The organism is Paenibacillus sp. Y280, from assembly GCF_056786335.1.
In genome coordinates this window covers 1-115,343 of record NZ_JBXCIW010000014.1, presented here as the reverse complement: position 1 = coordinate 115,343, position 115,343 = coordinate 1, and the positions used below count along the sequence as shown (strand labels likewise).

Genomic DNA, 115,343 nt, shown 5'->3' with positions numbered 1-115,343 from the left:
TTAGGAGCATGCCCGAGATTCGTAACGGCAATGCCGCTCATAAAATCAAGGTATTTATTTCCTTTGTCATCCCATAGCCAGCTGCCTTCGCCCTTTACCAAAGCCATCGGATATCTTGCATAGGTTGGAAACAACGACTGGTCAACAGCTGCTGCTGTATTTGTCTCGCTCATCTTTCCTCACACCCGCCCTTCATTCGTCTGAACAATACGCGTGCCTACGCCGCCTTCTCGGACAGCCCTCGTCAGCACGCCTGGCTCCTCGCCGCTTACGATAACAACCTCGCGCACGCGGCCTTGAATACACTGAATAGCTGCACGCACTTTTGGAATCATGCCGCCGTAAATTTCACCGCTTGCTATCATCTCTTCGATCTCGGCTACAGTTACGACCGGAAGCACCTGCTTCTGTCCATCCACCGTTTTCAAAATGCCCGGCACGTCCGTGACGACGATCATTTGCTCTACGCCAAGGTGTGACGCAACCGCGCCTGCTGCCGTATCCGCATTTATGTTGTAGCGCTGGCCTGCACCATCAATCCCGATTGGAGCAATGACTGGAATGTAGCCCATTCCCATCACGCCTTCGATAACCTTTGCATTCACATCGATGACATCGCCTACAAAGCCGATCTCCGCAGCGTTCGCAACAGGCTGAGCCTGAATGAGCATACCGTCTACACCGGATAGACCAAGCGCCTTCGCGCCGTTGATCTGAATTTTACGAACGATTTCTTTATTGATCCGGCCCGCAAGCACCATCTCAACAACATCAAGCACCGCTTCACTCGTTACGCGCAGGCCATTTACGAAACCTGTCTCGATGCCAAGCTTGCCGAGCGTATCCGATATGGCAGGACCGCCGCCATGCACGATAACCGGGAGGACGCCCGCTTGCTGCAGCTCGCGCAGCTCTTCAAAAAAACGGCTCGGAAGCGCCGCCAGCGTGCTGCCTCCGCATTTCATTACAAATCGTTGCTCCGTCACTGTACCATACCCTCCAAGCGTGTACTTTCCTTACGTCCGATACGCCGCATTGATGCGGACATAATCATAGGTTAGATCACAGCCCCATGCCGTTGCTGTTCCTTCGCCATTATGTAGATCAACACGAATCACTACCGTATCGCCCTTCAAATATTCTAAGGCAACCTCTTCGTCGAACACGACAGGACGAGATTGCTCCAATGTCAAAATATCGCCTAGACGGATATCAACCGTTTCAGGGTTAACCGGCTGGCCTGCACGGCCCACCGCCGCAATAATGCGGCCCCAGTTCGCATCCGCTCCGAACACGGCCGATTTCACGAGCGACGATCCGATAACCGTCTTCGCAATCGCTTGTGCTGAATCATCGCTTACCGCTCCGTTCACCTGTACCTCAACAAGCTTCGTCGCGCCTTCGCCATCACGGGCAATTGCCTTCGCCAGCACCTCGCATACATGACGTATCGCTGCCGCGAATGCTGCCCAGCCCTCATGCGCTTCTGTCAGCTCGGTATTGCCAGCAAGGCCGCTCGCCATCGCTACAAGCATGTCATTCGTACTCGTATCGCCGTCAACCGTAATCATATTAAACGTCAAATCCGTCGATTGGCGCAGCAATTGCTGAAGCGCCTCGCTGCCGATTGCCGCATCCGTCGTAACGAATCCGAGCATCGTGGCCATATTCGGATGAATCATGCCGGAACCCTTTGCCGCACCTGCCACATACACGGTTTTGCCATCTAGCGCAAGCTCAACGCATACCATCTTTTGCACCAAATCCGTCGTCAGGATCGCTTGGCAGAAGTCGTCCGCGCCTGCGCGATTGCCGGCAAGCTTAGCCGGAAGGCCGTCGATGCCCGTACGTACTTTGTCCATTTTGAGCAGCTCGCCGATAACGCCAGTTGATGCAACCGCTACTTGATTCGCAGCTACGCCGATCGACTCCGCAAATCTAGCGCTCATTTCATATGCGTCTGCTTCGCCTTGCTTGCCTGTACAGGCATTCGCGTTGCCGCTGTTTACCAGCACTGCGCGCAGCAAGCCGTCCGATCCGATGCTCTCGCGCGTTACTTGCAGAGGCGCAGCCTGAAATACATTAGTCGTATATACACCTGCTGCAACTGCTGGAACTTCACATACGATTGCGCCTAGATCGTGGCGTGTCGTTTTTTTGAGACCGCAGTGCAATCCACCTGCTTTAAAGCCTTGGGGCGTTGTTATCGAGCCGTCCGCGACGACCGAGAACAAGGCTGCTGTATGATCCTGTCCCATCGTAAAATCGTATCTCCTTCACCTGTATGAGTATGAATAATCATTTCAAAAGATATATTTCGTTATTTACGGGTAAACGGGAACGAATTGCAGACCAAACGTCTCATCCCAGCCCATCATGAGGTTCAAGTTTTGAATCGCTTGCCCCGCCGCGCCTTTAACCAGATTGTCGATAACCGATACAATCGTTACACGGCCCGTGCGCTCATCAACCGCGAAGCCGATATCGCAGTAGTTGGAGCCCCATACTTCCTTCGTAGACGGCCATTGTCCTTCCGAGCGAATACGTACAAACTTGCGGCCTTCATAATAGGAGCGATATAGATCGATGAAATCGTTTGTGCTCCGCTCGCCTTGAACGGTCGCGTACATGGTCGACATAATGCCCCGCGTCATCGGTACAAGATGAGTCGTAAACGTCGTCACGACAGGCTTGCCTACCGCAGCAGACAGCACCATTTCGATTTCTGGAATATGCTGATGCTGATTCAGCTTATAAGCTCTCATGTTTTCATTAAGCTCAGAATAATGAGTGCCCAGCGATGCGCCGCGTCCTGCACCGGAGACGCCCGATTTCGCATCGATAATAATGGTCGCCGGATCGATCCAGCCCTCTTTTACCGCCGGAACAAGTCCAAGCAGCGTCGCAGTCGGGTAGCAGCCTGGATTCGAAACAAGTGGAGCATCCAGCACCTGATCCCCATATATTTCCGCCAGTCCAAACACCGCTTGCTTCAAATAGGTCTCATCCGCAGCCGGCTTCTTATACCACTGCTCGTAAAGCGCTGGCGATTTCAAACGGAAATCTCCGGACAAATCGATGATTTTCAAGCCCGCCTCAAGCAAGGACGGAACCAGCTTTGCAGCCACTCCAGCAGGGGTAGCAAGAAATACAACATCTGCCTTCGCTTTAATCGCAGCTGGATCGACATCATCGAGCAGCTCCTCGCGAATGCCCGTCAAATGCGGATAACCTTCTGTAATCGGCGTACCTGCGCTGGATGACGAGATGACCGATGTCACCTCTGCCAGCGGATGGGATGCAAGCAGTCGAATGAGCTCTACACCGCCGTAGCCGGTTGAACCGATAATCGCTATTTTCACCTTTGTGCTCATATTAATCTCTCCCCGAAACTAGATGCTGCGCACGGTTTTCGCCTTGCTCGGACATGCATGCTGCAGCTTTATCTATTGTTCTTTCCGCATGCGGAAAGGTTGTCTTCTTCCTCAACTAATAATTGTACAACATTCGGCAGTTGATGGAAATACGCACATTGTTTCGTATTATTATACATTCGAATTCATAATAATACAACGAACAATTAAAGCGATTATATGAACAAAAATGCCCAACTCCAAGAGGCGGAATGCTGTACAATTAACGCGCTTTATGTAAAAAAAATAAGAGTTTATGAACTTGCTGCATCAGCTGTTCATAGACTCTTATGTGGTGATGGAGCATTATCCATCAGCTCTCCAGCTTAAACCCCTGCCCCAGCACCTCTGCTGTATTGCTAATGATAACAAAAGCGCCGGGATCAATCGCCCGTACGAGCTGCTTCAGCTTCGACACCTCATTTTGCCCAACGACGACCATAAGCACCGTACGCCCTGCTCCCGTATAGCCGCCGTGGCCATCGAGCCGCGTCAAGCCCCGATCCAAATCATTTAATATCGATTCAGCGACTGCCTCAGATTGATCGCTTATAATAAAAGCCACTTTAGATAGCTGAAGACCGCTTTGCACAAAATCAATTGTCTTGCTCGTTGCAAACAACCCAATCAGCGCGTACAGCGCTACCTCGGGGGAAATAATGATACCCGCTGCCGCGATGACACATCCGTCAAAGCAGACAATAGCAATGCTTAGCGGAAGTCCGGTATAGCGATGCAAAATTTGAGCTGCCAAATCAAGCCCCCCGGTAGACGCTCCTCCCCGGAACACAAGACCGAGGCCAAGCCCGACTCCAATACCGCCGTAAATAGCCGCCAGAAGCGGATTATCAGTTGGCGAGGGCCAACCGTCCGTTAAAAGTACAAACAGCGGCAGTATGACCGAGCCCAGCGCTGTTTTTACCGCAAACTTTTTACCGAGCAGCCATAAGCCAGCGATAAACAACGGAATATTGATTGCCCATTGCGTTAGCGCCGGCGTAATGCCCGTCATTCTTTGTACGAGAATAGACACACCGGATATTCCGCCTGAAGCAATTCCATTTGGCACCATGAACATATTGAAGCTTATCGCCACAATAACAGAGCCGATCAGAAGCTGGACAATGCTCCAGACCGACTGTGCCCGTGGATTTAAGGCTCGTCCTCCTCTTCTCCGTTTCACCGTGCCCTCACTGACCGCGCCTTCACTCATGCCTTCAATCTCCTTGCAAGCTGATTTTTCGCAAAAAGAAGAGCTCCACACTTTAGCCGTGTTGGAACTCTTCCCTATTTCTATTGATTAATCATGACGAATCTGGTGACGCAAATACCCGTCGATAAAAGCGTCGATATCGCCATCCATAACCGCGCCGACATTTCCGGTCTCCACCGATGTACGGTGATCCTTCACCATGCTGTAAGGATGGAATACGTAGGAGCGAATCTGGCTGCCCCAAGCAATCTCGGATTGCTCGCCGCGAATTTCCGCCAAATGCTTGATCTGCTCCTCGATCTTCCGCTCATATAGCTTTGAACGAAGCATCTTCATTGCCTTCTCCCGGTTCTGGATTTGCGAACGCTCCTGCTGGCAGGCGACTACAATCCCTGATGGAATATGCGTAATACGGATAGCTGATTCCGTCTTGTTGACGTGCTGACCACCCGCTCCGCTAGCCCGGTACGTATCCACTTTCAAATCCTCAGAGCGAATCTCAATCTCGATGCTATCGTCGATTTCCGGAACAACGTCACAGGAAGCAAACGATGTATGGCGACGGCCCGCCGAATCGAACGGTGAAATACGGACGAGCCGGTGCACGCCCTTCTCCGCTTTCAAATAGCCGTAAGCATTAAAGCCTTTGACCAAAATCGTCACGCTCTTAATGCCCGCCTCATCGCCAGGCAAGTAATCCAGCAGCTCCACCTTGAAGCCGCTCTTCTCTGCCCAGCGCGTATACATCCTGTACAGCATGAGGCCCCAGTCCTGCGACTCGGTGCCGCCGGCGCCGGGATGCAGCTCGAGAATGGCGTTCAGCTTATCGTAAGGCTGATTTAGGAGCAGTTGCAGCTCAAAATCGCTCACTTTCCGCATCAGCTTTTCTACGCCGCTCACGACATCCGCTGCAAGCGACTCGTCGCTCTCGTCTTCCGCCAGCTCCAGCATCATCTGCAGCTCTTCCTGCTCGTTGTTCAGTCCATCGTAATGATCGACGACCGACTTCACCGCATTGAGCTCGGAAATGACGCTTTGCGCTTTTTCATTGTCATCCCAAAAATCAGGCAGCGTCATCTTCTCTTCGAAATTCGCAATGATCTCCTGCTTAAGATCTAAGTCAAAGAGACCCCCTGAGCTCTTGGAGCCGCTTGGCCATTTCACGCAGGTCTTGTTTAACCGTAATGTCTATCATAGCTTCAGCTTCACCTCAAAATATTACTTCAATGCCTTACCGTATGCTGCGTCGATTAACGCCGTTCCTTACTTGCCGTGGCATTGCTTATACTTTTTGCCGCTGCCGCAAGGACATGCATCGTTGCGGCCAACGCGCTCCTCGCGCTTAGCTGGACGCTTCTCAACCGCTTCTCCGCCGCCGCTTGTTGTGGTCGTTTGGCCTTGAGCTACCTCTTGACGCTCCAGGTTGCTCTCCACACGCGCCTTCATAATATATTTTGCAACTTCCTCTTGAATGCTCTCGATCATTTCCTTGAACATCTCGAAGCCTTCAAATTGATATTCGCGAAGCGGATCTGTACCGCCGTATGCGCGCAAATGGATACCTTGACGAAGCTGATCCATCGCATCGATGTGGTCCATCCACTTGCTGTCTACCGCACGAAGCACTACAACCTTCTCGAACTCGCGCATCGTATCCGCACCAAGCTCTTCCTCGCGCTCATCGTAAGAAGCAACGACCTCATTATAAATATAGTCGATGATCTCTTCCTTCTCTTTGCCCCATATTTCTTCTTTGGACAAGGAGCCTTCATGCAGGAAGTTTGCTTGCGCGTAATCAACGACTGCTTGAAGATCCCACTCTTCCGGAATATCCTCCGAGCAATGCGCTTCAACGATACGCTCAATAACCGGCTTGATCATATCCATAACTTCCTGGCGAATATTCTCAGAGCCCAAAATATCGCGGCGCTGCTTATAAATGACTTCACGCTGCTGGTTCATTACGTCATCATATTGCAAAACGACTTTCCGAATGTCGAAGTTGTTGCCCTCAACACGCTTCTGAGCCGATTCAATCGCTCTTGAAATCATCCGACTCTCGATCGGCTGATCCTCGTCTAGTCCTAGCTTATCCATCATGCCCATAATATTTTCAGAACCGAAGCGACGCATCAGCTCATCCTCTAGCGACAAATAAAACTGTGAGGAGCCCGGATCGCCTTGACGTCCAGCACGTCCGCGCAGCTGATTATCGATACGACGGCTTTCATGACGCTCCGTGCCAATAATATGCAGGCCGCCAAGTCCAGCAACAGAATCGCCCAGCAAAATATCGGTACCACGACCAGCCATATTCGTTGCAATCGTCACAGAGCCCGCTTGTCCAGCGCGTGAAATAATTTCCGCTTCCTCCGCATGGAACTTCGCGTTGAGTACCTTATGCGTCACGCCTCTGCGTTTAAGCATTTCCGATAGCTTCTCGGAATTCTCGATGGAAATCGTACCGACGAGCACAGGTTGGTTTTTGCTATGGCGTTCAACGATTTCTTCAACGACTGCCTTGAATTTGCCGAGCTCGGATTTGTAGACAACATCGGCAATATCCTTACGAATCATCGAGCGGTTTGTCGGCACTTGAATAACATCAAGCCCGTAAATACGCTTGAACTCTTCTTCCTCCGTCTTCGCCGTACCCGTCATACCTGCAAGCTTGCGATACATACGGAAATAGTTTTGGAACGTAATCGTCGCAAGAGTCATGCTCTCGTTCTGAACCTCAAGCTGCTCCTTCGCTTCAATTGCTTGGTGCAAGCCGTCGCTATAACGGCGTCCCGACATAAGACGACCCGTGAATTCATCGACAATTACAACCTCATCTTCCTCAACGACATAATCCACATCGCGCTTCATAATGAAATTAGCTTTCAGCGCTTGTTGAATATGGTGGTTAAGCGTCACATTCGCATGGTCGAATAGATTCTCGATATGGAAAGCCTTCTCCGTCTTCTCTACGCCTGACTCCGTCAGCATAACGCTGCGCAGCTTAATATCAATCGTGAAATCCTCTTCAGGCTTCAAGCGGCTGATAAAGCGATCTGCTGCAAAATAAAGCTCTGTCGATTTCGCGGCTTGTCCGGAAATAATAAGCGGCGTCCGCGCTTCATCGACCAGAATCGAATCCACCTCATCAATGATTGCAAAATAAAGCGGGCGCTGCACCATTTGTTCCTTGTAAAGCACCATATTGTCACGCAAATAATCGAACCCGAATTCATTATTTGTACCGTACGTAATATCGCAAGCGTAAGCCGCTTGCTTCTCGTCATGCGACAAGCCATGCAGGTTACAGCCAACAGTCATGCCTAGGAAGCCATAAAGCTGACCCATCAGCTCGCTATCACGCTGTGCCAGGTAGTTATTGACCGTAATGACATGTACGCCTTTGCCTAGCAAAGCATTCAAATAAACCGGAAGCGTCGCAACGAGCGTCTTGCCTTCACCCGTTCTCATCTCCGCAATCTTGCCTTCATGCAGCACCATGCCGCCGAGAAGCTGTACGTCAAAATGACGCATGCCGAGCGTACGCTTGGATGCTTCCCTTACGGTTGCAAAAGCTTCAGGAAGAATTTCATCGAGCGTTGCTCCCTTTTCAATTCTCGCTCTGAATTCCTCCGTTTTCGCGCGCAGAGCTTCATCGGATAAAGCTGTAAATTTCGACTCTATTGCGTTTACTTCATCTACCGTCCGTTGGAGCCGTTTTACCTCGCGCTCGTTATGGTCACCAAATATCTTTTTCACTAGTCCGAGCATGGAATTCCCCTTTCGTAATGACGCCTCTTTGCATTAAATTGTATCAGTTTGTCGACACCGCCGCAACGAAGATGATTGGAAAAGAAAAAGCCTCTCTCCAAAAAGGAGAAAAGGCTCTTCGATCTAAGTATAATTGCTGCTAGCCCTGCTCGATCAAGCCATACTTTCCGTCGCTTCGTCTGTACACAACACTTACCTCTTTGTTGTCTACATTCGAGAATACGAAGAAGCTATGCCCCACCATATTCATTTGCAAGATCGCTTCTTCAACGTCCATCGGCTTCAGATCGAAGCGCTTGGTGCGTACAAGCTCCAGATCGTCTTCTTCCTCCAGAACGCCCACTGCTGAGCCTTCTTCCCTGAATAAGGCGCGTAAGCCGCTGCCTTGGCGGAACTTGCGATTAACTTTCGTTTTATGTTTACGTATTTGTCGTTCGAGTTTGTCTGCTACAACATCAATTGATGCGTACATGTCCTCGCTTTTCTCCTCGGCTCTCAGCAAAACGCCGGTGAGTGGAATAGTTACCTCAACTGCATGTTTTCCTTTGGTGACGGATAGAGTTACATTAATATCGGAGGTGATTGGTGCTTCGAAATATTTTTCCAATCGGCTGAGTTTCTTTTCGACGTAGTCTCTCAATGCGTCTGTCACTTGAAAGTGTTGACCTCGAATGTTGTATTTCATGGGGAACTCCTCCTTTACGTGGTCTTATTATAACATATGTAAGCGATCGAATCAAAATAGTTTTTGTTTTATTTAGAATTTTCAGATAATTAGTGCGATAGAACTAATAGTTTTGTCACAACAAAAAAAAGCCCCGGCTAGCCGGAGCTTTGTGTAATTTGCTTGTTTAGTGATCCAAATTATAGTTGGGCTGGATCAGCCGAATAATTACAGTTTGACTACGTTTGCAGCCTGTGGACCGCGAGCGCCTTCTACAATATCGAATTCGACGGATTGGCCTTCTTCAAGTGTTTTGAAACCTTCAGTTTGGATAGCGGAGAAATGAACAAATACGTCGCCGCCTTGCTCAGTCTCGATAAATCCATAACCTTTTTCCGCGTTAAACCATTTAACTTTACCTTGCATGTGCAAACATTCCCTTCATCTTCAAATACTGTGAGGCATCGCTTTGTATAACCCACAATTTGACTATAACACCCACTTAACGGAATTGTCAAACAATTTATTGTAAGCGAATTCATTTGAGGTTGGATGGGGGATTCCGCTTATTTACTGATGATAATTGTTAACGTTTTCATCCCTATCGCATTTAACGCTTGGTGTCGAAAAAGAGACTATCGTCCCCATATGAGTTTGATTCATACATCGACTTGGAGCGCTTGCCTTTATTAATTTTCTCGATCTCCTGAGACGCTTGATTGCGTAGCTCCGTCATTCTGCCGGTGATGACGGTATCCATCTCTGCAATATGCAACACTTGAGGACGCATGAGAGCAGCTTCTTCAGGTGAAGGTGTTAGCTGCTGTAGCTCAGCAAAAATTGCATCCCTCTCCTGCATATAGGCTTCTACATCCTCAAGCTCACAAGTTTGAATCTGTGCAATAAGGTCAGACGACAGTAGAATGAGTTGCTTTAAGTGTGCTTCCACTAGATTGTCCCGCTAACTGATTGGTTTGTTTGGCAGCTTGAATCCATGTTTCCTTTAGATCAATAAGATGAGCTAATATTTCCTCGGCTGGTTCTATTTTTTTCTTCACATTTGCCTCAATAATGCGGGTATTGAAATATTCGTACAAGCTAAGCAAGTTGTTGGAAATAGTGGAGCTGCGATCTATTGTAATAATAAATTCATTGATGATTTCTTGAACTTTTATAAAGCTCGAGTTTGCATCTTGATAGTTTTTTTCCTTTATTGCTTCAATACCCTGACGGCAGTAGCGAATTGCACCATCATAAAGCATAACAAGCAGTTGCGCGGGTGAAGCCGTTTGGATTGTTGTTTCTAAATATTTATTGCGTTGCTGTAATTGCATGTTAAAGCCTCCTAGGAACTAGATTGCTTGGAAAGCCATGCACTCTGTGAGTTCATTTTGCTGAGATAGGTTTCCATCGCTGTGAACTGCTTATAGTAACGTTTTTCCAGATCATCTAAACGTTCAGCCAGGCTGGACAACTGCTTTTTTAAACGAATATTTTCTTTACCCATTAAATAAGTGGTTTCGACTGACTTTGTCGAGCCTGCTTTTTCTGTTATTTGATTGACGAGTGCAGAAGCTTTATCGTACAATCTGGTCGCAATACCGTCAGTTTCACTGGTTGCTCCGTTTTTGGTAAACAAAGCCATTACCTCATCCGGTTTATCTGTCAGTGCCTGTTTCAATTTTGTCTCGTCGATATACAACTTCCCTCGATCGGAGTAAGAACCCGTAATCGTAGAACTTTTAATATTAATATTCGATATACCAATTTCGCTAAGACTTTTCAATTGTCCCAATGCAAGTCCGCTAACAGAATCGGATAATGCACGGCGAAATGAAACGAGTCCACTAGTTAATATACCATCGTTCGCAAGCATGCCGTTTCTAGCATTCTCTTCCCACTTCTTAATCTCTTCCTCGTCCAGTTCTTTGCGTTCCGTCTCAGTAAGCGGTTGAAAGTCCCGATCTCGTTTTTCTATTACTTCTTTATTTACTTCATCAATAAGGGTATTATATTTTTCCACAAATGATTTAATCTTCTCAACGACAGTGTCGACATCCTGAGACACACCAATATTAACAGTAGTTCCACTTGCTTGCTTCGCGTTAAAAGTCATACCTAAAATTGAAAATGTGTTGGATTCGTATTCCGTTTCAATGCCATTAAAGAGAACCTTAGCATTTTCACCCTTCACACTCGTAATGGAATTATTAACTGTCATTGCATCGAGGCCAAGGGCATTTACTACAGCATTGCCTTGATCATCCGAGTAAAGGACTGTCTTGCTTGTATCTCTGTTATATACAGACAATTTCCCGCTGCTGTTTAAGTAGACATTAATTCCTTTGCCATTCAAATCATTATTCATTTGATCGACCAAATCTCCAACGGTCGTGGTATTGGTAACATTAAAGTCATAATCAATATTATCGTATTGAACCTTGAAGATTGCCGTACCAACCAGGGCGCCATTTACTAAATCATTTTTAGATGCAAAACTTTGAGCTCCATCCTTGGATTCTATACCGAGAATATTGTTTATACTTTCACCATTCACTAATTCCAAATTAATTTTAGAAGTCTCTCCCGTTTTTGAGGAGTTGAAAAACAGTCTATCCATTGTTGCATCATAGGAGGCTTTTATTCCTGTAGACGCGGATTCATTATTAATAGCCAAAACAAGCTGTTCAATCGTATCGGTAGTTTTTATAGCTATTGATTTCGTACCCTTTTCCCCTGTGATTTTCAACTGGGTATTGGCGACTAATCCTAAACTTCCAATCGTCTTAGCACTGCTAGAAGCGCCTGTCAAATCCCCTGAGGTTAAAGAAGCGGATTTCGCCAACTTCTCTATGTTGAGCGAATATTGTCCTTCATTTGCCGCTGCAGAACCTGTTACCGAAACGATGCTCTCTTGCGATGATGATACCTTCTTCGCTAAATAACTGGCCTCAAGCTTCATGTCAAAAGCTGTGTTGCGAAACTCCAATATTTTGTTATTCATGGTGCGGTAATCATCGCGTTTCCATTCAAGTATTTGTTTCTTTTGCGCCAGCTTATCCATAGGAATTCGCTGCGCCTTCATAAGCGATTTAATAATCTCATCCGTATCCATACCTGAAGCAAGACCACTTACACGCATGATTCACACTCCCTTCCTGAACTGGAAATTACCCTTTTTCATCAATTAATATCCCGGCCATCTCCCATAGTTTAGCAACAAAATCTAATGATTTCTCAGGCGGGATTTCACGGATGATCTCTCCTGATTCACTATCGAGAACTTTGACGGCGATCAGTTTCGTTTTCTCGTGTATCGAAAATTCTAGACTTGTCGATTTACCCTGCATTGCTTTAATAGCCCGCTCTATCGCTTTTACGATTTGTTCATCACTGACCGTATAGTTATCTCCACGCAGCTCTGCCTTCTTAAGTGCATCTACCTTCGTGAAAGTAGATATGGATTGTAGAGAATGAGGCACCGATACAGGAACAGGATCCGCGACTGGTTCAAAAGCTTTGCTTCCTGAAGCAACACGATCGACAGCTCCACTCATTCCTGGGCCTGCAGACGTTGTATTGATGTTCATCAAAAATCAACCTCCAACATGTCTTTTACTTTATATATCGGTTATTTACAACCAATTGATTAGAAAAAAAGAAAAGAGACCCTAGAAATTCCAGGGTCTCTCCTTGGTTGTTTAAGATTAACGAAGCAATTGCAGAACGCCTTGCGGCTGTTGGTTCGCTTGAGCCAGCATCGCTTGGGAAGCTTGAGCAAGGATGGAGTTTTTTGTTTGCTCCATCATTTCTTTCGCCATGTCTACATCGCGAACACGGGATTCAGCAGCAGTCAGGTTCTCAGCAGCTGTGCTGATGTTGTTGATTGTGTGGTCTAGACGGTTTTGGTATGCACCCAATTTTGAACGTTGAGCGGATACAGTATCAATAGCATTTTGGATCGTAGTCATAGCTGCAGCAGCTAGAACTGAAGTGGATACGTTAACTCCAGTAGTGTTCAAAGATGTAGCAGAGCTATCAACTTTGGAAATGGAAATACCAAGTTGTTGAGCACCTTGATCTTCAGAACCAATTTGGATTTTAACAGCAGCAGCAGCACCAGTAATTACTGTACCAGCTGCACCACCACCCGCTACGGAAGCTGCAACGCCAGCAGCCGTTTGCGAACCGTTAACAGCAACTTTGATGCCAAACTTATCAAAGTTTAGTACTCCAGCTGCACCATCTGCAACGTTAGTTACTGTTTGAGTACCTGTAGATCCAGTTGTGTCAGTCAACGTGTAGCTGCCTGCACCCGAAGTTGTAATTGTGTACGTGTTACTTCCTTTTGCACCGCTGATATCAATGGAAGTTACGCCAGCACTACCTACAGCAAGACCCGATGTTCCAAGCTGAACCCCAAAGTTACCAGACAAAAGTGTTTGTCCATTGAATTTGGTTGAAGTTGAAATACGGTCGATCTCACTGTTCAATTGTGTGATTTCATCGCCAATCGCTGTTCTATCTGTAGCGGATAAAGTTCCGTTAGCGCCTTGAGTTGCAAGTTCATTCATACGTTGCAAGATTGAATGTGTTTCATTCAATGCACCTTCAGCTGTTTGGATCAACGAGATGCCGTCTTGTGCGTTACGAGTTGCTTGCTCCAAACCGCGGATTTGTCCACGCATTTTTTCGGAGATTGCTAGTCCGGCAGCGTCATCGCCAGCACGGTTAATGCGAAGGCCTGAAGAAAGCTTCTCAATAGACTTGCTTTGGTTAGCTGTGTTAGTAGACAACTGACGGTGAGTGTTAAGTGCTGCAATATTATGATTAATACGCATTGATAATTCCTCCCTGAATTTTCGAATTTCCGCATCCTTGCGGAAGCTTACGGATGTAGGTCGGCCGCCCTATCTTCCGTGCTACTATTTATATCGGCATTTCATTCCATTTGTTTATAGTTCTTTTTAAAATTATTTTTAAATAATTAGGCTTCCTAGAAACCTTCTATGGTGATTGTATGCTTCGTACACATAAAGAAAACATTCCTTCTACGAATTTATCTCTCAGCTATTTGCTATTTTACGAAATAAGTTCAGAACAGTATCTCTAGTAAGCAGGAAACCGAAAGAGAAGAAGGTTTTTGTCGTTATTAAGCTTTCAATCGGCAGAAGGACTATGCAGAACGAAACTTTCGCTTATGCTAAAGAGTCTCATTTCCTTCTATCGTTCGTTAACGAAATTAATAATAAAAAAGAAAGCCTTAAAAGGCTTTCTCAACAATGTGATTATTTCTTAAATAATTTTGATACTTCATCAATTGCGATTGTTTTGGTCGCCGCTGCTCTGTTTTCCTCTTGAATTGCCATGTAAATTTCTTTCCGGTGTATATCCACTTCCCTCGGCGCCTTAATACCTAATTTGATAGTATCGCCTTCAACGCCGATTACGACAATCTCAACTTTTCCACCGATCATGATCGATTCGTTAACTTTTCGGGATAGAACTAACACTGCATACACTCCTTAGGCTCGAATAAGCGGGGCTCGCGAGCTGAAATGGTTCTCGTGAAGGATAAGCTGCTTCCCAATTTTTTTATTTTTGTTGAGAACAAGCGGAGCCATCAAATTAATTGTTGCTTGCAAAGGTTCTGAATGAATCGTAATAATTGACCATATCTCTATATCCGATTCTGCCTGAATGAATAGCTCTTGCTTTGAAGCTTCAGATAATTCCCACTCATATTCCGGATATATGAAGAATGGACTGACTATTACAAGTGAGACCTCTTCATCCTCAACGGATTTCATATGCTTCATCGGCAGCTCTCCTTCGATCGCAGAGAACTCGAACTGATGTAAATGCTCGAAGCCAGGTATGCCATTCTCGAAATGATACACGGTCGATTTGGTGCTCAAAATAAAACCTCCTTATAATATAACCCTTTTCTCAAAAATAAAACTATAGACCACGTATACCAGATTGGTTATACAAATGGTCTATAGCTGACTAGAATCCCTCTATTACATTAGCTCATCAATTTGAGGCGGCAGAATTTCCACCTTTGGATATTGGCTCATATAGATATCAAGCTTTCCACGTTCATAATGATGGGTAGGCCGATTTACTTCCACATTCATGTTGATTCGGCCTGGTGTTGTTTCGATTGACAACTCACCTGGTACGTAGGTGATATCAACATTATCATAAGAGGCTTCCCCGCGGAAATCAAATTCAGAGTACGTACGCTGCCAATCACCAGCCATTTCTGCAATGGGATTGCCGCCTAAATGAATGTCCGCCATACGATTTCCATTCTCGACGATTCGTGCGAGTCCGCGAAGCGCCATTTCAGAAGACATGGAATAAATTTTACTCATTGTCTTCAAATTACTCCCTAACGCGAGCGCATCCCATGCGAGATCCTGATTAATATCAAGCTGTCCTCTCGAATTGGTAATATGCTGCTCAGGCTTAATCTGTTCCATTTCCATAGCAGCTTTGGGCTGACGCTGCTCCTGTTTTCCGATATCTGCGTCTATATGTATTTTTGCGTGCTGCAGCCGAATTTGAATTTGTGGAATTTTCATTCTGCCCGCTCCTATCTCAAGAAATCAACGAGACTCGGACGAATAATTTGCGCACCTACTGACAAAGACGCTTGGTAAACATTTTCTTCCGTTTTCATGTTCGTGATGACTTTAGACATATCAGCGTCTTCTGTCTTCGATTTAACGGTTTGAAGATTAATATCGATATCCTTTAATCGGTTTTGAATGAGTTCTACACGATTCATCTTCGCACCTACTTCCGCGCGCTTCGTTAACATTGTGTTCATTCGGGTATCCACTTGCCCTATTAAATCAGATACCCCTTCTTTATCACCTGATGTTAATGTATCGTAAGCACGCCGCAAAAGCTGAAATATGTTGTCGCTTCCCGTATCGCTTTCACCGCTTATAGGACCGCCGAACACTTCATTCCCCGTAATGTTGACCGCCATACTCATCCCGGAAGACAATTCATATCTAACAGAACCAGTATCTGAGGCGACATGATATGCCTTAAGCTGTGGTGGAGTAGCTAGAGGATTAGCCGCTTCTTCTAGTGTCATCGTAGGATAAGGCTGCTTGACCGTTTTTTCGCCATTAAATATGTATTTACCGTTAAATTGGCTATTTCCAATTCCAACCAATTGGTTGTACAACTGAGAAATTTCAGTTTTAATCGCATCCAAGTTCGTTTGCTCCAAAGTCCCATTAGAACCCTGCACAAGTAACTCTTTGACACGCTGCATAACATCGCCAGCTTGGCCGATTGTTGTATCCGTATACTCCAGCATCGATATTGCTGAGCTTACGTTGTCTAAATACTGGTCATTGGAATCCAACTCACTTCGGTAACGAAGCGCAAAAGTAATGCCGACTGGATCATCTGAGGGCTTATTAATCCTCATACCTGTAGAGAGCTGGTTTTGCATATTATTCATGCGTCCCAGATTATTCGTTATATTACGCAGCATCTGCGTATTTACCATCGATTGTGTCACACGGAATGACATAACCTGTCACCTCCACATTATTATTGGTTAAAGACCTACGCGGCCCATACCATTTATTACTTTATCCAAAATTTCATCAATCATAGTCATATTTCTTGCGGCTGCGTTATAGGCGTGCTGAAATTTAATCATGTTGGACATTTCCTCATCAAGCGATACACCGCTAACGGACTGTCTTCGTGATTCCACTTGCTCGACTATAATTTGCTGATTTGATTGCATCCGCTTCGCCTCGGCTGTCTGGACACCAAGCTGTCCAACAACAGAACGGAAATATGAGTCAATTGTATTCAAGTTCTCGTCCGCTCCGGAATCAAAATCAAATCGAATGTCTCTCATTTGTGAAAACAGCACAGATAACGAATTGTTACCACTAATTACTGATTCTGAACCGTCCGCATTTATATTAACGCGCATTGAAGTAGCGATTAAGTTAGAATTAGCCACAATAGCTGGGTTTAGAGTAATGTTACTTGCCGTCAATCCACTTGTTTCACCTGCATTATCAGTGAAGAAAGGCAAACCACGATCTTGACCAGCCAATGAATAACTTAGTTGATGCAAGCCATTTAAGCCATTGACCGTTACGGTTAAATCTTCAGCAAGTGTACGATTTCCTGCAACTGTAGAATAGGTCACTCCGTTTAAAATCGTGCCATTTGGCAAAACCGATCCTTTTGGCAGCGTAACCTCAAACTCGCCATTTGCCATCGTTTGAACCATTTTATTAAGCTCGCTTATGTAGCCTTCAACAAATTTATCTCTGGATTGAATTGTACCGTAAATGGTTCCGCTATTCAGTTCACCTGTATCAAATGCGGTTTGCATAGCTTCCATATCTAATACATTCGAGGTTGTTCCTTGAACAAGCTCCGTATTGCCCATCGTAATCCTATACCCATTCGCTTGTTCCTCTACACGAATATTTACTAGTCCGGAAAGTTGATCCGTAAGCAGGTCCCGTTGGTCACGCATATCATTGGCATTGTCGCCAAGACCCTCGATCCTGCGAATCTCGCTATTTAATTGAGCAATGCTTTTAGTAATCGAATTGACGGTACTCAGATTGATCTCGGTATTTTCAGTCAAATCGCCTTTCAGATCACTAAGCTGCTTGGACGTATAATTAAAAGCGTCAACCATTGCCATCGTCTGCTCCATAACGACTTTCCGACCGTCAGCGTTTTCTGGGTTTTTGCTCAAATCGGACCAAGAATTCCAGAAATTCGAGATAACCGTCCTTAAGCCTGTGTCGCTCGGCTCATTCACGATGCCTTCCAGCTTTTCCAGCGTATCCAGCTGCACGGTGAAATTGCCGTGCGATTTATATTCGTTGCGGTACTGATTGTCGAGAAACTTCTCTCTTATGCGTGTAATCGAGCTTGCTTCTACACCTGTACCGAGCTGGCCTGCTGCTTCTGATTTAGAGAATCCAACCGCATCTATCGGTCTTGAAGCGGTCATATTAACGATCTGACGCGAGTAACCCTTCGTATTAGCATTCGCAATATTATGTCCAGTCGTATTTAGAGCGGACTGTGTCGTGAACAAGCTGCGCCTTGCTGTTTCTAAGCCATGAAATGTCGATCCCATTCGTAGATTGTCCTCTCTTGTTACGTCTTTATATTAAAGCGTCCATTACGATTATAGGCCATTCCTTGTACAGCGCGATGATAGGTCGCTTCGTCCTCGGTCGGTCCGAGCAGCAAATCCTGAGTGAAGTGCAAATGCTCCAAAGTCATCCTGACAAGCTGCTGATTAAATTCATTGATGTCTTGGAGCTGCTTTAGCGCTGCCGATAATTGCTGCCACATGGCCTGCAGCTGCTGCTTCTCATTGGCATGATAGACAGCCTGGATGAGCTTCTCCATTTTGAAGGAACGATGGCTTGTCAGCTTTTGATCCAGCATATATTTTCCGATCAGAAAGATTCGCCGTTGCTCAAGTTCCAGTATACGCTGGAGACTCTTCTTTTCTTTGCTCGAAATGTACGAAAGGGTCTCCACATTGTTTACGGTAATTGCCGTTGTCTTCGCATTTCCGTATTCAATAAGCTGCTGGTGCTCATCTAATAGCTCTTGCAAAATCACTAATATCTGCTGGATGTACTCGTTCATTTAGAGGACTACTCCTTCAAGTAAGGAAGCAACTTCTCGGCAATTTTGCCGGCTTCCACATGATACGTGCCCGATGCTACCGAACGTTTAAGCTGCTCGATATGCTCTGTTCTGTCCGCTCCGCTCGTTTTGCTTGTTGTCAGCATCTCCTTGGCAGCCGCAGAAATCTGGACCTCGTCCTTCTTCTTTGTCTTGCCTTCTGCACTCACTCTTGCTTCATTTTGCTTATGGTACGAATTAAGCGCGCCAATACGATTCGTCTCGTTTATTTTCATTTTTATCCACCTCATTATTTACGGAAACTAAAAAAGCCGATTACCTTTACAAGTATTATCGGCTTCAGTCAAGTGAAATTTTATAGTCATGGGAAGATTAGCATGAATTCATTTATTTATCCTTGTATCTGTCTAGTCCTCTGTATGCAGCATTTGAATTATGAGCGTTTTTCATTTCATCCTTCTTCGTCAAGCCTTCCAACATTTGCTTCTTATCCTTTTCTAAGCGCTGGCGGCAGCTATCGCAAAGGTTTTGATCGCGAATCAGCGTTCCGCATGACTCACACGGATAGGACATATTCGGAGCATTCACGATAGAAATGCGGCCTTCACGGATAAATTTCGTAATTTGTTTAACTGAAACTCCAGTTGCATCTGAAACCTCAGTTATGATTGAACCCCTATACTCACGCAAATAGTTTGCACAAAGCTCGTACTCTTTATCAATTTCACGCATGCACGATGGACATACATCTCTAAAATTTTTGGCAAAAAGCTTACCGCAGCGAGGACAATTATCTAAGTTCATCGCTTTAAGCCCCCCTTTTTTTGTAAAAATAATCAGATGATTAACTTTATTCTAAACGAAAGCGTTAACTTTTTCACTATGAATCTATTTTTCCGCCTTATGAATATTGGATTACTTAGGAACGAGCCCAGGTCAAAATATAAATTTCCAGAGGCCGCTGCGATTTTCGATGCAATTCTTGTGAGCAGGCCTCTGCCGTACTTCCCGTCGTATATATGTCATCAATAAGCAGAATGCGAATTGTTTCTCGAGCGGGCTGAACTTTACTCGCTTTACTGGCGGAGTTGCGTGTTTTTGATTGAAGAATGCGAAGCTCGCTTTCGTTTACGTCAAAAAGCGACCTAGTATCGCGCATTCGCTCCGAACGCGTCTTAAAGCTTTGCTTCTCCGAATGGCGGGAACGGATGAGCAGGCTCATAAGCGGCAGACGATAGCGCTGCGCTAAATGGCTTGCCAGCTGCTCCGCTTGATTGAAGCCCCTATCGCTTGCCCTCTCCGGGCTGATAGGGACATATGTGACCGCATCCCAGTAATCGGCTATCTTCCCTTTCGACTTAGAGAGGTTGCCGCTTGTAGCGTTGTACCGCTGGCGCCGGGCAATTACGCAAGTCATGGTATCAAGGACAGGCAGAAGCATGTCGCCAAGCAAAGGCGCAAGCCGCTCGTTTCCACGGTATTTGTACAAAGCGAGCATCGACCGCATTGCTGGATTGTAGGAGACCGCGCTGCGGTTGCATACGAATGCCCGTTGCGGACTGCGTATGCAGTCCTCGCATGCGATGCAGCGTCCGCATCTGGGACAGGCGATGCGGGTGAGCCATGGTATGGCGGAGAGGCATCCTCCGCAAAGCGATTTTCGAAGCCGGGGCGTCAGCTTCGATTGGTTGATGCTGCCCGCGCTGCGAGCCTCGGTTTGCGGTTTGCCGCATAGAAGGCATGCGGTGGAACGGGGAGCGAGCAGCTGCGCGCTAGTGGCGAAGGCGGATTGAAGACGCTGGAGCCATGCTTGAGGCGAGTAAGTCACTTTGACGAGCCTCCTTTGCTGGCGGGGAGCAAGTAGCCTTCCTTGCGGGCCATGCGGTTCATCTTTTGAATGTGGCGCACTGCCGCTAGCTGCGAGCGGTTGCGCTCACGGCTGCAGAAATAGACGCGGCCAAACGGGTCATCTGCAGACCGTCCTGCCCTGCCCGCCATTTGAACCAAGGAAGCCTCGTCAAAAAGCCGTCCGTCCGCATCTAAAATATAGACGTCGCTTCTCGGAATCGTGACTCCTCGCTCTAATATCGTGGTCGTGACCAGCACGTGAATTTCCCTTGCACGGAAACGCTGCACCTTCTCCGTCCGCCCACCGTCCTGAGAGGAAGTTGCCGCTATTGCTGAAAGCTGAAGAACAGCCCTAAGCAAAGCAGCCATAGGCTCGGTCTGTGCAATTTGCTGCACGAATACAAACAGCTGGGCATCCCGCTGGATTGAGGCCTGCATAGCGGCCAACAGCTTGGATGGCAGCTTCCGCTGGTGAAGCATTTGTTTCACAGCTGGCGTTTGATACAGTTGCGGTACAGGCAGCGGATGACGATGGTAGCGCACGGGCACTCTCGCATGCGGAAGCTTGCCGCGCTTCGCCGCTCGCTGCAGCTCGCTCGGCGGCGTAGCAGAGAGCAGCAGCCGGGCAGCGCCAGGCGCGCAGCTTTTTTCTGCGGCATAATGAAGAATAGGATCGCCGGCGTAGGGAAACGCATCAAGCTCGTCTACGACGACTAAGTCAAAGCCTTGATAGAAACGCAGCAGTTGATGTGTCGTGGCAAGCGTGATGTCGCCGCTCTCCCAGCGCTGCTCGCTGCCGCCGTATAAGGTGACAACCGAAGCTGCCGGGAACGCTTTGCGGATACGCGGATCTAGTTCAATGACGACATCGCGGCGCGGCGTTGCGATAAGTGCCCTTCCGCCTCGCAACAGCACCGATTCCACCAGCGGGAAAATCATTTCGGTCTTGCCCGCTCCCGTAACCGCCCAAAGTAAAAAATCTCTCGTTTGCTTGGGTACACCCTTTGATAATTGGGGAGATTCTATCGTCTCATACTCTTCAACGAAACGGAGCGCCTTCGCAGCAGCAGCAGCCTGTGCCGGGCTAAGGCTCCATTTCTTAAGCCGCTGTTCTAACGGCAGCTGCATGAGCGGCCGCCGATCCGTCTTCATTCCAAGCAAAGCAGGATGCTGCATAGTAACGAGCAGCTCGCATTCCCGGCTCCGCCCCATCCCAATGCACGCCGTACAATAGGCGCACAACCGCCCGCACGCCGCACATGCCGTGCGGTGCATATGCGCCTCGCCGCTCCCGCAGCGCAAACAGCTGCGCTCGCGCCTGCGGCGCCCCAAAGCGTCCAATCGCCCGCCATCCCCGGCGGCGATCGCTCCGCTCAGGCGCACCCGCCCGAGCAGCGCGGCAAGCTGGAGCACTCCGCTCCAGCTCACCGCGGCGCCGGGCCCGCCCGCGCCAGCTAACAGGGCGTGCGCCTCGCTTCGCAATAGCGCACGTCCCTGCATCATGCCTGCGGCAAGCTTCGCCCCTGCCGCAATCTCTCCCAGCTCCGCATCGCCAAGCGCTCGCTCCGCTTCTCCGCCTTGCTTGCGCACCGCTGCACGCGACATACTCGCGCTCAGCTCTCCGCTTTTCACCTGCTCAATCCCCCCTCCATCGCCGCCTACACTAGCTCCCTCTCCCTCACTCCACTTTCCATGTCGCCGTGCTCCAACACGCACCCAACGCTCCGCCAAACCCAGCAAGTTCTCTACCTTCAATGCCGATTTCCGCTTGCTTCTACTACCCAAATGCCACCACCGCCGGCTGCCTGCAGCCTTTCCGTCATTCAGCCCGCAACGCTTAGCCTCCGCTACACAAGAAAGCAGCAGCTCTAACGCTTCGAACGATCTCGCTTGATATCCCATTTCATTGCAGCTGATAGTCAAGTCATCCTTTTTCTCTATTCTACGCCTCAGCCCATCCTCCCAAAGCCGAGCAGCGAGGCAAGCATCGCCAAGCGGCAGCAGCTCTTTTAAAAGCCAGCCCGAATCCGCAATTTTTCCGTTAAGCCGCCCTGCCTTGCCAAACTCCCCATTCATCCAGAATTGCTTGTCCACCTCTGGATGAATCGTTGCCGACGCCTGCCAATGCCCGTTAACCTCCACAACATACACTTGAGCCTTCATCCGCTTTCGCTCCCTTCCCCGCATTTCAATATCCATCGCGCTATCGCGCGTTGCCATAACGCCCGGACAACAAAAAAAAGCACACCCAACAACGCAGCCGCGTCATTGAGTGTGCTTCACTCCGGATATTCAATTACGGAAAATTATATACTAAAATGGCATTTTCGACAAATCCGACGGGTTTTGCAAATCAACCAGCACCGCATGATCGGAATGCGACACGATTCCTTCTGCCTGAAGCAGCCACAGCAGCTGGGTTCCATCTACTCCACTCGTTTGTGAGCACTTACTATCCTCGATTTCTGTTTGAGGCGCATTTTCTTTAGGGTGTACCCTAACCTCGTTGCCACCTCTAGCCAAACGTTCTACAATCGCAATCATCTCGTCTGTGACACCACGATCGATAATTGTCAGGCGAACATCTTTGCCCATTCTCCGCGAGAAAGAAAACAATGAACGCACATACCATTCCATATTTTTTTGCCGAACGTCCGCAACGAGCACATAATGCTTGCTCGATTGCTGCCTTCCGCGCCAAATTCGAAACGCCAGATGCACCGACAATGCAGCAAAAGCATAACAGCCAATCACTAAAAGTAGAAGCTCAAACATAGCGGCCACCTCCTCTTTGTGACACTATATGCCAAGAAGAGCCCACTGGTTCCGACAGCCGGGGACAAGATGACAAAATGTGCGACATGTCCAAAGACAGCCGTTTTCAACCTGTAATTAATAGTCAATTTACGACAAAGAAACACCCTTGAGCAATTCACTGTATGTGTTATCATCGTATTACATCCTGCATATATACGATATTCAAGCATAGATTACAGGGAGAAGATGGGCACTGCAAAGCGTCAAAGCTAGGGAAGCGATGAAGTATAATCTGCATATGGACACTTGGATTATATGGAGCCAATAGTGTAACCGGCCCTCTTAGAACCACTACATACTCTAAGAGGAGAGTGAAAGATGCATTATGTGAAAAAGCAGTTTACTTTGAGCCTGGTCGTCTTATTATTTTTTTCGCTTACGCTTGGCTCCTTCGTCATGGCTGAGGGCCAAAGCAACGGTGACGCAGCTGCAGCCGTAACTGGTATTGAAAACAGCTGCCAGAGTTATTCAAACAGCAAAGCAGATGTCATAGCCAATCATTCCAGCATCACAGTCAATAGCAATGACACGGCAACAGCAACCTTTACGACCATAGTGGATTGTGTGAGAGTCAGTTTTTCCTCTTATGAAGGTGCAGCTGACTGGGTACCCGGTCCCAATGACACGACGATACCTTACCATAAGCAGAAGCATTTTAGCGGCCAATCCATTTCCGTTGATAAAGCGGGAACCTATTCCGCCACAATTGATATCCCGAAATGTCTGCCTTATCAATTGGATATATACAGCGGCAACGAGCTCTTCGATCTAGGCACAGGCGCTCATGGCGACAAAATTTTAGGCTGGAAGCTAAAGCTTAACAACACATGCACTGTGCCGTCTGCGACACCATCACCATCTCCTACACCTGAGATTACACCTACTCCAACACCGTCAGCATCCCCAACACCTGAGATTACACCTACTCCAACACCGTCAGCATCCCCAACACCTGAGATTACGCCTACTCCAACACCGTCAGCATCCCCAACACCTGAGATTACGCCTACTCCAACACCGTCAGCATCCCCAACACCTGAGATTACGCCTACTACACCGCCGTCAGCATCCCCAACACCTGAGACTACGCCTACTACACCACCGTCAACATCACCTACACCTGAGACTACGCCTACTACACCGCCGTCGGCATCCCCAACACCTGAGACTACGCCTACTACTCCGCCATCAGCATCACCGACACCTGAGACTACGCCTACTACACCGCCGTCAGCATCCCCAACACCTGAGACTACGCCTACTACACCGCCGTCAACATATCCGACGCCTGAGACTACGCCTTATACAACACCAGCATCGTCTCCAACACCTGTAAGTACGCCAACTTCAACTCCTGCAGCCTCGACGTCACCTGCTCCCACTCCATCACCAGAGATTACTACAATTGTTGAAATAGTCGATGAGGAGCCGCCAATAGGCGGTATTGAAGATAATCAAAATGGCGAGCCGCCTGCTGATACCGCTATCGATGTGGCCGAGGATCAAGTTCCGCTTGCCACGCTTCCAAAAACAGGCGATTCCAGTCCTGTTCAATATTACCTCATAGGCGCCTTTGCCCTTTCAGCCGGCTTCCTCTCGCTTCGTAAGAAACGGCAAGGAAGATAAACGGCAGAATTAAAGCAACCGATCATTTTATCTTTATCTCCGGAGCAGCCTTAAAAAGGCTACTTCGGAGTTTTTTATTTCACCTTTAGACGCGCATCAAAAAAATCCCGTATCATCCGATACGGGATTTTTGATGTTACCATATTAAAGCGTGACCCAACCATATTTGATCGATTGAATAACAGCCTGCGTACGATCATCAACTTCCATTTTTTGCAAAATACTGCTGACATGGTTTTTAACGGTTTTTTCGCTGATAAACAGAAATTCACCAATGAGCTTATTGCTCTTGCCCTCAGCCATAAGTCTCAGCACCTCTGCCTCACGCCGCGTAAGAGGGCTCTCATCGCCTGCAACGAACTTAACGCCCGGCTCTTGAGCAGCTGCTGCTCCTGAAACGATTCCCATCTCGTCCAAATAAGTCATGCGGCGTAGCTGGTTAATCAGCTTGCCTGTCACTTTAGGATGGATATAAGCATGGCCTTGAACGACAGAGCGAATAGCGTTAATTAGCGATTCCGCCTCCATGTCCTTCAACAGGTAGCCGGTAGCCCCTTTGCGAAGCGTTTCAAATACATAGCTCTCATCGTCGTGGATAGATAGAATGATAACCTTTACGTCAGGGAACAAGCTTTTTAAACGCTCTGTCGCAACGACACCATTCTCGATTGGCATATTAATATCCATCAGAACAATTTCTGGAATCGTATGATTGCAAAACTCCATTACTTGAATGCCGTCTCCGCATTCGCCAATGACTTCAAGATCGTCTTCCATATTCAGAATCCGCTTAAGTCCTTCACGAAACAGCTGGTGGTCATCCGCAAGTAAAATTTTGATTGTATTTGCACTGCTTGCAGGTTTCTGGATCATCATCTTACTCCTTTCTAGATTCGGCTGTCGTTGGTATATCTATCATAATTTTCGTCCCTCTACCGGGATTTGAGTCTATATCCATCCTTCCCTCGATCAGCTCAATTCGTTCTCTCATCCCCACCAATCCAAAGTGTGCGTTATGGCCAGCATCCTGCTCAATTAATTCGCTATGAAAACCAACGCCATTGTCCTGAATAACGATAGAAATTTGTTGTGGCTGATAGTTAATTTCGAGCAAAACATGAGAAGCACTCGCATGCTTCAAAGCGTTGGTGAATGCTTCCTGAACCAAGCGGTATATAGCCGCTTCCATTGCAGAGGGCATCCGAACTTCTTTACCGATTAACTCGAATACAGTATGTATTTTCGTTTTCTCTTCAAAATCCTGCGTGAATTTACGAAGAGTCGGAACAAGTCCCAAATCATCCAGTGCCATCGGACGCAAATTGAAAATAATTTTGCGTATCTCTTCCAGACCGGAACGGACCTGACCTTTCAAATCTACTAATTCTTCCTGTACCATCACAAATTCCTGCTTGATAAGCATACGTTCTGCAATTTCAGTCCGAAGAACGATATTGGCAAGCGATTGAGCCGGGCCGTCATGAATTTCTCTAGCGATCCGTTTTCGCTCCTCCTCTTGCGCCAAAATGATCTTCAACCCAAGCAGCTGCCTTGTTTTGGCAGATTCAATGATCCGTGTAACCTGGTTAAGGTCACCCGCTAAATATTCAAGCACGACGTTTATTTGTGAAGCAATCGTTTCAGCACGCTCGATTGAATTTTCTACATTGCGGACGCGTTTTTGCAAATCATCCCGACGCGCCTTCAAGTAGGATTCTTTCTCACGGTAAACCATCAAATCCAATTGAATTTGTGTAGCCTTCTCATACGCTGACTTAATATCATCTTCCTTGTAGCGTACGAAATCCCGGCTTACTTCCGTCAATCGTATACGCGCACGGCGGTAGTCTAGCTCCAGCTGATCAACCTTATCGATCGTCTGCACCGTTTCCTGAAGAACGATCTCAAGCTCCTGCTCCAGCGACTCCAGCTCCGCGCGCGCCAATTCACATATTTCATAAATCTGATATTTGCTGTCTTCCATAACTTCGATTGCATTTTTTATAACTCGATTTATATCGACGGTTAAATGGTCCACGATAGATCGGCAACCTTTCTCTACTTAAAGGTTAATCTATTCTATCATAACACAGATTTTCGTCCATCGTTAATCGATGGTAATCTTTTTGGCCTTGCCGTCATAGCCAACTTTTAAGCCAAGCTTCTCCGAGAATAATCGCACCGGAATTAATGTGCGGTTATTGCGTACGATCGGAGTTACCTCGGAGGATTGATGCTCGCCATTTAAAATGAGATCCTTTTTCCCAAGCGTCATTTCCATCAGCTTATTGCCGCGAAGCACGGTCACCTGTCCCGTTTTACCGTTAAACAGCAGCTTGGATCCCATTGCATCCGACACGAATCGAACCGGCACATAAGTAATTCCATTCAACACGATTGGCGCCGAATCCAGCTTGATCGCTTTACCGTTTACAGAAGCTGCTGTCTTGCCAACGGTCATCACTACTTTAGTATTCGAATCAACTGCTGCTGCAGGCGGATATTGCAGCTTCATGTTGTCTAGTCCAATTGAACCAGATGCAACACGCTCATCCTGACCCTCGGCAATCGTAACCACATAGATCCGCTTTAGCTTAACCGGGAACTTCATCCCTGCTGACGATAGATTCACCTTCACGTTTTTCCAGCCTGTCCAATCGAGCTGCTTCGCAAGATCTAGAAGCTGTGCTTTTCCATCCGCATCAATAAACTCTGCCCGTACCCAGTTCAGGCTGTTATCCCCGTATAGGTCTACCGTCATTGAGGTTGGCGAGCCCTCTATGGCACGGCCGTTCGTATTAAATACCGCATAAGAAGCTTTCGTTCCCGTTCCATTCGTAAAATCATAATCCAGCTTCATCGCCTTGGCAGATGTTTGACCTGGGAAATCGGACACCAGATTTACGCTTCCTGTCGTCTCGGCAGGAGTAACCTGTGAAGTAATCGGATAGGTCGATTTCTCAAAATCCTCGAACGTACTGACCGCTTCCCCTTGTGTGAATGGAATCATAGCCGGATAACCGTCATAGCGAGCAATCGCATAACCTGTGCTTGTTCCGGCATTAACGGATTGAACCGTTAGGCTGTCGCCATTTTGAACGGCTGTGAAGCCAACAAATTCCCATTTTACGGAGTCGCCGCTTAGTTTATAGGTATTGCCGTTTTTAAGCTTCATTGTCAGTGGAACCGAGATCGTTGCTCCCTTTGCGAGTACGCCTGCTGCCGTATCGATGGAGAGCGAGGCAATCTGATCCTGGCCAATGACTTCAATATCCTGCTGCGTGGTTATATCGCCTGACTTCACGCTAAGCGTCGTTTTGCCGGCCTTTGTCGCTGTAAACTCGCTGCCCTGGAAGGTGCCAATCGCTTTCTCAGAGCTCCATATCGCGGATCCATTTTCGAATTCAAACGGATTGTAATATGTATCATATCCATTAATTGAATAGGATGACTTTTGTCCTATTAGCATGACTTTAGATCCACTTACAGATATGCCCTTAAGCGTACCTTTCGGAGCCGTTGTGAATACACCTATTCCGTTCGATACGCTTCGCTGCGTTGATCCATATTGCGTTGAATGAGCAAGCTGCAGCGCACTGCTTCCAAGCGGACGCTCGATCATCGTCGTCGAACCGCCGCCATCGAGATTGACGCCTTTATACACGCCGAGCTGCACCATTATTTGTTGAAGCTCCTTCAGGCTGACACCCGTATTGCTTCCAAAGCGTTCGCTTGTGATAAGATAGACCTTTGTTCCGTCCTGTGAATAGCCGATACCTGAGCGTGAGGTATACGAGTTGCCGCTAACCCCAGTAATATCGCGGGAATACGTCGCAGCAGCACCGCCATTAACAAGCAGCGTATGTCCGCCAGCCATCATCTCGAAGGACGCAGGATCTACCTTTGATCCTGTGGTCTGAGAAACAAGAGAGTAGTCCGCAGCGATCGATTGTCCAATCTGCAAACGCTCCTTTACATAATTGGCTGCAATGCCATGCGCGCGAAGAATGTATCCATCAGCGGGCGCTTGTCCGGCGATTGCTTTGTCAATCGAGATCTCTTCAATAATGCCGTTGCGTACCAATACCTCGGTAGGCGTGGAGCCCGAATTTTTCGGACGTTCTGCTCCGCCCCAAGCACTAGTATAGATATACATCTTATTGACATGACTAAATTTGGTGCCTGTCGTTTCAGGTACATAGGCCGATTGATTCAATCCCTCAAGCGGGAAGGTAGACCCATCCGCTGCTGTCACTAAGCCATCGAACGTATAATTATCGATCATCGGCTTGCGATCCTTCGAAAGCGAGAAAGCATACATCCCCTTCAGCTTGGCTGGGCTTGACATGAACATGCCGCTTGCGACCTGCCCGCCAAGCGGCGCACCCTCATTGCCCATTACGAAAACGTCAGCATTGATCGCAGCTACTGCTCCGTTTTCTTTTGTCATATTAAGAATGGTATTTACTTGACCAATGCTATTATTTCTCCCGCTCATCGCATTTAAGGATACGTAGGGATTCGTTAAATCGATTTCAATGACATGCACATCGGTTTGCGCCTTAGAGCTTCCGCGCGTCGTATGAAAGACGTAGTCAAGCCGCTTAGCTCCTGCAGTTATAAACGATTGCTGTGACAGCTTAAGCACTGGATCACTAGCAGCCGCCTGTGTGGACTCTATGAATGCGGTTTTCCCGACTCCAGGCAAGATTGATGCGATTGGCTGCACCAGCAACGCTCCGCCTAATACTACGATAATGACACGCTTCCCCAAGCTTCCCGTCTGCCGTTCGATGATTCTATGAACCTTACCCATTAGTTTAGCAACTCTCCCATCAATTCATCTAATAGTTATAGACTACAAGAGTAGTAGAAAAGTTACGTCTGATAAAAGAGTGCTATCGTATTATATAAACCGATAGATATCGGCTATGCAATCAAAAAGGCTCAGTCCGCATAAAAGATGCGCGGTCTGAGCCTTCGTATTTTATATTATGGGGTCAAAAACTTCACCTTTTGCAGCAAACGCAATAGCATAACCGATCCTTCTGCCCGGGTCGCATTGGTTTGCGGACTCAATGTCGTCGCTGTTTTACCGCTTATGACACCGATATATATCGATTTCGCTACATCGGTCCGTGCCCATGCGCCAACTTGACCCCGATCCGCATACTTCTGGAGATAGGAAGCTGCTGATTGAGGGAGCTGTACATTTAAGCCAGCTGCACTAGCGGCTCTAATCATCATAGCGGCCATTTCCTGGCGCGTAATCGGATTGTTCGGCTTAAAGGTGCCATCCGTGTTGCCTGCTACGATCCCCGCGGCTGAAGCCGCTCCAATATAAGCCCCCATTGCGGTACCCGTATTAATATCCTTGAATTTTGCAGCTGCTGCACTGTCGCTGTTCAGGCCAAGCCCTTTCGCTATATAGGTTGCAAACTCACCGCGCGTAATTGCTTTATTAGGCTCAAACTTTGTTGCTGTTCGGCCTTCTACGATGAATTTCCGAGACAACGTATGAATATTGGCTGCTGCCCAGTGCATAGTTAAATCCGAGAAGCTGGATGAATTCGCAACAAGCGCATAAGAGCTGTTGCCTTTCCGCTTGAACGCCGCTGTCGTCTTTCCTCCGGTTGTCGTTAGCTCAGTCGGAACATAGGATAGCTCCCCTAAGGCTGGGTCGAACCATACCACCGCTGCCCTGCTCGTGTCGACAGCTTGATTGGTTTGAATTGTGCGCGACACATAGCCGTTGAAATCATTCAAAGGCTTCTGCACAGAACCGCTCACAGCAGTAACATCAAAGTGATACGGGCCAGCTAGCATCGAGATATTGGAACTGTTTATTTTCGAGCTGAGATTGCTGGTCACCGTCGATAAACCTTGATCGATACGAATGAGCAATTGCCCTGATGAGGAACTGCCATTAAGCAAAGTATTCATTTTCGCAAAATCCCTATCCGTCAACTGCAGCTCATAAGCAACATCGCCGTACTGAACAGCAAATACGGAATTAGCATATATGCGATTCGCCATATCCAGCGTGCTTATCGGTACAGAAACAATCGCCGCATTTTCTGATGCAGGCACTTTAAATGCTACTCGAGGAGTGGCTATGCCGGCTGTTCGAACGGTTTGAAAAGCTGTAAGCAACTTATCATACGGCAGCGTATAGCGGTTGGCTTGTACGCCAGCAGGCGAGGTATCCCTAGTCGCAGTCGCAGCGGACGTCTTTAGTCCAATTCCGCCGCCAGCGGATTCTTCATAATCGCCTGATAACCCATCCAGAATTGTGGTTTGATTAGCAGCGCTTATATTCGAAAAGCTATTGATCATCGTACCGCTATTCGTTCGAAGGCCGGTCGAATTTGAATGATAAGTTACGGTTACGGCCTCGCCTGTTGCAACTGGTGCGGCTAACCTTAATATTACGGATGACCCGCTTAACTCTACACGCGATACCAATCGTATGGCACTGTTAGCATTCACTAGAAATTGAGAAATAGAAGGAACATATCCGCTATTCAACGATTCTGCAAAAGTCAAAGTAACGGTGTAGCCTTTTGCAATGACGCCATAAATCGTTCCGTTTTGTCCACCGCTGCTCCCGCCGCCAGAAGTAACATTCGTAAATGACGATGCAGCATTGCCTGCCAAATCCAAAATTAACGACATCGCGGCCAAATAGGATACGGACACCACTTGTCCATTAGTTATGACAGATGAAAGTGTTAATAGCACAGTATCGCCTGTAACATTGACTTGCTGAACAGGACGTACGCTGCTATCGACCATTACATTAAACTGACCAACGGCAGGCACGCTTTGTGTATTTAAGCTCTTGTTGTATTTTAATGTGACGATGTTACTGCTAACACTGATGTATTGCAGAGTCGGCGTACTCGTATCAGGTACACTATAAAGACTATAATTATTAAATGCAGCCAAGTAATTGCCTGACTTATCCCGTACTGGGTGAGAACCAGGTGCATAGGTTACATAAACATTTTGATAATTTTGAATCGAGCCATTAATCGTAAGCAAAATATTGCTGCCCGTGCTTGAAATTGATGTCGTGCTGTATTTAACACCGCCGATGCTAACAGAAAATTGCAGATAGGCATAGCTGTTTACCAGTGATAATTCTTTATTAAAAGATAATGTAATTGAGCTGCCAGAAGCGTTGCCGCTTATGACTGAAGGTGCTGTGACATCTTTCGCGCCCGATACATCCTGATTAACAATGCTGACTGCTTCATTATCTGAGGTATCTTGAATCAGCCCTACTGTCGCCTTCGAGTAGGACAGCTTCACCTGCTGTCCAGCCACGATGGGACTTGATACCGTAAGCGTGACTGCTTCTCCTCGAACCTGGACGCCTGTCACCGATCGTGGTGCCCCATTAACCGTCACATAGAAGCTTCCCGTAGAAGGGATCTTATGTACATTCAGCTCTTCATTGTAGGTCAATGTAATCGTTGATCCACTCCACTCAAGCTTACTTAAGACAGGAGCCGTATTATCGGAGCCATATGTCTGAAACGTCCACTGATACTCATTAAGTATACCAGCAAAATTGTTTCCGGCCAGATCGGTCACCGCGCTTGCATCAATCGTCACATAATAGGTAGTTTTTGGATCAAAATTCTTTGTCGGCGTGATGACTAGAACATTATTATTATTGCCATCTACATAAAAGTTACCCGGAATCGGCTTCAACGTGCTATCGCCGATAGGATTAAACATAATCGAGCCTGTTGCGCCTTTCTTAATGGCTTCGCTGAACGTTGCCGTAAAGGCTTGACTAAGACCAACAGAAACTGCGTTGTTCAACGGATGCAATAACGATAGTGTTGGTCTTACCGTATCCTGTGAAACCGTGAAGGACCAAGTTGTAGATGCAGAAATTCCGGAATAGTAATTTTCTGCCGCATCGCGAATGGCACGATTGCCAATGGTGACATCATATTTGGTGTTATTTACGAACGCCTTCTCAGCCTCGCCGGTAATGGCTTTATTCGGATCAATCGTAATTTGATAGGTTCCGCCTCCCGTGATCCGCTCCGAAGTCACTGGAATCGACCGGAACAATGCCCCGGTTGCCGAATCCCTAATTTCGATCGCTCCGCTGTTCAGAAATACGGGTTCATTAAAAGTGATCTGCAAAAGTGAGTTCAAGCTGCTGATCGATCCACCGGCAGCCGGTGATACGGCTGTTGCAGCAGGCGGAATGTTCTCATAGCCGGGATTTGTACTGAAATTCCAAACGGATGCACCTGCAATCCCGTGATACCATTGATCTCCGCTCGGATCTGGTTGTGTAAAAGCACCCGCCTCGATTAATACATAATAAGCCGTATTTGCCTCCAGATTAGTGGCAGGTTTAATACTCACCTGATTATTCGTGATGGTTACTTTAGATGAAATAGCACTAAATCGCTCAAAGGTGGTATTATTGCTAACCCTGCGTATTTCGATAAATTTATCGGCACGCGGCTGAACGTTTTTGTCGAAAGTAATCGTGAGCGTCGCATCAGGCGCCACGGATGTCGCATTGTCTGAAGGAATCAACGCAGACACATTCACCGGTGCCGTATCTGTTGCAAAGCTCCACGTGATGCCGTTAAAAAGATTCCCTAACGCATCTTGAAATGCTGTATTCGGGATCGTCACGGAATACGCTGTGCTTGGCTGCAGCGCTGCCGGAGGCTGTATGACGATCTGGTTCGTGCCGCTGCCTCTTACCGCGTTTGAGGTAACCGCAATCGATCTATTATCCTCTGATGAATTCATTTGAATGTTTCCGCTTGCAACATACACCGGCTCGTTAAAGGTAATGATAATCGGAGTAGTTACTGCAATGGGTGACGCTGTAGGTACTACGCCAGTATGTACAGGCTTCGTTATATCCACTTCGGCAACCGTTCGAAAATTCCAGCTTGTAGCGCTATTGATTCCTGCATAGCCAGCAGCATTCGAAGCATTAACAAATGCACTGGCATCAATCAAAACATAATAATTCGTATTTAAAGCGAAAATATTAGTCGGATCAACGGTTACTGTACGCTGCGTTGAATCAATTGAGATACGATCAGATGACAAAGGAATCCTTTCGACCAAATTACTCGTTGCATAATCATAAATGGATATGGACGTCGTATTAATCCCTTTGGTGACATTTTCATCAAAGGTCATTTTCAGATCAGCCGTTATCGATACGTTAATTAGATCATCAGCTGGGCTGAGACTTAATACGACTGGTCCTGCAGGTGCGGCAGCTGCTTGCTGCGGGGATGACGGCCAGCCTGCCAAGCTTAATTGGAGAAACAGCATTACGGCGATAAAGGAAGACAGCTTGCTGGTTCGATTCATTTCAATTCACTCCTCAAAAAATTACACTCGTACATTATTTGTCGGTATGTACACATGAAAAATTTAGGTTATTCCCCTTTTTTGTTCCTAATAACAAACAAAAAAGCTATCCACGAGTAGTCTAACTACTTTGTGGATAGCTTTTGGTACATTTATAATATAAGCTTATATTCCGCTTTGAACGCCGGCGTCTGCTTTAAGCTTCTCTGCTTTGTCAACGCGTTCCCAAGGAAGATCAACATCCGTACGGCCGAAGTGACCATATGCAGCTGTTTGTCTGTAGATTGGACGACGAAGATCAAGCATTTTGATAATGCCAGCTGGACGAAGGTCAAAGTTGCTATTGATAAGGTCAACGAGCTTATCTTCGCCGATTTTGCCTGTTCCATAAGTATCTACGTTGATCGATACAGGTTGTGCAACACCAATCGCATAAGCCAATTGGATTTCGCATTTGTCAGCAAGTCCTGCAGCAACGATGTTCTTAGCTACATAACGAGCCGCATAAGCTGCTGAGCGGTCAACTTTTGTAGGATCCTTGCCGGAGAATGCGCCGCCGCCATGACGAGCGTAGCCGCCATACGTATCAACGATAATTTTGCGGCCAGTCAAGCCTGCATCGCCTTGAGGTCCGCCGATTACGAAACGGCCTGTTGGGTTAATAAAGTATTTTGTATCCGCATCAAGCCATTCAACAGGGACAACTGGTTTAATGACATGCTCAAGAATATCCTGTTGGATTTGCTCTAGCGTAATTTCTTCCGCATGCTGAGTAGAAACGACAATCGTGTCTACGCGTACTGGTTTGCCGTCTGCGTATTCGATTGTAACCTGCGTTTTTCCATCTGGACGAAGGTATGCAAGCGTTTCGTTCTTACGAACTTCAGACAAGCGGCGTGCAATGCGGTGTGACAAAGCGATTGGAAGCGGCATAAGCTCAGGTGTTTCATTCGTAGCAAAACCGAACATAAGACCTTGATCGCCTGCGCCGATATCTTCGTTCTCTTGCTTCATATCCTTGCCATCACGAGTCTCAAGCGCTGCGTTAACGCCTTGTGCAATATCAGCCGACTGCTCATTAAGCGATGTCAAAACCGCACATGTGCTGGAGTCAAAGCCGTATTTGGCACGTGTATAGCCAATTTCCTTAATTGTGCGGCGTGCGATTGCTGAAATATCAACATAATCCGCACGACTGCTGATTTCACCAATTACCAAAACAAGACCTGTAGCGACAGAAACCTCACAAGCGACACGCGCGAATGGGTCTGCCTCAAGGAATGCATCTAAGACAGCATCGGATATTTGATCACAGATCTTATCCGGATGGCCTTCAGTTACTGATTCCGATGTGAACAAATGGCGTCCTTTAACCGACATCCATATCAACCTCCTATAACCTTAATATGAAATAAGTGCGAACATTCTACACAAAAAATGAACCTTTTCCCGGAGGAAAAGGTTGTTTAACAACTCTTCTAAGACAGTATGATACCGAAAATGTCGCTTTGTGTCAATGGAAGTCGAGATTTCCAGTATTTGCTAGTATCCACCAAGCACAGATTCTGCTTTTGCAATCAACCTTCTTGTAATCTCTCCACCTACTGAACCAGCTTGTCGTGTGGAAAGTGATGACCAATGCACGCTTTGTCCAGAGCCAGAGGAAGCTCCAAGCTCACCCGCAAATTCAGTATCTGCGCCAGTGCCTGCATAGGCTCCGGACGTTAACCCAAATTCTGCTGCGATTTCATATTTCAATTGATTAAGCGCTGCTTTACTTTGTTGCACTACCACTTTATTCGAACGACTCATGAAATGACACCTCCAAATGAATGTAGAACACATATGTATTGTGTATCAAGCCATCATTTTCGAAGCGTATAATCTATTGTCAGTACGGGTAAAATGTAGAGCATCTATCCATATTATTGCAAAGTGTAGCTGCCTTTAACCAAAACCGTAAGACCGTTCTTCTGATTGGGATCAGGTAGAATGCCGCGGCCTGCACGTGGGAATAACAACAAGTGGTTTGTAGGGACAGCTTGTCCCTTAGTCAAATCAGTCCCGCCCGTAAGATCAGCAATACCGCTGGCATCAGAGCTGTATGCAATTGCTTTCCCTACGCGCACAATGACCTCAGCGCCTTGTCCTGCCATTAAAGTCTTGCCTGCGGGTATCGATACGACTTCCAATGCTGAGTCTGTTGATGGTGTCGTACCGCCGCCTACAGAGCCTCCGCCCAATTTCGCCAACTGCTCGTCCACATAGCTTTTGGTGACTACTGGATCCTCTACAGAGCCTGGCGAAGTGCTAATTCCATCAGCTTCGATGGCATTAGAATTCATCATTCCAATTGCCAGTCCTGTTGATACTAATACAGCTCCAATAGCAAGCCTTACTATCATTTTTTTCAACTTATGAAACCTCCTAGCAAAAAAATCGGATATCTCTTTACGATACCCGATTTTCGCCTCTTAAACTAGTAAAATTATTACATTACTTCACTGCTGGATCAGCCCAGTTTAAATTAGGAGACCATCTAATTTGTTTGGTAACAAGCCGTGTTTTAAATCCGTTCAACTCTTCATAAATACTTACATTAAATGTAGGTGAAATCAGCTTACTAGACATATTTTGAACAATATTTGTATAGTTGGTGCCGGTTTTCCATACATACTGACCCGATAATGCATCAATTTCAAAAGGTGCTTGCAGCATGACCAAGTTAGTCGATAAATCCTCCAATACAAAACTGAACTTTTTGTTTGTGAAACCATCATAGCTACTATCGCGTGTAACGGTACTGTTAAGATCCACATCAATTGTCGTATCATTTAAGAATGTAAGCAAATTATCAATATTAATGGTATAGGGACCAATTTTTAGATTACTGAAACTATTTGTTTCTTGCAGCGGCAATGGGAGAGCGTAACGAGCTGCATTAACATATCCTTTTACAGTAACGTCCGTTGCCTTTACTATACCCTCGTCATTATAGGCTAATCCCAATACGAGACTTGCGTTAGCAAAATCTACTTCCTTAGGAAGCTCTGCCGTAACAAGCACTTGCTCTTTTTTCGATGCGTTGATTAAATTGTTTGTTTTAATAATAGATACCGTATACTTATTTCCTGCTGTCGTTTCTAGATAACCAGCCAATCTCGAGGTAGCAACTGCAGTCTCTTGATTGTTAGTTACATCCAAATATGCTGCGTACAAATTATTCGTGGATCCTTCCAACACTTTAACTTCCGTAACCTTTGCAGTGAACTTCTGTCCAAACGTATCGATGATATTCTCTCCACCAATGGCAACGGTCTTATTCGTAAGAGGAGCAGGTGTATTCAATGAAGATAGCTCACGCTGCGTTTCGCCTTCCTTCTCGAATAGCTTAAGCTTCAAATCAGTCAGAGAAGTGCTGGTCGGCACTGTACCCGTGTAATAAATGGAAATGGAACCGCCTGCAGCCAAGGATACCTGTGAATCCGATAAAATAGCTTTTGTAGGTATTTCTGCATTATTTCCTAAATATAGAGCACCTGAAATCTTAGGGACGGGCGCTGTTTTAGTTCCAGCATTTTTAATTTCCATTTTGCTAATAATATTAACTTCATTCAACCAAGAATACCGTTCAATTGAACTTACTTTTACATTATAGGAGTAATCGCCGCTCACATAAGCGTAATTATTTGCTGTTGTTGCTGATGCTGCATTCAAACTCAAATGAAATTTCACCACAGGCAGCGTGATCGCAGTTGCTGCCTCACCAACGGACTGCGTAACGACCAGCTTTAAACCTGTACTTGAAATGGCCTTAGGCAGTGAAACGGATAGTTTTACATTTTCCAATATTTTCGAACGTAATATAATACCTTGTGCAGTATCAGTGGTCGTCTTAATCTGATACATTGCACCGTTCCCCGCTTGGAGATAGAAAGAAAGGTTCGACAAAGTCACTTCAAAATTTTCTGTATTTCTCATCGCCAATTCCACATTTACGACATTATTATCTGTACCTTTGGAAATTGTCGATTTATTGATTCTCATGTTGATGACCGCATTATTTATTTTGGAGCCTTTATAACCATTAACTTTTACGTCATTGGAGTACGCTGCTGGAAATGTAAACTTGCCTAATTGTTTTTCATAGCCGGCAACCGAGAAGTCAAATTTAATCACATTTAAAACAAGATTGCTCAATGAAACAGATGCTGGGACCTCACTGTAGAAAGTAAGTGTAACAGTCGACTTAGCAGGGACACTTTTTTTTGTCTTATCGCTTTCAATCAAATTTGCTACATACTTAGTACCGCTTGTTGATTTCAAACGAACCCAATAATCACGCAAATTAATCGGAGCGCTGCCGCCATTGTAGAACGTAATCGCAAAGCTTGCCATTCTTCCTTTGCTGCTCGGAATAATATCCGCATTTTCAAGCTTCACATAAGAGTTGTTCGTTATGTACACCGGTTTAAAGGTTGCAACAGCCGCCGCCGCATTACTGTTGGATGGCAAAGACGGCAGTAAAAGAGCCATTATCAACAATATGGCTAAAGCAAGCTGGCTCTTTAAAAATCTTCTTCTTGGTAAACTGTTCATAATTTTTGATCACTCCGTATCTTTTTTTATATAGACGTATAAAGCATGCAATAGGTTTCGTTTTCTCAAAAACTATTTATTGTTCCCTCCCATCACTTCACTTTATCTCTCATTTATTATAACAAGAATATATGAATGATGTATGAACACAAAAAAAAGAATCCGGTGAGTTTCCTCACCGGATTCCTTCATTTTGTGTAGATTAGTTTTTGTAAAGCACGATTGCTTTAGCAAGTGTGAACGTGCCATAGCTTGAATCGCCAACTACAGCAATGTCATACCTGGATGTAGCTTCGCCATTAAATGCTGTTACATCAGCGAAGATTCCATCAGTAGTCAATGTGTCGGATGCTTTGTCGTACACATAAATTGCAGTAGAGCTGTTTACATAGTATTGAGCGCTGCCTGTCAATGTAAGTGTACCATCATTCAGGTTAGCTGCAGTGATATCTTTGCCAGTTGCATAAACAACCAATGTGTCATATGCAGTGCTAGCTTCTTTCAACTCTTGAGAAGCACCTGCTGGATCAACAGTATCTTTCAATGCTACAAGCGTTTTAGTGCCTGATTTGTAAGTCGAGTTATTAGTTGTTTGGTTAAGATCAGCAACAATTTTGTCATAGATCTTTTTACCTTCAGTACCAGTTAGAGCAAATGTCTCATTAGTACCTTTGATGTTAAGCGTTACGGAGTAGTCGTCGCCGTTCGAGCTAGCTTTTACGAACAAACCGTATTTAGCTTCTTTAGCGTCTTTAGCCGATTTTTCAGTGATAACTACATATTTAGCAAATGTAGTACCTTCAGTAATAAGCGTTACTTTATTACCTGCGGAAAGGTTAGCAAGGCTGCTTACAGAGATCGAACGATCGCCACCATCTGTTGCGAAAGCTTTAGTACCATCAAGAACGATAGTATTCTCGTTAATATCGTAAACAGTTGAGCTGCCGCCAGTTGTTACTTTAAGTGTTTTGTCGGTTTTCTCAGAAACAGTAGTTAGTTTCGTCAAATCGCGAAGCTCGTTGACACCGTTGATGCTGTTATCGGATTTTTTCAAGTTCCAGATAACGACTTTAGCTACAGTGTTGTCGAATGCAGCATCGCCAGCATCACGATTTTCACCCAACTTAACTGTGTTTGCTTCCCAAGTTGCGTTATTAAGCTCTGCATTTTTAGTAGCATTTTCTTTAATGGAGTAGTACTTAAATACGTCTTTTGTATCCGCAAATGCATCGGATCCTTTAGCATTGTTTGCTACTTGAAGAAGAACGCCGTATTTAGCATCCGCACTTCCACCGCTCACTAGCTCAGCGCCAGCAATTTTGCCGTCTTTGTTCAAGAACAGTTTGTAAGATGCGTCTTTAGCCAATTCATTTGCACCAGTAAGAATGCCAGAGATTGGAGTGTAAGTTTTGCCATCTACAGTGTAAATTACTGTTTTATCAGCATCTACAGATTTGCTAGCAATTTTACCTTCAACAACTGTGCGAGTTGCAGTGATTTTAACTGCTACTTTATCTTTGTTGTTAACAATGTCAAGAACATCGTTTTTAACAAGATCAGTTACAGCTTTCGCTTCGCCATTGATTGTAACCGAAGTAGTAGCACCAACAGTTACAGTGCTGCTATTAGTAACAATGCGTGCTTTAGTAGTACCAGTTGCTGCAATGTAAGAATCAAACAGTGCATTAGCAGAATTTACTTTTGTAAATGTAACTGCACGAACTTTACCAGCATTTGCATGGTTTTTGTCAAACAGGAACACATTTACTTCAGTGTCTTTAGCAACTGGGAAATCACCAGCTACAGTTGAATCGCTGTTTACATAGTAAGCAGAGTTTGTTACTGTGTCGTACTTGCTTACAGAAGAACCGATTTTAACTTCAACTTGTGGTGCATTGTTGAATGCAACGTTAAGTTTACCGGAAATTACATCTTCAGCAGCTTGGTTATCCGTAATAGCGCGGATTTTACCGTCTGTATCTGTAAGTACAGTCAAGTTGTGAGCAAGAAGGTCAGACAAAGTTTTGCCGCCAGTAACGATGAATTTTGAAGACAATGCTTTTGGAACATTGTTCAATACGATACGGCCGCTTGAATCAAGAACGGAAGAGTTCAATACTTGCTCCGAAGTTGTTCCAAGACGTGAGATCAGCAATTTGCCAGTGTTTTGGTACAATTGAGCGTCAGCTTTCCACTCAACTAGATCTGCGCTAAGTGCATTGCTTACTAGTTGTGCAACTACACCACGTGTAGTAACAGTTCCTTGTGCAAGCGTTGTTTTGCTAAACAGGTTAAGCGATTCAGCTTTCAACAAAACATTGTATGGCCATACGCCAGTCAAGTTTTTGTCTTGGTAGCCAAGAGCACGAACAACGATAGCTGTTACTTCTTCAAACTTGATGTTGTCGCTAGGACGGAATTTACCAGTTCCTTTGTCGCCAAGCAAGAAGCCTTTACCAGCAGCTACGTTTATGTAGCCAGTGTACCATTCGTTTGTTTTAACATCTTTAAATTGCGATTTAACGTTTTGAAGTGCTTTAGCAGCAGATTCGCTACCAGTAGCAGCAACGATTACTTTCGCCAATTCTGCGCGAGTAATGTTGTTTTCTGGTTTGAAAGTACCATCTGCGTAACCTTGAAGGATATCAAGAGCAGTAAGCTCTTCGATTGCGGATTGGTTTGGTTTACCTACCACATCGGATGGTGATGTTGCTGCAAAAGCTGTAAGAGATGTTGGAAGTACTAACGCTGCCGATAGTACAAATGCTGCTATTTTTTTCTTCATAACCTTTATTTCTCCTCCTCTAAATACATGCGGTTGTTGAGAGTTTTGTTTAAATAGTGAATTGCTCTTTTCCCTCATAGCTGATTCACCCCCTTTCCAGAGTTGAGCATAGATTTGATATAAATGATGTCCACGATCATGATAAACCCATTTGTAAAATCATGTCGTAGAAACTTGTAAAAAAGGCTAGAAAATTGCTAGAGTAGCGGCACCACTATAACATTATACAATGGGCAACTCATACCGTAAAGAGGAAGTTGAGAATTCATTCCAAATGGCTGCCAGCAAGAGTAGGTCTAGCGCATCAAATCATGCGTTCGTTTCGACTTCATGTATTTAAACGCATGTGAGTGTGAAAAGTTGCGATGTTCTGAAAAAAACTTTTAATTTTTTTTCATTCGCGTTTTTCTCACCTTATGTATTCGCCTGCGCGTACTCTGTTTAGTACTTTGCTAGTATAGCTTGTTTTCATAGAGCTCGTCGATGCAAAACATTTTCCATGGATAATGTTTCACTTTATTTATTGACACAAAAACAGACCGACTCAACTGCCGGTCTGTTTTTGCTGCTTATTTGCTATAAATCTTAGGTAATTTCTTCAGATCAGTCATCACTCTAGCCATTATTATGGCTGCATCGCTGCGCAACAGCTTTGCTCTTGGTTCAAACACAGATCCAGACTTTGGATTATTAGAATCAGTTAATGAACCTTGGATAAAGCCTTTTTTCTGAATGGCCAAAACGGAAGGTATCGAATAATAGTCAAAGCTTCCGGAGTCCTTGAATTCCTTATCAAGTGCCGACTTTGCTTTTTTCGCGTCCGTCTCCATCTTCAGGTTCAATGCTCTTGCCAGAACAACGGATGCGTCTTGGCGAGAAAGCTCTACATCTTCATCGAAGAAGCCTGGTCTTGTGCCTCGAACAAAGCCTGCACGTGCTGCCGTCTCAATAAAACGATAGTCATAAATGGCATTTGCGTTATTAGCGTTAGTAATCGTCTCTGGGAAATAAGAGAAATGCATCGCTCCACCGTAGTTCATTGGAATGTCTAGCATACGAATGATCATGCGCGTGAATTCACCGCGAGTTACGTAACGATCAGCTCCAAAGAAGCCAATAGGATCAATTGCGTTCATAACGCCCTTCGAATAGATAGCTTCCATAGCTTCTCGTGCATAAGGGTGGTCGTTAATGTCGTTATAACCGCGTGTAAGCTTAACGGCAACATAATAACCGAATTTTGTAAACGGCACAGTCACCGTATGTTTCTTATCATCTACGACACCGCCAATATTTTCCCATGTGCTATTGTAAGGATCAAAGCGGAATACCGTGATTGTCGTTCCCGCGCTTAGCGATACATTATTGTCATAGGCTAACGTAAGCTTGCCTGGCGCGGTTGGAGCAAGCTCAAGTCCAAATTTATTCCACCGTTTGGCAAAGCTATCGGTTGGCTTGCCAACTACGTTCGGAAACGGGAACGGATCTGTTCCTGTCGTCACGGGATCAAACGCCAGAGACGTTGGATCTGGATTATCTGCTTGCCCGCCATCTATCCAGTATAACGGACTTGCCTTTATGAATTGCCTAGCTTGATCTAGGAATCGAAACCCAATATGCAGGTTGCCTTCTGCCAAGCTATTTGCCGAATAGTTTGGCGGCTGGCTTTCAAATTCATGACGATCGACAATGCCGTCATTAGGGTTTGCGATAGCAAACAAAATATTGTTGCCGCTATATACTTGTCCTGAAAAATCCGTAGAAGAATTATAAGAAGGACGAACCAGCTTGCTGTTCTTCGCGAATGCTAGGACAAGCTTGCCGTCAAATACCTTATGCGAATTTTGCATCGTTTGCAAATATTGAGCGCCAGGAATATTTGCCGGCTGGTACACCATTTTAAAGGAGTCGTTAATTTTATCCTTGCCCCGCGTAATGGTAAATTTAATGTCATTTTCCTTATTCGGCTTGAGATCCTTAACCAACACGCTGAATGCATCTAAAATTAACGGCGTGCTCTGATTGTAATCTATGAATTTCACTTTCTTGGCAGCCTCTTTACCAACTGTTAGTGTGTCAGCGCCAGGTGACGAAATGATTACTTCGACAAAATTTTGGTTAGTCGTGCGTTTCTCAACTAGCGGCGCCAAGATCGAGAAAGGAATCGATGTCGCATCAATCTCCATTCGGTAGGCTGCCCGCGGGCCTGCCTCTCCGCTATTGAAGACGGTCATCACATAGACCTGGGAGCTGCCGTCTTCCGGCATCTTTTGCCTAGCGATATTAAAGTAGAAATATTGTTTCTCTACATCATAATAGAAATCAATTTGAGCATCTGGCGTCGAGACAACTTTTCCGGAATTGATTGGAGCTGCTCCGGTTAGTGGCACGCCCTTCTTTGTAGCTGTAAACTCCTTCGTAAGATCCCATTTGATATCGTTGCTCCAGTTGGGTGATGAGATGCGGACAATATATTGGTCTTTGCTATTTCCCAAATTATCATGACCTGCCGCATACGCGGCTTCGCCGCCAAGATCAACAAAATCAAATGTACCATGGATCTTTAACTGAGCTTCTTTTGTCGTATAGATGCTGCCCTGTTTCGGGAAATTAGCATCGTTGGGAACCGGCTGCGACAGATTTGCGCTGTACGGGTAGACGCCGTCTGTATTAGGAGCCGGGATAACCGGCAAATTCGTAGGTACAACGCTAAACTTAAACGTGTTTTCATAGTTGTTCTTTGCGGTACGGAAAACGAATTTTACCGTGTTCTCTCCCGCTTTGTTGAGTATGCTGAATATGGAAGCGGCAGCGGTAGCGGCAGCTCCTTTTGGCTTAAACGTTGTATTTGTTGTGTTTTTTTCCAAAGGAATTTCGACGTTATTAATGTAAAGGAATACCGTTTGTCCGGGATTATCATAATCGACTTCTGACTCATTGGCTACATTAAATAATTGGCCGTTAAAAAGACCAAGTCTATTTAATAAAATTAATGGATCTGTCTCTCTTACCGAATCGTAATCGACCTTCATCCCTGCAACAAGCGTGTTGAATTTCACATAAGGTCCGTACAATAATTTTGCTATGATTGTTTTCACTTCAGTTGAGCCATTTGTGGACGGATTCAATGTAAAAGTAATTGGATTTGTACCCGATGTTGGCAGCTTATTGATCTCAACGAATAAGCGCAAAAACGGTTTCAATTGATTATTAACGGTGCGATAAACAATCTCGGTATGATTGATCTGCGTGAAGCCTGAATCTGCATCCGCTTGAAGCATGCCGTTAATTTTCAGCAGATTCGTGAGGCTATTATCAAGACTCGTATAGTTGCCGATCAAAACCTCTACACCCATTGGCATGGAATACACATTTACGCCATCGCTTGGAATGTCTGTCCCTTGCAAGCCTTGAAGGCGGCCAGCGTTAGGAGAAGGCGTATTCATGGATTGATCATAGCCTGATAAATAATTGATATCATGAATATAAGAAATGTTGCTGTTGCGTATGACAAAAGGAATCGCATCCGAGCTTTGGAATACTAATCCGTTAGGCGCAACCAATCGAAGCTGATTAGATTCGTCAAATGTAAGTGCAGGCAAATTAAATTTATAGGAAACCGTTATAAATTTAGTTGTGCTGTCTATTACTGCAGGTGTGAATGTTACGGAACTCGTAATCACAGAGATTGGGACTGGGGCTAATGAACCCTTCTTCAGCTGTAAGCTTAATAATGCTGCTAGATTATTTTGAGTAACAGCAATCGGTGCTGAAGGGTTAGTACTATTCGTTAGATCATGCAATGGAAGAGGCAAGATTACATTACCCGATACTTGAAGAGCGTTTGCAGCGACTGATGATGTCGAAAAGTTCATATTCGGTTCCAAAACAGCCGTTTGAGTAACATCTGGCGCTGCCACAGGCGCTGACATCTTCAAATCGTAAAAAGTGACTTCCCCGTTGTAGAAAGCTACCTCGCGCGTTGTCTCCACGATTTGCCCGTTATTGTGCACCTTCAGCACAATCGTATTGATCCCCTTCTCAATGCTAAGCAAGGAGGTGCTGAACCTGCTGTCGCTAGTTGAGTTCGAAACATTAAAATCATAGCTTCTGCCGTTTATAACGACTGAAATCTTCTGAGCATTTGGCGCTTTACCCGAAATAACAATTTCTCCGTTTTGCTGTACGACAGGAGCTGTTGAGTACAGCATCGTCGGCTGATTTTCCGGCATAACATAGTCCTTATTCTCAAAAGTAGCCTTTAGATCAAATAGCATTGGACTATTGCGATATTCAATATAAATGGATTCGCTGACTGTTGAGGTGCCGGCTATCCCTTTAAACGTGATTTTGTTCAGACCAGGGAAAAGTGTAAGGTTAGCTATTACAATGCTGTTATCGCCGGCTGATGTGGAAATACCCGTAGTGATCTCCTCAGTCGTATTCACTTCCCTTTCTATGGAGCCGTTCAATGTAATTTGTTTTACATTATAACTAATTGAATTTCCGACTACTCCGTTAATTTTCCCCTCAAGTCTTACCGATTGGCTGGATACAATACGAGCGCTTCCTGCAGATGCATTTTCATTTGAAAATAAGAAATATGAGCCTGCGGCCGAAGCTGGGTGTGAATTGCTGAACGGCGGCAACAATGTAATCAACAATGCCAGCGTGAGCGCCAATGAAAGTAATCTTTTCAAAACAATGTTCCTCCTTTATGTATATGACAAGCATGAGTATTAGAATATGAGATGGACTGGCGACTGTACAGCAAGCTTCCGAATAAACCTTCCTCCCTTTTCCTCTTATAGTCAGCTTTCAATCATTGCAGTTAGACACGCTGACTGCAGAAAAGTTCTGTATTGTTGTTATCGGTTTTTGGCTGCCATATTTTTAGTGAAAGGAGCAATTTAACACAAAAAAAAGAGCTCTGAATCCCTCGCGGGAATCAAAGCTCTTGTTTATTTCGAACGGGATTCGGCGTCAACCTTGAGCCTAAGCCTCATTCGGTTTAAGAAGTTAATTAGCGGCCTGCGCGTTTTATCTACGATCCCCGTTACCTCTGCGCCGATTTGCAGGAAGAACATCAGCAAGCAAATGACGGCGAATGTGATCCAGTTCGCAGCGCTCGATTGCACGACTGCTGATTGCACGATAGCTAGTGCACCGAATATTGCAGCCACACCCCAAATGATCAATACCGTACGGCGATGGCTAAAGCCGAGGTCGCGCAGCCTGTGATGCAAATGGCCTTTGTCCGGCGCAAAAATCGGCCGCTTGTTCACCCACCGGCGAACGATGGCGAAGAAGGTATCCGAAAGCGGTACGCCGATAATTAGCAGCGGCGTTACGAATGATACGATCGTTACTTGCTTGAATCCAAGCATTGAAAGCGTTGCTAGGCTAAAGCCGAGAAACAGCGACCCCGAGTCGCCCATAAATATTTTTGCGGGATGAAAGTTGAATACGAGAAACCCTACGATTCCTCCAAGCAGCAGCGTGCTTAGCAGGATAACCGGTTGAAAGCCCATCAGAGATGCCATCACAACGATCGTTGCGATCGCAATGCCGGATACGCCTGCAGCGAGCCCGTCCAAACCGTCGATCAAGTTAATCGCATTCGTTACGCCAACGATCCATAGAATCGTAAGCGGAATGCTGATCCAGCCGGCAACCGGCTGCATCGATTCGCCGAACGGAATGTTCAGCAGGTCGATCTTTACATCAAAGCCGAATACGACAACGCATGCCGCTGCGATTTGGCCTAGAAGCTTAACTTTCGCCGAAAGCTCGAAGCGGTCATCGAAGGCTCCTAAAATAATGATCATCGTACCGCCGACCAGCAGCGCATTGATCATGTTTGAATCTTGAGGACGGAGCAAGCCGTCTGGAATAAATGGCGACAGAATAAAAAATGCGCCCACAAATGCAATATAAATAGCTAGACCGCCAAGACGCGGCATAATGCGCGTATGTACCTTGCGGTGGTTTGGTTTGTCTATTGCGCCTACTTTGAATGCGAATTTCTTAACAAGCGGCGTCATCGCAATGGCAAGTACTAAAGCGATTATGAACCCAATTGAATACAGCAAGCCAACAGGCATGTGTGCAACTCCCCTTTTTTCTCTACCGAAGTGAATTATACTCCGATTGAAAAAGAAACTCCAACTCCGTTTTTAACCAATTTTCATGGTTTTAACGAGATTTTCACGGTGTAGGCCTAGGTTTTGTTACGTTTTCTTTGTCGCGAAGCACTTTCACTACGAATTTCGGCAAAACAAGCATTCTTTTGTATCTTTTTGGCTCTTGAAGCAAGCGATAAAACCATTCCAAACGAAACTTTTGGAAAAGAATAGGAGCTCGTTTCAACTTGCCCGATACAACGTCAAAGCTTCCGCCGACGCCCATAATAAGAGGCACGTCTAATCTTTTCTTAAATTTAACAATCCATGGCTCTTGCGTATCCGCCCCGCGAGCAACGAACAACAAGTCCGGCGCTGCCTCGCGAATCGCTTCAACCACTTCCTCGTCCTGATCAGGTCCAAAAAATCCGTTCCGATAGCCAACGATTCGCACCTGCGGATACTGCAACTGCAGCTTCTCGGCCGCCGCTTCGATAACCTCCTGCGAGGTTCCGAGCAGATAGGCCTTCCATTTGCGCGATTCTCCCTGCTGGAAGAGGCGGTGCATCAGATCAAATCCCGTTACACGCTCAGCTACCGGATTGCCTACATGCTTAGCAGCCCATACGACACCTGCGCCGTCAGGAACAATGAGATCCGCGCGGCGGATCATCGCACTGTAATTCGAATCCTCGACCGCAGACATGATCATGATCGGATTAGCAGTAATGACGTGTGTTACGCGTCTCTTTTCAATAGCTTCTGTTAAATAATTAACCGTCTCATCCATGCTGGCCTTAGAGAACGGAATGCCGTATATCGGCACTGTCGGTATTTGTTTCGACAAGAGGAGCTCACCTCGATATGATATGACGCAATAAATGTACGATTTGTTGCGCCGGTTTTTGCGATTGTTGTTTTAACAGGTCGATTGCAGGCTTGTGCTTCGCTTGCCAGCCAGCTTTGTCCTCCAGCAGCGAGCACGCCGCGTCTGCAAATGCTTCGGCATCGAGCGCCTCCGTCGTGCCGATCGCACTTAGCCCTAATCGATTCAGGAACTGATCGATTTTGGGGTCGTAGGAGAGGCCAAGCATGGGAACCATTTGGCCTGCTGCATAGATGAGCGCATGGAGGCGCATGCCGAACAAAGCGTCGCACCGGCTGACCGCCAGCAGCATTTGCTGGGGGTCGTCGCCGGGCGCGGCCAGCTCGGCGGTGGAGCCGGAGCCGAGCCTGCCGCGCAGCCGTTCCATCACCTGCTCCGACGCCTGCGTGTCGGAGGGGGTGTGGAACGGCAGAAAGCGCAGCCGCACAGGCATGCGCTTCGAGAGCGCGACTAGCGCTTCGGCGGCGCGGGCGAGATCGCCGCCGTCGCTGCGCCAATGGCGCAGCGATACGCCGATAATCGGCGGCTCATTCGCGCTTAGCGAGTCTGCGGCTTGTCCAGCCGGCAAACTGCGCTGAGCTTCTTCATGCGCTTCTGCCGGGAGCGGCAAGCCCATAACCGGATCGGGAACGACATCGATCCGCTCTGCCGGTACGCCAATCCGCCCAAGCAATGCAGCGGATTCAGCATCGCGCACCGATACGTATGCGCTGCGCTTCATCACGCTGCGGATAAGCGGGTCCATCCAGCGGCGGTTCACAGGACCAATGCCCTGCGAATATGCAAAGGTTGGCTTGCCTAGCATCTGCGCCAGCTTCATGACTCCCGTATAATAAGGAATCGTCTTCGCGCTTGTTGCGTCCTGCAGGAGGCTGCCGCCTCCGCTTATCAAGCCGTCGCTGCCTCGAAGCGCCTTCCACAAATCCGCAGGATGCATCCGCCTAACGGATTCAACCCCGTACATTTGGCTTGTCCAAGCCGGATCGGCCGACAAGACGATCGGCACGATCTGAACGCCCTGCGCCTCTCCTTCTTCCTCCAATGCAAGCAATATCGATCTGAGCACCGCTTCGTCACCGCTATTGCGAAAGCCATAATAGCCCGATATTACTATTCGACGAATTTGCGAACGATTGCCGGTGCCCATTTACGTATTGCTCCTTCCACTACCTGCCATGCCACGATCAAAATACAGCCTATAATTGCGCCTGCACCCAATCCGAGCAGCACTCGAATGATTGAAATGTAAAGCGGCGTATGAAGATGCGCAAACGTATCAACCATCGACAGCTGTCCTATCGAGCCGATGATGATAAACAGCCATGCTGCTCGGTATCGAAGCGATAAGAAAAGCCCCAGCAGAAATAGCGGATGCGCGAGCAAAAACTCCTTGAAGCGCGGCCGAACGCCAAATGTCGATTCCAAAAAGCGGCGGATAACCAGCTCAATCGAGGATACTTGACCGCTGTTGCCTGTACGAGACAGGTAGTAGTAGCCAATGATTCCGATCACTGCCGCCAAAATAATCCAAGTAAGCGTGATTGGCTTGGAAAGCAATGCTTTCAATCTGCCCATTGTGATCTGACTGTTGTAAAGGAACACATAAATGGCAACCAACGCAATTGGAGCCAAATGAAGCAAGCCTACTCCGCGGAATTGCTCCAGCTTCAAATAATACGTGATGTTGTTCAACAATCCGAATACAATCGGTACTGCCATAAGCGAGATCAACGTCGCTACGATAAACCAATTCAACGCGAGTCCAAAGCGTCTTCCGATGGACAATGCCGGGAAAAGCCATTTCATGCGGTTTCCATTCTCATATACAGCACCTGGCTGATGCGGGACCTGTCCTTGCTGACTGCGGCCCACGGACCAATCTGTTCCGCCAATGACTCGCCGTTCGCCAACCGTACGAGAATAGATCCGATTCATAACCCACACAAGCGCGAGCGTAGGCGCCGCGATTGCCGCACCTAGAGCAAGCCCCTGCTCCATAATCGAGCTGTTAAGCTTGTACAAGCCTGCGCTTCCGACAAGTCCGATAGCAAAGACCGGAATGTAAACGCCGGGTACAAACGCGCCAACGAGCAATGCTATAAGAGCGACAGCTCCTAAGGCAACGACCGCACGAACCGGTTTATTCCATGAAGGCTGCTCATAATCGAACGGCTTCGGCGTGCCTGGCGTAAAGCCTTCCTTCGCAAGCTTCGAGACAACGCCATCTTCTTCGCTCATCGCTTCGGCCAGCCTGTCCAAAGAATGAACAACCTTAGCTTTCTCGGTACTCGACTCTACCAATCCGTTGATGAAAAACATCCGGATATTGCGGTCCTTAGCCGCCAAAAGAAAACGATCGGAAATAGCGCTTGTTGTCATGGTCATCCCATCTTGATCCGACAAGGAATATAACCTTACTGCATTATAGTTTGTAATATATGCTAATTTATTTATGCCTTCTTGCGGTTTTTTTAAATTTTCGATCACTGCGACACCCATATCGTACTTATTCAGCAGCTCACCGAATTTATCCAGGCTATTGTCCATCGCTTGATCTGATGCGCCCTTCACAGAATCGCCATCAAATAACACGCGATTAATGCCGTAGCTCTTTAATTTTGCAAGAAGCGCATCTGTTGCTGATTGATCGTATGGCTTAACGCGGTCAGATAAGCGCGGCAGTATGCCAAGACCTGCGTCATGAATCGTTTGCAGCGACATCGGGTCAAAAGCCAATGTTTTCATAACCGCATCCGCGATTGGAATTTCGACAACCATACCGTTGCGGCCGCCGAATGACCAGTCGCTGTACGGAGCCTCCTCACGATCAAACACCTCGCGTAAAACCGGTCCTATCATCTCTTCTTCTTTGGAACCATTAAATAAAATATAAGTAAAATTTTGGCCGGAAGCTTCGAACTTGCCTTGCAGCATCGCTGCATCCCTGGAGCTGTAATAAGTTAACCTGCCCGATAACTGCAGTTCCTTAAGCGAGCTCTCATAGACGGCCATCGTCGTAATGCCGGATTCCTTCAGCATCGCCAGCTTCTCTGTCAAGAAAGATTGCGGCCTAGCCTGCTTTTCCGCGACCTCTATAATATCGCGATAATCAAATACATATTCCACTTGCTTTGATGATTTTTCCGTTTCCAAACGAACGGCGCCGAGCGGCATTGCTGCCGCCACCCCGATTATTGCAATGACCCATAGTACAAACCTTGCTCGCCGATTCCATTGCTGCCAACGTAAAAACACGTAATTCCTCCGTTCTAAACAGGCTGATTATCGTTCTATTCGCTTTTGTCTACCCGTTCCATAACGGTTGTCTTCAACGTTTGCAGTGCAGCAGCGGCAGCATCCTTCGATTCGCCCTCGACAGCAAAATAAACCTTGATCTTCGGCTCTGTACCGGAAGGACGCAAGCAGAACCATGAGCCGTCCTCAAGCATATATTTCAATACGTTTTCTGGACGAAGTCCATCATGACCCTTGCCGTAATCAAGGACTTGCTCTACCTTCACGCCGCCAATTTCAACAGGCGGATTTTGACGCCAATCATCCATAATCGCACCGATTTTTTGCACGCCGTCAAAGCCTTTGAGCGTACGTGATTCCAAGCCCTCTAAATAGAAGCCAAATTCAGCATAAAGCTCGAGCAATACATCATACAACGTTTTTCCTTGGCTGCTATAGTATGCCGCAGCCTCCGAAATCAATAACGCAGCAACGATAGCATCTTTATCACGCGCATAGGTTCCAGTTAGATAACCATAGCTCTCTTCATAGCCAAACAAGAAAGTGCGCTCGCCTGTTTGCTCATAGCGTGTCATTTTTTCTCCGATATATTTGAAGCCAGTCAGCGTATTCTCAACCTCTACCCCATACGAACGGGCAATATCCGCTCCCAATTCACTTGTGACGATTGTTTTAACCACAACGCCATTGTCCGGCAGCTGGCCGCGCTCCTTCAACTGACTAAGCACATAATGAACCATTAACGCACCGGACTGGTTGCCGGTAAGCACGACGTATTCGCCCTCGTTGTTCTTCACGACTGCACCCATACGGTCGGCATCAGGATCCGTACCAATAATGATATCGGCATCAACCTGCTGCGCGAGCTTGATCGCGAGCGTGAACGCTTCGCGCTCTTCAGGGTTGGGAGATTTCACCGTACTGAAATAGCCGTCTGGCTGCTCCTGCTCCGGCACGATGTGAACGTTGTTGAAGCCAACTTTTTTGAGCACTTCCCGAACTGGCATATTGCCTGTCCCGTGCAGCGGCGTAAAGACGACGCTGAACTTCTCGCCAATTCCACCTTTAATCAGATCTGCGTTCAAGCTTTGAGCAACTACCGTATCAATAAACTGTTGATCAGCTTCCTCGCCTAGCCAGCGAAGCAAGCCTTGAGCTTCTGCTTCCTCGCGGGATAGCCTTTTTACTTCATCGAAGCTGGCGATTTGACTGATAGCTGAAATAACCTGTTCAGCCTCCTCAGGAATAAGCTGGCAGCCGTCGGAGCCGTATGCTTTGTAGCCATTGTATTCAGGCGGATTATGGCTTGCCGTAATGACGATACCGCTGGAAGCCTTTAGCTCACGCACCGCATAGGAAAGCTGAGGTGTCGGGCGAAGCGCAGAAAACAAATAAGTAACAATGCCGTTGCCAGCAAGCACAAGCGCGGCATCCAGCGCAAATTCAGGCGAATAATTACGGGAATCATGAGCAATGACAACCGATGGGCTAGCCTCAGCCGATGCGCCGGCAAGCAGCCAATTAGCAAGCCCTTGTGTCGCTTTGCCAACCGTATATGCGTTAAGACGGTTCGTTCCTGCGCCCATCACGCCGCGCAAGCCGCCTGTACCAAACTCAAGATCACGATAGAAACGATCCGTAATTTCCTTGTCTTGCCCTTCAATTCCGAGAAGCTCTTCCTTCGTCGCTGCATCGATAAGCGGATCATTAAGCCAAGCCTCGTATTTAGCAATAACGGTATCATTTGTTGGAGTTGTCATAATTATCAGCCTCTCTCATTCATGATTTTTAATTTATGAAGGATTTGATAAAGCAAACATTAGCTCGCCTTCTGCAACGATCTGATCACCTACTCTTGCTGTCCCTTGCCCTTTTCCGATTGAACCTTTGAGTCTTGTAATTTGCACCTCTAGCGTCAGAGTATCCCCAGGCTTAACCTGACCGCGGAAGCGGAAACCGTCAATGCCCGCAAAAAAGCCCAGCTTGCCGCGATTGGCTTCAATCATGAGCATCGCAACAGTACCGACCTGCGCTAGCGCTTCAACAATAAGAACGCCAGGCATTACCGGATAGCCGGGGAAGTGACCCACAAAGTAAGGCTCATTCATCGTTACATTTTTCAGACCGACAGCCCTAACGCCTGGCTCAACCTCCAAAATACGATCGATCAGCAGAAACGGCGGACGGTGCGGAATAATTTCTTGAATTTGATTAATGTCCAACATGTTAAAAAAAAGCCCCTTTCAAAGTTTGAGTAGTATAAAAACGGTGTATTTGTACGACACTAATCATATCCCTCATAAAACTGCAGTTTATGAAGGTTAAGATAAGGGGCTTGGCTGCTTGGACCAGATGTGTCCTTCGCCAAGCCTCTTTGTTCATATGTAGAAGCTTTGATAAATCATGAATGCCCGGTCGGCATTCCCGGGACTGCTTTATTAAGCGCCTTAAACATGACGATATACACAATGGAAGTGATGAACGAAAAGGCAATGACCGCCCACAAATACGAATGTGCATTTGGCGCTTCAAAGAAGATGAGCATAATCGCCGCATAGAACAGCACGGTTGTCAGCTTCCCCATCCAATTGGCAGGCACCGTCTTCTTTCCTCGAAAATGGAAATACAATCCTCCAGCTATCATGCCAAGATCGCGCAAAAACATCGCTGCTGCTGCCGCCCATGAAATATGACCGGAAATGAGCAACGATACAATTACAGTAATGAGCATCAGCTTGTCAGCGAGCGGATCGAGCATAATGCCAACCATCGTAACCTTGCCGCTTCGGCGCGCAATATAACCATCAAGCACATCAGTAATACCCGCAGCGACCATAATCAAGAAGGCAGGAATCATATGTCCTTTAACGAATACCGCTATGTAGACAGGAATCAATACAAAACGCAATGATGTTAATAGATTCGGCAGATTCAAACTCGCACGCTCCTCTACCTATTGCTTACTGTCCATCATGGTTCCAAACTATTATACAACTACCTCCCCTAAAAATAAAACCTTCGCTGGTCCGAGAAAGCCGAGTTTTTATGCATCCATCGTTCCATGCCGGCATTTAAAAAACTTTATTACCATATTATACCTTCGTTCTTCATTTTCGCCATCTCTTTACCGTTAATTAGTAGAAGGACAATTACTTTTACAAAGAGAGGACAGGGATGTAGTGAAATTTAGTTTACGTATCGGTACGTCGTTCAAAGAAACTCGTAGGTGGTTTGCAGCTGCTCTTGCATTCATGATCGTCATGACTTCGTTAACAGGAGTTGCGATTGCTGCAGAAGATAACGTAACTGGCATCGAATTTAGTTATGATTCATCGGATTACAACAGCAGCACATCATCTATCGCAACATTCATTGAGGATGACAAAGTGAATTTAACCGTTTTCGCCTCCATTTCAGGCTCGGCAAACAAGAAGGACGTCACAGCGGATGCGACATGGAAATCGTCCAACACAGCATTTGTAAAAGTGGAAAAAGGCGTATTAACCGGTGTCGGCAAGGGAACGGCGACGATAAGCGCTACTTATAAAGGCTTCACCATTTCCATCAAGGCGTCATCTGATTACATTTACGATTCCGTTGTTCTAAAGTATCTAAATGGAACGGAAGCACCGACTACGCAAGATATTGAAATCGGTCAGCCTTTAATCTTCGCACTTGACGGTACAAAAACAAATACTAGCAGCAAGAATGTGACTAGCGAAGCCGTTTGGACATCTTCAAACGCTGCAATCGCAACTGTTGATGAAGGTACGATTACGTTGTTGGGCGTTGGAGCCGTTACCATTACAGCCAAGCTGAAGGGCAAATCCGATTCCATTACAATCCATGTATCCTCACCGTACAAAACGATCTCGATCGATTCGGGAGCTTCAGGTCATTTAGTCGAGCTCAATATTGGTTCTGATGACAAAAAGTTAACGGCATCCGTCGTTTCCAAGACAGGCGAAACACTTCCTCCCGTCACAGATACAGCCAAATGGGTTAGTGCCAATGAGAAGGTGGCGACGGTTAAAAAAGGCGTCGTCACCGCGGTGGCTGCCGGCAAAACGACGATTACCGTATCCCATAGAGGTGTATCCACCTCTATCGATGTAATCGTTCGTACAGCTTTCCAATCGATTAGATTGTCTCCAGAGAAAGAATATCACCTGCTTCTGCAAGATGATTCTCTTCAGGTAACAGCAGAAGTATTAGATAATTCTAATGTCATCTCTCCTGTGACAAATAAGGCGGAATGGACGTCCTCCAATGTCGCAGTCGCTACGGTCTCAGCCGGCGGCCTTGTTACGCCTAAGGCTGTTGGAACTACCAAAATTGCGGCAAGTTACAAAGGAGTTAGCCGCAGCATCGATATTACGGTGTACCCAAGCGTAAGCGACATTAGCGTAGAGACTGAAACCATCGACGGCTTTAATGGGATCAGCGGTGATCTACCTAAAGTAACGGCAACAACGTTTGACGGTTCAAAGGTCGATGTTTCGAAAATCGCGACTTGGACTTCCAAGGACGAGAAGGTCGCTGTCCTTAAAGACGGACAATGGACAGCCAAAGCCATTGGCGAAACCTTGCTTACTGCGACCGTTCAAGGAAAAAAAATCGAAGTAAAATTATTTGTTCATGTGAAGCCGTTGAAGCTAATCGCAAGCGTAAAGGATCTTAGCATTATTTTAGGAAAAGAAACGCCATACCCTTCTGTAACCGTCGTTAATGAGGATGGGGAAGAAGAGGACATCTCAAGCAAAATCAAATGGAAAACCACGTCAGAGGATATCGTGCTCAAGGATGAGGTAATGAAGGGCCTTGAGGTGTCCAGCATTACACTCACAGCCACTTACCTGACGAAGAGCGTATCTGTGCGCGTGAAGGTTGAAGAAGAGATTGTGAAGCTCGTAGTTGAGCCTGCTGCACTGGATCTTAATCCAGGCCGATCCAAATCAGTTAAGGTAACTGGCTACTACAAGAGCGGCATGCAGGTTTCCCTCGGTTCAAAAATGAACTGGGAGTCCGGAAATCCAAACATCGCGAGCGTAAGCAACACAACCGTTAAAGCAGCAGCTGTCGGAACAACAAAAATTACAGGGTCATACCAAGGCAAAACGGTCGTAGTTCCTATCGTTGTATCGCCTAAGCTCAAATCACTTGTTCTTTCGAGCAAATCGGTGCAGCTAACAGCTGGCGGGACTTATCTCGCTAAACTGCAAGCTAATTTCACGACTGGAGATCCCTCTAACGTGACTGATGCTGCAGTTTGGACTTCGTCCAAAGCTAGCGTCGCAACCGTAGTAGGCGGCAAAATCGTTGCTGTCAGCAAAGGCACTGCATCCATTAAAGCAACCTATGCTGGAAAAAGCGTAACCATACGGGTAACGGTAAAATAGTTCATGCAGCAATAAAAAATTCGTGTAAGAAATAAAAAGCAGGTCGAGGCCATAAGCCTTGATCTGCTTTTTTTCGGGTCCATTGCAAGTTATTCTTTCCTTGCAAAAAAAGCTGTCCGTCAAGCCGCTAATGCCGCTAGATAGACAACCTTTTTATCCTATGATTATTAAGATTCAGCGAATACCAGGTCATAAAGATGCTGCCATGTGGACCAGCTAAATACTTCTTCGTTAGGCTGCTTGCCCACTACGACATAACCAACATATAAACCTGTAACAAGCATAATAACCATTATGAGCGGTACGATGCTTTTGCGTAAAAACCACAGCAGCATCCTTACCCCTTTGGGCCGTTGCTTCTTATCGGAGCTCCCGTCAGTCTTCGCGCCAATATTGCGCTTCTTCTTCCCAGAGCCGCTCTCTTCTGCTTGACTCCCGACCCCGCTTGCGCCGCGGTCGATTCGTTCATCGGCCATACTCATCTACATCATCCTATCCTTATGCGCGCAGTCCGTTTGTCAGGCTCATCATCGTATCGCTTGACGATAACGCTCTAGCTGCCAATTGATAAGCACGCTGCACATTAATAAGCTCGGTCATCTCATCCGTCAGCTCAACATTTGATTGCTCCAAGTATCCTTGGCGCAAAGTAATAAGATTTTCCGAATTAGGTACAATCTGCTGCACCACATCGCCCGCGTCTATGCCATTAGCCACAACAAACAGGTTATCGTTAACCGCAGTCAGTGCTGATGGACGTGAAGCCTGAAGCAGCTTTATGCTGCCAAGCTCAATGGTACGATTAGGGGATACCCCAAGCACAGAACCGTCTGAATTAACGCGTAGACTATAGCCTTGAGGCACAACGATATTGCCCTCAATGATGTCCCCAGTCAAAGGATCCTTAACATTAGCAACGACTGGATATCCGTCTTCCGCTGCCAAAATCGTATCACCGTTTCCGCCGAGCGTCAACTGAAAGGCGCCATTGCGCGTGTATCCGCGATTGCCGGCGTCGTCCACCTCGACCTCAAACAATGCATTTCCTTCGATCGCAATATCCGTATCTTTATTCGTTCCCTGCATAGGGCCTTGGGATAGATTCGGCTGAACCAACGTCATCCGAGAGCCCCAGCCTTGCGTATAGTCCATCGGCGTAAGACGACCAGGCTGATTAAACGCATCGGGCTGGCTTCTTAAGTTCGTAAGAAGATCCTCAAAGGTTGCTTCCTTGCGTTTGTAACCAACGGTGTTCACATTAGCAATATTATCTGCAAGCAAATCCAGCTTTTTTTGAAGTCCATTCATCGATACCATAGCGTTGATCATTGAACTGTTCATACTTCGTGCACCTCCGCTGCTTTACGCCTGTTGTTATACGCGACCTACATCATTAACTGCTTTATTCAAGCTTTGATCATAAAATTGAATGACCTTCTGGTTCGCTTCATAAGCGCGGAGCGCTGACATCAGATCAACTGCCGCTTGCGCAGCATCAACATTGGAGCGCTCTACGTAGCCTTGTCTCACCTCAACGCGCTCATCTGGAGCAATTGCAACCGCTTCTCCATCCTCAGTGGCAAATCTAAAGCTTCCGTTCCCTTCACGCACGAGCAGATTCGGATTATCGATTCGGCTAACCAGCAGTTGAACGCCTATATCCTGTCCATCTATATCTTGAAAGCGTTGATTCCCTGTCAATTTGAGGTTCTCAAGGCCTACGCCTACTGGCATTTGAATAGGTTGTCCATCCGTGCCGAGCACGTTCGAGCCATCGTTTGCCATGAGAAAGCCTTCCTCGGTAAGCGTAAACTTACCACTTCGCGTATAACGAATTTCGCCATTCTGATCCTGTATAGTAAAGAAAGCTTGCGGCTGGAATGTTACCTCTCCGTCTGGACCAACATTTTTGCCGGATGCGTCAAAAGAAAGACCGTCCATTTCAATGTTCGAAATCAACGCAAAATCAGACGAGTTGTTCGTCTGCGATAAATCGCCCTGCAAATGGATAGACAAGCTTTCTTCCGCAAATACGCCGGTTGTCAGCTTCCCGATCTTGTTGATACTCTCGGAGCCTGCTCCAGTCAATGACAGCATCAGTTCCGGAAAAGAACGGGTTACCGCATTGGTCTGCTTATAACCAGGCGTGTTTATGTTTGAAATATTATTCGTTACCGTATCATGTCTTCGCTGCTGTGAAATCATGCCCGACGCTGCGGTGTATAAGCCTCTTAACATCGTTGTTACCCCCTTGGCCGCTTCCAATCCAACTTCCTATATATGTTATCGGTTGAAAGCAAGGCTGCCTGTATAGCTTGTTCTGCGACCAATGGCTCATTTACGCCTCGGCTGCGCCCCCCTAAGGCTCCCTACCCGCGCAAATGATTTGTTCACGGCCGCTTCTGCCCTTACTTCTGCCCTTACTTCTTCCCGAGCTTGTCCAAGTTATCTAGAAGGATACCGGTCCCTTTGACGACGCAGTGCATAGGATCTTCCGCAATCAATACCGGTACCTTAAGCTCATCTGCAAGCAGCGCATCAAGTCCGCCGAGCAAAGCGCCACCGCCTGTCAAAATAACGCCGCGGTCAATGATGTCCGCTGACAGCTCCGGCGGCGTGCGCTCAAGGACGGCCTTAGCTGCAGATACGATGGACATGACTGGATCCCAGAGCGCCTCGCGGACCTCTCCGGAACGAATCGTTAACGTAAGAGGAAGACCCGAAACCATATCTCGGCCGCGGATGTCGATCTCCTCTTGGCGTCCGCCCTCAAGCACGGTACCGATCTTAATTTTAATATCCTCGCTCGTTCTCTCACCAATCAACAGCTTGTATTTATTCTTAATAAATTTCATGATTGCATCGTCGAACTTGTCCCCTGCAACTTTAATAGAAGAGGCGGTCACAACGTCGCCCATAGAAAGAACGGCCACATCCGTTGTGCCCCCGCCAATGTCTACGACCATGTTGCCGCTAGGCTGGAAAATATCCATTCCAGCCCCTATAGCGGCAGCTTTGGGCTCATCCTCAAGAAATACTTCCTTAGCGCCGCTGCGCTCTGCAGCCTCGCGAATAGCCTTCTGCTCAACTGATGTAATGTTCGTTGGCGCGCAAATAAGAATGCGGGGACGGCTAAACCACTTCCGTCCCTCGACGCGATCAATAAATGCTTTTAGCATAATTTCCGTAATTTCAAAATCCGCAATAACCCCATCACGCAATGGCCGAATTGCAACAATATTGCCTGGCGTCCGGCCTACCATTCTATGTGCTTCCTCGCCAACTGCCAGCACTTTCTTAGAATCTCTTTCAATCGCAACGACTGAAGGCTCATCGAGTACGACGCCTCTTCCTTTTACATGAATGGAAACATTGGCTGTTCCAAGATCGATCCCAATATCCTTGCTCAACATAAGGCTTAAGTCCCCCAACGAATAATAATTACAAAACGTACATTTGGTTCCCTTGACATGGAAACCGCTAACGTTTATTATTCGCCAAAAAAGACAAATTTCCTCTATAATTCGAGAAAAAACTTCACAGCTTTCCAGCGGCGAGCACTTCACGCTTTTTTGTACCCGTTTTCTTATATTTAATCTTGGTCGCTTCTCCTCCCCTCAGATGCCGAATGGATTTGTGGTATTCGAGAATGTGCTTAACCTGATCGGCCAGATCGGGGTTTATTTCAGGAAGCCGCTCAGTCAAGTCCTTGTGCACCGTGCTTTTGGATACACCGAACTCCTTGGCAATCGTACGCACCGTGTGCTTCGTTTCTACGATGCAGCGGCCTATTTTAATGGTTCGCTCCTTAATGTAATCGTGCACGTTCCCGCCTCCCTACTCGAGATAGTTTGGTACATTATATGAGTAGGCCACGTATATATTCGTTATGGTCAAGCCTGACAAGCCTGAATGTGAATAAATTTTCATAAAAACGTAAAACAGGCAGGGAATTGCTCCCTGCCTGTACGTCTAAAGTCCTATTTTTCAGAAAAGTTAATCTCCAGCCGCCCTTATTCTGTAATCAACGAGCTTGGGTTAATGGGCTTGCCGTTGTTGCGTGTTTCATAATGAAGGTGAATGCCCAGATCGCGTTCTAGATCGTTGCGGCCCGCTTTTGCAATGACCGTACCTTGTGTAACATCATCGCCTTCAGCCACTTGAATGTCCGTCACGCTTTGGTAAATGGTAACCAGACCGCCTTCATGCGTAATTTCAATAACGTTGCCGTTTGTTGGTTCTGTCTTCACATAAGTGACTTTACCGGAGAGTGCGGCTTGCACATCGAAGGTTTTGCCGCTTGGATCAACAAAGTCGATGCCCATGTGCGGTGAGAACGTGTCTCCCACTTGAACGAGTGCAGCTTCGCGCTCCGCGTCGCTTGATTTCTCATCATAGAACGAAATCTCTTCCTTCAGTGCCGCTTTGTCAGCGATTGGCCATTGCATCAACTCGTCGCCAAGTACAACTTCAGGCGTTTCATCGCCTTTGCCTTCCGGTGCTGTAGTTCCCCCTTGTGAAACTTCAGTAGGATCGACTTTTCCTGTTGTAGATTTCGATTGATCGGCCCCCTGATAGATCCACATTAAGGTTACGATAATTGCTGCCGCGGCCATGAAGATTGCTGGAGATACCCATCGCTTTGCAAAAAGGTTCTTCCATCCACTGCTAGATTTGGCGGCAGACGTTCCTCCCAGAACAGTTTTGGGAGTTTCTTCTGGTTTTTGCTTCGGTTTACTTTGATTTTGATCATTCATTTTCTATCACCTCACTAGCCATTGTTGCCAGATCTGCTAGGTTTATACGTGAGGCATACGAAAAGTTGAAAGAGTTTAAATTACGAGCGGCGAGAGAGCTGCTTCGCAAGCTTTGAAGCTTGCTCCACTTGAACACTAGAGTAATAATGTTCCAATATTTCATCTGCGCCTGCCCCTGTTTGAGCCATACCATTCGCACCCCATTGGCTCATTCCAACGCCATGTCCGTAGCCATAGGTCGTAATCGAGATGGCATTTCCTTTTATGCTCCAGGTGAATTGAGAGGATGCAAGACCTAGCGCCTCTCTCACTTCCCGCCCCGTAAAAGCGTTATCTCCTATCGTAATCTTGCTGATGCGATTGCCTTCCGTTTTCTCTATTACGCGGATTGAAGGTTTAACAGAGCCCTTCTTCCTCACACCGAGCTTGCTGTAAAACTCATTTAACGAGAGCTCCACCGTTTCTTTATAGCGAGGGGAGATCACTTTATCCCACGGGCTTGCCACACTCCGCAAATAAGGAATTTCTTGGTTCCAATAGTCCTCTGAATTTTCCGTATAACCGTTGCTGGTTGAGAAAAATGAAGCCTCTATCGGCTCGCCTTTATACGTTATTATTTTTCCATTTGTCTGAGCGATTACTTCGTCCAGCTTGCTCATGTTCTTCTTCTGCTTGTTCTTGGGCCATTTTCGCGCGAGCTCCGCCAAAGAGACATATACCTGATGCTCAATAGTATCGGTCACATCCGCTCCCGCTACAGGCACTCCGCTATCATTTCCTTGAACGATTCGCCGAACCATATACGTACGTGCGGCAATCGCTTGCGCCTTCAATGCTTCAAGCTCGAAGTCGATCGGCATTTCCGCAGCCACAACGCCGCGGACGTAGGTTTCCAGCGGAACCCTCTCAATCCGTTTTTCCTTCGTCATATAAACACGGATGGTGATATGATCAAGTGCATTTGAAGTTTCCGCATGCGATTCCTCACTTAAGGAAGGCTTGGCCGCAGGCTTTGGTTGATCTCTACTTACTGATGGCTTAGTTCCTTCTGGCTCAATTGCAATGTCTGCCGAGGCATCTGCTTGAAAGCCGTCTTTCACTCCGCTAGTATCTGTTAATACACGAGCAGCCTGCACATTTTTCAGCTCATTCAGCGACAGCCTTACTAGCAGGATGGACGCCCCCAGCATAGCGCCAATTGCAAATAGCGCCATCCATCTGCTTTTCCGCAAACGGTCGACTATCGAAACTATTGAAAACTTCCCTATCCCTCGACTCATGAGCTCTCCTTCCACCTTGGCGGTAAGGGAAAACAGGAATCAGCTCGCGCCGGCTGATCTCTCTTAAACCGCTTGATGGTTCATTCTATGAGTCTAAATGATAGGGTAGAACTTCAAATGGCTAATCGTGGCGAAGCACGTCAACCGGCCAAAGCTCGCCGCTTTATTCGCAGGCAAAAAGCCGAACACCACGCCGACGAATGCAGAAAAAGCAAATGCCAACAATACGGTGTCGATTGGAACCTCTGTCTCGGACTGGATAAAAACACCAATAACGATAGAGGCAGCATAGCCTAGCCCGATCCCTAGCGCGCCTCCCAAACCGCTTATACAAACAGCCTCTACTAGAAACTGGAGATCGCTACATAAATAAGCTGCTTGAAATCATACATATTGCGCTGAAGCTCCCTAATTCCCATGTGATTGAATTATGTAAGCACGTATGCGTGCTTACAGAGCACTGCCCACTCTAGCTGCTCTTTCACTTTATTAGCTCGTGCATGCGATATGAACTAACAAATCCTCCAGCGTGGATGAAGAAGAGAATGCAACAAAAAAGAGCATCATTCCTTCTCAGCCCCAAGAGGCGAAGAAAAACAATACTCTAATAGATGTTTTTTACAAAGGCGGCAGCTCTTTCAACATAGGCAAGGAAGAAATCGCACCCGCTCTGGTCGTCGTCAGGGCTGCTGCGGTATTGGCGAATGAAAGAATCCGTTCCGCCTTTTGGGCCTCAATCGTCTCTAATACGCCCTCGTTTAATTGAAGTTGATATAACAGTGCCCCAATAAAAGCATCACCGGCACCAGTCGTGTCAACGACCGCTACCTTTTGGCCGGGCACAGATACGTCGTAGGATCTCATATACCATGCCGCTCCATCGGAGCCCCGAGTATAGACGACAGCCTGTACATCGCCGACAAACAGCGAAGAAATAGCCTCCTGCTCGTCCTCGATTCCTGTAATAAAGGCAAGCTCATCCGAACTTATTTTGACAAGGTGGCTAAAAGGTATAAATTGAAGGATCGTCTGCCTGCACTGCTCGTGATCGTCCCAAAGCGGAAGACGCACATTGGGATCAAAGCTGATAAGGCCGCCCGCTGCCTTCATCGCCGCAATCGCTTTGAGATGCGCATGCTTCACTGGAGCCTCTATGAGATCAACGGAGCAATAATGCAAAATATCCCCTTTTGCGAACCATTCCTCACCGATCTCCTCTTCCGCTAGCAGCATGTCCGCACTCGGATTGCGATAGAAGGAAAAATCTCTGTCGCCGTCTGCCTTTAGGCTTACGAAAGCAAGAGCTGTATTCGCTTCCTTCGTTCGGAGCACGTAACGTGTATCGACTCCTGCGGCATCCATCGTTTCTACGAGAAAGTCGCCAAAAGCATCCAAGCCCAGCTTGCCGATGAATGCGCTGCTGCCGCCTAGCTTCGCTACTGCACAAGCGACATTCGCCGGAGCTCCTCCGGCTTCCTTCTTAAAGCCGACAACGTTCTTCAACTCAACTCCGCGTGCATCAGGTATAAAGTCTATTAGTGCTTCACCAATTGTATATAGTTTAGACAATTTAAGTCCCTCCTGGATTCAGGTTCCGTTTGTTAAAGAATACCACAGAACAAACAGCCATGGGCATACGCTTGAAATGCCTATCGGAACGGCACCTGCATGTGGATGAACGAAAAGAAGCTGTTTCAGATAAGCCCAGGTCGGCTTATTTGAAACAGCTTCTTCTTTAAAATGAATGACGTTATGCCCAGGTTGGCTGTATTTTGAGAACGGCAACTTCTTTCTCACGCTTGTAGGAAGCAGCCGATTCACCGTCAGACGATGCGGAAATCGCAACCACGGAAGCGATATCCCGAGCCGATACCACATGGCTGCTTGAAGTCTGCTTGCTTGGTGAAGCCATAGCTGCAGCAACTTCTTGCTCAACACGATGGATATCAGCACCCAGTGCTGCAAGCTTGCCCGTAATATTGACATAACCGCGATCCACATGATGCAGACCTGTTACTTCCGTCTCGCCGTCAGCGCGCAATGCCGCACAAATAAGTGCTGCTCCTGCTCTCAAATCGGTTGCACATACTTTCGCACCTGTAAGCGGCAGGCCGCCGCTAACGATAGCTGTGCGTCCATCCACCTTGATTTGAGCGTTCATTTTCTGAAACTCCTCGACGTGCATGAAACGATTCTCGAACACCGTTTCCGTTACGACGCTTGTTCCTTCGGATACAAGCAAAAGCGCCATCATTTGAGATTGCATATCTGTCGGGAAGCCTGGATGCGGCAAGGTTTTGACGTCAACCGATTTCAGCACAGCGCTGGATTGCACGCGAATGCCGTTATCGCTCTCTGTAATTTCAACGCCCATTTCCTGAAGCTTAGAAATGACCGGCGTCAAATGATCAGCAATTGCGCCTTCAACGAATACGTCTCCGCCCGTAATGGCGGCAGCGATCATATAGGTTCCTGCTTCAACGCGGTCAGGAATGACATTATGCGCTGCGCCGAACATTTTATCCACGCCCTCGATACGGATCACGCCTGTGCCTGCACCGCGCACTTTACCGCCCATGGCATTAATATAGTTCGCTAAATCAACGATCTCAGGTTCTTTGGCAGCATTTTCAAGAATGGTTGTACCCTCAGCCAAAGCCGCTGCCATCATAATGTTTTCCGTTGCACCTACGCTGGCTACGTCCAGGTAAATCTTCGCGCCTTTAAGACGAGTCTTCGTACTTGCTTCAATGAAGCCTTGCCCAAGCGTAATTTCTGCGCCCATCGCTTCAAAGCCTTTCAAATGCTGGTCAATTGGACGAGTGCCGATCGCGCAGCCGCCTGGCAGCGAAATTCTAACCTTGCCTATACGGCCCAAAAGAGGCCCCATGACAAGAAAAGAAGCCCGCATTTTACGAATTAGTTCATAAGGTGCCTCGAAAGACGTAATCGCCTGCGCTGTAATGCGCATCGTTTCATTGTTATAAGTTAATTGTGCGCCCAAAGAGGCAAGCACTTTCTGGATCGTCATAACGTCGTCGAGGAGGGGTACGTCATAGATGACGCTGTCTCCTTCTGTCGCCAATAATGAGGCCGCTAAAATGGGGAGTACTGCATTTTTTGCTCCGCTAACACGGACCGTACCCTTTAAACGCTGGCCTCCGCGGACGATAATTTTGGTCATCTTTTGGTTCCCTCCGCGAACTGCAATTTCTATTTCCTATTCGTGAATAATCTGGAATAGCTCAGTTTACCCAAACTTCATCTTATCACTCAATTACACAAATCGACAAGCGTTAAATTATTACTACTTTTTGCATACGCTTCCCTCGGCAATTCATGACTTTTTTCACTAGAAACGGCGCTTTTTTTCGAAAACAAGCATGTTTCCGCTCCGCAAATAGGTCCTAATTAATACCTATTCGCACGCCATTTTCTTTTTGAGTCCGTCATGTATTACCCATTGTTGACATGTTTCGCTTTTGTTATTCGACAAAGCTTTTGAGAAGCACGGTATAGCCCCAATATTCCAAAATAAATTTGGCCAAAAGATGGCCCATAATGATGGCGACGATGACTTGAAACAAGCGCGCTTTCGGGCTTCGCGGAAAACGAAAAAAAGTATCCCACTTTACCTCCTGAAGCACGAACCAAACAAATATAATGCTGAGTATGACAATGACAATTGAAAACAAACCCGTCATGCCTGTATAGGTTTGCATGTCATTGTAGAGCTCGTTGTCGACGTTCATGATGCCTCCCTGGCTTTCGCAGCTTATTACATATCAAACGGAATTCGAAGCAAAAATGTTTTATGCAAATATTAGGCCATGACGCGGTGCAAAAGCACGGTGAATTCAGCCCTGCTTGCCTGCTGCTTCGGTTTATAAAGATTGGACTGCATACCTTCGATTTGACCATTAAGCCTCATTGCAAACAGCATGGGAGCCGACCAATGCGATTTGGTTACGTCCTCGAACGGATCGAAGGTAGGGAGCCGCGGCTGAACGCCGTCGGCATAGCCGATTATCAACGCCATTTCCGCTCGCGTTATCGGCTTATCCGGCCTAAATGAATCATCTGGGAACCCTTTTATCCAGCCCTGATTAATCGCGATGGCTATGGCTCCATTTGCCCAGTGACTCGACTTAACATCCTTAAAACGCTTCGCTTTCGCTGTGCCAGGCGATATCGGCTTATAAGCCTTGACAACCATCGCTACCGCCTCTGCCCGTGTAATCGCACGTTTTGGCTCAAACCGATTGTCACCTGTACCATTTATGATACCCCTTTTGTTTAAGGTGATAATTTCGTTTTGCGCCCAATGCTCCTTAATATCGCGGAATCCGGCTACCAGCTCCTCTGACTTTATTTTCAAACGATAATACTGCTGGTCAAAGGGTGCGTCTGCCGTCAGCTTTACATAATACAAGCCCGGCTGCAGCTGCAGCTCATTTGTCTGAAGCTTCCCGCTTGTGCCGGTTCGGCTGGCTGCCAGTGATTTCATCCGCTTGTCATACACTTGAAGGCTCAAATCAATATCGGGCGGAGCACCGTTTACAGTCATGTTGACGATGCTTGCCTTCGTAATCCGGTATTGAAACCAATCCACGTCAGAGTAGCTGCCGATCACCCCAAGGTACTCCGTGCTTGGATTAATCATGAAGGCCTCATACGATTTATTGTTTGGTTCATTCGGATCATCATATTTAGGCGTATAATTCATCTTGAGCGTATAGATGCCTATAGTCGGACTCGCTTCTGAGGAGATCGCATTATGAACACGAATATAATATTTGCCGGGAGTCACAGTTATGACTGGTGATTGCTCTGTTTCCCCTTCTCCTTCATCGTCGTACACGAGCAGCTGCTGGCCAGCTCTTTGGAGCGCAAGCCCTGGATCAATACGCGCCGTATTCGTGCTGAGTACGAGGCTCAGCTTTCCGCTTTGTGTAAAGGTAACGGCAAACCAATCCCGATCTGCGGTCTGATGGAAGTTGCCCGTTATCGATTGAGACCTTGGCTGTAGTGTAGAGGCCTCATAGGACTTATCGTTTTTTTCGTACTCGTCCTGCTTTATGGTAAAAGTCGACGTAAGCAGATAGGGCAGGTCATCATCGCTGCTCTGATTGATTAGCTCCAACTGAATCATTTGCGGACCTTTTTTGACCTCAATGTCGATGGATCTGCTTGCAAGCTTCGTATCGCTCACGCTCTGCTCCACACCGCTTGTGTAATGGGTAAGCCGAACAGGCGGCACGATATTTCCACTAGGTACAAGCCCTTCATAGTGAACCGTCAGCGTACCGTCATACGGCGCATCAATTCGATACCAATCGCGGTCGGCGGTTCCTTGCAGCATAGCTGAAATGTTCGAGTTAAGCGGAAAACGAGCTGCAGTCGAAAAAGTGTCATTAGGCTCGGAGACATCCTGCTGCAAGGTGGAGCTAACCGCTTGGTCGATTTGCAGCACGCCATAGCCTGATGTGCGGTCAGCACCGGGCGCTCCGATATCGATAGCCGTTTGACTCAGCAGCATTCGTATTTGGTAAGCCTTCAAGTCCTTATAACGCGCCCATACGAGCGCTGCTGCCGCAGCAACCTGCGGAGCTGCCATGGACGTACCCTCTTCCGACTTATACAGTCCGCCGATTGCCGTCGTATATACATGCCAAGGTGCGACCAAGTCGAGCTCCGTGCCCCGATTGGAGCGGGCATCTACCGTATTGTCGGACTTAACGCCACCAACGGCGAGAACAGTCGGATAAGCTGCCGGGTATTTTACCTCCGCCTTCTGGCCGAGAGAGACTCCGTCATTTCCCGCTGCTGCTACGAGCAGTACATTTTTGCTTTCTGCATACTTGACGATATCGAGCATGTAAGGGGAGTAGCGATGCAAGCCTACCGAGAGCACGACGATGCTGGCGCCGCTGCGAACCGCGTACAAAATCGCATCGCCAAGCTCCTGCTCCGTACCGTCGCCGCTATGGTCAAGCGCCTTGATTGGCATTATTTTGGCTTTCCAGACGATGCCTGATACACCAATGCCATTATTCCCTGCTGCGGCTATTACACCCGCCACGCTCGTTCCGTGACCGTTATCATCATCCGGCTGCTTGCCCGGACTTACCAGATTAGCACCGGGAACGAGATTATCCTTCAAATCCGGATGGTCCAAATCGACGCCCGTATCGACGATAGCAATCGTTAGCTGCTCCTGCTCGCGAACGGTCTCCCATGCTTTTTGCGCGCCGATCTGGGTAAGATACTGCTGCTTAGACAGCATGGGATCATTGGACGGCAGTGTAACAGCCGCAGCTGCTCCTGCAAGCTTCGCTGACGGCGAGGGCGATGCTTTTTCTGCCACTTGCGAAGGCTCTGACTGAGATGGAGCCAGCGGCTTAATAGCTGGCTCCGCAGCTGCAGGCGCATCGGCTTCAGCCTCGCCCGCAGGCAAAGACAAGGCGTGCACCCGATAATTCGGGTGCACATATTCCACGCCCGGCAAGCTTTGCAGCCGGCGCAGCCACTCCTGCACGTCCGCGCCTTCGGCGGCCGGACGCACGAGCATGACCGCCGCCTCATTCTGGCGGCGCAGCACCTCTGTCCCGCGCGGCACATGCGCTAGCGCGGGGTCACGCCATTTGAGCAGCCAGCTTTGCGGCTGCTCTTCGCCTGCGCCGGCGGCGTCAGCAGCCGCGCTGGCTGCGGCGGGAGCGAGCCCTGCGGGGGCTATGCCCCCGAGGGTGACGCTCGCGAGCAAGAGCGCGAGCAGCGCGCGACGCAGGAGCTTGCGCGTGGTTAGCGCAGCCTTTGCGGCAGCCCGTTTGTGCGGGCGCGCTATATTATTTTTGATCGCAGATGACTGGCCTGCATTCGCTGACTGATCACAGTCCATTTGCGATTTTCGTGCACGTCTTGATGCTATTCGATTAATCATCATATTCTGCCTTTTCGTATCGGAACGGTTATAGTTTGTTCCTACTTTCAAATTGAAAATACTATCCCTATCATTTCTCTTTACAGACATCATTTCCCTTGTTTGAAGCAGACAAAAGGACAAAAGACCTATGAGTCTACCATTTCGTAGTTCGAAATACGGTTTCCCGACGTAATACGATGATTTCTCGGTTACTTTGAACTAGAATGTTCAAAACATTCAGCAGCTCTGCGCATCTCCAATCCTATGGATATGAATCTTTACTCCCCTGCTGCTCCTTACCCATATCGCATATGACTGAATCAAGCGCAGCCGATAAATTAGTTTCGATATGGTCCGTACACCTTCCACTTACGCTTTACTTCATACAATCGAGCTCCAGTCACTTCTCTAACTCACCATGCTACGCTTTACTTCGTACAATCGACTCCCATCATTTCTCTAACTCACCTGCTACGCTGTACTTTGTACAACAGAATCCCACTTCTTCTTGAGCTCACCCTGCTACGCTGCAGTTAGTGCAACAGAATGCCCCAAAACCTCCTCACTCTTCGCCATGTAGGCTATTTCTGCTGCATTTCTGCAATGTAGCTAGGCAATTAGCATGTCATGTCAGCTTTCTGTTGTATTTTCTACAACGTACACCTGAAGCCCCAGCATGCAGCTACTCACCTACTCATCCTATCTACAACAGCCTCACTATCCTTCATCCCCCCACTCACTCATCCCAAACCTACAGCAGCCCCGTCATCCAACACGTACTTACCAACGTCCTAACCCTAATAAAAAAAGCAAGGCGCCCACCCTCCTCCGCAGACTTTACGTCCTCGAGAGAGCTTCGCCTTGCCTTTTACGCTTTTTCAACTAGCCGCCCGCTGCTTATCCAACCATCAAATCCGCTTTAATAGAGAACACAGCATCAATCCATTCCATTAGCGGTCCAGGGAATAGGCCTAGCGCAATCGTCGCCGCTGCGCAAATCCATATCACGATTCCCGTTCCGCCTGCAATGCGGATCTCGCTCTCGTCAGTCCCGCTCCGCATGAACATTTGGCGTACGAGCCCGAAGTAGAAGTAGTAGGAGATGACGCTGCTGAGAAACATAATGGCGACCAGCCAATACGCTTTGGCGCTAGCTGCTCCAAGCAGGATAAACAGCTTGCCAAAAAATCCGCCGGATACCGGCAAGCCTGCCAGCGACAATACGAAGATGACCATCGCAACAGCCGTCCAAGGCGACCGGTAGTACATACCTGCGAAGCCTTTAAGCTCTTCGTGCCCGGAAGCTCTGCTCACGACCGTAAGCACCGCGAATGCCCCTATCGTCATAAATAAGTAAGCGACTAGATAATAAACAAACTCCGAGAAATTGCTGCTGTGCACCACGGTGATCGAAATGCCAATCGGCACAAGCATATAGCCAGCATTAGCCACGCCTGACAAGGCGAGCAGCCGTTTTGCATTCTTCTGCTTTAGTGCCGTCGTCGTACCGACTAGCATCGCTGCCGCGGCCAGCACCAGCAGCGTAAAGAAAATATCTTTGAATACTTCGGCACCCTCGCCCGTCACTTGGATGAGGGCGGTGCTGTATATAATTCTAAATATAGCCGCAAGCGCTGCTCCCTTGGCGATAACCGCTAGGAAGGCAGACACCGGAGTAGGAGCTCCTTGATACACATCGGGTGCCCATGCGTGAAACGGCGCAACGGCAATTTTAATGCCGAAGCCGGCTATCATGAAGAAGAAGCCTACATAGGCAAGCGCCTTAAAGTCGTTCAAAGCACGCGGCAAAGCCTCCGCGATAGCGCCCAGATCAACCGAGCCCGTAATTCCGTATAGGTACGACATTCCGAACAGCACCATTGCGGAGGAAATGCCGCCCGTTACCACATACTTGAATGCAGCCTCTGCAGACAGCGACGATTTGCGTCTCAAACCGACTAGCACATAGCTCGTTAAACTTAGAAGCTCCAGCCCGATATACAGCGTCACCAAATTGCCCGAAGAAGCCATCATCATTGCGCCTATAAGGGCAGGGAGCAGCAGATAGAAATATTCCGACTTCTCCGTTATCGCTTCCTCTTCGCGCGCCGATCCGAGAGCAAGCAGCAAGATAAGCGCCGTCCCCGTCAAAAACACGATTTTCAACAAGCTGGAGAAATCATCGATTCTATAGCTGTTGCCGAGCAGCTGGATCGCTTCAGCAGATGCCCCTCCAACGTTCATGTCCAGCATCCTCAGCACAACGAGCAGCAGCGACACAAGTATGCCAACTAGCGACAACCAGCCAATCGCAAGTCTGCTCACACGCTTAGGCAATAGCAGATCCAGTACGATCAATATCAAAAAAGCGGCTGCAAGCGAAAATTCCGGGGCAAGGTAGAACGTATCCGTCCATGTCAGTGGTATGAATGAAACGCCTTCGTACATGGTCTAACCCCCCGCCCTTGTTGCAAGTAATGGTTTGAACAGCCCGTCGACGCTATGCTGTACCGTATCCGTCAGGATAGATGGATAGCAGCCAAGCAGCACGATAAACGCAAGCAGCACGATCATCGGAACCGCTTCGATAAGCCTCGCATCCTTAAGTGCGCCAAACTTTTCCGGCTGCGGGCCGAATGTAATCTTAAGCACGGCACGGAGTACGTAGACTGCGGTCAAAATAACGCCAAGCACGGCAGCCGCAGTAAGCCAGCGCAACGATTCAAACAGTCCAAGCAGCGATAAAAACTCGCCAATAAAGCCCGATAAACCCGGCAAGCCTAGCGAGGCAAGCCCCGCAGTCAGCAATACACCGCTTATAAACGGCATAGAGCGCGCCAATCCGCCTAGCTCAGTCAGCTCGGTCGTGCCCGTACGCTCATAAATGCTGCCAACGATTAAGAACAGCAGCGCGGATATAAGCCCATGCGAGACAAGCTGAAACACCGCCCCTTGCAAGCCGATTTCATTAAAGGCAGCAAGGCCGAGCAATACGATGCCCATATGGCTGATCGAGGAGTAAGCGAGCACGAGCTTGAGCTCCTGCTGCCTGAAGGCAAGCAGCGCCCCATACAAAATGTTGATTACGCCAAGCACGGCGAGCGGGATTGCAAAATCGCGAGCCTGCTCCGGAAAGAGCAGCAGCCCAAATCGCAGCAAGCCGTATGCGCCCATTTTCAGCAGAATGCCCGAATGGATCATGACGATCGAAGGCGGAGCTTCCGCATGCACCTTCAGCATCCACGTATGGAATGGAAAGATCGGCAGCTTAATGCCAAAGGCAACTAGCAGCATCGTAAACAAAACCCACTGCATCGTATCCGTCATTTGGAAAGGGTTGATCGTACCTAGCTGCTCCGGCGTCATATTCACCCATGCTGCGGGATCAGCCATGTTGCGGAAAATATCCGCATAGCTGCCGCTATAAATGAAATTCACCTGCTCGCCGATCTGATCAATACGGAAGCCTGCCGTGCTCACAAGCAGAACAAAAGCAAACAGCATGATTGCTGAGCCAATGCCGTTATAGATCAAAAACTGGTTGGCGGCGCGCTCGCGATTGAAGTAGCCCCATATTCCGATTAAAAAATACATCGCAATAAGCGTAACCTCGAAGAAAACAAAAAACAAAAACAGATCGCGGGCAAGAAACACGCCAAGCATGCCGGTCTCCAGAAGCAGGAACCATATAAAAAATGACTTCCATCGTTTTTTTACGTGGACGGCTGCCAGCGCGGCCATAGCCGTAACGAGCGTCGTCAGCAGCAGAAGAGGTAGCGACAGCCCATCTACGCCAAGCGCATATTGCAATTGGAACGTATACTCAGAAACGGTGGATGTCGTCTCCTTATTAAGCGGAATCATCGCCCAGCTATGCTGCTCATCGAATGCCGCTCCGCTCTGCTGCTTGTCGTAATCGACATACAGCCAAAAAGATAGAAGAAGCGGGACCAGCGTCGTTATGACAACAGCCGTCTTCATCCAGTTGCTTCGATGCTTCGGCAGCAATAAGAGGACGAGCACGCCAAGCAAAGGCGACAACAAAATAATCGACAATATGGGAAGGTCATTCAGGATGCTCATGGCAGGAACCTCCTTCCGACTATAGCAACCACGATGATGACGAACCCGATTACGGCAGCTAATCCATAGGTTTGCACCTGGCCGTTCTGCAGCCGTGCTGCAGCTCTTCCGCCTGAGCTTGCTGCCGCGCCTGCAAGCCGAACGATGCCGGCAATGACATAAGTGTCAAAGGCCAGCAATGCCGAGCCTAGCAGCTTCAGCGGCTTCACAATAATTAACGCATACAGTTCATCAACATAATAACTGCGTTCAAGCAGCCTATAGAGCCATGGCGCTCGCTCTTGAAAGGTCGCTCTGCCGACGCTTCTCTTCCCATATACAAGCCATCCGATATAAATGCCAAGCAAGCCAACGGCAATCGATGCGACAATAGCTACGCCGCTTTCATGCGTCTCTGCGCTTCCATCATAAATCCAGGACCCGAACCAGCCATTCCATGGCGTCTCGACAAAGCCGGATGCGATAGCCAGCAGAGCCAGCACGATCAGCGGCAGCGTCATAGAAATAGGAGCTTCATGCGCACTAGCGGATGCAGCACTCGGTTTGCCGGCAAACACAAGAAAGAATAAACGCGACATGTAGAGCGCCGTACAGAAGGCTGCAGCCAAGCCAACGATGAATAGCAGCGGATTAGTCTCCCAAGCAACCGACAAAATCAAGTCCTTGGACCAGAAGCCGGATAAAGGCGGTATTCCCGCAAGAGCTAAAGCGCCTATGCCGAACGTCCAAGCCGTCACTCGCATTTTCGAGCCTAGACCGCCCATTTCATTGATGTTTTGCGTATGTACCGCATGTATGATGCTGCCTGCCCCAAGGAACAGCAGCGCTTTGAAGAAAGCGTGCGTGAACAAATGAAAGATCCCGCCCGTTAAGGAGCCGAGACCAAGCGCCATCATCATATAGCCCAGCTGGCTGACTGTTGAATAGGCTAAAATTCGTTTGATATCCTTCTGAACCAGCGCGATCGTCGCTGCGAATAGAGCTGTAAAGCCGCCCACATAAGCGACCGTTTCCATCGCCGCAGCCGAATCCTGAAAGATGTCGTACGTTCGCGCGATGAGAAAGACGCCTGCTGCAACCATAGTAGCCGCATGGATGAGCGCACTGATCGGCGTTGGTCCTTCCATCGCATCCGGAAGCCAGACGTGGAGCGGAAACTGACCTGATTTGCCGACAGCGCCAAGGAATATCAACAAAGCAATAAGCGTCGTAATCCCGTTCGTAATGGCGCCGGATTGTCCGTCGAACACGCTTTGAATCGTGTTGAAATCAAGCGCATGATCAGGCATATACCAGAACAGCAGCAGAATTGCTAGCAGCAGACCCGCATCCCCGATCCGCGTCACAATAAATGCTTTCTTGGCAGCAGCACGCGCCTTCGGCAGCGTAAACCAAAAGCCAATCAGCAGGAATGAGCATACGCCTACGAGCTCCCAGAAAATATAAAGCGATAATAAATTATCGGACAATACAAGTCCTAGCATAGAAAATGTAAACAGGGCGACATAGCCATAAAACACAGTAATTCGTTCGTCACCCTTCATATAGCCGGCCGAGTATACATTGACGAGCAAGCTTACCAGCGTGACGACCACAAGCATTAGCGCAGTCAGATTCGTCACCTCAAACCCGATGCGGAGCGTATATTCTCCGATCACGATCCAATCGAAGGAATAGTTGTAATCGACCTCATTGGCGCCCAGCCGATCAATCATAATAAGTAAGGATAGGGCGAAAGCAGCTAACGAGCCGATTGTGCCGATTAACACGCCCGCTCGCCGATAGCTGCGGCCGAGCGCCGTCAAAACGAGGAATGCTGCCAGCGGGAACAGCGGAATTAACCATGCCGCCTGAGAGTACATATCCATTTGCCGCGCTACCTCCTCATTTTGTCAAATTCGTCGACATTAACCGTCCCGCGCAATCGGAACAACGCAATCAAAATAGCTACCCCTATCGCCGCTTCAGCCGCGGCGACCGTAATCGTAAACAATGAGAAGATTTGACCTGTCAGCGACGGAACGACGCCGTATTTCGAGAAGGCGACCAAATTCAAATTGACGGCGTTCAGCATAAGCTCGAGCGACAGCAGAACGACAACCGCGTTTCTTTTCACCAACGCGCCATATAGCCCGATACAGAACAGTATCGCCGCCATTGTTAAATAGGATGGAAGCATGTAATCAATCCGCCTCCTTTTTGGCAAGCACGATCGCTCCAATAAAAGCAACCGTAAGAAGCACCGAGAGCAGCTCAAACGGTATCACATACCCCGTATATAAGAGCTCTCCAATCGCCATCGTATTGTCTTCGGCCGCTTGGAAAGGCTGCGGCTCCGGGAACGTTGTCGTACGGATTGCATAAAACAATACGCCGAACAAGCTCAGCGCGCCGACCGCCGCAAGCGTCTCGTGCAGCGGCTTCACAGGCTCGCGCTCTCCAGCCTGATGCTTCGTCATCATAATGCCGAAAATCATCAAAATCGAAACAGCGCCAGCGTAGATCAGCACCTGGACGAACGCAACGAACTCCGCTTCAAGCAGCACAAACATGCCTGCCAAACCAATAAACACAGCCGCCATGGAAATAACCATATGAACGACTTTCTCTAAGCTGATCATCAGAACGGCCCCGCATATCATAATCGCCGAGAAGATAAAAAAGGCGACGAACTCGCCTGTAAATGCTATATTGAACAACTATTTGCTGCCCCCTTTGGCCGGCGCTCCGATATTGTTGTTATCCTGCCGGGTGAGCGTATTATTGTCCGTGAGCCACTGCGCATCCTTAAACAGATCATCACGGCTGAAGGTTGCCAGCTCAAAATGATTGGACATCACGATCGCTTCAGTCGGACAAACCTCGGTGCACAGATCGCATAATATGCATATTTCAAAGTTAATATCGAAGGTGTCAATCACTTTGCCTTTTTTCTCAGGATCGGGGTTAGGCTTGCCCGTCAGCGTTATGCAATCGGTCGGGCATATGCGCGCGCATTGATTGCAAACGATGCATAGATCCGGAATAAAGTGCTGTATCCCGCGGAACCGGTCCGGCATGACAAAGGGCACGTCGGGATAGGAAGTGGTCACTTTTGGAGCCGTCATCGATTTGAGCGTAACGCCTAGTCCCTGCAGCATTCCTTTCATTTCCATCTCCCCTTAGCTAGTTCTTAATAAATAGCTCCAAATAAACAGCCGTCAGAAATACGTTGAGCAGCGAGATCGGAAGCAGCACCTTCCAGCCGAGCCCCATAAGCTGATCCACGCGAATGCGCGGCAGCGTGGCGCGAATCCAAAATAAGAAAAACACGATAAACGCAAATTTGAGCAGAAACCAGATGATGCCTGGCACAAAATCAAGAAATGGCGCCGGCGCATGCCACCCGCCAAGAAACAGGACAGTCGTTAATGATGCAATCGCATATACGTACACATATTCCGAAAGCATAAAAAACGCGAAACGGAAGCCACTGTATTCGACATGATAGCCTGCAACAAGCTCCGATTCCGCCTCTGGCAGATCGAAGGGCGTGCGATTGAGCTCGGAGACCGCAGCAATAATGAATATGACGAAGCCGATAATTTGGGGCAGGAAATTCCAGTCCCAGAACCAGCCGCCATCCTGAGCGGCTACAATATCGCGTAAATTCAGACTGCCGCTGAGCAAAATAACGCCGACTACCGAAATAACAAGCGGTACTTCATAGCTTATCATCTGCGCAGCCGAGCGCATACCCCCAAGGAGGGCGTACTTATTATTGGAAGCCCATCCGCCAAGTACGATAGCGAGCGTCGAGATACCCGACAACGCTACATAATAGAGAAGGCCGACATTCAAATCTGCGAAATATAGATTTTGCGTATAAGGGAGTACGGCTAGTACCGAGAAAGCCGGAATGTACGCCAGTGCAGGCGCGATAATGAACAATACCCTGTCTGCCTTGCGCGGAATCGTATCTTCCTTAATAAGCAACTTGAAAATATCTGCCACTGTCTGCAGCAGCCCAAATGGGCCGACTCGATTGGGTCCGATGCGAAGCTGCATCCAGCCGATTACCTTGCGCTCGAAATAAATGGCATACGTTACGAAGCCAAGCACGATGAACAGGAATACGACCGCCCAAAGAAACAGTACAAGCGCATTTCCCCACGTAAGTGATTGGTTAAGCCAAGACTGCATCAGCAATCGACCTCCCCGACAACAATATCGATGCCGCCCAGTATCGTAATGAGATTCGTCATCGTTTCTCCTACGAGCAGCTTCGGCAGTATTTGCAAATTGACGAATGAAGGCCGCCGAAACTTGAGCCGGTACGGCTCGGCTTTGCCTTTGGATACGATGTGGCAGCCGATCTCGCCGCGCGGCGATTCAATTCGCACGTAGACCTCACCAGCGGGCGGCCGAATAGCACGCGGCACCTTGCCCATCGTCACTCCATCACTTGGAAACTGCTCCAGCGCCTGCTTCAGAATGCGCAGGCTTTGGCGGATTTCCTCCAGCCGAATCCGATAGCGGTCATAGCAATCGCCGGTAGTGCCTACCGGCACGTCAAATTCAAACTGGCTATATAAGCTATAGGGCTCTGCTTTGCGAATATCGAAGTCTACTCCCGTACAACGCAAATTAGCTCCCGTTAAGCCGTAATCAATTGCTGTAGCAGCATCGTATTGTCCGACCCCTTTAATGCGGGCAAGAAAAATTTCATTGCCGCTGACCAGCTTATCGTATTCCTGCAGCTTATTCTCCATATACGGAATAAAGTCGCGCACTTTATCCATCCAGCCTGGAGGGGCATCCCACTTCACGCCGCCGACCCTCATATAATTATAGGTTAATCTTGCGCCGCATAGCTCGTTGAACAGGTCGATAATGATTTCCCTGTCGCGGAAGGCGTATAGAAAAGGACTCATGGCGCCAATATCAAGCAGGTAGGTTCCCCACCAGACAAGGTGGCTTGCTACGCGCTGCAGCTCCATCACGATCAGCCTAAGATATTCCGCCCGCTGCGGAACCTCAAGCCCCATCATCGTCTCGACAGCATGCACAAGCACATAATTGTTCGTCATCGCCGATACGTAATCCATGCGATCCGTATAAGGAATAATTTGCGTAAAATTCAAATTCTCCGCGATCTTCTCGGTGCCTCGATGCAAGTAGCCCATAACAGGCGTCGCCTCGGTAATGACTTCTCCGTCAAGTTTAACGATAATTCGGAATACGCCATGTGTGCTTGGGTGCTGTGGACCAACATTCAAGAGCAGTTCTTCTGTACGGATCAAGGGCTGCCTACACCTCCGAGTCTAACGGTTCATAATCTTTGCGCAGCGGATGCCCCACCCAATCATCGGGCATCATGATGCGCCGCAAATCGGGATGCCCGGGAAAATCGACGCCAAGCAGATCATAGATTTCGCGTTCGTTCCAATTCGCTGTCGCCCATACCGGTGTCGCGGAATATACGGCTGCTGCTTCGCGGTCTGCCTTAATCTTAATGGCGACCTCTCTCTTCCTGCCAAGCGAGACCATATGATAAACGACTTCCATATGCGTTTCATAATCGACGCCGGACACATTGCGCAAATAATTAAACTGCAGCTGTTCATGCTCCTTTAGCAGCCGTGCAGCCTCGCGCCAATATGAATTGCTTACGATAATCATCGGCATATCGCCATTTAACTCATTCACATAAGCATCCTCGACCGCCGCCTCTGCGATCCCTTGCTTCAATAGCGCAACGATTGCATCCAGCTCCGGCTGCCGCTGAGACGGCGGCTTGGGCGCTTCCGGTGCAGCTTCGGCTGCCTCCGCATCCGCCTTCTCCTTCGCCGCTGCCCTAGCGGCTCGCGCTTCAGCCGCTGCTTTCAGCTTTGCCTCACGCTCTGCGTCAACGGGCGGCGAATCAACCTGCGATTTCTCCTCGTTGTTGTTTGGCTCCTCGCTCATCGACCGGTCACCCGCTTCCCGGTTTTCGCCTCGTAGCGGATCTTCTCCTGCAGCTTATTAATACCATAGATAAGCGCAGCCGGGTTAGGCGGACAGCCAGGGATATACACATCAACAGGCACGATTTGATCGACGCCTTTGATCACCGAGTATGATTTAATATAGGGCCCGCCTGCTGTAGCGCATGAGCCCATCGCGATAACCCACTTCGGCTCCGGCATCTGATCGTACAGCCTCCTAAGGAGCGGTCCCATCTTCTTGGTGACCGTGCCGGCCACGATCATAACGTCCGATTGGCGCGGAGAGGTACGGAACATGACGCCAAAGCGATCCAAATCATAATGGGAAGCGCCCGTACCCATCATTTCGATGGCACAGCACGCCAGCCCGAACGTCAGCGGCCATAATGAATTGCTCCTGGCCCATGCCTTCAATTGCTCTAAGGTGCCCATAAATACGTTGCGTTCAAGCTCTTTGCGTTCCTCTATCGAAATTGACTCTAAACTGAATTCCATTTCAGCACCTTCTTTTTCCAGGCATATAGAAGACCAATAAACAGCATTCCCGCAAAAATCAACATTTCGACTAGCACAAATAAGCCGAGCTTATTGTATGCAACGGCCCACGGATATAAGAAAACGGTTTCCACATCAAAGATGACAAACATTAGCGCAAACAAATAGTAGCGAATGTTAAAACGAACCTGTCCCTCACCTACCGGCTCATTGCCGCTTTCATAGGTGGTTTGCTTCAGCTCTGTCGGCTTATTCGGTCTAAGCAGTCTTCCAACTGTCAATGCAACGACTGGAAGCAAAATGCCGAGCACGATAAATATAGCCACGACGACATAGTTATTGGCGTAGTTTTCCACACGATCGCCTCCGTCAATTAAATAGATACGGACCGCCTGCGCTTGGTCAATTTTCCTCACAATTATAACAAATGCTTCCACAGCCGTCTATGACGGAGTTAAGCCTGAGCAGGCTCCTTGTCCAATGATTCTCCTGCTTCGCCCGTCTTGTTTGGATTGGCTGACCTATCTCCTCCCTTCGGCATCACCTCGGGAAAGCTGCCATCGCTGTTATCCCGTTTTCCTCGAATAATTGCAATGACAAGCAGAAGCACCGGCAGAACGAAGCCTTGAAATAAACTGTATAGGGTCCATATCCCCATTGCAAACTCTCTAGCATGAGCAACGTTGCGATAAACCGTTAAGGAGAGAGGAACAATAATAACGGCATAGGGCAGAATCAATGTCCGGTAGGTAGACAATTTCAGCATTTGGGCGGTAATAACGGTCAGTACATATACGCAAAGCGCCAGCTTCATAAAGACAGTTCCGATCCACACCATCACCACCAAAATTTCGACACGCACCAATATTTCTTCGATATTGATGTTTTTCGCCATATCGTAAACGGCAAACGGACTTCGACTTGCCTCATCCACCCCCATTACGCCTACTAAAAATACCGTTACGGCAACGCTTATGAACGTAATCAGAACGGCCGACAGCTTTAATGATTTTCTCAGCTTTTTACGATCCTTCTCACGTACAAGCGGAAATATCATCGTCATAAAGACAAATTCCCCAATCGGAGATCCCAAAATCGGATAAACACCCTTGAGCGGTCTCTCCCATCCCTCATATAAGAAGGGCTCGAAGTTATGGAAATCAAATTGATTAAATAATGAGAAAGTAACGATAATGATGACGAACATTCCCCAGCCAAACAATATTTCTCCCGTTCGCGCTATCGTCTCTATCCCTAAGTAAACACCGTAGATGACTACAATCATAAACGTGCTGTCAATAAACCACTCCGGTGTAATAGGCAGCACGGAGAGGTTCATGAAATCAGAAATATTGCGAAGAACAAGCGCGCTAAGCAGAAGGAAGAAGAAAATATAAAGCATTGTTACGAGCTTTCCTCCCCAGACCCCCAGCACCCGTTCCGCGTATTGAGCCAGAGATAAGTTTGGAAAACGATCGGCTAGCGCTAAAAGCGCGATCAATATGAAGTAATTGAAAGGGCCCGCCAGCAGCATTGATATCCATCCGTCCTGCTTGGCAATGGCTGTTACAGAGGTTGGCAAAATAAGCGCAGCGCTCCCAAGCGCGAATAAGTACAACATTTTCGCGCATTGGCCGGAAGTGATTTCCGCATTGTTCATGCCAGCGAATTTACTCATTTCGGTTTCATATCCTCCTCAACCCACTGTGTAAACGGCTTAGACATAGGCGAAAAAATGATCGTAATCAAATCTGTTGGATTTGGAATCGGGATGCGGAGCAGCTGAGCTATTATGAGCAGGGTGCCTATCGATAAAATAAACAAGGCCCAGCCTCCCTCTCGGGGACGTCGCTTATCATTGTTTCGTTTCCAAATTACTGCTCCTGCCCCCACCGCAAAAAAGACAACTACAATAGAAACCATCATCCTAATCACTCACTTCACGATAGATTCGCCTCGAACACCCGACCCGTTAATTTTGGTGCTGCAAATCACTTCACTTTTCACATTCGGAAATACCGTCTCCCAGTCTCCCTCTATTCGCTTCCAAATGCTCGGCTTTTGTAAATAAATCTCCTTGCCCCAGCCAATGGCATCGATCTTCAGCTTTTTTTGCAGCTTTCGGATCGTGGCCTCCATCTCATCCTTCACAGCTTCACTCGCCATCGTACCGATCTGATTTAGCACCTGCTCCTCACCTATCCTTGCATCCTTGCACATAATTTCTTGTACGCTTCCTGACATCTTAATATTTACTTGAATAACCGGCTTGCCGCTCTCATCAAGCTTGACCCTGTGATTCACCGTAACTCCTTGCACCTCTACAATTAAGTTGCCCTTCGAATTCGGGCATGCCAGCTTAATGACCGTGCCTTGCACTTTATTTTGCAGCCATGATAATCCTCTCGATTCCTTAGGCTTCAAAAAATCGACAAGCTTTCCTTCGCGAAAAACAGCCATCGTTGACAGCTCAGGAATGGCTTTAGCCGGTATATTGTTCACATTTTCATTAGAGTGCCCGAGTGCCTTATTTCCAACGATTCTCATGGATGGAAGGACAGCCTGCTGCTTTCCTTCCCCATGCAGCCTTGTTATATCATTGACTTGAACAACATAATTCATCGCATATGATGACTGATTGGTCTCTACCATTGCGTGAATCTGGTTGATTGGAATCGACTCCATTTGAGTCGTGAGCTGCAGCAGATCCTCCGCTTTCACACCCCGTGCGAGCAGCACGGAAATATCTGTCCGAATGTCCGGGTTGCGCTCGATTAAATCCACCAAAGGATAAATCCCTTTCCGCGCCATTTTCTCTCCGATGATCATCATTTGCGTATGGGAGAAAAAAAGTCTCCTCGACGTCTTGGCCGACATTTTGCGAATCGCTTCAAAGATCGTGTCGCCCGTCTCCGTGAAAGTGGTCACAGCAGTTCCCCCTATTCCGCCTTTGCTTTCGGCGGCTACGTTTTGCGGAAGTACAACTTGAACCGTCAACTGAAGCTTTTGTTTGCCTTTCGGATCTTCATCCACGCCTAACGCCAGCACAACCCCGAGCTTGTCTAAGTAACGCAGATCCCAACAGCCGCTGAGCAAAATCAGCATGCAGGCCGTCCACAACAGAACCGATTTGCGGCATATGCGAATGGCCAAATGCAGTCGCTTGTCGCGCTTCCCCCCGTTCATTGCTCAGGCTCCTTCCGATGCTCAGGTTCTATCTCTTGCCTCACGACATTATCAACAGCCATCTGTTGCGGGCGATTGCGCATTTTCCAAAGCGGTGCTCGAACGAGCGTATCTTTCATATCTCCTAAGAACATCGGAGCAAATGGTTTGATATAAGGCATGCCGAATGACCTAAGATTGCTTACGTGAAGGATCAGCAGAAGCACAACTAATCCAATGCCATAAAAGCCCAGCGTCGAGGCGGCAAGCAACAGAAAAAATCGCAGCAGCCTTGCCGAGATTCCAAGACTGTAGGATGGCGATACAAAGCTTGCAATAGCTGTAAAGGACACGACAATTACGACTGCCGGAGATACGATTCCAGCCTCGACCACCGATTGGCCGATAACGAGACCGCCTACGATGGAGATCGTGTTCCCTGCGGCGCTCGGCATTCGCACGACGGCTTCCCGCAAAATTTCAAATACCAATTCCATAATAAAAGCTTCCAAATAAGCCGGGAAAGGTACGCCCTCCCGCTGTGCCGCCAGCTTCAGCAGCAGTTGCGTCGGAATCATTTCCTGATGATAGCCGACGATAGCCACATAAATCGATGGCATGAGAAGCGCGATCAGGAAAGAAATGAAACGAAGCATCCGCAGAAAGGTCGCAATATCATATCGCTGGTAATAATCCTCAGAGGCCTGAAAAAACATGTTAAGTATGGCAGGCACAACTAACACAAAAGGAGTTCCATCAACCATGATGGCTATTCGCCCTTCAAGCAGGTTGCCAGCAACCGCGTCCGGCCGCTCAACGCTCAAGGCGGTTGGAAACGGCGTCCACATCTGATCGGCAATCAGCTCTTCGATATAGCCTGATTCTAATATGCCGTCTATACGGATCGACTCTAGCCGCTCTCTTAGATCCTTAAGTACATTTTCATCCGCCAACCCTTTGACGTACATAATGCATACAGGCGTTTGCGAAATTTCACCAATCGTCCACTGCTCCATCCATAGCTTGGGGCTTCGTATCTTCCTGCGAATCATAGAGGTGTTGATTCGAATGGACTCCGTAAAACCTTCCCTCGGGCCACGAATAGCCATTTCGGTTTTTGGCTCTTCTACGCCGCGTCTTGCCCCGCCGACTACATTAGTACCTATCGCAAAGCTGGCTCCTTCTATGATTATGATGCAATAGCCCAAAAACAGCTTTTGAAACAACAGCTTCCAGTCGCAGATATCGTTAATAATGCCCGTTGCCAACTGATTGCTCTTCATGTATTCGAGTACATCATCGGGCTGTATGATCTCTTCATGAGGAAATCTATGTTTATGCAGAGGCTGTATAACAAACTCGTTCATCCGCTCATCATCAATCATTCCCTGCACATAAACAATGAGCGCTTTCGTTTGTCCGATTTCGTTCAGCAGCAGCTCTCGAAAAATAATATCCTGGCTCTCTCCCAGCTCGCGCTTGATTGCCTCCATATTTCGCTCCAGCGAAGTGAAAAGGGGCTTGTCCGAAAACAGGTCAAGCTGCTCCTGCTCATGCTTCTCAGCCCGAGCTAGTTTCTTGTTGGCTTTCTTGCCAGCTTTGCCTCTGCCGCTCATAGAAGTTCCGAACATTTGCCCCTCTCCTCCCTCGTATAAGCATAAGATTCTGTCTTAGGATAACTATTCCATGGCATAATTATGTACTCAAGCGTAAAAGGCTGTAGATGCCCGTCATTAAGCACATGCTGGTTGGACATATCATTTTGGTGAAATCATAAAAAATCATTTCCAGATGGGCCAGATGACTTTAACAAAATAAAAAAAGCACCGTCACGCCTCAACGGCGCAAACGGTGCTTCTCGGGTATAGCTTATTTTTGCTTGATGTTCAGACGATTCATTGCACGCTGCAAAGCAAGCTCTGCGCGGCGGAAATCGACCTGATCCTGCTTAGCGGCAAGACGCTGCTGGGCACGCTGTTTAGCGGCTTCAGCACGTTCAATGTTAATATCGATTGCAAGCTCAGCGCTCTCGGCAAGAATAACGATCTTATCCTTGCGTACCTCGATAAAGCCTCCATTAACCGCTATAACATCAACTGAATTGCCACGTTTGATGGTGACAGGCGCGATACGAAGCGGCGTTACGAGCGGAATGTGGTTTGGCAATATGCCAAGCTCACCTTCAACGCCTGATACGCTAACCATATTCGCAGTTTCTGCATACACCTTGCGTTCAGGTGTTACGATCTCTACCAAAAACGAACTCATGTGGATTCCTCCCGCCTTTCGCTATTAAAGCGTTTTGGCTTTCTCCACGGCTTCTTCAATCACACCAACGTATCGGAAAGATTCTTCCGGAAGGTCGTCATGTTTGCCCTCGAGAATTTCTTTAAAGCTGCGAACGGATTCTTTAACAGGTACGTATTTACCTTTGATACCTGTGAACGGCTCAGCAACGTGGAACGGTTGAGATAGGAAGAGTTGAATTTTACGTGCGCGAGACACAGTCAATTTATCTTCTTCGCTAAGCTCGTCCATACCAAGGATTGCGATAATATCTTGAAGCTCTTTGTAGCGCTGAAGAATCTTCTTAACGCCTTGAGCCACGTTGTAGTGCTCTTCACCCAAAACAGATGGGCTAAGGATACGAGAAGACGAAGCGAGTGGATCAACCGCTGGGAAGATACCCATTTCGGAGATTTTACGCTCAAGGTTCGTCGTTGCATCCAAGTGGGCAAATGTCGTTGCAGGAGCCGGATCCGTATAGTCATCGGCAGGTACGTAGATCGCTTGGATCGAAGTAACCGAACCTTTTTTCGTAGACGTGATACGCTCTTGCAATTGACCCATTTCAGTTGCCAGCGTTGGCTGGTAACCTACCGCGGAAGGCATACGGCCTAGAAGGGCCGAAACCTCGGAGCCTGCTTGCGTGAAACGGAAGATGTTATCGACGAACAATAGAACGTCTTTGCCTTCTTCGTCACGGAAATATTCAGCCATTGTCAGACCAGTCAAAGCAACGCGTTGACGTGCGCCTGGCGGCTCGTTCATTTGTCCGAATACCATCGCTGTTTTGCTAAGTACGCCGGAGTCTTTCATCTCGTGGTAAAGGTCATTACCTTCACGAGTACGCTCACCAACACCCGCGAATACGGAAATACCGCCGTGCTCTTGTGCGATGTTGTTGATAAGCTCTTGGATCGTAACCGTTTTACCTACGCCCGCGCCGCCGAAGAGGCCGATTTTACCGCCTTTTGCGTAGGGTGCGAGAAGGTCGATTACTTTAATGCCTGTTTCAAGAATTTCCGCTTGCGTGGATAATTGGTCGAAAGCAGGTGCTTCACGGTGAATCGGAAGGTTGATTGGCGATGTAACAACGCCAGCTTCGTCAATTGGCTCACCAAGTACGTTGAATACACGGCCAAGTGTTGGAGCGCCAACCGGAATAGTAATTGGTGCGCCTGTATCAACAGCAATCATACCGCGTACAAGACCGTCTGTTGTACTCATAGCTACGGCACGTACCTTATTGTCACCGAGGTGAACAGCTACTTCAAGCGTCAAGTTAATGTCAATGCCGCCTGCTTCGCCCTTTTGCTCGATTTTGACAGCGTTCAAAATTTCCGGCAAATTGCCGCGTTCGAACTCTAAGTCTACGACCGGACCCATGACGGATACTACGTGTCCTTTTTTCATGGTTTTCCCTCCTGGTTCCTTCTTGTTACCGCAAGCCGGTTCGCTTATCACAAGCGACCAGCTCTTGCAGTATATCGATTACGATTGAGCATTTGCCCCTGCAACGATCTCGGAAATCTCCTGCGTAATCGCTGCTTGACGCGCTCTGTTGTAAGTGAGCGTCAATTGGTTGATGATCTTCGTTGCATTTTTCGTTGCGCTTCCCATGGCGGTCATACGAGCGCCGAACTCACTTGCTTTACCGTCAAGAACTGCGCTGTAGATAAGCGTTTCTGCGTATTTAGGCAGCAGTACTTCAAGTACGCCCTCTGGAGACGGCTCGTATTCATACGAGGTGACAGCTGTGTTTCCGCCCACTTCTTCAAGCGGCAGCAAACGTACATCTGTCGGTATTTGCGTAATCGCGTTAACGAATTCGTTATAGTACAAGTATAGCTCGTCATAAGCGCCTTCCGAGAAGTTCTTAACTGCGGAATAAGCGACCGATTTGATGTCAGCGAAAGAAGGAGCATCTGGCAAGCCAGTTACTTCCTCAACGATTGGCATGCTGCGGCGGCGGAAATAATCGCGACCCTTACGTCCGATAACGAATAACACGTATTCATCAGTCGACTTATGCTTTTCACGAATGGTTTGCGTTACTTTACGAAGAATATTCGCGTTGTAGCCGCCAGCGAGGCCGCGGTCGGAAGTAATAACGAGATAACCCGTTTTCTTCACCGGACGCGTCTCCAGCATCGGATGCTTCACATCCTTGGTGCCGGCTGCGATGCTTGCTACAACTTCCTTCAGCTTCTCAGCATATGGACGTGCTGCTTGCGCAGCTTCCTGTGCCTTTCTTAGGCGGGAAGCGGCAACCATCTCCATCGCTTTCGTAATCTGCTTCGTATTTTGTTTACTTTTGATTTCGCGTTTAATATCGCGCATACCTTTTGCCATTTGGTTTCACCCGCCTTTGTTGCTTTGGAGCTGCTCCAAAGCCTGGTGTTGGTGGAGTAAGCGGTCTAAGCCCGGACATCAAGAACGGGCGAAGACCTGTATTGAAGGATGAAGAGATTTAAGCCGTTACAGCGAAGCTCTTCTTGAATTTATTGATAGCTTCAACGAGAGCTTTCTCGTTGTCAGCAACGATGTCTTTTGTATCGCGAATCGATTGGCCGATTTCAGGACTGTTCGAATCCAAATACGCGTGGAACTCTTTCTCGAAGCGAAGGATATCGCCAACCGGAATCTCATCCAAGTGACCTTTAACCGCAGAGTAGATCGAGATAACTTGCTTCTCAACCGGCATCGGCTTGTTAACGTCTTGTTTAAGAATTTCCATCGTGCGAGCACCGCGGTTAAGGCGGGCAAGCGTCGATTTGTCGAGGTCAGATCCGAACTGCGAGAACGCTTGAAGCTCGCGGTAAGCCGCAAGATCAAGACGGAGCGTACCAGCAACCTTCTTCATCGCTTTAATTTGTGCGGAACCACCTACACGGGATACGGAGATACCAACGTTAACCGCTGGACGTTGACCCGAATAGAATAGATCTGCTTCCAGGAAGATTTGACCGTCAGTGATCGAGATAACATTCGTAGGAATGTATGCCGATACGTCGGATGCTTGCGTCTCAATGAATGGCAATGCCGTCATCGAACCGCCGCCTCTTGCATCGCTAAGTTTTGCAGCGCGCTCAAGCAAACGGGAGTGAAGATAGAATACGTCACCTGGGTAAGCTTCACGACCCGGTGGACGGCGAAGCAAGAGCGAAAGCTCACGATAAGCTGCTGCTTGTTTCGATAGATCATCATAAATAACGAGAACGTGCTCGCCTTTGTACATGAAGTACTCGCCCATTGTACAGCCTGCATAAGGAGCTAGGAAGAGCAAAGGAGCTGGCTCGGAAGCACCTGCAGTAACGATGATTGTGTAATCAAGCGCACCGTGGCGACGAAGCGTTTCAACTACGTTAGCTACAGTGGATTGTTTTTGTCCAACGGCAACATAGATACATTTTACGCCATTGCCTTTTTGGTTGATGATTGCATCGATTGCAATCGCTGTTTTACCTGTTTGACGGTCACCGATGATAAGCTCACGTTGACCGCGGCCTACTGGTACCATCGCATCGATTGCTTTAATTCCCGTTTGCATAGGCTCATGAACCGATTTACGGTCGATAACGCCTGGCGCTGGGGATTCAATCGCACGGAATTGAGTCGTATTGATTGGTCCTTTGCCGTCAAGCGGCTGACCAAGCGGGTTTACTACGCGGCCAAGAAGCTCTTCGCCGACAGGTACTTCCATGATACGGCCAGTACGTTTAACTTGATCGCCTTCACGAATATCCGTGTATGGTCCAAGAATAACGACACCGACATTGCTTTCTTCCAAGTTCAAAGCCATACCGACAACACCGTTGGAGAATTCGAGCAGTTCACCCTGCATCGCATTTTCCAAGCCGTGTACGCGGGCGATACCGTCACCGACATTGATTACGGTGCCGACGTCTACGACTTGAATTTCGGATTTATATTGTTCGATCTGTTGTTTAATCAGCGTGCTGATTTCATCAGGTCTGATACTCAATTCGTTCACCCCTATCTACAGTGCATTAGATTTTAAACGATTTTTGTAAACGTTCCAGCTTGCCGGACAGGCTGCCATCATATAGACGATCGCCGATGCGCACTTGTACGCCGCCGAGCAAAGCAGGCTCTACCACTTGCTGTGCAATAATAGTTTTGCCGGTCAACTGTCCGAACTGCGCCGCTACACCAGCAAGCTCGTCATCAGACAAAGCTTTGGCGGAATAAACCGTCGCATGCGCTTGACCAAGCGAATCTCCCGCAACCTTGGTGTATGCTGCATATACATCAGCAATAACATCCTGGCGACGACGAGTGATTAGAATTTGTACGGTATTGAAAACGAGCGCAGATACACGATCGCCGAATGCTGCTTTTAGAACCGCAATTTTGCTTTCTGGATCAATGCTCGGAAGCGATAGAAACTTTTGAATGTCAGCGTCCTGTTCAAGAGCTTGCACGATCAGCTTAAGCTGTCCCTCTACCTCTGAAACAACCTGCTGCTTCTCAGCAACCTCGAACAGTGCTTTAGCGTAGCGCTTCGCTACGACTGCATCGCGGCTCATTTATTTCCAACTTCTTTCAAATATTGACCAACCAGCTGCTCTTGCGATTTTTCATCCACTTGCTTCTCAATAATTTTCGACGCGATTTTCACGGAAATGCCGCCAACTTCTGTACGAAGCGCCGCAATTGCTTTGTTTTTCTCGCTTTCGATATCTTTGAGAGCATCGTCTTTCAGACGGGATGCTTCCGATTTTGCAGTTTGAACGATCTCTTCCGCTTGCTTAGAGCTCGTAGTTCTCGATTGTTCGATAATTTCGTATGCTTCCTTGCGAGCTTGCTGGAGTGCAGCCTTTTGCTCTTCCATCTGCTGCTCGGCCGCTTTCCGGCTGCTCTCAGCCGTATTCATTTGTTCAAGCACAAGCTGTCTGCGCTTCTCCATTACTTCGAACAAAGGACCGAACGCATACTTATTGAGTAACCAGTACAAAACGATAAACGCGATCATCGCAATTACTGTCGATTCCCAAACCAATGACATAGATGCCACTCCTTTCTCACCACAATATTGTCTTAATCATAACGAAGGCGAAGAGGGCTAAGGCCTTCCCCGCCAGTTGCAGTTATTAAGCTTGGAAGAAAGCCAAGAAACCGATAACTACGCCGATAATAGGCACAACTTCGACGATACCTACACCGATAAACATAGTTGTTTGAAGCTTGCCTTGAAGCTCAGGCTGACGAGCGATACCTTCAACTGTTTTACTAACGATCATACCGTTACCTACGCCTGCGCCAACTGCACCCAAACCTACTGCCAAAGCTGCTGCTAATAATTCCATTTTTAAAATCCTCCTCGAAAATTGTTGTTTTTTGTATAACCAACCGCGGTATTCCTTAAATAAACCGAGGCATAAAGCGTAAATTAATGTTCTTCATCGTGGATGGCAGCTTGCGAAATATATACCATCGTCAGAATCGTGAACAAGAAAGCTTGAATACCGCCGACAAAAAGACTGAAGCCCTGCCATGCGACTAGGAACGGCGTACCATACCAGCCAAGCATCAGGATCGTTGCAATAAGCACCTCACCTGCGAAGATGTTGGCGAACAACCGAAGCGCAAGTGTAACTGGCTTCGAGATCGTCTCAATGATGTTAACAGGGAAGAAAATTGGAAACGGATGGAAATAATGCTTCAGGTAGTGCTTTCTATTCTGCTTCAGACCAAGGAAATGGACGATTACGAATACGATAAGCGCTAGACCCGCTGTTACCGAAAGATCGGCAGTCGGAGATTTCCACCACGCAAGTTCAACATGGCCATGCTTCTCGTCCAATAGCTCCTGGGTAATGCCCAGATTCTCATTAACATGATGAGTCTCGGTCACGATACCAAAAGGCAAGCCTAACAGGTTGGAGATGAAGATGAACATAATGAGCGTCATCCCTAAAGAGATGAAGGGTTTGACTCGGCTCACTGGCATTGTGCTTGAAATGAAGTTGTGTACGAAATCTACAACCCATTCCAAAAAGTTCTGCATCTTCGAAGGGTTGTCCACCGAAAGGTTGCGAACAGCCAGCTTAGCGATTAAGAACGTCACAATGACTGAAACCACAAGTGCTACTAAGGTCGAAAGATCAATTCGAAACGGCCCCAGTGGCATTACCGGAAATTCATGCATCTAAAATTTTCACCCCTTTCCGCTAAGATGTCGTTTATTGTGGATATATGCTGCTACCAAAAGAACAAACGGCATGACCATGCAGCCAGCTAAAGCGGCTGGCATGCTGAGATCCTCCGGAAAGCGATAAGCGATCATGGCTACCAGCAGCACGGTTGCGATGCGGTTTCCAAGACCAAGACCTCTCTTACGCGGTCCTACCCCCGCTGCTCCTAGGGTGACCATTTCCACTCTTCGTCTCAGTAAAAACGCATTCATGGAACCTGCTGCCAATCCCACAAGAAGGCCGAGAGACACCGTACGCCATTCCGGAAGGAAAGCCCATACAATTAGGCATACCGCCATTGCATAAACAAGCGTACGTAAGGCTGTCTTCATAATGTTATCCATCGGGTTCCTCCATAACCTTCTTAACGAGCAGAATGGCTGAGAGTAGACCGACAGCCAGACCGACCAGTATGCCACCGAGCGACCATCCCTTTACGTCACCAAAACGGTAACCGAGGGACGAGCCGACCCAATAGCCTAAAAAGATACATACAGCGACTTGCACTCCGAGTGCGCCAACTAGTCCGGCTGCAAACAGCGGATTGTCCCTTCTGCCCTTTTTATTCATGGTTCATACCCCTGTCAATCCTCATTTATTTTATCCAAGCGGCGACACGTTTGTCAATTGAATTAACTGCAAACATTTGATGAAAAGATTACCGAAAACCCTTGATACATAAGGTATTGCGAGCCCCGAAAACCGTACAGTACTACTGTATGCTGTACATTCGCCTATCACGCTATCGCCACTGTTCAATCTATGAACGTTGTGTGAACGAATCCGGACGCTGCTTCAGCCTGCCAAAATGATGCAAAATCGCGTCTACAATACGCTCGGATGCACGGCCATCGCCATAAGGATTTGCTGCTTGGCTCATACGGGAGTATAGCTGCGAATCTGTCAACAGCGCACGCGCGCGGCTGTACACAAGCTCCTCGTCCGTACCGACTAATTCAAGCGTACCCGCCTCGATGCCCTCCGGACGCTCTGTCGTATCGCGAAGCACCAAAGTTGGCACCCCGAATGACGGCGCCTCTTCCTGCAAGCCGCCGGAATCTGTCATGATCATATAAGCATGCGGGTAGAAATTGTGGAACTCAAACACGTCAAGCGGATCAATCAAGCGAATGCGCGGGTGATCGCCTAAAATTTCATTCGCAGGCTCTCTTACGGCTGGATTCGGATGTACGGCATAGACGATGACTACATCCTCATGCTCGTCAGCAATCCGCTTAACAGCGCGGAAAATATTCCGATGCGGCTCGCCAAGCGCTTCCCGGCGGTGTGCAGTCATCAGAATCATCCGTTTGCCTTTCGCCCAATCAATGACCGGATGCGAGAAAGACTCGTCCACCGTATATTGAAATACGTCAGTAGCGGTGTTCCCAGTCACATAAATGGCAGCATCCGACTTATTCTCTTTGCGCAAATTGCCTGCCGACCATTCTGTCGGTGCAAAGTGAACATCAGAAAGCACGCCGGCAAGCTGCCGATTCATTTCCTCCGGATACGGAGATAACTTGTTCCAAGTACGAAGCCCCGCCTCGACGTGACCGACTTGTATTTGCTTCAGGAACGCTGCGTAGCTCGCCAGAAAGGTCGTCTGCGTATCGCCGTGAACAAGTACGATATCAGGTTTCGCTTGCGTCAGCACAGGGTCTAGCCCCTCTAGAACGCGCACAGTCGTTTCCGTCAAAGTCTGACGGTCCTTCATGACATTCAAATCGTAGTTCGGATGGATCTCAAAAAAATCGAGAACCTGATCCAGCATTTGGCGATGCTGCGCCGTTACGCATACGATCGATTCGATTTCGTCCTCGCGCTTTTGCAGCTCAAGCACAAGCGGTGCCATCTTGACTGCCTCCGGACGCGTTCCGAAAATGGTCATTACCTTCAGTTTAGACAAAAGCTTCCACTCCTATTATAAATTCATGCGAATAGCATTAATTGGTTCCGAACATGCGGTCTCCAGCGTCGCCTAAGCCAGGAACGATGTAGCCCTTCTCATCCAGTCGCTCATCCAAGGCTGCGATATAAATATCAACATCGGGATGTGCTTCCTGTACGGCCTTTACACCCTCAGGGGCAGCTATCAGACACATTAATTTTATTTGGTCGCAATTATGGTTCTTCAGCGAGGTAATCGCAGCGATCGCCGACCCGCCCGTCGCAAGCATCGGATCGATGACGATAAGCAGACGATTCGGAGCATCCGTCGGCAGGTTAATATAATATTCCTTCGGCTGAAGCGTCTCGTGATCGCGCGCAAGTCCAATATGACCTACCTTCGCAGATGGAATCAGCTTCAATATACCGTCTACCATGCCAAGCCCGGCACGCAAAATGGGTACGAGACCCAGCATTCTTCCGGATACAACCTTGGAATCTGTCTCGGCGACCGGCGTTTGCACCTTGATGGTATCAAGCGGTATTTCTCTCGTTAGTTCGTATGACATTAAAGTAGCTACTTCATCAACCAATTCCCGAAAATCTTTTGTATTCGTTTCTTTATCCCGAATAAAAGTCAGCTTATGCTGAATTAACGGATGGTCGCAAATGATTAGTTTGCTCATGGAGCGGTATTCCTCCCGTTTATTGTTGTAGGCCTTGACACAATCCCGTATATTATAGCACTGTAAACTGTCCGTTGCATCCCGAGTTTTATGATTGTACAAATAAAGGCCGGAGCATCCAAGAAAGGATGCTGCCAGCCTTCGACCTGATCGTTCCTATGAGCTCCCGCAGCCGCCGCCGCAGGAGGAACCTCCTCCTCCACCGCTGTCCCCTCCGCCGCTGCCGCAGGACGAATCGCCTCCTGAGCCGCCATCGCTGCCGCCTGAATGGTCTCTCCCATCATCGGAGGAGCCGCTGCAGACGTATGTGGAACCGCCGCTCCCATTTGCATTGCGTTCCTCCTCATTCTGCTCCTGGTCCATCCGCCCTGCAAAATCAGTTGGATTCGACAACGAATGATAAATGAGCATGCCCGAAAGCAGCCCAGTTGCTCCAAGAGCAGAATCATAACCATAGCTATTTGAAGAGCGCGAATCCCTGACATATGGAGGCTTGCCGCTGCTAGCAGCCGTAAGCTGCGATTTGGCGCGTTCAATTAAATAGCCGGACGTTGCAGACAAATCAGCGTACCTTGCTGCTGCTTTGACGTTAAACCACTGCAAACGAAGCTCTTCCGGACTCCAATCCGCCAGCTCCTTCAGCTTATGCTCCGGCATTTGCGTTCTATAAAATGCGCCCCAAATTCTACCGCTTGCCGGCGCTTGCTCGAACAACTCGCCATACACCCAATCGAATAGGGCCCGCTCGCCTGGGTGAGGCGTCACGCCTGCCGCATGAGGCGCGTGGTGTATCATTTCGCCGCAGAAGCGCGTGCAGAACTGCTCATATTCCCTCGTGAACATAAGCATCTCATGCCACACCGCATCAACCTGCCTGCTATACATCGGAACGCTGCGCATAATGCCGCACATCAGAAAGTAACGCTTCAGCTCAAACCATGTCCAGTTCCACTCTTTATCCGTCATCCTCGGAAATTCCTTTAACACCCGATCCTTCACTCGGCTCTCAAAATCCAGGCCCAGCGCCGACTCCAAGCGCTCTGCCGCCGGTCTTGCAGGGTGTCCGTATGGAACGCCCAGAGCTGCCGCTGGCTCCGCATTCGGCCAAGGCGCAAACGTGTTTGTGCGCCCGAAAGATCCCCTGCCGTTTGTACGGCTATTTCGTCTTGAGCTCTTTGATTTATTGATTGCACTTACTGCAATTATTAGAAGCCCCGCAATTACCATAAATATTATAAATTGAGTCATTGTATCCTCCTATGCCAATTCGTCGTATCCATATTTTAACACAAACACTGTCTGTAAGGAGTGGTTTTTATCTCCTCGACAGACAATCCATAAAAAAATGAATAGTTATCCCCGATTATAAAAGGCAGCCCAACGCAATGAAAAAAAGTATACACAGCCAAACCTTCAAGTTATCCACATTTGCCCACAGGTTATCAACGGACTTATGCACAATCCATAATACATTAATAAAATCATCTATGACATTGCAAAAAAAAGGAGCTATCCATCAAGGTTAATAGCCCTCAGGACAGCTCATTCACATTTTTCAATTATCTTTCTTATACGGACGCATAGTGGCAGGCGGCAAAATGCCCCTTCCTCACTTCAAGCAATGCTGGCTCATCGACCTTGCACTTATTCGTCGCAATCGGACAACGCGTATGGAATTGACAGCCTGAAGGCGGATTGATTGGACTAGGCAGATCGCCCGTCAGAACAATACGCTCACGCTCCGCTTCTACCTGAGGATCCGGAATCGGAATAGCAGATAACAGCGCCCTAGTATAAGGATGCGCAGGCTTATCGTAGAGCTCGCTGCTTTCAGCAAGCTCCACGATTTTACCTAAATACATAACCGCAACGCGGTCGCTTATATGCTTAACCATCGACAAATCATGCGCGATGAACAAGTAGGTTAATCCCATTTTGCGCTGCAAATCCTGCATCAGGTTGACAACCTGCGCCTGGATAGAAACATCCAGAGCGGAGATTGGCTCATCGGCAATGATGAACTTCGGATCCACCGCCAGCGCGCGCGCAATGCCTATGCGCTGGCGTTGACCGCCGGAGAATTCATGCGGATAACGCGTAGCGTGGTCTGGATTCAAACCAACAACATCGAGCAAATGCTCCACTCTATGCTTGCGTTCCTTTTTGCTGCCTACAAGCTTATGGATATCAAGTGCTTCGCCGATAATATCCATAACCGTCATGCGTGGATTCAAAGAAGCATACGGATCCTGGAATATCATCTGCATGTCTCTTCGCATCGCTTTAAGCTTAGCGCCCTGTAGCTTATAGATATCCTGCCCGTCGAAAGTTACGCCTCCGCTAGTTGGCTCATATAGCCGCATAATTGTACGTCCGGCGGTCGATTTGCCGCAGCCGGATTCGCCGACCACACCAACGGTTTCCCCTTTTTGAATGGAGAAGGTAATATCATTAACAGCTCGGAGCGTCGCTCCGCCGCCTAGATTAAAAAACTTGCGCAGATGATTAATTTCAATTAACGGCTGTCTCATACCGATACCTCCCTATTTGCATAAGGATGCGCGAGCCAGCATGCCGAAGCATGGGATTCATTGCCGTCTACCGGGAGCAATTCAGGATCATTGTTCACGCAAACCCTCATTGCCTCATCACAACGGGCACAGAAGCTGCAGCCTGCTGGCGGCTTGATTAAATCCGGCGGCATACCGTAAATCGGCACAAGCGGATCTTCCTTCTTCTGGTCGAGACGCGGCAGCGAACGCAGCAGCCCTCTTGTATAAGGATGTTTAGGATTTTTGAAAATTTCCCATTTTGTTCCGGTTTCCACTACTTTTCCGGCATACATAACAATAACACGGTCACACATATCTGCTACAACGCCTAAATCATGCGTAATAAGAATAATAGAAGTGCCAAGCTTTTGCTGCAAATCCTTCATCACTCGCATAATCTGCGCCTGTATCGTTACATCGAGCGCTGTCGTAGGCTCATCCGCAATCAATAAAGACGGATTGCAGGCAAGCGCAATCGCGATCATCGCCCGTTGGCGCATGCCTCCGGAAAACTGATGCGGATATTGATTAACACGTGACGAAGCGTTCGGAATACCTACGAGATCAAGCATTTCAATAGCCCGCTCGATCGCTTTCGTGCCGCTGATCCCTTGATGCTTAATCAGACCTTCCGTAATTTGCCGGCCAATCGTTAAGGTAGGGTTCAGCGAGGTCATTGGATCTTGGAAGATCATTCCCATTTCTTTGCCGCGAATGTCTTCCATCTGTTTATTAGACATTTTCAATATTTCTTTGTCTTTAAACATGATCGATCCGCTGGTCTCCGCCGGAGGCGATGGAATCAAACGCATAAGCGATTGAGCGGTAACGCTCTTGCCGCAGCCCGATTCCCCAACAATGGCTACTGCTTCTCCTTTATTAACGTGAAAATTAACGCCACGAACCGCCTTGACAACTCCGCCGCGAACTTTGAAATTAACGCGAAGGTTTTTTACTTCAAGCAACTTCTCCATCCATGTCCACCTCCTACTTCTTCATTTTCGGATCAAGCGCATCTCTTAGTCCATCGCCAAAAATATTAAAGCAAAGCATCGTTATACTGATAACTGCCGCTGGGAAAATCATTCTCCACGGATACAGGGTCCACGCTTTAATTGCATCATTGATCATCGTACCAAGCGAAGCAGCCGGTGATTGCACGCCGAGTCCCAAGAAGCTGAGGAATGCTTCTGCGAAGATAGCGCTTGGAACAGTAAGCGTCAACGTTACGATAATCGGACCCATCGCATTCGGAATGAGATGGCGGAACAGAATACGCCCCGTTCCTGCGCCGAGCGCCTGAGCAGCCATAACGTACTCTTGATTTTTGAGCTGCATGATCTGGCCCCGTACAATCCAGGCCATACTGATCCAACCGGTTATACTAAGCGCAAGCACTATCGTGAACATGCTCGGCTCTAAAATGACAATCAAAAGAATGATAATAAGCATGCTTGGAATGGAGTAGAGAATTTCGCATATACGGTTCAATATCTCATCGACACGGCCGCCGAAATAACCCATAATTCCTCCGATAATAACACCGAGAACCAAGTCGGCTAATGCAGCATATAAACCAACCTGCAAGGAAATCCCTGCTCCCATCCAAGTACGGGTGAAGAGATCTCGTCCAAGATCATCGGTACCAAACCAGTAGGTACCGTTCGGACCGAGGTTCTTTTCCTTCAAGTGATTCGTTTGAAAATCCTGCTCGGATATACCCGGGCCAATTATCGCCATAAGGGAGACGATTAGCAAAACAACTAAGCTGAACATCGCTATTTTGTTGGAACGCAGACGCAGCCAAGCATCTTTCCATGCAGAGATGCTTTCACGAACAACGACTTCTGTGTGCTTCTCATCTTTGTTCAGCTTAGCGAATTGATCCGGCGTAAAGGTGTTATCCTTCATCCTTTCCCGCCTCCTCTTGTCAGCTTAATTCGCGGATCGACAAAGCCATAAGCAACGTCAGTCAAGAACCGCGCAACCATCAGGATAATTCCATAAAATAAAGTAAGCCCCATTATGAGCGTATAGTCGCGGTTAGTAATACTTTGTACAAAATATTTCCCAATTCCACCTATACCAAATATTTGTTCGACAACGACTGACCCGGTAATAATATTAGCTGTCATCGGTCCTATATAAGTAACTACTGGCAAAATAGCATTGCGTAGAGCATGACGAACCAAGATAATGCGGCCGCTTAGACCTTTGGCGCGAGCTGTCTTAATATAGTCGGCAGACAGTACCTCCAGCATCGTTGAACGCGTCAGACGCGCGATAAATGCGGCTGGAAGGAAAGATAGCGCAAGCACAGGCATAATGAAATCTGTAGGATCGTTAAGACCCGATACATTAAGCCAACGCAGCTTGCTGCCAAGAACGAATTGTAAAATAGATGCCGCCAAAAAGTTGGGAATCGATACCCCAAGTACAGCAATAACAATCGTGAAGCTATCCAAAAATTTACGATGATTAAGCGCGGCAATGATGCCTAGAATCAAACCAAATGCTAGAGACACAATGACGGCAAAAAGGCCGATTTGCGCAGAATAGATAAAGCTCTCTTTGATAATGCGAGTAACGGACATATACTGCTGTTTCATCGACATCCCTAAATCGCCATGAAGCAAATTGTTCAAATACATGAAATATTGTTTCCATATCGGCTGGTCAAGGCCGTACATCTCCATGAGTCGCTCTCTTATCTTTTCGGGAATGGCCTTCTCCCTGATAAAGGGATCGCCCGGGATGATTTTCATAAGAAAGAACGTAGCCGACGCTAGTACAAACAACGAAACAAACATGGACAGAAACTTCTTGGATACATATTTTATCAACGCAATGGACACCTCCTTACAGAATATAAACAAGAAGAAATGCTATCGTGCAAGAGTCTAAATCAGTCAACAAGAAAGGGATATATGCGGACATCCCGCATATATCCCTGACTTCAGATGCTCGAAGGATGACTAATTCGCTTGGTAGTAACCTCTTGTGTAGTCGATGTCCCCTTTGTAGTCCAAGAAGATGTTCTTGAATCCAGGTTTAAGCATGTAAACGTTGCTGTAGTAGTAAATCGGCATGATCGGCATATATTCCATAAGAATTTTTTCTGCTTCAGTCATAGCTGCAATTCTTTCAGCTTGATCTCCGCTAGCATTCGCTTTTTTGATCAAAGCATCATATTCAGGAGAAGCAAAGCCAGTGTTATTTTGAGCGCCGCCAGTAACGAACATATCCAAGTAAGTCATTGGATCGTTGTAGTCAGCTCCCCAGCCTGCGCGAGCGATTTGGTAGTTCATAGCAGTACGGTTTTTCAGTAGAACGGCAAACTCTTGGTTCTCGATACCAACTTCGACACCAAGATTTTGACGCCACATTTCAACGATAGCTTCAGCAATTTTCTTGTGGCCGTCGCTTGTGTTGAACGTCAATGTTACTTTAGGGAATTTATCAAGCTTCAGCTCGGAAAGACCTTCAGCAAGCAATGTTTTCGCTTCGTCAACGTTCTCCGTGAAGAAATCATCCTTCACTTCGTTACGGTAATCTTCTTTCAAACCAATGATGCCTGGCGGAACAAAACCAAACGAAGGAACTTCACCGGCCATCGTTACGCTCTCAACGATTGCTTGACGGTCGATCGCCATTGCAAGTGCTTTACGAACTTTTATGTTATTGAAAGGAACTTCTTCTGTGTTGAATTGGTAATAGTACGAGCTTGCGATACCTTTTGTAACGATCTCGTCTTTTTTCGATTCTTTCAGAACAGGGATTTGTTCAGCTGGGATTTCGCCAGTTGGTTTACCTGTGTAATCAAGTTTGTCTGTCTCATAGTTGGCAAGCTCAGTTGCAGACTCAGCAATCATTGTAAAGTCAATACCAGCAAATTTCACTTGGTCTTTATCGTAATAGTTTTCATTAGGAACAAGCTTAATGGAAGTATTGTGCTGCCATTCGCTCATTTTGAAAGGACCGTTACCGATGATTGTAGCCGCATCTGCCGCCCAAGCTTCGTTGTCCTTCACTGATTGATGAACAGGGTTATATACGTAGAAAGAAGTAAGACTCAAGAAGTACGGAGTAGGTGAAACGAGCTTAACTTCAAGCGTTTGAGCGTCAAGTGCTTTGACGCCAACAGCATCAGCGTTTTTCGTTTTTTCCTCGTTGTAATCTTGTGCGCCAACGATGTAGTAGAATTGGTAAGCGTAAGTTGAACCTACAGCAGGATCAAGCGCACGTTTCCAAGAGAATTCGTAGTCGTTTGCAGTAACAGGGTCGCCGTTACTCCATTTTGCGTCTTTACGGATTTTGAAAGTGTACGTTTTACCGTCTTCTGATTTTTCCCAGCTTTCAGCAGTTGCAGGGATGGATTCACCATTCTCGTTTTTACGAGTCAAACCTTCGTAAATACCAGTTGCAAGTGTACCTGATACATTGTCTTCCATAAGTGCCGGATCAAGAGTCGAAGGCTCAGAGTGAATGTTCATTCTGAAAACTTTCGATTCGGATGATCCGCCATTAGTAGCACCGGATGTTTCTCCATTTGTAGCGCCGTTCTTGCCTGTCTCTTCTTTAGGCGTACAACCTACTGCGACAATAGCAAGAATGAGTAAAGCAGCAATAAAGGATAAAGCAGACTTTCTTGTTCTCATTGTAATCCTCCCGTGTTTTTTCTTCCGTGTTCATCGTGGGCAGAACCGACCACCTCACTCGCGTAATATACAAACGTTTGCACTACGTTACAGCCTGTACAATGCAAAAGCATGTATCTTCCTGAGTTGCAGTTTATGCACTCTTCCCCTTCAAACATAGAGATTTTAGTTTACTAATATTTTTCACTATACATCCATGTTAATTATTTATCAACAAAATGTGAGGTGTAAATTTATGTATAAATGACTTTTATCCTACATACTTTAGCACTTTGACGCGTTTATTCAACTAATTATTTTATTGCTTTAATGCTTTACAGCGTTTATTCAGTCTAATATTCTGTTACTTTAACGCTTTGAAGTAAATCATCATAAATAATCAATAAAAAAGTATTAATTATTGGAAATACAAAATATAGATTAATTCCTTTAAATCCCCATTCAAATGGCATTTTTCTTATTCATTTGAGATTATAAACGCATTTGAACTGCAAAAAACTAATCAATTGTTAAAGTTTTATGTCTTCACAATATTGTCAATGGCTTTCAACACCATAATTGAAGTTAAAATCATTCATGAATTTTACTAAAAAAATGACTATTCTCATCTTGAATCAACTTTATTATCTTTCTTCTAGAGCCATTATTATATACCGCTCCATCGTTTGTGAAAACAAGCAAAATAAAAAAAGACCTATTCGGCACTAAAGTGCCAAATAGGTCTTGCTTATATTAATTCAAATGAAAATTAGTATTTCATTTCAGGATAAAGCGGGTACTGCGCAGTCAGGTCACGAACCATTCCGCGAGCTTTCGCAAGCACTTCTTGATCCTGTGGGCTGTTAAGCACTAGCGCGATCACTTCCGCAATGACCTTCATTGCTTTCTCGTCCATGCCGCGAGCCGTTGCTGCAGGCGTACCAATGCGGATACCGGATGTAACGAATGGGCTGGTTGGATCGAATGGAATTGCGTTTTTGTTTACTGTGATGCCTACTTCATCAAGCACATGCTCTGCTGCTTTACCTGTAATGTTCAGGCTACGCGTGTCAAGCAGCATCAAGTGGTTGTCAGTACCGCCGGATACGATGTTAAAACCTTTTGCCACAAGCTCTTCGGAAAGAACCTTTGCATTTTTAACAACCTGTGCGGCATATTGCTTGAATTCCGGTTTTAGAGCTTCGCCAAAAGCAACTGCTTTTGCTGCGATAATATGCATCAACGGGCCGCCTTGCGAGCCTGGGAATACCGCTTTATCGATTGCCGCTGCCCAAGGCTGGCGACAAAGGATCATACCGCCGCGCGGTCCGCGAAGCGTTTTGTGCGTTGTTGTCGTTACGAAATGCGCGTGAGGCACTGGGCTTGGGTGCAAGCCTGCTGCTACCAAACCAGCAATGTGCGCCATATCAACCATAAACAATGCGCCTACATCAGACGCGATTTTGCCAAGCTTCTCGAAATCGATTGTACGCGGGTAAGCACTTGCGCCAGCTACGATCAAACGAGGACGGTGTTTGAAAGCAAGCTTGCGAACTTCTTCGTAATCGATTGTGAAGGAATCCTCTTGAACGCCGTATGCCACGAAATTGTATAGCAAACCGGATGCGTTGACCGGACTGCCGTGCGTCAAGTGACCGCCATGCGCCAGGTTCATGCCGAGAACCGTATCGCCAGGCTGCAAAGCTGCGAGGTAGACAGCCATATTCGCTTGCGCGCCGGAGTGAGGCTGAACGTTCGCGTGCTCAGCACCGAACAATTCTTTCGCACGATTACGAGCGATGTCCTCAACGATATCCACATGCTCACAACCGCCGTAGAAACGTTTGCTTGGGTAGCCTTCTGCATATTTGTTCGTCAGCACGCTTCCCATTGCTTCAAGTACCGCTTCGCTAACGATATTCTCGGATGCGATAAGCTCGATATTATCACGTTGGCGATCAAGCTCAAGGCCTAGCGCTTTTAGAACTTCGGGATCTTGGTTGCGTAAATTTTCCATTTCAATATTCCTCCTCAAGTTAGACAGCCTGTATTTAAAATGGTATAAATCAACTCATTATGGCTCTATCATGTAATCTACTCGCATGTTCCAGCTGATTGCTCCGCCGATATATTCGTTTCCAGCTCATATACCGCGCGGGAACCGCCAATGAGCTTCGGTCTCGTCACGGCCATCGTCACGTGAGCTTCGCCAATACTGCGAATTGTCGGACGAACCGGAACCGCAACCCGCTTCAAATGCATGCCAATGAACGTATCGCCGATGTCGATGCCGGCATGCGCCTGCACAGTCTCCACCAAGCAAGCCGACTCCAGCTGACGATAGGCGAATGCCGCCATCGATCCGCCTGCTTTTGGAACCGGCACCGCGCCTACGATATCAAGGCCATAACGCTCTGCGGCAGCACGCTCGATAACGAGCGCACGATTCAAATGCTCGCAGCATTGATATACCGGAATGAAGCCAATCTTTCTGCGAACAGCTTCCACGCCTGCATAAATCTGCTCTGCCGTATCCGTTGTTCCCGCTGTACCGATGCGGTGGCCCAGCACTTCACTTGTACTTACACCAATGACGAGCAGTTGACTCATAACGAGACTGCCCGCGGTCACCAGCTCCCGCACAATCGTCTCTACTTGCTCTGCAATGACTCCTGGTTGTACATGGGTGTTCTCACTCATTGCGTTTGCCCCCCAATTAGGACTGGCTATATTGCTCTTCGATTTGCATCACTTTATTTACTCGGCCTACATGACGCTCTCCGTTGGAGAACGGTGTCTCCAGCCAAATACGAATAATTTCCAAGGCTGCTCCAGGGCCGATAACACGTTCCCCAAGCGCCAATACATTCGTGTCGTTATGCTCGCGTGTAGCTTTAGCCGAGAACATATCATTTACTAGCGCGCAGCGGATGCCCCGCACTTTATTTGCAGCAATCGACATGCCGATTCCTGTCCCGCAAATCAATATACCCCGCTCTGCTTTGCCGCTCGTAACAAGGTCGCATACGGGCAATGCATAGTCCGGATAATCAACCGATTGGTCGCAGCTGCAACCTACATCTTCAATTTCATGACCGAGCGATTGAAGAAAAGGGACAACCTCGTCCTTCAAACGATAACCGGCATGATCGGCACCAATAGCAATTTTCAACGCAAAAGACCTCCTTCGAAATGATACATCACAGTGCTAGTATACCTATTTTAGCAAAAAAAGACGAAAAAAGAGCATGACATGCTTATCAGCATGCTGCTCTTTGCCCAGGCGACCGGCCGTATATTCCGATGCTCCACCGTGGTTTAACCCACTTCCGTCGCCAGTTACATCGGAAACCGTATATTGTCTTTTTATAATAGCTGAACATTCGTGAAAAATCAATCTATATCATGAGCGGCATTTGTGGAATTATTTCTTAGAAAGCTTGTCCAGCAGCTTCACGAGCGCATCCTCAATTTCATTCGCGCTGGTGCTGTAAACCGACAATGAGCCTCCGAAAGGATCCACGATGTCGAAGCTTGGAATACGGCGCTCCAGCTCCAGCAGCCGGCTTCTCTCTGCCGAGGTCAATTGCTGACCAAGCGCTTGCTTCATATGGAGCTCCGAATAAAGCCGCTCAAGTTCCTCAATATCGGCGAGCACGCGCGCATCCTGATTCGTGTATTCTTTTAAGGTATAGGTTTTGTCGACCGCCTCCGGATGCCATTGCAGCAGCCCTCGCTTGTGGTTAGCCGTCATCGTCAAAATAATATCAGCCCAGTCGACTGCCTCGCTCGTCAGCGCAAGAGACGTGCTATTATGATCAATGTCGCGTTGTCTAAGCGTCTCTACTGCATGCGCAGAGACCGGCAGTCCGTCGATTGTAGATATGCCCGCGGAACGTACAGCAACCGTAATGTTTCTCAGAGCAGCCATCCGGCGCAGCATAGCCTCCGCCATCGGCGAGCGGCATGTATTGCCGGTACAAACAAATAAAATACGCTTCACACTGCCAACTCCTTTTCTACCCGATTCGAAATGTCGGTCCATCTAAAAAATAAACAAGATGCCAAAGATGAACAATATTCCTCCGCCAATGGCTTCGCCGTATTCGCCAAAATTACCGCTTACCTTACGTCCAAGCATCAAGCCCAGCACCGACATCAGACCGCCAAAAAAACCGAACAGCAGAATGGTCGTCCATATATTAGCCGCAAACATGCCAAGCGTTATCCCTACGGAGAAGGAATCGATACTGACGCTAAGCGACAGCACCGTCAAGCCCCATAATGATCGATGGTCAAAAGATTGCACCGCGTCCCCGCGCAGCGAGCTGTATATCATATGCCCGCCGAGCAGCACCAGCAATACACCAGCGGCAGTCGTTGCGACATCCCCAAGCAGGCTGCCCACATACTGCCCGGTAAATATGCCTGCAAGCGGCATTATAACATGAAATAATGCGATCACAAGGCCGAGCTTTAGTATATCCAGCAGCCGAATTCCTTTCAGCCCAATGCCAAGTCCGAGTGAAAAAGCGTCTAAACCAAGCGCCAACGCTATAATAAGCAGCGTGAGCAGCTGTCCGGCATGCAAATGTGCATCGACCAAAGTCTATCTCCCCCATGTCCGCCTGTATTCTATACCAAACATATGCGGACATGAGGACAAACATACTATTGCTGTTGCCAGCTAAATTTTCGATTTACAGAAATTACTTTCAAACCGCTGCTTACACCTGCCTATACGCAAATAATTCGGTTGCCCGCAGCTTTAGCCAGACGGTTCATCAGAGCAGCGCCAATGCCATCTCCGCTGCAGCCCTCCGCCCATATGCGCTGCGCGCCAGCACTGTCAAAATCACGCAACGCAGCATACAGAAGATGCGCGGCTGCACCCAGCTCCTTCTCGCTGCCAAAAGAAAGTACGGAGTCCGCCTCATAACGCTTAAGCCGTTCTTCAAAGGCGAGCACGCCCGTTATCTCGCCGCGTGCCTTCGCAGCTCCTGCTTGTTCTTGAATGTACGCCACAACAGCCTCAGATTCGCCTTGTACGAGCTCGAGCTCCCCTTGCGGAGCATAATGCGTATACTTCATGCCAGGGGAACGCGGGGCCGCCTCAGGCTGCTCTGCCGAGCCGTTATCAATTGTCGCAGCCGGCGCCGCTTGCTGCAGCTCCTCAAGCGTTACTCCGCCTGGGCGCAAAATACGTATGCCATGCTCGCCAACCAGCTCGATCACCGTCGATTCCAAGCCGACACCTGTCGGCCCGTCATCCACTACGCCATCGATGCGACCGTCCAAATCGTCCAGCACATGCTCGGCAAGCGTGGGACTCGGTCTTCCCGATCGGTTCGCGCTCGGTGCGGCAATCGGACAGCCCGCTTCCGCCAGCAGCGCAAGCGCCGTTCGATGATCCGGCATCCGAATGCCCACAGTTGACAAGCCGGCCGTCACAAGCGGAGAGAGCACACCGTCACGAACAGGCAGCACAATCGTAAGCGGTCCCGGCCAAAAACGATCCATCAGCGCTGCGGCGAGCTGCGGATAAGGCAGTACCAGCGCATCCAATTGCTCGCGGCGAGCGATATGGACAATAAGGGGATTGTCCGAGGGGCGCCCCTTTGCGGTAAATATCCGCTCAACAGCTGCTGTGTTTCGAGCATCCGCGCCAAGCCCGTACACCGTCTCCGTCGGAAAAGCAATTATTCCGCCTTCCTTAAGCTGACCAGCAGCCTCCGCAAGCTTCTCGCGGAGCTGATCATCAGCATTCACGCGCCATATATTTGTTGTCGTCATCTCTATCCTTCAATCCTTGCCGCTAAAATTAAATTGTCCATTCATCCGCTATTATAGCACAAGCGCTCCAAAACGAGCAGAAACGAAAGCTGAAATGAAAGCTGAAACGAAAGAAGAAACGAAGGAAGAAACGACAGTCCCTTCTTCACAACATCAGAAGGAACTGCCGCTTATTATGCAAACAACGATTTAATCCAATCGATAAACGATTTGATCATTTCCCAGAGAAAAAACTTCGCTTCCGGCGCTTCGCCTTCGGAAGGCGCAGCTGCAGGTGCTGCTGCAGCCGCTGTTTGCATTGCCGTTGCTTTCTCAGGGGCTGGATCTGCCTTCACCGCCGCAGTCTGTACCGTTTCCTCGGCAGGCGCTGCCGAAGCCTCGCCAGTCGCAGCATCAATGAAGCAAAGCGGAGGGAACAGCACGCACCACCAATTTTGTCCGTTGCCTTCGCCAAGCGTTATGCGGAGCGCTTCATAATCGCCGGCCGGATATACTTCATTCCCATACATTTTTGTCGGGAAAGGCACCATGCCAAGCTCAGTGGAGAAGCCATAGTCAAAGCCGCGGCTCTGCAATACTTTTTCAGTAATCCGTTCGATTTCAGGCATATTTGCGATAATCGTCTGACGAGCTTCCTCAATCGTCTGAGGACCCGCAACCCAGCCGTTCATCGCTTTAACGATCTCATCCCGCACTAGACGCTTTACAACTTGGTCAGCAGGATTATCGGAGTTGGCTAATATACGCAAACGAATCACTTCCTGCGGAATTTGACCGTCTGCAAGCGCAGCGTCCATCTTCTGGGCTTCCCAGCTCATAATTAAAATAATAATAGCAAAAACAATAAAACCATATGATTTGCGGTAAGCAAATTTATTTGAACGAACCGAACGAGATTGAGCGGACTTCGAAATATTAGAATAAGAATGAATGGAATAATGGCTGGACATACAACACAAGCTCCTCTCGTCGCACCCGTCAGTGCGTCTGCTTGCGTTCCGGAACGTATCTATCCGTCATTATGTCCGCCTATCTTAATATATAAACCTAGCAATCTATCTTTTTTTATTTCTATGATAAGAGTAAGAAGTGCAAGTTCGAAAGCTTTACGCAGCAGATGAATGGCACGTTATAATATGTCAGTAAGAATACAAACGCAACAGCCAGCTTGCAGCACCTCAATTTTTCACGAGATAAGGACGGTTGCCCATGAATTTTGAAACTACCTATGCCACCTATCGGCCGCTGCTCCATTCGATCGCCTACCGCATGCTCGACTCCTTCAGCGAAGCCGAGGATCTGGTCCAGGACGTATTTGCAGATTACAGCCGATTGGATGCTAACGACATAAGCAATGAAAAAGCCTATTTAATTCGAATGGTAACGAATCGCAGCTTAAATCTTAATCAATCCGCGCGTAAACGCAGAGAGATTTATATCGGGGAATGGCTCCCTGAGCCAGAAGTCGTTACGGCCAAGCAAGACCCGGCTGAGCTGTATGACCTTCATGAGTCGGTCTCCTACGCTCTGCTGGTCATTCTGGAGCAGCTCTCTGCAGTCGAGCGGGCCGTGTTCATTCTTCGGGAATCGCTTCAGTATGATTACGATGAAATCGCAGCTTGCCTGCAGAAATCGGAAGCCAATTGCCGGAAAATTTATAGCCGCGCCAAGGAAAAACTCCAAAGGGAACGGGAGTCGCTGCCGGTCAACTCGGACAAAGCCGAGCCGCTCGCTGTTACCTTCATGGAGGCTGTGGCATCCGGAAACTTTGACAAGCTTATTTCGCTTTTGACGGAAGAGGCTGTACTCGTTTCTGATGGCGGAGGAAAAGTTCGTGCCGCTATATTCGCTATTATCAGCAGAGCTCGCGTCGTGGCCTTTTTGAAAGGCGTCATTCCAAAAACCTTTCTAGGCGATGGCCATCAGTTTGCTATCGTGAACGGACAATTCGGCATCATTATTATAAAAGATGGCAAGCCTAGAAGCGTCATCAGCTTCCGGCTGGATGAGTCCGAGCAGAGGGTTGAGCGGATATACGTCATGCTGAATCCCGACAAGCTGAAGCATGTCAGGGTCGAATAGCGATTTTATATCATACTGCATCCTGATAGGCTGAAGCGCGTCCAAATCGATGCAACTGCATATAAAATCTTTTTTTGTTCTTCTGTCACAACCGGTGTCGCTGCTTTGTCTTAGATGATGAAGAATCGCATTTAGCTCAAAAGGGCTGACAAATCGGATATTAGAGGAGATTGAAGAGCATGACAAAGAGAACCGTAATTATGAAAGAAACGCCAAGCGCTTACCAAGCAATGCTTGGGTTGGAAAAATACCTGGGCACGACCAGCATCGATAAACAGCTCCAGGAATTGATTAAAATTCGCGCTTCTCAAATAAACGGCTGTGCGTACTGTATCAATATGCATACCAAGGACGCAAGAGAGCTTGGGGAAACAGAGAAGCGGATCTACGCCTTGAGCGCTTGGCGCGACACTCCGTTCTTTACGGAAGCAGAGCGTGCCGTGCTCGCCTTGACGGAGTCTGTCACCGTTATTACGAAAGAGCATGTGCCAGATGCGGTGTATGATGAGGTTGCTCGCCATTTTGACAGTACGCAGGTTGCGGAGATCATTATGGCGATCATTACGATTAACGCTTGGAATCGTATTGCGATTAGCACGAATATGATGCCGGAGTAATTGGGCGGGGTTAGTGGCAAGAGTTAATGGGGTTGGGTTGATGGGGAGAATTTTATGCAGGTTGTGTTGCAAAAAAGCCTTAGTTACACTTGACTCCTACGCTGCAGTCTGCATCAGAAACACTTATCTAATTTAGCACCTTGCTACATTGCAGTTTATACAACAGAATCAGTCAAACTACTCAGCTCCTTTGCTACGCTGCAGTTTATACAACAGAAGCACTCAAACTAACTCAGCTCCTTTGCTACGCTGCAGTTTATACAACAGAAGCACTCAAACTAACTCAGCTCCTTTGCTACGCTGCAGTTTGTACAACAGAATCACCCATTCTGGCCTCAGTTTTCACCTTATTAGCTATTTCTGCTGCATTTATGCATTGTAGCTCGTCATTCTGGGGGTCATGTCAGGTTTCTGTTGCACTTTCTGCAATGGATCTTATTCCAAGCGTGGCGAGGACTTAAGGAACAAGCAATTAAAGCATTAATCAAACAAAATAGGATGCTGCCGGATATCCATTCGGCTGCATCCTATTATATTTCTCCATATTGAGTAAGAAAAAGGCATTTTTCTCTTAACGCGGCTGCGACTGAACCGCAATGACATGGCGTTCGATTCCCGCATAGTCATTGATGATGCGGACATCATCCCATGCGCCCATGCTGCGCATCATGTCAGCGACGATGCGAGGCTGGCCCATGCCGAGCTCGAAGGCGACGATGCGAGGCATCTGAACGAGCAGCGGAAGCTGTTCCAGCATGCGGCGGTACGGATCTAAGCCGTCCGCCCCGCCCTCCAGCGCGAGATGCGGCTCATAGTCGCGCACCTCGCGCTGCAGCCCTGGCATATCCGCCGCAGGTATGTACGGCGGATTGGAGACCAGCACATCGATGCGAAGCCGATCGTGCGCACTCTGTTCATGCCCAGGTATGAAGTGCATGAGCAGGTCGCCCTGCACGAACGCTATCCGGTCCGCCGCTTCATGGCGGGCCGCGTTCGTGCGGGCGACTGCCAGCGCGTCCGGCGACAGGTCGGACGCGCACACGCGCCACGCGTGACGCTGCGCAGCTAGCGTGACGGCGATGGCGCCGCTGCCTGTGCCGACGTCAACGATCGTCGGCGCCAGCTCTTCACCTGCGCTGCCGCGCCCACCCGCTGCCTGCGGCCAGATCAGATCGGCCGCTTCAAGCACGGCCTCAACGAGCAGCTCCGTCTCCGGCCGTGGAATAAGCACGGCTGGCGATACAGCAAACGGCCGGCCATAAAACCACTGCTCGCCGATCATATATTGGACGGGCTCGCCCAGCGCCTTACGGCGCACGAGCTGCTCCCAAACGGCCAGTTTATCGGGTGGGAAAGGTTCCCCTCCGTCGCGAAGCAGCGCTGCACGGTCGATATCGAGCAAATGCATGAGCAGCAGCTCCGCATTATTGCGCGGCTCTTCGACCGCTTCCTCCTTCAACAAAGAGGCGGCTCGCATGCTTGCCTCACGAATCGATAGCGGCAGCGTAAACCATTGACCAACATTCATGCCGTTCACTCCTTCCACATTCCTGCTACAGCTCCATGATATGCCGTCCACTCTTCCACATACCCGCTACAGCTCCATAAGCCGCCGTCCACTCTTCCACATTCCTGCTACAGCTCCATGAGCTGCCGTTCACTCCTTCCACATTCCTCCTCCAGCTCCATGAGCTGCCGTCTACTCTTCCACATTCCCGCAACAGCTCCATGAGCTCCCCGTAACCTAATAAAACGCCAGGTCGCTGGATGCTTATCGTAAGCATCCAGCAACCCAGCGCACCATGGTTTAAGCCATTTCACGTTCCATCAGATCAGCTTGCTCCGCAATCGTAAGCGACGAAATCACTTCCGTCAAATCACCGTTCATCACGGAATCCAGCTTATGAAGCGTTAGTCCAATGCGGTGATCCGTTACACGGCTTTGCGGGAAATTGTACGTGCGAATACGTTCGCTGCGATCTCCCGTTCCAACCTTGCTCTTCCGCTCGCCGGCATATTTTGCTTCTTCCTCTTGGCGACGAACATCGGAGATGCGTGCACGAAGCACGGCAAGTGCCTTCGCTTTGTTCTCATTCTGCGATTTGCCATCTTGGCAAGTGGCCATGATTCCTGTAGGAACATGCAATACACGTACCGCGGATTTCGTCGTGTTAACCGATTGACCGCCTGCTCCGCTCGAGCAGAACGTATCGACGCGAATATCCTTGTCGAGAATTTCAACCTCAACATCTTCAACCTCCGGCATAACCGCTACCGTGGAAGTCGAGGTATGAATACGTCCGCCTGATTCCGTTACCGGAATACGCTGTACGCGATGCGCGCCGCTCTCAAACTTCAGCTTGCTGTACGCGCCCTTGCCCGTAATCATGAAGATAACCTCTTTGAAGCCGCCCAGATCGTTCTCGCTGAAATCCATCAGCTCCACTCTCCAGCCTTGCGTATCGGCAAACTTTGTATACATACGATAAAGCTCATATGCGAACAAAGCAGCTTCATCGCCGCCCGCAGCGCCGCGAATTTCAACGATAACGTTCTTGTCGTCGTTCGGGTCCTTAGGCAATAGTACGATGCGAATTTTCTCATCAAGCTCAGCTTGGCGCTTGCTCAATTCGTCAATTTCCATCTTTACCATTTCACGCATTTCGTCATCGAGCTTCTCTGCCTGCATCAGCTTGGCATCGTCGAGCTGCTCGGTAACTTGTTTATATTCCGTAAAGGCATCATAAGCCTCTTGTAAATCCGACTGCTCCTTGGAGAGCTCTCTAAGCCGCTTGGGATCACTGGATACATCCGGATCACACAATAGCTCACTCAGCTTCTCATACCGGTCTGCGAGTGCTTGTAAACGGTCAAACACGATCATTCACCTCTGTTTATTCCATTAGGATAATGTTCATTATACCATATCAATGGCATTGTATCGACTGCTGGTTTGGATTACAACCAGTAAACCGCGCCCAAATTCAATATAAAGCCCCGCAAGCGCAGTACTGCACTCACAGGGCCTTATTATTCCCAATTTTTTTACACGTTAAAACGGAAATGGATGACGTCGCCGTCACGCACGACATATTCCTTGCCCTCAAGGCGAACTTGCCCCTTCTCGCGAGCCACACCCATCGAGCCAGCTGCTGCAAGATCCGTAAAGGATACAACCTCGGCACGAATGAAGCCACGCTCGAAATCGGTATGAATAACGCCAGCCGCTTGCGGCGCTTTCGTTCCTTTGCGAATCGTCCATGCGCGAACCTCTTGCACGCCTGCTGTAAAATACGTGTACAGCCCTAGCAATCTATAAGCTGCGCTGATCAAACGGTTAAGGCCGGACTCAGACATGCCCAGCTCCTCAAGGAACATTTCCTTGTCTTCGCCCTCAAGCTCAGCAATTTCCGCTTCTACCTTCGCGCTGATCGGCACCACATCAGCGCCTTCCGCAGCTGCGAAATCACGAACGCGTTGAACATACTCATTGTCGTCCGAGTTTGAAACCTCATCCTCGCTCACATTGGCCGCGTACAATACGGTCTTCATCGTCAGCAAATGCAAATCGCGAACGAGCAGCTTCTCGTCTTCGCTCAGCTCTACGCTGCGAGCAGGCATATCGTTGTACAACGCTTCCTTGATGCGCTCAAGCACTTCGATTTCCTGGGCAACCTTCTTGTCGCCGCCCTTTAGGTTTTTGCGGGAACGGTCGATCTTCTTGTCAACGGAATCAATATCCGCCAAAATCAGCTCCAAGTTAATGGTCTGAATGTCGCTGATCGGATCTACTTTTCCTGCTACGTGGGTAATATTGTCATCTTGGAAGCAGCGAACGACGTGAACGATCGCGTCAACCTCGCGGATATGCGCCAAAAACTTATTGCCAAGACCTTCACCCTTGCTCGCTCCTGCTACTAAGCCTGCGATATCAACAAATTCGAATGCCGTTGGCACGATGCTCTTCGGAACGACAAGCTCAACCAGCTTGTCCAAACGCTCATCCGGCACCTCAACTACGCCAACATTAGGATCTATTGTACAAAAAGGATAGTTGGCAGATTCTGCCCCTGCTTGTGTAATTGCGTTAAATAATGTCGATTTGCCGACGTTCGGCAAGCCCACGATTCCAGCTTTCAATGCCATGCGATAAGACACCCCTATTTTCCCGAAAGTAAACAACTCCAGCTATTATACCCCAGCGTTCCCTACATTGAAAGTGCCAACGGCTTCTGGTAGCCACTTTCACTAAGCTTTATGCCGAATAAAGGACCGTTTCAATACACAAGCTAAGTATCCGCAATTGCAAACACACGCGTACGAAGCACGTTGTGTTGTGAATCAAGAATTTTAAAGGAGCCATTCCTGTAATGAAGTAATTTGAGCTTTGAAAGAAAAAAGCGCCTCTAGTATACTGGGAAACGTTCCGGCAAGAACTAAACCCACATACGAAAAGAGGCACTCACTAT

Annotated in this window: 101 protein-coding genes and 2 riboswitches (1 of these 103 running past the window's edge); of the genes, 4 read left to right on the top strand and 97 right to left on the bottom strand. The window is 47.8% G+C overall.

Features of this window, described 5'->3' with window-relative positions; genetic code table 11:
- The 25 genes from AC1TPC_RS18305 to AC1TPC_RS18185 all read right to left on the bottom strand — a co-directional run.
- Positions 1-173, bottom strand: partial view of an acetylornithine transaminase gene (locus tag AC1TPC_RS18305; protein WP_482068236.1) — the 5' portion only. Its footprint begins 1,030 nt before the window's first position; only the first 173 of its 1,203 coding nucleotides appear in the window; the start codon lies at positions 171-173; its stop codon lies beyond the left edge, outside the window.
- A gap of 6 nt (positions 174-179) precedes the next feature.
- Positions 180-965 carry an acetylglutamate kinase gene (gene argB, locus AC1TPC_RS18300; protein WP_482068256.1) on the bottom strand — a complete coding sequence of 262 codons (786 nt, stop codon included), beginning with the start codon at positions 963-965 and terminating at the stop codon, positions 180-182.
- 51 nt (positions 966-1,016) lie between these two features.
- A complete protein-coding gene (gene argJ, locus AC1TPC_RS18295; RefSeq protein WP_482068235.1) occupies positions 1,017-2,258 on the bottom strand; it encodes a bifunctional ornithine acetyltransferase/N-acetylglutamate synthase in 1,242 nt (413 codons plus the stop codon).
- Positions 2,259-2,324: 66 nt separating this feature from the next.
- Complete coding sequence (gene argC, locus AC1TPC_RS18290) at positions 2,325-3,374, bottom strand: N-acetyl-gamma-glutamyl-phosphate reductase (protein WP_482068234.1); 1,050 nt, start codon at positions 3,372-3,374, stop codon at positions 2,325-2,327.
- A 352-nt stretch (positions 3,375-3,726) separates the two neighbouring features.
- A complete protein-coding gene (locus tag AC1TPC_RS18285) occupies positions 3,727-4,626 on the bottom strand; it encodes a YitT family protein (protein WP_482068233.1) in 900 nt (299 codons plus the stop codon).
- A gap of 87 nt (positions 4,627-4,713) precedes the next feature.
- Positions 4,714-5,821 (bottom strand): peptide chain release factor 2 gene (gene prfB / locus AC1TPC_RS18280; RefSeq protein WP_482068232.1). Its coding sequence is split into 2 segments (ribosomal slippage): positions 4,714-5,748 and positions 5,750-5,821, totalling 1,107 coding nucleotides; the frame shifts between segments, so codons are not numbered across the junction.
- Between the two features lie 68 nt (positions 5,822-5,889).
- The gene (gene secA, locus AC1TPC_RS18275) at positions 5,890-8,397 is read right to left on the bottom strand and encodes a preprotein translocase subunit SecA (protein ID WP_482068231.1); all 2,508 of its coding nucleotides are present in this window, start codon (positions 8,395-8,397) and stop codon (positions 5,890-5,892) included.
- Between the two features lie 139 nt (positions 8,398-8,536).
- Positions 8,537-9,082, bottom strand: a complete 546-nt coding sequence (hpf, locus tag AC1TPC_RS18270) for a ribosome hibernation-promoting factor, HPF/YfiA family (protein WP_482068230.1) — start codon at positions 9,080-9,082, stop codon at positions 8,537-8,539.
- A 207-nt stretch (positions 9,083-9,289) separates the two neighbouring features.
- Positions 9,290-9,487 (bottom strand): cold-shock protein, encoded by a 198-nt coding sequence (locus AC1TPC_RS18265; RefSeq protein WP_028608231.1) that lies wholly within the window; start codon positions 9,485-9,487, stop codon positions 9,290-9,292.
- 184 nt (positions 9,488-9,671) lie between these two features.
- Positions 9,672-10,010: a flagellar protein FliT gene (gene fliT, locus AC1TPC_RS18260; RefSeq protein WP_482068229.1), complete on the bottom strand. Its 339-nt coding sequence runs from the start codon at positions 10,008-10,010 to the stop codon at positions 9,672-9,674.
- Complete coding sequence (fliS, locus tag AC1TPC_RS18255) at positions 9,970-10,395, bottom strand: flagellar export chaperone FliS (RefSeq protein ID WP_482068228.1); 426 nt, start codon at positions 10,393-10,395, stop codon at positions 9,970-9,972. Before fliS ends, fliT begins: the two co-directional genes overlap by 41 nt.
- 11 nt (positions 10,396-10,406) lie before the next feature.
- The gene (gene fliD, locus AC1TPC_RS18250) at positions 10,407-12,203 is read right to left on the bottom strand and encodes a flagellar filament capping protein FliD (RefSeq protein ID WP_482068227.1); all 1,797 of its coding nucleotides are present in this window, start codon (positions 12,201-12,203) and stop codon (positions 10,407-10,409) included.
- Between the two features lie 28 nt (positions 12,204-12,231).
- Complete coding sequence (locus tag AC1TPC_RS18245) at positions 12,232-12,651, bottom strand: flagellar protein FlaG (RefSeq protein WP_482068226.1); 420 nt, start codon at positions 12,649-12,651, stop codon at positions 12,232-12,234.
- A 117-nt stretch (positions 12,652-12,768) separates the two neighbouring features.
- Complete coding sequence (locus AC1TPC_RS18240; RefSeq protein ID WP_482068225.1) at positions 12,769-13,902, bottom strand: flagellin N-terminal helical domain-containing protein; 1,134 nt, start codon at positions 13,900-13,902, stop codon at positions 12,769-12,771.
- Between the two features lie 447 nt (positions 13,903-14,349).
- Positions 14,350-14,574 (bottom strand): carbon storage regulator CsrA, encoded by a 225-nt coding sequence (csrA, locus tag AC1TPC_RS18235; RefSeq protein ID WP_482068224.1) that lies wholly within the window; start codon positions 14,572-14,574, stop codon positions 14,350-14,352.
- Positions 14,575-14,586: 12 nt separating this feature from the next.
- Positions 14,587-14,979 (bottom strand): flagellar assembly protein FliW, encoded by a 393-nt coding sequence (locus tag AC1TPC_RS18230; RefSeq protein WP_482068223.1) that lies wholly within the window; start codon positions 14,977-14,979, stop codon positions 14,587-14,589.
- A 105-nt stretch (positions 14,980-15,084) separates the two neighbouring features.
- Positions 15,085-15,651: a DUF6470 family protein gene (locus AC1TPC_RS18225; RefSeq protein ID WP_482068222.1), complete on the bottom strand. Its 567-nt coding sequence runs from the start codon at positions 15,649-15,651 to the stop codon at positions 15,085-15,087.
- A gap of 11 nt (positions 15,652-15,662) precedes the next feature.
- Positions 15,663-16,622: a flagellar hook-associated protein FlgL gene (gene flgL, locus AC1TPC_RS18220; protein WP_482068221.1), complete on the bottom strand. Its 960-nt coding sequence runs from the start codon at positions 16,620-16,622 to the stop codon at positions 15,663-15,665.
- A 27-nt stretch (positions 16,623-16,649) separates the two neighbouring features.
- Positions 16,650-18,215: a flagellar hook-associated protein FlgK gene (gene flgK / locus AC1TPC_RS18215; protein ID WP_482068220.1), complete on the bottom strand. Its 1,566-nt coding sequence runs from the start codon at positions 18,213-18,215 to the stop codon at positions 16,650-16,652.
- A gap of 20 nt (positions 18,216-18,235) precedes the next feature.
- Positions 18,236-18,739 (bottom strand): flagellar protein FlgN, encoded by a 504-nt coding sequence (locus AC1TPC_RS18210; RefSeq protein ID WP_482068219.1) that lies wholly within the window; start codon positions 18,737-18,739, stop codon positions 18,236-18,238.
- A gap of 8 nt (positions 18,740-18,747) precedes the next feature.
- A complete protein-coding gene (flgM, locus tag AC1TPC_RS18205) occupies positions 18,748-19,014 on the bottom strand; it encodes a flagellar biosynthesis anti-sigma factor FlgM (protein ID WP_482068218.1) in 267 nt (88 codons plus the stop codon).
- A 112-nt stretch (positions 19,015-19,126) separates the two neighbouring features.
- Positions 19,127-19,543: a TIGR03826 family flagellar region protein gene (locus tag AC1TPC_RS18200; protein WP_482068217.1), complete on the bottom strand. Its 417-nt coding sequence runs from the start codon at positions 19,541-19,543 to the stop codon at positions 19,127-19,129.
- Positions 19,544-19,658: 115 nt separating this feature from the next.
- Entirely contained in the window at positions 19,659-20,567 is a 909-nt protein-coding gene (locus AC1TPC_RS18195) for a ComF family protein (protein ID WP_482068216.1), read from the bottom strand.
- Positions 20,564-22,750: an ATP-dependent helicase ComFA gene (locus AC1TPC_RS18190; RefSeq protein WP_482068215.1), complete on the bottom strand. Its 2,187-nt coding sequence runs from the start codon at positions 22,748-22,750 to the stop codon at positions 20,564-20,566. The genes AC1TPC_RS18195 and AC1TPC_RS18190 overlap by 4 nt, the downstream gene beginning before the upstream one ends.
- Before the next feature lie 150 nt (positions 22,751-22,900).
- A complete protein-coding gene (locus AC1TPC_RS18185; protein ID WP_482068214.1) occupies positions 22,901-23,362 on the bottom strand; it encodes a hypothetical protein in 462 nt (153 codons plus the stop codon).
- A gap of 246 nt (positions 23,363-23,608) precedes the next feature.
- A riboswitch (cyclic di-GMP riboswitch) is annotated at positions 23,609-23,690 on the top strand.
- Between the two features lie 32 nt (positions 23,691-23,722).
- Here AC1TPC_RS18185 and AC1TPC_RS18180 point away from each other — a divergent pair.
- Positions 23,723-25,030: an LPXTG cell wall anchor domain-containing protein gene (locus AC1TPC_RS18180; RefSeq protein ID WP_482068213.1), complete on the top strand. Its 1,308-nt coding sequence runs from the start codon at positions 23,723-23,725 to the stop codon at positions 25,028-25,030.
- A gap of 144 nt (positions 25,031-25,174) precedes the next feature.
- On the opposite strand, the gene AC1TPC_RS18175 is transcribed toward AC1TPC_RS18180, so the two are convergent.
- The 17 genes from AC1TPC_RS18175 to AC1TPC_RS18095 form a co-directional block, all read right to left on the bottom strand.
- A complete protein-coding gene (locus AC1TPC_RS18175) occupies positions 25,175-25,903 on the bottom strand; it encodes a response regulator (RefSeq protein WP_482068255.1) in 729 nt (242 codons plus the stop codon).
- Positions 25,904-25,907: 4 nt separating this feature from the next.
- Complete coding sequence (locus tag AC1TPC_RS18170; RefSeq protein WP_482068212.1) at positions 25,908-27,068, bottom strand: sensor histidine kinase; 1,161 nt, start codon at positions 27,066-27,068, stop codon at positions 25,908-25,910.
- A 69-nt stretch (positions 27,069-27,137) separates the two neighbouring features.
- Complete coding sequence (locus tag AC1TPC_RS18165; RefSeq protein ID WP_482068211.1) at positions 27,138-29,846, bottom strand: stalk domain-containing protein; 2,709 nt, start codon at positions 29,844-29,846, stop codon at positions 27,138-27,140.
- A gap of 176 nt (positions 29,847-30,022) precedes the next feature.
- Positions 30,023-34,402, bottom strand: coding sequence for an Ig-like domain-containing protein (locus tag AC1TPC_RS18160; protein WP_482068210.1), 4,380 nt, complete (start codon positions 34,400-34,402; stop codon positions 30,023-30,025).
- A gap of 165 nt (positions 34,403-34,567) precedes the next feature.
- Entirely contained in the window at positions 34,568-35,782 is a 1,215-nt protein-coding gene (gene metK, locus AC1TPC_RS18155; protein ID WP_482068209.1) for a methionine adenosyltransferase, read from the bottom strand.
- 162 nt (positions 35,783-35,944) lie between these two features.
- Positions 35,945-36,214, bottom strand: coding sequence for an alpha/beta-type small acid-soluble spore protein (locus AC1TPC_RS18150; RefSeq protein WP_482068208.1), 270 nt, complete (start codon positions 36,212-36,214; stop codon positions 35,945-35,947).
- 113 nt (positions 36,215-36,327) lie between these two features.
- Positions 36,328-36,807, bottom strand: coding sequence for a hypothetical protein (locus tag AC1TPC_RS18145; RefSeq protein WP_482068254.1), 480 nt, complete (start codon positions 36,805-36,807; stop codon positions 36,328-36,330).
- 91 nt (positions 36,808-36,898) lie between these two features.
- The gene (locus AC1TPC_RS18140) at positions 36,899-39,001 is read right to left on the bottom strand and encodes a hypothetical protein (RefSeq protein ID WP_482068207.1); all 2,103 of its coding nucleotides are present in this window, start codon (positions 38,999-39,001) and stop codon (positions 36,899-36,901) included.
- A 202-nt stretch (positions 39,002-39,203) separates the two neighbouring features.
- A complete protein-coding gene (locus tag AC1TPC_RS18135; protein ID WP_482068206.1) occupies positions 39,204-41,864 on the bottom strand; it encodes an S-layer homology domain-containing protein in 2,661 nt (886 codons plus the stop codon).
- A gap of 491 nt (positions 41,865-42,355) precedes the next feature.
- Positions 42,356-46,486 (bottom strand): S-layer homology domain-containing protein, encoded by a 4,131-nt coding sequence (locus AC1TPC_RS18130; protein WP_482068205.1) that lies wholly within the window; start codon positions 46,484-46,486, stop codon positions 42,356-42,358.
- Between the two features lie 261 nt (positions 46,487-46,747).
- Positions 46,748-47,890: a glycosyltransferase family 4 protein gene (locus AC1TPC_RS18125; RefSeq protein WP_482068204.1), complete on the bottom strand. Its 1,143-nt coding sequence runs from the start codon at positions 47,888-47,890 to the stop codon at positions 46,748-46,750.
- Positions 47,891-47,993: 103 nt separating this feature from the next.
- Positions 47,994-48,698, bottom strand: a complete 705-nt coding sequence (locus AC1TPC_RS18120; RefSeq protein ID WP_482068253.1) for a WecB/TagA/CpsF family glycosyltransferase — start codon at positions 48,696-48,698, stop codon at positions 47,994-47,996.
- Positions 48,699-48,762: 64 nt separating this feature from the next.
- A complete protein-coding gene (csaB, locus tag AC1TPC_RS18115; RefSeq protein WP_482068203.1) occupies positions 48,763-49,941 on the bottom strand; it encodes a polysaccharide pyruvyl transferase CsaB in 1,179 nt (392 codons plus the stop codon).
- On the bottom strand, positions 49,905-52,049 hold the full coding sequence (locus AC1TPC_RS18110; protein WP_482068202.1) for a DUF5693 family protein: 2,145 nt from the start codon (positions 52,047-52,049) through the stop codon (positions 49,905-49,907). Before AC1TPC_RS18110 ends, csaB begins: the two co-directional genes overlap by 37 nt.
- Before the next feature lie 35 nt (positions 52,050-52,084).
- Entirely contained in the window at positions 52,085-53,809 is a 1,725-nt protein-coding gene (locus tag AC1TPC_RS18105; protein ID WP_482068201.1) for a phospho-sugar mutase, read from the bottom strand.
- 33 nt (positions 53,810-53,842) lie between these two features.
- Complete coding sequence (gene fabZ / locus AC1TPC_RS18100; protein ID WP_056631018.1) at positions 53,843-54,274, bottom strand: 3-hydroxyacyl-ACP dehydratase FabZ; 432 nt, start codon at positions 54,272-54,274, stop codon at positions 53,843-53,845.
- Between the two features lie 176 nt (positions 54,275-54,450).
- Complete coding sequence (locus AC1TPC_RS18095; RefSeq protein ID WP_482068200.1) at positions 54,451-54,984, bottom strand: CDP-alcohol phosphatidyltransferase family protein; 534 nt, start codon at positions 54,982-54,984, stop codon at positions 54,451-54,453.
- 244 nt (positions 54,985-55,228) lie between these two features.
- Here AC1TPC_RS18095 and AC1TPC_RS18090 point away from each other — a divergent pair, with 244 nt between their 5' ends.
- Positions 55,229-57,448, top strand: a complete 2,220-nt coding sequence (locus tag AC1TPC_RS18090) for an Ig-like domain-containing protein (RefSeq protein WP_482068199.1) — start codon at positions 55,229-55,231, stop codon at positions 57,446-57,448.
- 167 nt (positions 57,449-57,615) lie between these two features.
- Here AC1TPC_RS18090 and AC1TPC_RS18085 read toward each other — a convergent pair whose 3' ends face one another.
- The 52 genes from AC1TPC_RS18085 to spoIIR all read right to left on the bottom strand — a co-directional run bounded on the left by AC1TPC_RS18085 (position 57,616) and on the right by spoIIR (position 109,125).
- Positions 57,616-57,930 carry a DNA-directed RNA polymerase subunit beta gene (locus AC1TPC_RS18085; protein WP_482068198.1) on the bottom strand — a complete coding sequence of 105 codons (315 nt, stop codon included), beginning with the start codon at positions 57,928-57,930 and terminating at the stop codon, positions 57,616-57,618.
- A gap of 16 nt (positions 57,931-57,946) precedes the next feature.
- Positions 57,947-58,789, bottom strand: a complete 843-nt coding sequence (locus AC1TPC_RS18080) for a flagellar hook-basal body protein (RefSeq protein WP_482068197.1) — start codon at positions 58,787-58,789, stop codon at positions 57,947-57,949.
- Between the two features lie 33 nt (positions 58,790-58,822).
- Complete coding sequence (locus AC1TPC_RS18075) at positions 58,823-59,686, bottom strand: flagellar hook-basal body protein (RefSeq protein WP_482068196.1); 864 nt, start codon at positions 59,684-59,686, stop codon at positions 58,823-58,825.
- A 182-nt stretch (positions 59,687-59,868) separates the two neighbouring features.
- On the bottom strand, positions 59,869-60,861 hold the full coding sequence (gene mreB, locus AC1TPC_RS18070; RefSeq protein WP_482068195.1) for a rod shape-determining protein MreB: 993 nt from the start codon (positions 60,859-60,861) through the stop codon (positions 59,869-59,871).
- Between the two features lie 124 nt (positions 60,862-60,985).
- Positions 60,986-61,273, bottom strand: a complete 288-nt coding sequence (spoIIID, locus tag AC1TPC_RS18065) for a sporulation transcriptional regulator SpoIIID (protein ID WP_482068194.1) — start codon at positions 61,271-61,273, stop codon at positions 60,986-60,988.
- 188 nt (positions 61,274-61,461) lie between these two features.
- Positions 61,462-62,205 carry a peptidoglycan DD-metalloendopeptidase family protein gene (locus AC1TPC_RS18060; protein WP_482068193.1) on the bottom strand — a complete coding sequence of 248 codons (744 nt, stop codon included), beginning with the start codon at positions 62,203-62,205 and terminating at the stop codon, positions 61,462-61,464.
- A gap of 80 nt (positions 62,206-62,285) precedes the next feature.
- A complete protein-coding gene (gene spoIID, locus AC1TPC_RS18055; RefSeq protein ID WP_482068192.1) occupies positions 62,286-63,485 on the bottom strand; it encodes a stage II sporulation protein D in 1,200 nt (399 codons plus the stop codon).
- A 93-nt stretch (positions 63,486-63,578) separates the two neighbouring features.
- Positions 63,579-63,806 (bottom strand): ABC transporter permease, encoded by a 228-nt coding sequence (locus AC1TPC_RS18050; protein ID WP_482068191.1) that lies wholly within the window; start codon positions 63,804-63,806, stop codon positions 63,579-63,581.
- A 297-nt stretch (positions 63,807-64,103) separates the two neighbouring features.
- Entirely contained in the window at positions 64,104-65,054 is a 951-nt protein-coding gene (locus AC1TPC_RS18045; RefSeq protein ID WP_482068190.1) for a carbohydrate kinase family protein, read from the bottom strand.
- Positions 65,055-65,235: 181 nt separating this feature from the next.
- Positions 65,236-66,669, bottom strand: coding sequence for a UDP-N-acetylglucosamine 1-carboxyvinyltransferase (murA, locus tag AC1TPC_RS18040; RefSeq protein WP_482068189.1), 1,434 nt, complete (start codon positions 66,667-66,669; stop codon positions 65,236-65,238).
- 301 nt (positions 66,670-66,970) lie between these two features.
- Complete coding sequence (locus tag AC1TPC_RS18035; RefSeq protein WP_482068188.1) at positions 66,971-67,237, bottom strand: DUF1146 family protein; 267 nt, start codon at positions 67,235-67,237, stop codon at positions 66,971-66,973.
- A gap of 71 nt (positions 67,238-67,308) precedes the next feature.
- A complete protein-coding gene (locus tag AC1TPC_RS18030; protein WP_482068187.1) occupies positions 67,309-70,476 on the bottom strand; it encodes a S8 family peptidase in 3,168 nt (1,055 codons plus the stop codon).
- Positions 70,477-71,304: 828 nt separating this feature from the next.
- Complete coding sequence (locus AC1TPC_RS18025) at positions 71,305-72,855, bottom strand: NADH-quinone oxidoreductase subunit N (protein WP_482068186.1); 1,551 nt, start codon at positions 72,853-72,855, stop codon at positions 71,305-71,307.
- A 3-nt stretch (positions 72,856-72,858) separates the two neighbouring features.
- Entirely contained in the window at positions 72,859-74,490 is a 1,632-nt protein-coding gene (locus AC1TPC_RS18020; RefSeq protein ID WP_482068185.1) for a complex I subunit 4 family protein, read from the bottom strand.
- Positions 74,487-76,358 (bottom strand): NADH-quinone oxidoreductase subunit L, encoded by a 1,872-nt coding sequence (nuoL, locus tag AC1TPC_RS18015; protein ID WP_482068184.1) that lies wholly within the window; start codon positions 76,356-76,358, stop codon positions 74,487-74,489. The genes AC1TPC_RS18020 and nuoL overlap by 4 nt, the downstream gene beginning before the upstream one ends.
- A gap of 8 nt (positions 76,359-76,366) precedes the next feature.
- Positions 76,367-76,669 (bottom strand): NADH-quinone oxidoreductase subunit NuoK, encoded by a 303-nt coding sequence (gene nuoK / locus AC1TPC_RS18010; protein ID WP_053373773.1) that lies wholly within the window; start codon positions 76,667-76,669, stop codon positions 76,367-76,369.
- A 4-nt stretch (positions 76,670-76,673) separates the two neighbouring features.
- Positions 76,674-77,189, bottom strand: a complete 516-nt coding sequence (locus AC1TPC_RS18005) for an NADH-quinone oxidoreductase subunit J (RefSeq protein WP_482068183.1) — start codon at positions 77,187-77,189, stop codon at positions 76,674-76,676.
- Positions 77,190-77,639, bottom strand: coding sequence for an NADH-quinone oxidoreductase subunit NuoI (gene nuoI, locus AC1TPC_RS18000; protein WP_169084516.1), 450 nt, complete (start codon positions 77,637-77,639; stop codon positions 77,190-77,192). It abuts the gene before it with no gap.
- Between the two features lie 16 nt (positions 77,640-77,655).
- Complete coding sequence (nuoH, locus tag AC1TPC_RS17995; protein WP_482068182.1) at positions 77,656-78,672, bottom strand: NADH-quinone oxidoreductase subunit NuoH; 1,017 nt, start codon at positions 78,670-78,672, stop codon at positions 77,656-77,658.
- Entirely contained in the window at positions 78,672-79,772 is a 1,101-nt protein-coding gene (locus tag AC1TPC_RS17990; RefSeq protein WP_482068181.1) for an NADH-quinone oxidoreductase subunit D, read from the bottom strand. Before AC1TPC_RS17990 ends, nuoH begins: the two co-directional genes overlap by 1 nt.
- 7 nt (positions 79,773-79,779) lie before the next feature.
- Complete coding sequence (locus AC1TPC_RS17985; RefSeq protein ID WP_482068180.1) at positions 79,780-80,436, bottom strand: NADH-quinone oxidoreductase subunit C; 657 nt, start codon at positions 80,434-80,436, stop codon at positions 79,780-79,782.
- Entirely contained in the window at positions 80,433-80,951 is a 519-nt protein-coding gene (locus tag AC1TPC_RS17980) for a NuoB/complex I 20 kDa subunit family protein (protein ID WP_169084508.1), read from the bottom strand. The genes AC1TPC_RS17985 and AC1TPC_RS17980 overlap by 4 nt, the downstream gene beginning before the upstream one ends.
- Positions 80,936-81,307 (bottom strand): NADH-quinone oxidoreductase subunit A, encoded by a 372-nt coding sequence (locus AC1TPC_RS17975; protein WP_053377574.1) that lies wholly within the window; start codon positions 81,305-81,307, stop codon positions 80,936-80,938. The genes AC1TPC_RS17980 and AC1TPC_RS17975 overlap by 16 nt, the downstream gene beginning before the upstream one ends.
- A gap of 98 nt (positions 81,308-81,405) precedes the next feature.
- The gene (locus tag AC1TPC_RS17970) at positions 81,406-82,629 is read right to left on the bottom strand and encodes a GerAB/ArcD/ProY family transporter (protein WP_482068179.1); all 1,224 of its coding nucleotides are present in this window, start codon (positions 82,627-82,629) and stop codon (positions 81,406-81,408) included.
- Positions 82,626-82,775, bottom strand: a complete 150-nt coding sequence (locus AC1TPC_RS17965; protein ID WP_482068178.1) for a hypothetical protein — start codon at positions 82,773-82,775, stop codon at positions 82,626-82,628. Before AC1TPC_RS17965 ends, AC1TPC_RS17970 begins: the two co-directional genes overlap by 4 nt.
- 111 nt (positions 82,776-82,886) lie before the next feature.
- Positions 82,887-84,137: a Ger(x)C family spore germination protein gene (locus tag AC1TPC_RS17960; protein ID WP_482068177.1), complete on the bottom strand. Its 1,251-nt coding sequence runs from the start codon at positions 84,135-84,137 to the stop codon at positions 82,887-82,889.
- Positions 84,134-85,747 (bottom strand): spore germination protein, encoded by a 1,614-nt coding sequence (locus AC1TPC_RS17955; protein WP_482068176.1) that lies wholly within the window; start codon positions 85,745-85,747, stop codon positions 84,134-84,136. Before AC1TPC_RS17955 ends, AC1TPC_RS17960 begins: the two co-directional genes overlap by 4 nt.
- A 238-nt stretch (positions 85,748-85,985) precedes the next feature.
- Entirely contained in the window at positions 85,986-86,384 is a 399-nt protein-coding gene (locus AC1TPC_RS17950; protein WP_482068175.1) for a F0F1 ATP synthase subunit epsilon, read from the bottom strand.
- Between the two features lie 24 nt (positions 86,385-86,408).
- Positions 86,409-87,812 (bottom strand): F0F1 ATP synthase subunit beta, encoded by a 1,404-nt coding sequence (gene atpD / locus AC1TPC_RS17945; protein ID WP_065386960.1) that lies wholly within the window; start codon positions 87,810-87,812, stop codon positions 86,409-86,411.
- Between the two features lie 78 nt (positions 87,813-87,890).
- Positions 87,891-88,751 carry an ATP synthase F1 subunit gamma gene (gene atpG / locus AC1TPC_RS17940; protein ID WP_482068174.1) on the bottom strand — a complete coding sequence of 287 codons (861 nt, stop codon included), beginning with the start codon at positions 88,749-88,751 and terminating at the stop codon, positions 87,891-87,893.
- 118 nt (positions 88,752-88,869) lie between these two features.
- The gene (gene atpA, locus AC1TPC_RS17935; protein ID WP_482068173.1) at positions 88,870-90,384 is read right to left on the bottom strand and encodes a F0F1 ATP synthase subunit alpha; all 1,515 of its coding nucleotides are present in this window, start codon (positions 90,382-90,384) and stop codon (positions 88,870-88,872) included.
- Between the two features lie 25 nt (positions 90,385-90,409).
- Entirely contained in the window at positions 90,410-90,949 is a 540-nt protein-coding gene (locus AC1TPC_RS17930) for a F0F1 ATP synthase subunit delta (protein ID WP_482068172.1), read from the bottom strand.
- On the bottom strand, positions 90,946-91,428 hold the full coding sequence (gene atpF, locus AC1TPC_RS17925; RefSeq protein ID WP_482068171.1) for a F0F1 ATP synthase subunit B: 483 nt from the start codon (positions 91,426-91,428) through the stop codon (positions 90,946-90,948). The genes AC1TPC_RS17930 and atpF overlap by 4 nt, the downstream gene beginning before the upstream one ends.
- Before the next feature lie 85 nt (positions 91,429-91,513).
- Positions 91,514-91,729 carry a F0F1 ATP synthase subunit C gene (gene atpE, locus AC1TPC_RS17920; protein ID WP_053373757.1) on the bottom strand — a complete coding sequence of 72 codons (216 nt, stop codon included), beginning with the start codon at positions 91,727-91,729 and terminating at the stop codon, positions 91,514-91,516.
- Positions 91,730-91,812: 83 nt separating this feature from the next.
- Positions 91,813-92,571 carry a F0F1 ATP synthase subunit A gene (gene atpB, locus AC1TPC_RS17915; protein ID WP_482068170.1) on the bottom strand — a complete coding sequence of 253 codons (759 nt, stop codon included), beginning with the start codon at positions 92,569-92,571 and terminating at the stop codon, positions 91,813-91,815.
- 9 nt (positions 92,572-92,580) lie between these two features.
- On the bottom strand, positions 92,581-92,961 hold the full coding sequence (locus AC1TPC_RS17910; RefSeq protein ID WP_482068169.1) for an ATP synthase subunit I: 381 nt from the start codon (positions 92,959-92,961) through the stop codon (positions 92,581-92,583).
- Positions 92,954-93,187, bottom strand: a complete 234-nt coding sequence (locus AC1TPC_RS17905) for an AtpZ/AtpI family protein (RefSeq protein ID WP_482068168.1) — start codon at positions 93,185-93,187, stop codon at positions 92,954-92,956. Before AC1TPC_RS17905 ends, AC1TPC_RS17910 begins: the two co-directional genes overlap by 8 nt.
- Positions 93,188-93,377: 190 nt before the next feature.
- Positions 93,378-94,526, bottom strand: a complete 1,149-nt coding sequence (gene wecB, locus AC1TPC_RS17900) for a non-hydrolyzing UDP-N-acetylglucosamine 2-epimerase (RefSeq protein WP_482068167.1) — start codon at positions 94,524-94,526, stop codon at positions 93,378-93,380.
- Between the two features lie 37 nt (positions 94,527-94,563).
- A complete protein-coding gene (gene upp, locus AC1TPC_RS17895; RefSeq protein ID WP_482068166.1) occupies positions 94,564-95,193 on the bottom strand; it encodes a uracil phosphoribosyltransferase in 630 nt (209 codons plus the stop codon).
- A gap of 156 nt (positions 95,194-95,349) precedes the next feature.
- Complete coding sequence (locus tag AC1TPC_RS17890; protein WP_482068165.1) at positions 95,350-96,441, bottom strand: glycine-rich domain-containing protein; 1,092 nt, start codon at positions 96,439-96,441, stop codon at positions 95,350-95,352.
- Between the two features lie 320 nt (positions 96,442-96,761).
- Positions 96,762-97,724: an ABC transporter ATP-binding protein gene (locus AC1TPC_RS17885; protein ID WP_482068164.1), complete on the bottom strand. Its 963-nt coding sequence runs from the start codon at positions 97,722-97,724 to the stop codon at positions 96,762-96,764.
- The gene (locus AC1TPC_RS17880) at positions 97,721-98,719 is read right to left on the bottom strand and encodes an ABC transporter ATP-binding protein (protein ID WP_482068163.1); all 999 of its coding nucleotides are present in this window, start codon (positions 98,717-98,719) and stop codon (positions 97,721-97,723) included. The genes AC1TPC_RS17885 and AC1TPC_RS17880 overlap by 4 nt, the downstream gene beginning before the upstream one ends.
- 13 nt (positions 98,720-98,732) lie before the next feature.
- Positions 98,733-99,656 carry an ABC transporter permease gene (locus AC1TPC_RS17875; RefSeq protein WP_482068162.1) on the bottom strand — a complete coding sequence of 308 codons (924 nt, stop codon included), beginning with the start codon at positions 99,654-99,656 and terminating at the stop codon, positions 98,733-98,735.
- On the bottom strand, positions 99,653-100,588 hold the full coding sequence (locus AC1TPC_RS17870) for an ABC transporter permease (RefSeq protein ID WP_482068161.1): 936 nt from the start codon (positions 100,586-100,588) through the stop codon (positions 99,653-99,655). The genes AC1TPC_RS17875 and AC1TPC_RS17870 overlap by 4 nt, the downstream gene beginning before the upstream one ends.
- 132 nt (positions 100,589-100,720) lie before the next feature.
- Positions 100,721-102,403: a peptide ABC transporter substrate-binding protein gene (locus AC1TPC_RS17865; protein WP_482068160.1), complete on the bottom strand. Its 1,683-nt coding sequence runs from the start codon at positions 102,401-102,403 to the stop codon at positions 100,721-100,723.
- A 748-nt stretch (positions 102,404-103,151) separates the two neighbouring features.
- Entirely contained in the window at positions 103,152-104,399 is a 1,248-nt protein-coding gene (locus tag AC1TPC_RS17860) for a serine hydroxymethyltransferase (protein WP_482068159.1), read from the bottom strand.
- A 77-nt stretch (positions 104,400-104,476) separates the two neighbouring features.
- Positions 104,477-105,082: a TIGR01440 family protein gene (locus tag AC1TPC_RS17855; RefSeq protein WP_482068158.1), complete on the bottom strand. Its 606-nt coding sequence runs from the start codon at positions 105,080-105,082 to the stop codon at positions 104,477-104,479.
- Positions 105,083-105,098: 16 nt separating this feature from the next.
- The gene (gene rpiB, locus AC1TPC_RS17850; RefSeq protein ID WP_482068157.1) at positions 105,099-105,554 is read right to left on the bottom strand and encodes a ribose 5-phosphate isomerase B; all 456 of its coding nucleotides are present in this window, start codon (positions 105,552-105,554) and stop codon (positions 105,099-105,101) included.
- Between the two features lie 98 nt (positions 105,555-105,652).
- Positions 105,653-105,735, bottom strand: a riboswitch (ZMP/ZTP riboswitch).
- Positions 105,736-105,806: 71 nt separating this feature from the next.
- The gene (locus tag AC1TPC_RS17845; RefSeq protein ID WP_482068156.1) at positions 105,807-106,385 is read right to left on the bottom strand and encodes a low molecular weight protein arginine phosphatase; all 579 of its coding nucleotides are present in this window, start codon (positions 106,383-106,385) and stop codon (positions 105,807-105,809) included.
- Positions 106,386-106,427: 42 nt separating this feature from the next.
- On the bottom strand, positions 106,428-106,988 hold the full coding sequence (locus AC1TPC_RS17840; protein WP_482068155.1) for a manganese efflux pump MntP: 561 nt from the start codon (positions 106,986-106,988) through the stop codon (positions 106,428-106,430).
- 131 nt (positions 106,989-107,119) lie between these two features.
- Entirely contained in the window at positions 107,120-108,175 is a 1,056-nt protein-coding gene (locus AC1TPC_RS17835; RefSeq protein WP_482068154.1) for an L-threonylcarbamoyladenylate synthase, read from the bottom strand.
- 173 nt (positions 108,176-108,348) lie between these two features.
- Positions 108,349-109,125: a stage II sporulation protein R gene (spoIIR, locus tag AC1TPC_RS17830; protein WP_482068153.1), complete on the bottom strand. Its 777-nt coding sequence runs from the start codon at positions 109,123-109,125 to the stop codon at positions 108,349-108,351.
- Positions 109,126-109,384: 259 nt separating this feature from the next.
- Between spoIIR and AC1TPC_RS17825 the strand changes: the two genes are divergently transcribed.
- Together AC1TPC_RS17825 and AC1TPC_RS17820 are read left to right on the top strand one after the other, a co-directional pair.
- Complete coding sequence (locus AC1TPC_RS17825) at positions 109,385-110,257, top strand: RNA polymerase sigma-70 factor (protein ID WP_482068152.1); 873 nt, start codon at positions 109,385-109,387, stop codon at positions 110,255-110,257.
- Positions 110,258-110,436: 179 nt separating this feature from the next.
- Positions 110,437-110,874 (top strand): carboxymuconolactone decarboxylase family protein, encoded by a 438-nt coding sequence (locus AC1TPC_RS17820; protein ID WP_482068151.1) that lies wholly within the window; start codon positions 110,437-110,439, stop codon positions 110,872-110,874.
- A 571-nt stretch (positions 110,875-111,445) separates the two neighbouring features.
- Here the strand turns inward: AC1TPC_RS17820 and prmC are convergent.
- The 3 genes from prmC to ychF all read right to left on the bottom strand — a co-directional run bounded on the left by prmC (position 111,446) and on the right by ychF (position 115,020).
- Entirely contained in the window at positions 111,446-112,402 is a 957-nt protein-coding gene (prmC, locus tag AC1TPC_RS17815; protein ID WP_482068150.1) for a peptide chain release factor N(5)-glutamine methyltransferase, read from the bottom strand.
- 279 nt (positions 112,403-112,681) lie between these two features.
- Positions 112,682-113,752, bottom strand: coding sequence for a peptide chain release factor 1 (gene prfA / locus AC1TPC_RS17810; RefSeq protein ID WP_169084462.1), 1,071 nt, complete (start codon positions 113,750-113,752; stop codon positions 112,682-112,684).
- Positions 113,753-113,919: 167 nt separating this feature from the next.
- Entirely contained in the window at positions 113,920-115,020 is a 1,101-nt protein-coding gene (ychF, locus tag AC1TPC_RS17805; RefSeq protein WP_482068149.1) for a redox-regulated ATPase YchF, read from the bottom strand.
- Positions 115,021-115,343: the final 323 nt, after the last annotated feature.

What these genes read in the sequence shown, in the direction of transcription:
- argB (WP_482068256.1), bottom strand. Translation starts at nt 965, where the DNA reads ATGAAATGCGGAGGCAGCACGCTGGCGGCGCTTCCGAGCCGTTTTTTT.
- argJ (WP_482068235.1), bottom strand. Translation starts at nt 2,258, where the DNA reads ATGGGACAGGATCATACAGCAGCCTTGTTCTCGGTCGTCGCGGACGGC.
- argC (WP_482068234.1), bottom strand. Translation starts at nt 3,374, where the DNA reads ATGAGCACAAAGGTGAAAATAGCGATTATCGGTTCAACCGGCTACGGC.
- AC1TPC_RS18285 (WP_482068233.1), bottom strand. Translation starts at nt 4,626, where the DNA reads ATGAGTGAAGGCGCGGTCAGTGAGGGCACGGTGAAACGGAGAAGAGGA.
- secA (WP_482068231.1), bottom strand. Translation starts at nt 8,397, where the DNA reads ATGCTCGGACTAGTGAAAAAGATATTTGGTGACCATAACGAGCGCGAG.
- hpf (WP_482068230.1), bottom strand. Translation starts at nt 9,082, where the DNA reads ATGAAATACAACATTCGAGGTCAACACTTTCAAGTGACAGACGCATTG.
- AC1TPC_RS18265 (WP_028608231.1), bottom strand. Translation starts at nt 9,487, where the DNA reads ATGCAAGGTAAAGTTAAATGGTTTAACGCGGAAAAAGGTTATGGATTT.
- fliS (WP_482068228.1), bottom strand. Translation starts at nt 10,395, where the DNA reads ATGCAATTACAGCAACGCAATAAATATTTAGAAACAACAATCCAAACG.
- fliD (WP_482068227.1), bottom strand. Translation starts at nt 12,203, where the DNA reads ATGCGTGTAAGTGGTCTTGCTTCAGGTATGGATACGGATGAGATTATT.
- AC1TPC_RS18245 (WP_482068226.1), bottom strand. Translation starts at nt 12,651, where the DNA reads ATGAACATCAATACAACGTCTGCAGGCCCAGGAATGAGTGGAGCTGTC.
- AC1TPC_RS18240 (WP_482068225.1), bottom strand. Translation starts at nt 13,902, where the DNA reads ATGCGTATTAATCATAATATTGCAGCACTTAACACTCACCGTCAGTTG.
- AC1TPC_RS18225 (WP_482068222.1), bottom strand. Translation starts at nt 15,651, where the DNA reads ATGAAAATTCCACAAATTCAAATTCGGCTGCAGCACGCAAAAATACAT.
- flgL (WP_482068221.1), bottom strand. Translation starts at nt 16,622, where the DNA reads ATGTCATTCCGTGTGACACAATCGATGGTAAATACGCAGATGCTGCGT.
- flgK (WP_482068220.1), bottom strand. Translation starts at nt 18,215, where the DNA reads ATGGGATCGACATTTCATGGCTTAGAAACAGCAAGGCGCAGCTTGTTC.
- AC1TPC_RS18210 (WP_482068219.1), bottom strand. Translation starts at nt 18,739, where the DNA reads ATGAACGAGTACATCCAGCAGATATTAGTGATTTTGCAAGAGCTATTA.
- flgM (WP_482068218.1), bottom strand. Translation starts at nt 19,014, where the DNA reads ATGAAAATAAACGAGACGAATCGTATTGGCGCGCTTAATTCGTACCAT.
- AC1TPC_RS18200 (WP_482068217.1), bottom strand. Translation starts at nt 19,543, where the DNA reads ATGAACTTAGATAATTGTCCTCGCTGCGGTAAGCTTTTTGCCAAAAAT.
- AC1TPC_RS18190 (WP_482068215.1), bottom strand. Translation starts at nt 22,750, where the DNA reads ATGAAGGCTCAAGTGTATGTTGTGGAGGTTAACGGGCATTGGCAGGCG.
- AC1TPC_RS18185 (WP_482068214.1), bottom strand. Translation starts at nt 23,362, where the DNA reads ATGTTTGAGCTTCTACTTTTAGTGATTGGCTGTTATGCTTTTGCTGCA.
- AC1TPC_RS18180 (WP_482068213.1), top strand. Translation starts at nt 23,723, where the DNA reads ATGCATTATGTGAAAAAGCAGTTTACTTTGAGCCTGGTCGTCTTATTA.
- AC1TPC_RS18175 (WP_482068255.1), bottom strand. Translation starts at nt 25,903, where the DNA reads ATGATCCAGAAACCTGCAAGCAGTGCAAATACAATCAAAATTTTACTT.
- AC1TPC_RS18165 (WP_482068211.1), bottom strand. Translation starts at nt 29,846, where the DNA reads ATGGGTAAGGTTCATAGAATCATCGAACGGCAGACGGGAAGCTTGGGG.
- AC1TPC_RS18160 (WP_482068210.1), bottom strand. Translation starts at nt 34,402, where the DNA reads ATGAATCGAACCAGCAAGCTGTCTTCCTTTATCGCCGTAATGCTGTTT.
- metK (WP_482068209.1), bottom strand. Translation starts at nt 35,782, where the DNA reads ATGTCGGTTAAAGGACGCCATTTGTTCACATCGGAATCAGTAACTGAA.
- AC1TPC_RS18150 (WP_482068208.1), bottom strand. Translation starts at nt 36,214, where the DNA reads ATGAGTCGTTCGAATAAAGTGGTAGTGCAACAAAGTAAAGCAGCGCTT.
- AC1TPC_RS18145 (WP_482068254.1), bottom strand. Translation starts at nt 36,807, where the DNA reads ATGATAGTAAGGCTTGCTATTGGAGCTGTATTAGTATCAACAGGACTG.
- AC1TPC_RS18140 (WP_482068207.1), bottom strand. Translation starts at nt 39,001, where the DNA reads ATGAACAGTTTACCAAGAAGAAGATTTTTAAAGAGCCAGCTTGCTTTA.
- AC1TPC_RS18135 (WP_482068206.1), bottom strand. Translation starts at nt 41,864, where the DNA reads ATGAGGGAAAAGAGCAATTCACTATTTAAACAAAACTCTCAACAACCG.
- AC1TPC_RS18125 (WP_482068204.1), bottom strand. Translation starts at nt 47,890, where the DNA reads ATGCCTGTTGGCTTGCTGTATTCAATTGGGTTCATAATCGCTTTAGTA.
- AC1TPC_RS18120 (WP_482068253.1), bottom strand. Translation starts at nt 48,698, where the DNA reads ATGGATGAGACGGTTAATTATTTAACAGAAGCTATTGAAAAGAGACGC.
- csaB (WP_482068203.1), bottom strand. Translation starts at nt 49,941, where the DNA reads ATGGGCACCGGCAATCGTTCGCAAATTCGTCGAATAGTAATATCGGGC.
- AC1TPC_RS18105 (WP_482068201.1), bottom strand. Translation starts at nt 53,809, where the DNA reads ATGACAACTCCAACAAATGATACCGTTATTGCTAAATACGAGGCTTGG.
- fabZ (WP_056631018.1), bottom strand. Translation starts at nt 54,274, where the DNA reads ATGTTGGACATTAATCAAATTCAAGAAATTATTCCGCACCGTCCGCCG.
- AC1TPC_RS18085 (WP_482068198.1), bottom strand. Translation starts at nt 57,930, where the DNA reads ATGAGTATGGCCGATGAACGAATCGACCGCGGCGCAAGCGGGGTCGGG.
- AC1TPC_RS18080 (WP_482068197.1), bottom strand. Translation starts at nt 58,789, where the DNA reads ATGAACAGTTCAATGATCAACGCTATGGTATCGATGAATGGACTTCAA.
- AC1TPC_RS18075 (WP_482068196.1), bottom strand. Translation starts at nt 59,686, where the DNA reads ATGTTAAGAGGCTTATACACCGCAGCGTCGGGCATGATTTCACAGCAG.
- mreB (WP_482068195.1), bottom strand. Translation starts at nt 60,861, where the DNA reads ATGTTGAGCAAGGATATTGGGATCGATCTTGGAACAGCCAATGTTTCC.
- AC1TPC_RS18060 (WP_482068193.1), bottom strand. Translation starts at nt 62,205, where the DNA reads ATGAATGATCAAAATCAAAGTAAACCGAAGCAAAAACCAGAAGAAACT.
- spoIID (WP_482068192.1), bottom strand. Translation starts at nt 63,485, where the DNA reads ATGAGTCGAGGGATAGGGAAGTTTTCAATAGTTTCGATAGTCGACCGT.
- murA (WP_482068189.1), bottom strand. Translation starts at nt 66,669, where the DNA reads ATGACCAAAATTATCGTCCGCGGAGGCCAGCGTTTAAAGGGTACGGTC.
- AC1TPC_RS18035 (WP_482068188.1), bottom strand. Translation starts at nt 67,237, where the DNA reads ATGAACGTCGACAACGAGCTCTACAATGACATGCAAACCTATACAGGC.
- AC1TPC_RS18025 (WP_482068186.1), bottom strand. Translation starts at nt 72,855, where the DNA reads ATGTACGAAGGCGTTTCATTCATACCACTGACATGGACGGATACGTTC.
- AC1TPC_RS18020 (WP_482068185.1), bottom strand. Translation starts at nt 74,490, where the DNA reads ATGAGCATCCTGAATGACCTTCCCATATTGTCGATTATTTTGTTGTCG.
- nuoL (WP_482068184.1), bottom strand. Translation starts at nt 76,358, where the DNA reads ATGGATATGTACTCTCAGGCGGCATGGTTAATTCCGCTGTTCCCGCTG.
- nuoK (WP_053373773.1), bottom strand. Translation starts at nt 76,669, where the DNA reads ATGCTTCCATCCTATTTAACAATGGCGGCGATACTGTTCTGTATCGGG.
- nuoI (WP_169084516.1), bottom strand. Translation starts at nt 77,639, where the DNA reads ATGAAAGGAATGCTGCAGGGACTAGGCGTTACGCTCAAATCGATGACG.
- nuoH (WP_482068182.1), bottom strand. Translation starts at nt 78,672, where the DNA reads ATGCAGTCTTGGCTTAACCAATCACTTACGTGGGGAAATGCGCTTGTA.
- AC1TPC_RS17985 (WP_482068180.1), bottom strand. Translation starts at nt 80,436, where the DNA reads ATGAGCGAGGAGCCAAACAACAACGAGGAGAAATCGCAGGTTGATTCG.
- AC1TPC_RS17980 (WP_169084508.1), bottom strand. Translation starts at nt 80,951, where the DNA reads ATGGAATTCAGTTTAGAGTCAATTTCGATAGAGGAACGCAAAGAGCTT.
- AC1TPC_RS17970 (WP_482068179.1), bottom strand. Translation starts at nt 82,629, where the DNA reads ATGAGTAAATTCGCTGGCATGAACAATGCGGAAATCACTTCCGGCCAA.
- AC1TPC_RS17960 (WP_482068177.1), bottom strand. Translation starts at nt 84,137, where the DNA reads ATGAACGGGGGGAAGCGCGACAAGCGACTGCATTTGGCCATTCGCATA.
- AC1TPC_RS17955 (WP_482068176.1), bottom strand. Translation starts at nt 85,747, where the DNA reads ATGTTCGGAACTTCTATGAGCGGCAGAGGCAAAGCTGGCAAGAAAGCC.
- AC1TPC_RS17950 (WP_482068175.1), bottom strand. Translation starts at nt 86,384, where the DNA reads ATGAGTTCGTTTTTGGTAGAGATCGTAACACCTGAACGCAAGGTGTAT.
- atpD (WP_065386960.1), bottom strand. Translation starts at nt 87,812, where the DNA reads ATGAAAAAAGGACACGTAGTATCCGTCATGGGTCCGGTCGTAGACTTA.
- atpG (WP_482068174.1), bottom strand. Translation starts at nt 88,751, where the DNA reads ATGGCAAAAGGTATGCGCGATATTAAACGCGAAATCAAAAGTAAACAA.
- AC1TPC_RS17930 (WP_482068172.1), bottom strand. Translation starts at nt 90,949, where the DNA reads ATGAGCCGCGATGCAGTCGTAGCGAAGCGCTACGCTAAAGCACTGTTC.
- atpF (WP_482068171.1), bottom strand. Translation starts at nt 91,428, where the DNA reads ATGTCATTGGTTTGGGAATCGACAGTAATTGCGATGATCGCGTTTATC.
- atpE (WP_053373757.1), bottom strand. Translation starts at nt 91,729, where the DNA reads ATGGAATTATTAGCAGCAGCTTTGGCAGTAGGTTTGGGTGCAGTTGGC.
- atpB (WP_482068170.1), bottom strand. Translation starts at nt 92,571, where the DNA reads ATGCATGAATTTCCGGTAATGCCACTGGGGCCGTTTCGAATTGATCTT.
- AC1TPC_RS17910 (WP_482068169.1), bottom strand. Translation starts at nt 92,961, where the DNA reads ATGGATAACATTATGAAGACAGCCTTACGTACGCTTGTTTATGCAATG.
- AC1TPC_RS17905 (WP_482068168.1), bottom strand. Translation starts at nt 93,187, where the DNA reads ATGAATAAAAAGGGCAGAAGGGACAATCCGCTGTTTGCAGCCGGACTA.
- upp (WP_482068166.1), bottom strand. Translation starts at nt 95,193, where the DNA reads ATGAGCAAACTAATCATTTGCGACCATCCGTTAATTCAGCATAAGCTG.
- AC1TPC_RS17890 (WP_482068165.1), bottom strand. Translation starts at nt 96,441, where the DNA reads ATGACTCAATTTATAATATTTATGGTAATTGCGGGGCTTCTAATAATT.
- AC1TPC_RS17885 (WP_482068164.1), bottom strand. Translation starts at nt 97,724, where the DNA reads ATGAGACAGCCGTTAATTGAAATTAATCATCTGCGCAAGTTTTTTAAT.
- AC1TPC_RS17880 (WP_482068163.1), bottom strand. Translation starts at nt 98,719, where the DNA reads ATGGAGAAGTTGCTTGAAGTAAAAAACCTTCGCGTTAATTTCAAAGTT.
- AC1TPC_RS17875 (WP_482068162.1), bottom strand. Translation starts at nt 99,656, where the DNA reads ATGAAGGATAACACCTTTACGCCGGATCAATTCGCTAAGCTGAACAAA.
- AC1TPC_RS17865 (WP_482068160.1), bottom strand. Translation starts at nt 102,403, where the DNA reads ATGAGAACAAGAAAGTCTGCTTTATCCTTTATTGCTGCTTTACTCATT.
- AC1TPC_RS17860 (WP_482068159.1), bottom strand. Translation starts at nt 104,399, where the DNA reads ATGGAAAATTTACGCAACCAAGATCCCGAAGTTCTAAAAGCGCTAGGC.
- AC1TPC_RS17855 (WP_482068158.1), bottom strand. Translation starts at nt 105,082, where the DNA reads ATGAGTGAGAACACCCATGTACAACCAGGAGTCATTGCAGAGCAAGTA.
- AC1TPC_RS17835 (WP_482068154.1), bottom strand. Translation starts at nt 108,175, where the DNA reads ATGACGACAACAAATATATGGCGCGTGAATGCTGATGATCAGCTCCGC.
- spoIIR (WP_482068153.1), bottom strand. Translation starts at nt 109,125, where the DNA reads ATGTCCAGCCATTATTCCATTCATTCTTATTCTAATATTTCGAAGTCC.
- AC1TPC_RS17825 (WP_482068152.1), top strand. Translation starts at nt 109,385, where the DNA reads ATGAATTTTGAAACTACCTATGCCACCTATCGGCCGCTGCTCCATTCG.
- AC1TPC_RS17820 (WP_482068151.1), top strand. Translation starts at nt 110,437, where the DNA reads ATGACAAAGAGAACCGTAATTATGAAAGAAACGCCAAGCGCTTACCAA.
- prmC (WP_482068150.1), bottom strand. Translation starts at nt 112,402, where the DNA reads ATGAATGTTGGTCAATGGTTTACGCTGCCGCTATCGATTCGTGAGGCA.
- ychF (WP_482068149.1), bottom strand. Translation starts at nt 115,020, where the DNA reads ATGGCATTGAAAGCTGGAATCGTGGGCTTGCCGAACGTCGGCAAATCG.